Here is a 115,343-nt window from a genome sequence, read left to right on the forward strand (position 1 = left end):
TCCTGAAAATTACTCTACGTACTTTATTAAAATAGATAAAGTAAAATTCAAGAGAAAAGTAATTCCGGGAGATACGCTTATTTTCAAGATTGAATTGATAGAGCCTATCAGAAGAGGAATTGTTCATATGCAGGGTTATGGTTACGTAGGAGATACAGTAGCGGTAGAAGCAGAACTTATGGCCCAAGTTGCAAAAAATAAAGTTGATTAAATGATTCATCAATTAGCAGCCGTAGATAAACGTGCGAAAATCAGCAAAAATGTAATCGTAGAACCTTTTACTACAATTGCAGGGGACGTGGAAATTGGCGAAGGAACATGGATTGGTCCCAATGTTACCATCATGGATGGTGCAAGAATCGGTAAAAATTGCAGAATTTTTCCGGGAACGGTAATTTCTGCGATTCCTCAGGATTTGAAATTTGATGGTGAAGATACGCAGGTAATTATCGGCGATGAAACAACGATCAGAGAATGTGTAACGGTAAACAGGGGAACAAAAGCCCTTGGTTTTACCAAAATTGGAAAAAACTGCCTTATTATGGCAACTTCCCACATTGCTCATGATTGTGTAATCGGAGATCATGTGATCATCGTAAACGGTTGTGGTATTGCAGGTCATGTGGAAATCGGGGATTATACTGTGATGGGTGGTCTGTCGGCTGTCCATCAGTTCGGGAAAATCGGAAAACATGTAATGATCTCGGGAGGAACTCTGGTAAGAAAAGATATTCCGCCTTATGTAAAAGTGGCAAGAGAACCGATGTCTTATGCAGGAATTAATTCCGTAGGTTTAAGAAGAAGAGGATTTACCAATGAGAAAATCTTTGAAATTCAGAAAATTTACAGAGCAATTTTCCAGATGAAAATGAATGTTTCCCAAGCGTTGCTTTACATCGAAAAAGAAATGCTTCCGACGGCTGAAAGAGATGAAATTCTTCAGTTTATCCAGAATTCTCCAAGAGGAATCGTAAAAGGATACGGAACAGGGAAGGAAAGAGAATAATAAAGAAAAATTTAGCATTGTTATCAATGAAAAGTAAAAGTCTGATTTTTGTTTTAATGCTTTTTACAGTATCATTTTTGTCCGGACAACAGACAGAAGGATTAAAAACGGAGAGAACAGCCAAGACTTCTATTCTGGAAAGAAGACTACCTTCAAAATCCAGTGACAGCATTGCTAAACATAATCTGAATGATATTCTGAAACAGAATAATTCCGGCGGAAACTCAATTTTTGGAACCGCAAATCCCTATCATTCCGAGATACAGACGAATGTAAACAGACTGAATAATAATGTGAACTCATTCAATAATAATGTTTTCAACAGACTGCCAACTCAGGGAGAAGGAATACAATTTAACAAAAGAAAATAAAAATATATAATAATTAATGGCAACAAGTAACGATATCAGAAAAGGACTTTGCATCGAATACAGCAACGATATTTATAAAGTTATCGAATTCCTTCACGTAAAACCGGGAAAAGGTCCTGCTTTCGTTAGAACAAAATTAAAATCTGTAACCAACGGTAAAGTAATCGACAATACTTTCTCTGCAGGTCACAAAATTGATGAGGTAAAAGTAATCACAAGAAAATACCAGTATCTTTACGATGATGAAAATGGTTTCCACTTCATGAATAACGATGACTTCTCTCAGTTATACCTTAACAAAGAAATGATCGAAAACTCCAACCTGATGAAAGCGGGTGAAGAAGTAACCATCATTTTGAAAGAAGCAGACGAAACTCCGCTTTCAGCAGAATTACCGCAGTCCGTTTATCTGGAAGTAGTGGAAGCTGATCCGGGAGTAAAAGGAAACACAGCAACCAACGCTCTTAAAAACGCAATCGTAGAAACAGGAGCAAGAGTAATGGTTCCTCTGTTCATTGAACCGGGAGACAAAATCAAAGTAAGCACAGAAGACGGTTCTTACTTAGAAAGAGTAAAAGAATAATTATTCACAAATAATATGAGGCTGGAAGTATAACAACTTTCAGCTTTCATTTTTTATGGCAGCTTTGTAGTTTACCCTGAGCTTGTCGAAGGGTCCGGTCGGGCTGCAATTAAAATTGGAAAAACAAAGCCGTGTCTGGATTTCAAGACACCGTTGAAAATTTAAAACATCATTTAAAAAAAATATGACGTTTCATCAGCCACAAAAACTGAAAACCATTGCCGAACTTATCGGGGCAAAATTTGTAGGTTCAGAAGACTTCGAAGTGTTGGGAACGAACGAAATTCACATGGTAAAAGCCGGTGAAATCGTTTTCGTTAACCATCCCAAATATTACGATAAAGCATTAAATTCCGCTGCGACGATTATTTTGATCGATAAAGAAGTAGAATGTCCGGAAGGAAAAGCACTGTTGGTTTCAGAAGATCCTTTCAGAGATTTCAATAAAATCAATACCCATTTTACAAGAATCTATAACTTCACGGAAGAACTTCATGATGCTGAAATAGGAGAGGGAACAAAAATTCATGCTTCTGCGGTCATTGGAAATAACGTGAAAATAGGAAAAAACACCCTGATTTTTCCTAATGTTGTCATCGGCGACAGAACAGTAATCGGAGATAATGTAGTGATCCAGTCTAATACCGTTTTAGGCGGTGACGCTTTTTATTACAGAAAACTGAACGGCAATTTCGACCGTCTCATTTCGGTAGGAAACGTAGTGATCGAAAACAATGTAGAGATCGGAAACGGTTGTACTATCGACAGAGGAGTTACAGATTCTACCATTATCGGAGAAGGTTCTGTTCTGGATAATCAGATTCAGATCGGGCACGATACCGTGATTGGAAAAAAATGTCTTATCGCTTCTCAGGTCGGTATTGCAGGATGCTGTGTTATCGGTGATGAGGTTACCTTATGGGGACAGGTGGGCATTGCCTCAGGAAATAAAATTGAAAGCGGTTCTGTATTATTAGGGAAAACCGGAGTAAACAGAGATCTCGAAAAAGGAACTTACATCGGGATGTTTGCGGAAGATTTTAAAACGTATCTTAAAAAAGAAGTCAAACTGAGAAATCTCAAATAAACAAATTAGTTAGATTTATCTTAAATCAAAGAAATTTAATTAAATTTGTGTGCATTTAAAAAAGTAATAAATAAATTAAATAAATAATAAAATGTCAATTTTAGTAAACAAAGATTCTAAAGTAATTGTACAAGGATTTACAGGGAACGAAGGTACTTTCCACGCAAGCCAGATGATCGAATACGGAACCAACGTAGTAGGAGGTGTTACTCCGGGAAAAGGAGGAAGCGAGCACTTAGGGAAGCCTGTATTCAATACGGTAGCAGATGCTGTAGAAAAAGCCGGAGCTAACGTAAGTATTATTTTCGTACCGCCTGCATTTGCTGCTGACGCTATTATGGAAGCTGCTGAAGCTGGGATCAAAGTTATTGTATGTATTACTGAAGGTATTCCTGTAGCGGATATGGTGAAAGTAAAATCTTACATTGCTGACAGAGACTGCAGATTGATCGGTCCGAACTGCCCGGGAATCATTACTTCTGAAGAAGCTAAAATTGGGATTATGCCAGGTTTCGTTTTCAAAAAAGGTAAAGTAGGTATCGTTTCTAAATCTGGTACTCTTACTTACGAAGCTGCAGATCAGGTAGTAAGAGCGGGTTACGGTATCTCTACAGCAATCGGTATCGGTGGAGACCCGATCATCGGAACAACTACAAGAGAAGCTTTGGAATTATTCATCAACGATCCTGAAACTGAAGCGGTTGTAATGATCGGAGAAATCGGTGGAGGTCTTGAAGCGGAAGCAGCAAGATGGTACAAAGCAAGTGGTTCTACAAAGCCGGTTGTAGGTTTCATCGCAGGACAGACTGCTCCTAAAGGAAGAACAATGGGGCACGCAGGTGCAATCGTAGGCGGAGCAGAAGATACAGCTCAGGCTAAGATGGAAATCATGAGAGAAAACGGAATTAACGTGGTAGACTCTCCTGCTGATATTGGTGCTACTGTTGCAAAAATTCTAGGATAACATAAACATAACGATATGAAAAAATTTTTATTAGCCTCTGCATTGGCACTTTCTACCATGTCTTTCGCACAGATCGATTTTAGTAGCACAAGATTTGGTGTCACTGTCGGAGGAAACTATTCCCGAGTGAAGAATGCTCACAATCCTTCCGGTCCTAGATATACCGTTCAGGCAGGAGTATTGGCTTTAATACCGATAGGTTCAGACAACCAGTTCTTCATACAGCCTGAAGTAGTTTACTTTGGAGCAGGAGAAACAGGAAAAGATAAGGATGCTAAAAACTATCCCGGTTATGATGCGGTATACGCAAATAACTATCTGAGTGTACCGATTTCATTTAAAGGGTATTTTTCTGAAGCTGAATCTGAATTTTTTGGATTAATAGGTCCTAGATTTAATTTTTTATTAAGTCAGAACGTTAAAAACGCACCTAAGATCTACTACACAAAAGATCAGATTGATCCGAATTATCCTAATGTAAATGGTAAAGCGAGTTCATTTAACTTTGGAATAGGACTAGGAGTAGGATATAGCTATAAAAGACAGCTGGAGCTTACGGCAAGATATGATTTCGGAGTTACGAATACATATCCGGGACTTAATCAGGAGCCGAAAGGAACTGATAAAGGTAAGTCTGAGCAGGTTCTTAGCTTAAGCTTAAGCTACATCTTCAAATAAAAATTGATTCTAATCAGAACATAAAAACTCCCGAAACTGAATGTTTCGGGAGTTTTTTATATAAAATAATTCTGCTTACAGCTTATCCTTTAATCCATTTCCAGATTTCCTTCAGAGTAGCTTTATTTCCGTACATTAAAATTCCTACACGGTAAATTTTACCTGCCAGAAATATCATAAAAAGAGTCGTTCCTAGAAGCAAGCCAATAGACAGCGCAATCTGCCACGCCGGAACTCCGTAAGGAATTCTCGCAATCATGGCAACAGGAGACGTAAACGGAATAATAGAAAGCCAGAATCCTAAAGGACCATCCGGATTATTCATTAACGTGAAACTCCCATACATTCCAAGCATTAAAGGCAGAACTGCAAATAATGTGAACTGCTGCGTTTCTGTCTCGTTATCTACAGCAGAACCGATTGCGGCATAAATGGAACTGTAAAAGATATATCCTAAAAGGAAAAATGTTATAAAAACGAAAATAATTAAAGGGAAATTCAGTTCCAGTAAACTATGCGAAATCTGAGTTCCCATCTGTAAAACATCAAATTTTTCAGCAACACCTTCATTCCCGGGAATATTTTTCGGAATGGCAGAAAATCCTGTATTCAGAACCAAAGCTCCGATAACCGACATCGTGATCCAAACGATAAATTGAGTAAGTGCAACCATTGTTACCCCCAGAATTTTACCCATCATCAGTTCAAAAGGCTTCACCGAAGAAATAATAATTTCCACAACACGGTTATTTTTCTCTTCCAGTACGCTTCTCATCACCCTAACTCCGTAGATAATGATAAACATGAATGTCACGTACATTAAAAGCATACTCAGAACGCTTTTTACGCCGAAAGCAAGATCAGAATCTTCTTTGTTATTTTCCGAGACGTTAATCGTTTTTAAATTGAAACTTTTGTCAAGATTATCAAGCTGTACTTCAGCGATACCCAGTTTTTTTATTTTCTCTTTTTTGATGACTTCATTAATGTCCGAAACAATTTTCTGCTTCGTATCGAACCCGATTTTATTGTTGATAACAAGCCTTGTATTCTTTTCCAGATCATCAAAATTCTGATCTTTCAGTTCAGGCAGAACCAAAATCCCGTCTAAAGATTCATTATTCTTCAGATTGTTGATCTTTGACTTTTCATCTGCCGCAGAAACAAAAACATAGTTCAGTTTATCATTCGATTTCAGTTGATTTTTAAACAAACCGTTTTTATCAACTACTTCAATAATGCTGTAAGATTCGTTAGCCTTAAACATCAAACCGATAACAGCACCAAAACCAAGTAAAAGGATCGGAGCTAAAAGCGTTAATATGATGAAAGATTTTTTCTTAACCTGCGTAAGAAATTCTCTTTTTGTAATTAAAAAAATATTATTCATAATTAAGAATTATTGCTTACCGCATTAATAAACACCTCGTTCATACTCGGAATTTTTTCGTCGAATGACCTTACTTTTCCCACATGTATAAGATCCAGAAGAATATGATTCTGGTCGGCTTCATTTTTCAGATCAAAGGAAAGCAAATTGTTTTCATTGCTGATATTGAAAATTTCATATTTATTTCTGAAAGCCTCCAGTTGAGAATCATTGACATCAGAAACCGTAATTCCGAAAATATTTTTCTTGAATTTCTCGCGTACATCAAAAACTCTTCCGTCGATAATTTTTTTTGAGTTATTAATCAAAGCCACATAATCGCACATTTCCTCCACACTTTCCATTCGGTGAGTAGAAAGGATAATTGTGGTGCCGTTGTTTTTAAGATCAATGATCTGGTCTTTAATTAAATTGGCATTTACAGGATCAAAACCGGAAAAAGGTTCATCAAGAATCAATAAATGCGGACGGTGAAGAACGGTAACCACAAACTGGATTTTCTGTGCCATCCCTTTTGACAGCTCAGACAGCTTTTTCTTCCACCATTGGTCGATGTGAAGTTTGTCAAACCACTTTTTTGCTTCCTGCAAAGCATCATTCTTTTTCATGCCTTTCAGTTCTCCGAAATAGAGAAGCTGATCTCCAACCGTCATGTTTTTATAAAGCCCGCGTTCTTCAGGCATATAACCGATATCTTTAATATGATCCGGATTAAGCTTTTGTCCGTTGATCTGTATTTCTCCGGAATCTGCCTGTGTAATTTGATTGATGATCCGGATAAAAGAAGTTTTTCCGGCTCCGTTCGGACCTAAAAGACCATACACACTTCCTTTCGGAACATGGATGCTGAAATCATCCAAAGCTACCTTTTTTCCTGCGTTATAGGTCTTTCTAATATGTTCAGCTTTTAGCATTAATTTGTTTTTATAATTAGTATAAAAATGTTCCGAAAGTTACGGAATAATTAAGCTAAAAGAAAAAATCCTGATGATTATCAGGATTTAAATTATTGTTTCATAATCTGTGTGACTTTCATCGTGTTGTCACTCAGAATATATCGGATTAAATATTTACCGGGCTTTAGTTTTTCAATATTAATCTCACCGGAATTCATGTTTACCGAGTAGCTTGCGATCTGTGTACCCAAAATCGAATAGAAAATCACACTTCTTATTTTCAGGTTCGGATCTTTCGCTTTTACGATAAGGAAATCCTTAGCCGGATTAGGATAAGCAACAAGCACTCCGTCATCAGACTTCTGAGAGAAGGAAGCCGGCTCCTTTATCTGCGCTTTCATATTGCCGGAAAATCCAACAAATGCGCCTAAAAAGATAAACAAAAGTAAAAGTTTTCTCATCAAATTATAATTTCTAAGGGATATTTTAACAAAAATAAATAATTCTGCAATTCTACGCAATAGTTTTTTTATATAAGTTGTAGTAAATTTGCATTAAATTTCATTCAAAAAGTATTCCAAAATGATACATTCAAGAAATAGAAGGCTGAGAGTAAACGAATCTGTAAGAAGTCTGGTAAGAGAATGTTCTCTTACAACCAATGATTTTGTAATGCCGATCTTCGTAATGGAGGGCGAGAATAAAGAAGAACCGATCCCGTCGATGCCGGGAATTTTCAGAAGAAGTATTGATCTGACGGTGAAGGAATGTAAGGAATTATTTTCTTTAGGCATAAAAGCGGTTAATCTTTATATGAAGGTTTCAGAAGACCTGAAAGACAATACCGGAAAAGAAGCATGGAATAAAAACGGACTGATGCAGAACACGATCAGAGCTATAAAAGATGCACTTCCCGAAATGGTAGTGATGCCCGATGTTGCTTTAGATCCGTATTCTATTTACGGTCACGACGGAATTATCGAAAACGGAAAAATTGTAAATGATGCTACAAACGATGCTTTGGCAAGAATGTCTGTGTCACATGCAGAAGCCGGAGCAGACATTGTGGCACCAAGTGACATGATGGATGGCAGAGTTCAGATCATTCGCGAAGCTTTGGAAGACAGCGGATTTACCGATGTGGGAATTTTAAGCTATGCTGCAAAATATGCAAGTTCGTTCTACGGACCTTTCAGAAGTGCATTAGACAGCGCACCAAAAGATAATATGGAAATTCCGAAGGATAAAAAAACATATCAGATGGATTTTCATAATTCCAGAGAAGCGTTAAACGAAGTTTTTAAAGATATTGAAGAAGGAGCTGACATTATTATGATTAAACCGGGACTTCCGTATCTGGATATTGTTTCTAAAGTTCGTGAAGCGATTGATCTTCCGATTGCGGTTTACAACGTGAGCGGAGAATATGCTATGGTAAAAGCGGCTGCGCAAAACGGATGGCTGGATAATGACAAAACTATTATTGAAAGCTTAACCTGCTTCAAAAGAGCCGGAGCTGATATGATTTTCACCTATTTCGCGAAAGAAGCTGCAATGATTTTGAACAGATAATTTTTTCACATTTTACTTTAAATGAAAAACATTTAGGATCGAAATGTTTTTATCAATAGAAACGGGCTTTAGCCCGTTTTTTATTGATGAACTCCAATTAGGCTTTAGCCAAAACTTATTTTGAAACCAAAGAAAATGAATGATGATTATAAACTTTGGCTAAAACCCCTTCCTAAAAGCATCAGGAAATATTGAAATCTTTCCCTTTCGTAAATTTTGCAGCAAAAGGAGCTTGGTTTCCTGTATATTTCAGAACGAAATTCTTTTTTGTATCTGTATCAACATTGGCTTTCACTTCAACATTCTGCGTCTGGAAACTCACATCAAGATTCACTCCTGCGTCTTTTTCAAGATTAATTTCCACACTTTCTGCATAAAATAAAGAAGTACTCAGATAATTAAATTTGATGTTCTTCCTGTATGATCTGGATTCGTTTTGTGTAAATTCAGAATATTTTCTAAGGATTTCTATTCCGGGAGAATCAATGTTGGTGATTCTGGATTTTGTAACGCCGTTTACTTTTACAGAAAAATCTTTGGCACTTTTAATGTCGCCTTTAATTCCGATATTGAAAAGAGAGGGAAGAGCAAGCCCGAATTCAATCATGCTGTCTTTCGTAAATTCAAAATCAGGAATCAGAGCCGGAAATTTCTGAACATTCATCAGTTGATTTTTAACCGTACTTAACTGGTCGCTGCCAAATAAATAACCTATGAGATTATTATTTGTGGTTCTCCAGTTTCTTCCGTTCCATTCGTAGATTTCGCAAAGCAAAGTATCCGTTGAAGAATGCGGAAGCAGATCCATATCCTGCCATTTGAAAACTTCTTTGGCATAAGGTCTTCGGTTGATGATGTTTACACCAAGATCTAAAGCTAAAAGCTCAGTAAGCTGTTGGTTATTTTCCATAGTAATAATAAGTGTTGATGAAAGCTTAAAATTATGGAAATAAAATAAAGTTTTTTAAAAATTTTGAGTTAAATATTATTCGAAGAATCTTTAAACGATGTATTAAAATTTCACAAAACTTTCAAGTCCATTTTTTAATCTAAAATTTGAATTCAAAAAAACTTTATCTTTGCCCTTATGATTTTACGCGGAGAAAACTTAATCAAAGAATACGGTCCTAAAAAAGTAGTAAAAGGCGTTTCTGTACAGGTTCAGCAGGGAGAAATTGTGGGTTTGCTTGGTCCGAACGGAGCAGGAAAAACCACTTCGTTTTATATGATTGTCGGTTTGGTTAAGCCTACTTCCGGAAAAATTTTCCTAGACAAACAGGAAATTACCACCGATGCCATGTACCGCAGAGCTCAGAAAGGTATTGGCTATCTTGCTCAGGAAGCATCTGTTTTCCGTAAACTTTCGGTAGAAGACAATATCATGGGCGTTTTGCAGTTAACCAAGCTTTCAAAGCGCGAACAGCAGATGAAATGCGATGAGCTGATTGAAGAATTTTCCTTACAGCACGTCCGTAAAAACCGTGGAGACCTTTTGTCAGGAGGGGAAAGACGTAGAACAGAGATCGCAAGATGTCTTGCCACCGATCCGAGTTTTATTCTTCTGGATGAACCTTTCGCCGGAGTAGACCCGATTGCGGTAGAAGATATCCAAAAAATCGTAAGAAGTCTTACGGATAAAAACATCGGAATCCTGATTACCGACCACAACGTTCAGCAGACTTTGGCAATTACCAACAAAACATACATTATGTTTGAAGGAAGAATTCTGAAAGAAGGACTTCCGGAAGAACTGGCAAACGATCCGCAGGTAAGAGAAGCTTATTTAGGAGAAAACTTCGTGTACCAAAGCATTTTCGATAAACCGCAAAAGAAAAGTTACGGATATAATATCTGGGCTGGAAATTTCGATTCTAAAACCCAGTTTCAGAATTTTGTGGACGAAAATTTTGCTCAGTTTGATGATCTCAGATTGCTGTATGGCTTTGAAGATATCAGTTTTGCCTCATTGGGAAATTCGGAAATTCAGCATATTTTTAATGAGGTGGTAGATAAAAATGCCAATAATTCTTTTGTGTTTCAGAAGAAAGAGATTAATTCAATGTATTCTTTAGAACAAGCAGAAACAGACTCAAAAGCCGCGAGTAAACCTGAGTTGCATTACCTTACGACTTACGTATTCGAAAATTAAAATAAAGCAATTATTTGCTGAAAAATAGAATAAAACGTACCTTTTTCTCTGTAAAACGGTACGTTTTTTATTAAAATCATTCTATGGCAAAACCTTTCAACAGAACCGTCACCTTATTCGGAATCTATAAACAGCTTGTTCCTTTCATCAGACCGTATCGTTTGATGATCTACGGAACGCTCTTTCTAACCTTTTTGGGAGCTTTGGCGGCGCAGGTCAATCCTTTGGTTTTAAAATATACGGTAGATGAGGTAACCAAACTTACGCATCTTCCGCATCCGATGTCGGAAGGAATTCATATTCTTGTTGTCATCTCAGTCATTTTGTTAGGAAAAGAACTGCTGAACATCTTTATCAATTTCGGACAGAAATTCTATGGCGAAAAGATCAGGATTAATGTAAGTTCTATTCTCGCACAATCTGCCATCGATAAAATTTTAACGTACAGAGTTGCCTATTTTAATGATGAAAATCACGAATCCGGAAAACTACAGATCAGAATAGACAGAGGAATTGAAAGTTTAACACGACTGGTGCAGAACTTTTTTATAGATATGCTGCCTTTGTTTTCCAATGCAATTATCGCTTTAATCATCATGTATCTGCAAAATGTGTACGTCGGAATTGTTTCCACCATCATTGTTCCCATCTATTTTTATGTAAGCTCATTACAGGCGAAAAAATTAAGCGGAGTGAGAAGAACTCTGAGAAACCAGCGTGAACAGAAAACTTCGGGACTTTTAAATTTAATCAATTCCATCATGGTGATTAAAAGTTTTGTCCGCGAAAAATTCGAAGGAAAAAAACAGTACGACTTGCAGATGCAGTTGATGGAAAGTCAGATGTTTACGAGAAAAACAAACTTTATTTATGATGGTTTAAAAATGTTTATCGAACAGTTTGGAGTGGTTTTAATAATCCTTCTGACAGTTTATCTCGTTCTCGATCAGCAGATGACCATCGGAGCGATTATGCTTCACATCATGCTTTTCAATAATGTTTCGGCTCCCATTCGACAACTGCACAGAATTTATGATGACATGAATGATGCGATGATTTATGCAGAAGGGTATTTTGATATTTTAAATGCAGACGACGAAAAAGAACCGAACGGAAATTTTGTAGAAAAAGATATTAAAGGAAATTTTGAATTAAAAAACATCAATTTCACGTATCCAAACGGGACACAGGCTTTACACGATGTTTCCATGAAAATTGAAAACGGAAAAACCACTGCTTTGGTCGGATTAAGTGGCGCAGGAAAATCAACGATTATCAATCTACTGTGTAAATTTTACCTTCCCGATTCCGGAGAAATTCTTTTGGATGGGGTAGATCTCAATCATTTCGACAATACTTTTCTGAGAAATGATCTGGGATTGGTACTTCAGAAGAACCACATTTTCCAAGGAAGCATCGAAGATAATATCCGCTACGGAAATATGAATGCGACGACGTTCGAAGAAATTGAAGAAGCTGCGAAAAAAGCCTATCTCCACGAACAGATTTTAGATTTACCGGAAAAATATAATCATGATGCCACGCAACTTTCCGGAGGACAGCAGCAGAGAATTGCCATCGCCAGATTATTCTTAAAAAATCCTCCGATTATTTTTCTTGATGAACCAACGGCGAGCCTCGATGCCATCGCCACAGAGCAGATCAAAAACTCTCTGGATGCAATAAAAGAAGGCAGAACCGTGATTATCATTTCCCATTCTTTATCGCAGATTTTGGATTCGGATAAAATTTACGTCATGAAAAAAGGCAGAGTAGTGGAAAGCGGAACTCACGATGAACTGGTACAGATCAACGGAACCTACAGAGAAATTTTTGATGCCTCTGCAAGAAGTTTAAATCTGGATAAATTGGTTAATACTTATAATGATAAAAGATAAAAGATAACTTTGCTAAAACACTAAAACACTAAAACACTAAAACACTAAAACACTAAAACACTAAAACACTAAAACACTCCGACCTTCATACCCAATGAACGACCATTATCTTAAAAAACTCGACCGCGTCACGGCAATTCTCACCCAATTACAGTCGAAACCGCTTGTAAGAGCGCAGGATCTGGCTGCCAAATTTGATGTAAGTGTTCGTACCATTTACCGCGACGTAAAAACACTGGAAAATGCCGGAATTCCAATTATTGGTGAAGCAGGAAGCGGTTATTCTTTGATGGATGGCTATAAATTGCCGCCCGTCATGTTTACCAAAGAAGAAGTTCTGAGTTTCATTACCGCTGAGAAACTAATGCAGAAATTTTCGCATCAGAGTTTGGGAAATCATTATCAGACTGCGATGGAAAAAGTGCGTTCCGTTTTAAAATTTTCCGACAGAAATTTAATCCAGAATATTGAAAATCAGATTGATATTTTTCAGTATCATGCCGAAACCGAAGATACCATTAAAGACGTTCTACCCACGATTCTGGAAAGTATAGCCGAAAAACGGCAGTTAATCATTGAATATAAAACCGTTGACGAAGAAATTTCCACAAGAACCATTGAAGCAGTCGGCGTTTTCTTTGAATTCAATTATTGGTACATCATGGCTTACTGTACCCTGAGAAGCGACTTCCGGCAATTTCGTGTCGACCGGATTTTAAAGATTTCGAAAACCCAAAATCCGTTTTTAGGAGAATACGGGCAGATTAATGATTACAGACAAAGCAGCAACGGCAATAAAACACTCGTAAGACTTCTGGTGGAGAAAAAGATCATGACTTTTCTGGTCAATTCCAAAAAATACTACGGTCTAACCAAAGAAATTGAGGCAGAAAACGGAATGGTAGAACTCACCTTCGAAACAGAATCCATTAAAGACGGATTTCCGCGTTGGCTTATTACTTTTGCAGATTATGCAACAATTTTAGAACCGGAAACCCTCAAAGTACAACTCAATGATTTGTTGTCAAAGATTGCAGACAAACATCAATAAAAACCCCAACAATTGCTGTTGAGGTTTTGAATAATTCAATATAAAATGATAATGTTTAAACTTTTATTTTTTACCGCAAAAGAAGCAAAAGATTAACACTTTAGTTATTTTAAGTTTAATGATTAATATAAAAAGAACACAGAAGTTAACAAAAATCAAAGGTTCCTTTTGCAAACCTTTTGAAATATCTTAATAAATTCTATAAAGTCTTTTGCGGTTAAATTTAAAATTAGCTTAAACAAACTTCATGTTTAAAGAAGAGCGGATCCGCAGATCATAAAAGTTCGTTAAAATTTAATCTATGAGACGTATCTCCGCTCTTTTTCCTTACTGCGGTTTCGTGAGAGAATCAATGATTTCAGTTTGAACAAAGGCATTAACGAACCGAAAATCTCTCCCAAAAAAAAGGCGGTTCAATTCCCAAAGCTCTTAAATAAACATAGCCTTGTCCACGGTGATGGATTTCATTATCAACGAAATACAGAATATTCTGATACACAGGAAATTCATACTGTCCGAATAAATTAAAAGTCTCCTGAAAACGCTCCTCCGAAATCTGTGCAAAATAATGATTGATCGTTTCCGTTTCTTCGTCCCACTTTTTCAGAAGCTCCTCCTTCGTTTTCGGCACAAAACCTTCTTCATTGTAAGCTTCCATATTCTTGTCGACAATCCCCTTCAAAGCAGGTCCGCCAATGCTGATTAACTCAACCGCTAACTTTGCGAACGGTCTCATTCCCGCAATTGAAAATTCAAATAAATCCTTTTCAGGAAACGCCTCGATTACTCTTCTCGTTAAATTTCTGTGACCCTGCCAATGTTCTAATAATTGTCCTGAAGTCATAAACTGTTTTGTAATGGTTGCTGTAGTTGTCATAGTTTTAATGTTGTTTGTTATTGTTGATACAAAGATAAACCGGGGTAATGACAACAGTTTGTCAGTAGGATTTTACAGATAAATTTTTTTTTCTTTTTAAAATAATTTTTACTATTTCTCCGTTAGATAATCATACTTAAAGCAATGTTAGGTAGATAAATAATTTGAGGGTGACCGGTTTTTAATCGGTCATTTTTTTGAATCATGTTTCAAACACGAAACCCAAAACCAAAAACCATCAACATTAATTATTTGAAGCTGTTTCCAGCTTTCCGCACTCGCTATTTACAAAGTTTCGGCTGCGGCGGCTTTGCCGCCGCAGCCGAAACTTTGTAAATGAGCTCAGACAAATGCTGCAATCTGGGCTAGGTCGCAGCCGTAATCAGAAATGTAAAGTTCCTTAAACTCAAAATTTGTAAACCTAATTTTAAAAAACTAATTTAGTCCTATGAAAATTTATACGAAAACAGGAGATAAAGGTCAGACTGCTTTGTACGGCGGAACAAGAGTTTCAAAAGCAAGTGCGAGAGTCGACAGTTACGGAAATATAGACGAGCTGAATTCCTTCATCGGAATTGCCAAAAGCCATATTGAAGATGAAGAAGTGTTAAGACAGCTGAAAAAAATCCAGTTCGATTTATTTACCGTCGGTTCCGAAGCGGCAACACCGGTGGATAAACTCATGTTGGCAAACGGAAAATCGCGCCTTCCTTTAATCATTTCAGATGCCGAAATCGAAGAACTCGAAAACTGGATGGATGCTTTTGACGAAAAATGCGAACCGCTTCAGTATTTTATCCTTCCCGGAGGCGGAAAAGCAGCAACATTTTTACATGCAGCACGTACAATCTGCAGAAGAGCAGAACGTTCTCTGGTTTTCTTAAATGAATCGGAAGAAGTGCGTCCGGAACTTATTAAATACCTGAACAGACTTTCCGACTATCTTTTTGTTCTGGCAAGATACATTTCAAAAATCAATAACGAACCGGAAGAATACTGGAACCCGAATGAAAGATAAAGTGCTGCTTTTCATCAACGGAGATCCTTCCAAATCTTTTCCCAGCACTGAAGAATACAGTCTCATTGCCTGTACAGACGGTGCTTTTCATTATTTAAAAAACCTGAATTTCCCTCTGGAGAAGCTGGATTTTATTTCAGGAGATTTCGACTCGCATTCTGGTTCGGACGAAAATGTATATGAAGACAAATTCATTTACACACCCGATCAGGATAAAACGGATTTCCAGAAAGCTTTAGAAATTATAGCAGAAAAAGATTTTAAAAAAGTAGATGTTTTTGGAGGAAGCGGAGGAGAGCAGGATCATTTTCTGGGAAATCTTACCGTGGCTTTTGGATTTAAAGATCAACTCGATATCAAATTCTATGATGAATTTTCCGAATATTATTTTATCCCGAAGCAATTTGCTATAACAGGAGTGAAAGACAAAATGATTTCATTGTATCCGTATCCGTCAGTTGAAAATATTACGACCAAAGGATTAAACTGGGCTTTGACAAACGGAAATTTAGATATTACTTCCAGAATCGGAACGAGAAATTTTGCTGTAGAAGATGAAGTTTCTATTCAATATGAAACAGGAGATTTGCTGATTTTTGTTGGGAAAAACTATTTGTAGTTTAAACACAAATTGCACGAATTATTTTCACAAATTTCACAAATTTATTTTTGCAATTAAGAATAAATAATGAACTAATAGAATCAATAGGAAAGGACTTTGCTCAGTTTTCTAATTGCCAATGTTTCACAAATTGCACGAGCTTGGTTTTAATAAAAATAAATAATAAAGTTATCCGTATCAATAGGAACGGGCTTTAGCCCGTTTTCAAATTAAAAAACATCAACCGGCTTTAGCCAAAACATAAAAATCAAACACGAACATCGGTGTAGATTCGTAAAATATGTGATAAAATAAAAATGAAAAACCTCATCAAAATATCATTCCTGACCATCACATTACTCTCTGTTTTCTCCTGCAAAACACAACAATTTTCCACGCCCGAATTTGGAAAAAAAGAAACCGGAAAAAATATTCAGATTAAAAAAGTCAACAATTTCAGAACGGTTGAAAACATCAGAAATATTGACGGAAAAACCCTCAAAGAAGGTAAGCTTTACAGAAGCGGAAATTTATATAAACTGAAAAAAACTTCTTTTAAACAACTTGAAAATTTAGGCATCAGAGAAATTATCGATCTTCGGAATTCAAAGGAGATTGCAAAAAAGCCCGATCATCTTCCGGAAGGAATTGTTTACAAAAATTATTCTGCATTTGAAGACAAAGGCGATCAGTTGGATCAGGCAAAGAAATTGGTTTTAAAAGGAAAAGTCAACGGTGCAGATGCAGACAAAAGAATGCATGAGTTTTACAAAGACTATGTTACAGAAAACCCTGAAATCATAAGAAAAATTATCACAGAAATTTTAGAATCAGATCAGCCTGTTTTATACCACTGTACTGCAGGGAAAGACAGAACCGGAATCACAACCGCTCTCATTCTTACAATTTTGAAATTCGATAAAGAAACCATTTATAACGATTATCTTTTATCCAATAATTACAGGAAAAAATTAATCGATAAAAGACTTCATCTCGCCAATAACCTGCATTTTATCTACCCGAAATTAGACATCAAAGTTCTGGAAAAATTAAGTTGGATAGAAACCGGTTATCTGGATGCTGCTTTTAATGAAATTAACAACAAATACGGTTCTATGGATCGATATATTCAAGAGGCTTTGGGAATTTCTGAAAATAAAAGACAGGAATATATTCTTAAGTTTACATATTGATAATTTAGCTTTGTTTTCTTCAATAAAATCCATTAAAATTTATAATAATTTTAACGCTAAAAAACCAAACTTTTTTAGCAATTTTGCATTCTTAATTCACTTGTTTAGAAATGAAAATAAAGTACTCGGAACTTATTGATCAGACGTTGTATTTCCCTACCGAGGAATTCAATGTTTCTGAGAACAATTTGTTGTTTCACGACATTCCTTTAATGGATGTTGTTGAAAAATTTGGCACCCCGCTAAAAATTAGCTACCTGCCGAGAATTTCTCAAAATATCCAGAAGGCCAAAAGCTGGTTCAGGGAAGCCTTTGAGAAAACCGATTATAAAAAGAATTATAGATATTGCTATTGTACAAAATCCAGTCATTTTAAATTTGTATTGGAAGAGGCTTTAAGAAACGACATTTCCATAGAAACTTCTTCAGCCTATGACATGGATATCGTAAAATCTCTTTACAAAGAAGGAAAAGTAACGAAAGATATAGAAGTAATCTGCAACGGTTTCAAAACAGACGATTATCTGGCGAAAATTTCGGAGATGATTAACAGCGGTTTTGAAAATATTACCCCGATTCTGGATAATTACCGTGAGCTGGATAAACTTACAGAAAGCATTGATACCACTTTCGATATCGGAATCAGAATCGCTTCTGAGGAAGAACCGAAGTTCGAATTTTATACCTCAAGATTAGGAATCGGGTACAAAGACATCATTCCTTACTACAGCCAGAAAATTGCAGAGCATCCGAATGCAAGACTGAAAATGCTTCATTTCTTCATCAATACCGGAATCAAAGACACAGCGTATTACTGGAACGAATTGTATAAATGTCTTCGTGTATACGCACGTTTGAAGAAAATTGCTCCGGAAGTCAACTCTCTGAACATCGGAGGAGGTTTCCCGATCAAAACATCCCTGCAGTTCGATTACGATTATCAGTACATGGTGGAAGAGATCGTTTCTCAGATCAAAAAATTCTGTGAAGAGGAAGGAGTGGAAGAACCGAATATTTATACAGAATTCGGAAGTTTTACCGTTGGTGAAAGCGGAGCCAATATTTATAAAATCATTTCCCAGAAACGTCAGAACGACAGAGAAAAATGGAATATGATTGATTCTTCTTTCATGACCACGCTTCCCGATACATGGGCAATTTCCAGACACTTTATCATGCTTCCGTTGAACAGATGGGAAGATACGTACGAAAGAGTTTTCTTGGGCGGTCTTACCTGTGATTCTGATGATTATTATAATTCCGAACAACATACCAATGCGATTTATCTCCCTGTTTTCAGCGATACGAAACCTCTGTACATCGGATTTTTCCACACAGGAGCGTATCAGGAAACTATCGGAGGATACGGCGGAGTTCATCACTGCTTAATGCCGCAGCCACGACATATTTTGATTCAGAAAGATGAAAACGGTGAGTTGCAGTATGAAATTTTCCGTGAAAAACAGGAACCTGAAGATGTACTGAAACTTTTGGGTTACAAATAATATTTAAGGCATAATACTGAAAAATAGTTGGTAGAATTCTATCAAAACCTCATTGTTAGGCTGCTTGGAGGAAGTTTTATGAAACGTGTTTCATAAAACTTTTTCTTTGTCTGAAAAATGGCAAAAAAACGTTGTTGGTCTTGTTCAAGCCTGGAGGTAATTCGTTGGGGAAAACAAGGGGGAAAGCAAAGATTTAAATGTAAAAATTGCGGGATTTTATTTACTCAAAACAGAACGGAGCAGAGAATTAAAAATCGTTTTATCTGGTTCAAAAAATGGGTATTGGAAAGGCAGACCTACAAAACGCTTTGCAGAGACAGCGGTTATTCGAAAGATACTTTGCAGAAAACATTTTATACCATTTTAGAGCAGTCTCCTACCTTAAAGATCATCAAACGGGAAAAGGTGAATTTAAGAATGGATGCAACTTATTTTGCTCAGTTCTGTTTAATTGCTTATCAGGATGATTTTGATGGATATACACAGCTTATCCGTTTTACCGATGGAGAACATTATGAAGAAATCAGGGAAGATTTAAACAATCTTTTACGGCTGGGCGTAAAGCTGGAAAGCATTACTACAGATGGACATAAAAGCGTTTTGAAAGCCATAAATAAATCTGATGGAGACATCATTACTCAGAGATGTCTGGTTCATATTCAGAGAATGTGCCTGATCTGGCTCACAAAGTTTCCTAAACACATTGCCGGTCAGGAACTTCGAAAACACGTTTTATTATTACTGAAAATTAAAACACAAAACGATAAAATCTGGTGGAAAAATGAACTCAACGACTGGTATTTGAGACATCAGGATTATATTAATGAAAAAACAATTAATCTTGAAACCGAAAGATACTGGTATACCCACAAGCTTCTCAGACGATCGTATTTTACTATAAAACGGGCATTGCCCAATATGTTTCATTATCTGGAAAATCCCAATATTCCTAAAACAACCAATGGTATTGAGGGATATTTCAGCCATTTAAAAAATCATCTCGACCTGCACAGAGGTCTCACATTGAAAAACCGAATCAATTTCATCAAATGGTATATTTATTTTTCTAACGAAAAATAGAGTTTTTTTAGCCATAAGGTTCATCCGATAATAAACGAAAAGGTGAGGGAAACCTCACCTTAAAACTATCGTTTTGAACATTAATCCTATTGCTGAAAAGTTGATCTCCACCAGTGCTTTTGTCCTCTTCGGATTAACATCCATAATTTATTAAAATATATCCTGAATTTCACCAACTATTTTTCAGTACATTACCATATTTAAACACAGACAACACAAATTTTTGCACTAAAAACACAAGTAATAATTGTGAAATTTATTCGTGGAATTAGTGTTTAATAAAACAAAAGCTCTCAGATGTTGAGAGCTTTTTCTATTTAAAAATATTTTGAAATCTTATCCAGTTCCAGTTCGGCATAATCCGAAACCACAATATTTGCCAACGTATAATCCTGATTTTTAGAATGCGGACTTCTGTACGCAGCACAGAAAATATTTGCCCGATGCGATGCTAAAATTCCATTCGTGGAATCTTCAATTACCATACAGTTTTCTACAGGTTCATTTGCCATTTCTGCGGCAAGAAGAAAAACTTCAGGATGAGGTTTGGATTCCTTCAGGTCGGCTCCACTTATCTTTCCTCCAAAATATTGTTCAAGCTCAAATTTTTCAAAAACCATATTGATGGTTGCCATCGTTGCGGAAGAAGCGAGAATCAGTCTGATCCCGTTGTCGTAATAATGCTGTATCAGTTCTCTTACGCCTGAAATCAGGTCAAACTCTTCATCATTATAAAAGTATTCCTTAAAATAATCTCTTTTGGTTTTTGCAATTTCCTCGTACGTCTGTTTTAAATTAAATTCCCGAATCAGAGTTTCGCAGACTCTTTTGGTAGAAGCTCCGGTAAATGAAGCGTATAACTCTTCCGAAACATCGATTCCAAGATCATTAAAAGTTTTAAAATAGGCTTTTCTGTGCAGAGGTTCCGTATCCACAATCACGCCATCCATATCGAACAGCACAGCTTTTAAAGGCATATCTGAATTTTTGCACTAAAATAATAAACGTTTCAGAAATGATGAAACTATTTTTCGATTACTTTTTAAGTTTTGCAATCCAGTCTGCCATTCCGGCTAAAGCTTTTGGAGAAATGGTTTGTTCAATATCTGCATATTCTGCAAATGCTCCCGTTTTCGCTTCCTGAAATAAATGATTTAACCCGGTAAGTTCCTCCGTTTTGAAATTTTTATTTCCTGCTTTGGTTAAAGATTGTTGAATAGCTTCCAGATTTTCTTTAGCCGGAACCTGAAAATCCAGACTTCCGTTCAGTGCCAGAACAGGAATTTTTATGGTTGAAAGATATTCGTCGGGATTGAATTTTATAAAATATCTGAACCAGTTTTTCTTGGTCTGGCTGATGGTTTGTGTCAGCTCTTCCTTACTCATTTTACCCTGAAAATTTTCAGTCATAAATTTTTTCAGATCTTCTTCATAGGTTGTTCCGCTGTAACTTTTAATAAAGTCATAAATCTTTTTATTCATTACATTGGCTTCAGCTAAATCTTTTTCAGTCATTCCTGCGAGTTTGCCGCCCAGATAATTCTGCTGAATCAGTAATTCTTCAATTTTAGTTCCCGGAGCAGCCATTAACACTAAAAATTTCACTTTGTTGTTCATTTTTGCTACGATCGGCGCAATCATCCCGCCTTCGGAATGTCCGATCAAGCCTATGTTCAGATATCCTTTTGCTGCAAGAAAATCAACCGCTGTAGAAATGTCTGTTGCAAAGTTAGCAGTTGTGTCATCATCTTTTCCCTGACTTGAACCACCCATTCCACGGTCGTCAATTCTTAAAGTGGCAATGCCTTTTTTGGCAAAATAATCTGCAATTACGGCAAAAGGTTTATGTCCGAAAAGTTCTTCGTCCCGGTTTTGTCTTCCGGAACCTGTAATCATGACTAAAACTTTATCCGATTTTTTAAAGTTTTGAGGTATAGAAATGGTTCCTGCCAACGTATTTTTATCTACAGGATTTAGAAAAGTTACCTCTTCCGTTTTGTAGTCGAAAGGAGGTTTTGGAGTTTGGGGACGGTTAAAACTTACTTTTTCTTCCCCGATAAGAGTTTCGAAAGTAAGAGGAAGAGACATCGATCCCTGTTGGAAAGTTCCTTCAATTTTTCCGTTTTTCAAAATTCCTTTATAAGAAACAGAAAGTGCTTTTACTTCAAAAATAAGTTCGTTGTTTGCAAAGGTTGTGTGGTCTACAGGAATATCTTTTGCTCCCTGTTTCGGGCTGTCTACTGTGGACTTTAAATTTTCACCGTCTTTGCTGATGTGCAGAACGAGAGGAAGTTTCATTCCCTGAATATCGAGGTTACCTTTCCAGTTTCCTGTTATTTCCTGGGCGTAAAAAGTCTGTGCCAATACAATCAGCACCAATAAAAGTTTGGTTTTCATAATGTTATTTTTTTAAGTTATAGGCTGAATTGAGGTAAAATAATTTGACAGATTAAAATTCCTAAAAGAGTTACAAAGGCAAAAATGACGATCTGCTGCCATTTTTTAATATTGGTTGCAGTTTTGAAACCGTTGAAAAGCAAGGTAAAACTGTAAATGATTAAAATTAAGTTGGCAAATGCAAAAACCGTTAAACTGATTAAATCCAAAATATTAATATCCGGAATCTTATCTTTTGCAGATGTTTGGGATATTTTTTCTGAAAGTCTTTCAATATCAAAAAGTTTGGTGGAAATTACGGTAAACAGTACAGGAATTTGTGAAACCAAAACGGCATTGGCAATATCAATCAGCCTTGTTCTTTTGTTGAAAATTTTTCCTAGCCCAAAAAGGAGTAAAACAGCATATACTAAACTGATTAAAACATAGAGACTGATTGAAACCAGATTTAAACCTTCGCCGGAAGAAAAATGGAGCAGACTGTCCATTTTTGTTTGGGTAAAGTAACAGGAAATAATCAAGAATACACCTGTAACAGCACCAATGGCTAAAAGAGTTTTTTCCGAAAATTTAGAAAACGGATTGAATTGAGTTTGCCAGTTCATTACTTCAGGTTTTTAATTTTTTCGATTAAATCATCCATCTTGTTTCGCATGGTAGGATAAGAATTTCCTGCCTGCTTCGCCATTTCTTTAATGCTTCCGCTGGACAGGAAAAAGCTGAGGATAAATTCCTGCTCTTCGCGCGTAAGCTGTAAGTATAACGGAAGCTCGTAATTTCCACTGACGGTGGTTTCGCAGTTGTTGCATTTCATCTGGCTTACCTGTAATGCAGATTCGCAGCTTGGGCAAACGATGGGTAGTTTCATGTTCTTAACTTTTTGTAAAAATAAAAATTATTTTAATAAAGTTAAAAATTATTTTAATAAAATTAAAATTTGAGTGATTTTTGTTGTGATTGAATTGTGTTTTATTTTAGAAAACTGGAATAATTTCTTGAATAGAACTTTAGTTGGAGAAGATTCTGGTGTTGCCGAAGATGAGAATTTTAATAAAAAGTTCAATAGAATTACTACTATTGAACTTTGTACAAATATTTTATAGAAGCGCTTGAGCGGTCATTTTGCCAAGCTGCTGTTAGCTATATTTTCTAAGTGCTTAAATCTGTTTCATCCCATTCAGTTCCATCAGAAAGCATCCACGTTAAAGAATGTCTTCTTTCGTGTATAACTCCGCCATTTCCAATAGGGTCAAAATTTTGTGGAACAGTTTGTCTTCCTAACTGGGCACTTCTTACTGCATTATGAAGACAATAGAATAAATCTTCTTTCTTATTTAAATCTTCATCTGATACAGTTTTTGCTGTTTCAGCCCAGTTTTCAATTTTTTCATCAAGCGGACAAGTATAATTAATTAAAATTTCTTGCATTTGTTCACCTGTCATCATCTGTCCTGTTATATCAGGAGCTATGTAGCCAAAGTACCAGGCTAAAGACCAGGCATTTTCAAATTTCCAACCAATCAGATTTCTTAATTCTTCATCATTTCTTGATGAATTTAGAATTTGTCTTTCATCATCTGCTAAAAATAAATCTAACCCATTATTCGAAACAAAGTTTAAAATTCTCTCATTAGATAATTCTTCCTCAGGCACCATAAGCCAAAGAACAATAGCCTTTATTGCGTTTAGTCTTTTTGCAATTTCAACTTTAGGTCTCAATTTTCTTTCAAATTCAGTGGGCAAAGAAGTAGCTGGTTTAAAACCTGAACTTAGACATATAGAAATATTATCAAGCCTTAAATCTGTCATCCAAGGGATAGCTTTATATTTTTCTAATTCATCACTCTTATTTGTTTGTTTTGGCGGGTTTTCATTTTCCGATGAACCAAATATTTTCTTAAAAAAACTCATACTTTTCTATTATTGTTTGTTTTAAAAACAGTAGCTAATGTTTTGTGGCTTAGTGAAGTGGAGGTTTTAGTATGAAAAATTCAATCAAACTAAACTATTGAACTTTGTACACATGTTTTGTAAAAATGCTTCGGTCATCATTTTGGCGAAACGATGATGGCTGAAGTGTTTATTATTTAATTTTCTAATGGAATCATTCCTTCAATCTGCCCATCAGTTACAACGAAAAGTGCGTTTAAAATTTGTGCATTTCCGTAAGATTCATCATTCCAGGTATGATTATGTAACTGTAAAAATGTATCAAAAAGTTCTTCGTCAACTTGTTTTGATGTTATCATCATACATCTTCGTCTTGGGATTGAAACATACAGTTCTTTTGCATTTAAAAGTTCATGTGCTTTAAGCATATGGCTTCTGCATAAAATTTTTTCGCTGGAAAAGTCTTGTCTGGAAGCAGTTAAAACCTGTCTGTTAAGTGTTTCGGAAATTTCAAAATTAGATTCAATTTTCTCTAAGTTGTCATATGCTTCTTTCAAAATTTCACTTGGTTTTTTTTCTTCTAAATCATGTGGCATTAGAAAAACAAAATTATCCGGGGTATCATAACCAAAAGCAACAACAAGTTCAGGTTCTTCTTGTGTACCTATTATTGTTTGTTTCAAAGCACCAGCTTTTACTCCTACCCAATCACCCGGCTTAAGTATTGGATAAATTTTATTTATTTCTCCAGATTTTATTTTCTGAATATCACTTTCAGCAATTTTATCAGATTCAACATTTCCCTTACCAAAAATTCTATTAAATAATCCCATATATTTATATTATTTGATTTTTTTTATTAGTCTTTTAAAATTACCATTAAGTTGATATTTATTTAAAATATCAATACAAATAGTAAAGATCAAATATAAAAAATTAACCGTGCAATAAAATTTTTTTATCAATCCATTTTATCAACATCTCTTTACTGATCTGAATTCATTTCCTTATTCAGAGTGATGATGATTTTATTTTTCTTGTGGCAAACAAGCACAGATTGTCCACAATGGAAACCCGTTTCCTGAAGCCATTTTCCACAAAGTCGGATTTCAGGAAATACAACATACCGATGATACGGTCTTAAAATGTACTTCTGATGCACTTTCAATTGTCTTATTCCTGATTTTTGATATTTTTTTTCTTCCTTCATGATGGTTGTTTATTGTTGTAAAAGTATAATAAATTATATTTTAGTAAAAATAAATTATCGTAAAAATATAATTTATTGCTTTTTTGAATTGATTTTCAAGTGTTTAAATTTTAACGATATTTGCAGGAGAAGTCAATAAATTATCATCGTGTCGAAAGTAAACTTAAATAGAATAAAATCTGTTCTGGTTGAAAAAAACAAAACCAGTAAAGAATTAGCCCGTCATTTGGGAAAAACCGAGTCAACAGTTTCTCGCTGGTGTACAAATGAAGTTCAGCCTTCTGTTGAAACGCTTTATGAAATCTCGAAATTTTTGAAAGTGGATATTCGGGAACTACTTGTGTCGACATTATAATCTGCGAATTACATTTATCATAATTTAAAATTTATCAGATTACTTCATGAAGTTGTTCCTTTCATCACCCGCCAACTTCTCCAAACTTCTTTGTATCTTTGCCGAAATCATTTAATTTTTACATAAAACATGAAAACATACGCAGGAATTCCTGAGGAAAATGCATCGTTAGAAAACTCGAAAGTAATGTTGATTACTGTTCCGTACGACGGAACTTCAACGTGGGGAAAAGGAGCCGATAAAGGTCCTGAATTATTCCTTGATGCTTCCGAAAACATGGAACTGTATGACATCGAAACACAGACAGAACCATATTTAGAAGGAGTATATTTAGCAGGAGAAGTTTCTGAAAACTCTTCACCGGAAGCCATGACAGAAGCCGTTTACCAGAAAACAAAAGAGCTTTTGAATAATGACGGAAAACTATTCACGCTTTTCGGGGGTGAACACTCGGTTTCTATCGGTTCGATTCGTGCGGTAGGAGAGAAGTTTGAAAATTTAACTGTTCTTCAGTTAGACGCGCATACAGATCTTCGTCCGGAATTCCACGGGTCTACTTCCAACCACGCATGTGCGGTTTTTGAAGCCAATCAGAAACATAATCTGGTACAGGTGGGAATCCGTTCTATGGATGTGGAAGAAGTGGAATATTTACCGGAAGGAAGAGTGTTTTTCGCTCACGAAATTGCCAACAACGAAAACTGGGTAAACGACGTTTTGGAAAAAGTTTCAGGAAATGTGTACATCACCATTGATCTTGATGCTTTCGATCCTTCACTTTGTCCGTCAACAGGAACTCCTGAACCGGGAGGTTTACAGTGGTATCCTACGTTGGAATTGTTAAGAAAAGTATTCGAAAAATGTAACGTTGTTGCTTTTGATATTGTAGAATTAATGGATTCTCCGATGGCAAAACCAAGCGCATTCTTGGCGGCGAAGTTATATTATAAAATGCTTGCTTACTATCATATCTATAACAACAACTAAATTCCGCAGGAAACGGATTTTTTCTGCCGTAGATTCTTTGGAAATTTGTGAGGTAAATTCAATGTTATGTCTACACAGAATCAGATAGATTACGAAAGAATTGCCAAAGCGATAGACTATATCCGGAGCAATTTTAAGCTTCAGCCAAGTCTGGAGGAAGTGGCGGAGAAAATTCATTTAAGTCCGGCTCATTTTCAGAAGATGTTTTCTGACTGGGCAGGAACAAGTCCTAAGAAATTTTTGCAGTTCATCAGTCTGGAACATGCCAAAAGTTTGCTGAAGGAAGAAAAAGCGAGTTTATTTGATACGGCTTACGAGACAGGATTATCAAGTACAAGCAGACTGCACGATCTGTTTGTGAAAATAGAAGGAATGTCTCCGGCAGAATATAAAAACGGAGGAAAAAGCCTCAACATCAATTACAGTTTTTCCGAAAGTCCTTTTGGAAAAGTAATTGCAGCTTCCACAGAAAAAGGAATCTGCTACATGGCTTTTGAAACCGATCATCATAAAGCATTGGGAGATTTACAGGCTAAATTTCCCAATGCTTCTTTTTTTGAAAGAAAAGATGATTTCCAGAACAACGCCCTTTCAATTTTCAGTAAAGACTGGTCGGAACTTAACACCATAAAACTCCATTTAAAAGGAACCGATTTTCAGTTGAAAGTCTGGGAAAGTCTGCTCAATATTCCGATGGGAAAATTATCGACCTATGGAAATCTGGCGGATAAAATTGGAAATCCGAATGCTTCAAGAGCCGTAGGAACCGCGATTGGCAGCAATCCTGTTGCGTTTTTAATTCCGTGTCACAGAGTAATTCAGTCAACCGGAAAAATCGGCGGTTATATGTGGGGAAGCGAAAGAAAACAGCTAATTATCGGCTGGGAAAGTTCAAAAATGTACTCTTGATTTCAAACACAAATTGCACTAATTTTTTACGAATAGCTAATAATTTTGATTGAAATTTTAAAAATAAAACTATTCCATCAATAGAAACGGGCTTTAGCCCGTTTAAAATAATCAATTGACCAAATTGGCTTTAGCCTAAAACTTATTTTAATAAAAAAATCAACGAAATATTGTCATTCTGTAGGAATCTGGGATCATTTAATAGAGGTTAAAATTTAAAAATACTTAGCTTAAATTCCTAAGAAGGACAAAGAACTTGAAACATTAATCACAAAACATTAAACTTTATGATGAGTTTATTCGAAGACATATCAGATTATCCTTTAAATATCCTTCCCAAAGACGGAACCGTTCATTATTACGGAAAAGTGTTCTCCAAAGAAAAAGCTGATTTTTATTTCGATTATCTGTTTAATGAAATTCCGTGGGAAAATGATGAGGCGGTTATTTTCGGAAAATTAATTTTGACCAAAAGAAAAGTAGCCTGGTTCGGTGAAAAACCTTTCGAATACACCTATTCAAAACGGACAAAATATGCAAAATTCTGGACTCCCGAATTATTGGAATTAAAGAAAAAATGTGAAGAAATTACCGGCGAAACCTATAATTCCTGCCTTCTGAATTTATACCACGACGGAAGTGAAGGAATGGCGTATCACAGCGATGCCGAAAAAGATTTAAAAAAACACGGAGCCATTGCTTCCCTGACTTTCGGAGCGGAAAGAAAGTTCTTATTTAAACATAAAACAACAAAAGAAAAAGCCGAAATATTTCTGGAAAACGGAAGTTTATTGGTGATGAAAGGAACAACGCAGGATAATTGGCTGCATCGGCTTCCTCCAACCACAAAAGTAAAAACACCGCGAGTGAATCTTACGTTCCGTACGATTGTAGAATGATTTTTTGCATAAAAATTTTCAGCATTTAGTTTGTCATGCTGAAAGCATCTAAACAAAGTTTTCAATGTATCGTTGAAATCCTTCAAAATGGCAAATTGGATGGATAATTATCTCCCGCAGATTAAGCAAATTTAGCAGATGATTGAGTGGGAAAATCTGCACAATCCGCGAGAAAATAAAAACATAAAAAAAAGCTGCTCAAAACGAACAGCTTTTAAATTTATTTCAAAACCTCAACTTCAATCGCACTGTCATCAAAAACTTTGATAAACGCTTTCGTGTAATCCTCCTTCGTTGCAAAATTCGGATTTTCCATAAATTTCTGCGGGTTGATCGCAAAAAGCGGGAACCACGTTGAAGAAATCTGAATCTGGATTTTATGTCCCTTTTTAAAAGTATGCACCACATCCTGCAATCTGAAATTCACCGCTGTTTTCTGGTTCGGAACCAAGGCTTCCGCTTTTTCTCTCGAATTTCTGAATCTTGCCGGCATAATTTCACTTCTTACCATCTGATGATAATTTCCATAGATCACCCCGTCTTTTTTCTCAGCAGGTTTAAAATCTTCAGGATAAACATCAATTAATTTTACCGCAAAATCTGCATCCGTAGAAGTGGAAGCAATATTTAATTTTGCCATAATTTCTCCTGCAAACGTAATGTCATCCGTCAGAACATCCGTTGTAAACGTTAAAACATCGGGTCTTCCTTCTGCAAATCTCTGGTCTTCCGACATATAATTTCTTGGCGTAAAACCGTTGAAATCTTTTAAATTATCAGAGCTTAAAACCGGATTATTCGGATCGCTGTAGTATTCTGAAGAAACTTGTCCCGCTGTGTTTTTCAAAGTTCCTTTTGATAAATAGAAATTCACTTTCTGTGCTTCTTTCGGCGGATAGGTTGCAAACTCTCTCCATTGTTTTGCACCGGTGTCGTACATCAAGGCTTCCGGTAAACCTGCATCCTGTTTTGTATTTCCTTTCAGATAATGATTAAAGAATTTTGTTTCCACATTTTTCTGATAATACGTTGCAATGCTGTCTCCGAAATAAATCTGGTTGTGGAAATGTTTTCCCTGTTCATATGCCCAGGCTCCGTGAGAAAAAGGTCCCATTACAATTGTGTTTTTCGCTTTCGGGCTTGTTTTTTCAATGGTTTTATAAATATTTAAAGGTCCTGAAAGATCTTCCGCATCAAACCATCCTCCCACAGTCATTACCGCATGATTTACGTTTTTAAGATGAGGCAATAAACTTCTTTTCTGCCAGAATTCATCGTAATTCGTGTGGTTCATTATTTCCGTCATGAAGAAATTATCCTTGTAGTACTTTTCATAACCGTCTTTTAAAGTTCCCATGTCTCTGTAAAATTTCAGACCGTCTTCAGAAGTCGCTTTAATCATAGAATCAGAATACCATGCTTTATTTTCCGGCTTTGTTTTCTGAACGCCGAAAACAGGGAAGGTTCTGAAATAGCCCATCATAAATCTTCCGTTATGAAGAAAATCGTCATTCCAGAAATCTGAAATCGGCGCCTGTGGAGAAGAAGCTACCAAAGCAGGATGTTCAGCTAAAATTCCGACTGCGGTATAAAATCCGGGATAAGAAGTTCCGTATTGTCCTACCTTTCCGTTATTGTCTTTGATGTTTTTCAATAACCAATCGATGGTGTCGTAGGTATCGGTACTTTCATCAACGTCTTTTTTCGTTTTATGATCCACCTGCGGCGTCATATTGGTGAACGTTCCTTCACTCATGTATCTTCCGCGAACATCCTGAAACACAAAGATATATTTGTCTTTCATCAGATATTGGTTCGGTCCCAGTTTGGTTCTGTACTCGTTTTCACCATAAGGAGCAACGCTGTAGCAGGTTCTCTGCATCAGAAAAGGATATTTGTTCTTGTTGGAAATATCCTTTGGAATGTACACCGAAGTAAACAGTTTTACTCCGTCGCGCATCGGGATATACATCTCCTTTTTAATAAAATTATCCTTTACAAAAGTATCGGGTTGCTGTTTAGTCTGAGAATTTCCAAAAACAAACAGAAAAACAAACAAAATCGAAAAGTGAATCTTCATTGTTTAAAATTTGCAGCTAATTTAATCATAAAATGGTTTTTAACACAAAGTTTTAACAACAGGTTATTATTCGGGCGAAGGAAGAATCTAAATTAAATATTTTTTTATGGATCTTTTATTTTAAACTTTACCACAAAAAATGCAAAAGATTTAAACACTTTGGTTTTTTAAGTTTAATACTTAAATGGAAAAAAGATCACATAAGTTAAAAAAAATCAAAGATTTTAACAAAAGAGATTCAAATAAAATTACTTTTTCTTTCCTCCAAATTTATTCAGTTTCATTACCAGAGAAAACATCACATACCTTTTCAATATCAAATCTTCTCTGTCTTCCACGCCGGAAGCGGAAATTGTTCTGGTGACACTTTGGTTTTGGTTGAGAACATCATACACTTTTACACGCGCAGTAAGCTGTTTTTTTAAAAAAGTATAACTTACACTAGAATTTAAAAAATAAAAATCCCTCTTGAAACCGGGTGAGATATTCGAACTTGTGTTGTATTCAAAATCGTTTTCAAAGACAAGATTGGTTTTAAAAAAATAATTCGTGAGCTCCAGACTGAAATTCTGGGACGTATTTTTAATACTTTCAATGCTGTAATTTTGATATCCTGAAAAATTATAATTGATGCTGTAAGATGGTTTTACTGTAATTTTATCCTTCTTTTCATAGGTAATATTAATTCCCGGACTGAAATTGTAAGAGTTTCCTGTGAATTGCTGTCCGTTAATAAAACCCCTGTTAAAACTGTAACTAAATCCTGATCTTGGTCTTACATTCAGTTTATGGTCTTCCCATTTATACGTTTTTCCCAGACCTGCAATGAAATTGACGCTTTTATTTCCGCTGATGTTCGCGTAAGTCACAAACTGCTTTCCGGAATCATCATAATACGAATAATTCGTTGTGTTATTGTTGTTGTACACAAAACTGAAATTGAAATAATAGTTTAAATTTTTCTGAATATTATAATTGTTGAAATAAACATTTGTACTATTCATCCATGAATTTTTCAAATCAGGATTTCCTTTGTATGTTACCAGAGGATTGGATTCATCTACATACGGAATCAGGTTTGCAGAAGATGGGATGGTGAAATAGGATAAATTGGTAATGCTTACATTGGAAGTCTGGCTGAAGTTGTAAATCAGTCCGAAATTGTATTTCGGAAGCGCAAAATTTCGCTGAAGCTCATAATTTTGTCCGTTGAAAGTGGAATGATAATTCAGATCCGTAAGATTTAAACCTAAAGAAGTCCACATTTTCAGCATTTTTTTATCTAAATTAAAACTGATCTCCGGCGAAAGCTGATTGTTTTTTTCATCCGAGCTGTTGGATAAAGCCAGATTGTACACCGTATATTTTCCGGTAGCGGTATCAAAATCATTAACAATTCTTTCATTCACCGAATTTCTCGAATTATACTCCATACTGATCGTCACACTTGCAGAATCCGAAACAGGTTCCGTATATTTTGCATTAAATGAATAATTGTTATTCTGATTTTTACTTTGGCTCAACTGATTTCTTACATCTCTTTTCGCAACATTTTCCACTCCATTTTCAAAAAATAAAGTACCGGAATTGATGAGGTTATTGTTTTTACTCTGCTGAATCGAAGTAATTAAATCGGCATAAAAACTTCTGTTTTTCTTTCTGAATTTTCTTGCGTAATGAAGATTAGGCGAGAAACTGTTGTTTTCGAAGTCCGTTACAGTAGAAGACTGACTTTTATTTAAAAGTTCATCATTCTTAAAAGTCGCTGAATTTCCCGTTCTGAAATTATTTGATTTTGTAAAAGAAAACGACGGCGAAAAAGAAATCGTACTGATTGTATCCGGCTTTATTTTCAAAGTAGAATTTAGTGTGTATTGCTCTCTGTCATTTTCAGCTTGGTTTTCAGAGTCTGTTTTTAAATTCGAATCCGGAAGAAAAGTGGTTTTGGAAACTTTTGAAGCTGTTTCAAGATTGGTCGTATTGCGTTTGATTACCAGTTCCTCAATTTCGACTTCTTTACCCAGTTTATCATTGTAATTTACTCCGATCATCGAAGATTTCTGAATTCCCAGCTTTGAGTTTTTACCATTGTCATCATCCATAGAAACACCCTGCGAATTGATATTATTGGCATAACCCAGCAAACTGATCTTGGTTTTATCTTTAAAATAATTAATCAGTCCTTTTTCGTCATACCGTTTATCCGAACCGTAACCTGCAGAAATTTTTGAAACCCAGCCTTTGTTTTTCTTCTCATCAATATTGAAATTAATGGTTTTGTTCTGTGATTTAGGCGTTTTTCCCGTAAGTTCCTCTTCTTTGGTTTTAGTGGTGGTAAACTGAATGTTTTTAATGATATCGGCAGGAAGATTTTTTAACGCAATTTTTCCGTCTTTATCGAAAAAAGGCTTTCCGTTCACCATGATCTGGTCAGCTTCTTTTCCGTTGATGGTAATTTTTCCGTTGTTGTCGATTTCCACGCCATCAATATTTTTGAGCAGTTCTTCAATATTACTGTCGGGACGAACTTTGATAGCTTTTGCGTTGTATTCAACCGTATCTTTTTTAATTTTAATCGGCGAAACGGTAATTTTTACCTCTTCAATATCCGAAATCTGGTTTTTATCCAACTGGATGTCTCCCAGATCAATAGATTTGTCGATGGTATAGAATTTTGTGGAATAAGAAATTAATTTTTCAGCATCAATCTGTAGGATTGTAGGTTCATTAAGTTCTTTGGTTTTTATTGCAAACAGACCTTCCCTGTTAGAAGCTGTATAATCGACTAATGAAGAGTCTTTCTGTTTTAAAAGATAAATGGTTGCATTCTCCACAGGTTTTTTTTCAAAATCTGTAATTTTTCCTTTAATGACGTACTTTTGTCCGCTCAGCATAAGAAAGCCAGACAAAAAGAACAGCAACCATAAGATTTTCTTCATTGAATGTTTTTGAACGCGCTAAAATATAAAAAAAACATCCCCGAAAAGGGATGTTCCTATTTTAAATATTGTTAAATCTTTACAATTAAGCTCTCAAATATCTTGAGTAAGCATAACCTTCCTGCCCGTCTTCAGTTTTTACTTTCCACCAGTCATCTGATGTCTGCTCAACCAAAGTCACAGAAGAACCTTTTGCTGCTTTACCTACAACTGCGGCATCCGTAGAAGGTTCCTGTCTGATGTTCAGATTAGATTCGTCCGTTGCAACCGTAAGAGCTGCACCTGCTGCCAAACCTGAAACCTGTACATCAATATTGATGTCTGAAGCAGAATATGTAGAATCAATTGCCCCTAAAGCGTTCCAGACCGCATCTTTCGCTGCTGTGTTGGAAGCACTCCCTGAAACGTAAAGAATTCCGTCCTGTTCCTGAACCTGAAGATTAGAAATCCCTGCAGACTGAGCTGCCGAAACTACACTTGAATATTTATCTTGTAATGTGCTCATCTCCGGATTATTTTACAGTATACTTATAATTTACTTTACCCACTTTCAAAGCATCAACAGATTCTTTTACTTTTCTTGCATCAGCAGAAGATACGCTTCCTGTAAGAGTAAGTTCTCCGTTTACTACTTCAACTTTTACCCCCGGAATATCTTTTACGGCATCCTGTACTTTTTGCTGTACCATCGGATCTACCGCGCTTTTAGTTTCCACAGGAGCTACAGCAGGTGCAGCAGGAGCTACAGTCGCCATATCCATTACTTCTTTAACACCGGTAATGGCTTTCAGTTGCTTAATCATTGCATCTTTTGCCTCCTGAGTTTCGAAAGTCCCGCTCAGGTGTGCAACTCCGTCCTTCACCTCTACAGAAGCACTAGGATTTGCTGTTACTACCGTAGTAGCCTGCGTTTGAAGATCGGCATCAGAAACTTTCTTTTTACAAGAAACAGCTCCGAAAGATACAGCTATAGCTAATGCAGCCATTGCGATCGTTTTTTTCATAGTTGTATATTTTTTTATGTTGTTAATACAAGTAAATGTAATAATAAAATTTGTACCAAAAGGATAAAATTCAAATAAATTTTTGTAAATTTTTCTACAATATTTTATTAATCAGATAATTAATTTTAAATCGTGTTTGATTTAACATAATATTATTTGTGAAGGAAATGAAATCTTCCTGCCAATTGTAAAAATATTATATTTGCGAATCTTGAAACATATATATGAAAGGACAGAATAAACTTTTTATAGCAATTATTATTGCACTCGTGATCGGTGTGGGAATCGGCGGACTTGTACACACACAATATCCGGAAAGTGCAGAATCTTTTTCTAAAAATATAAAACTTCTGGGAACGGTGTTCATCCGTCTCGTTCAGATGATTATTGCTCCGTTAGTTTTCACAACTCTTGTCGTAGGAATTGCCAAGATGAGCGATATTAAAATGATCGGAAGAGTAGGGACGAAAGCGATGCTGTGGTTTATTTCTGCCTCATTAATTTCATTATTCATTGGATTAATGCTGGTAAACTGGCTTGAACCGGGACACGTTACCAAACTTCCGATTCAGGATGCTGCTTCCGCAGAAGAATTATTGAAAACCAGCAAAGGTTTCTCTATGGAAGACTTTGTAAAACATATTATTCCTAAAAGTATTTTCGAAGCTTTTGCAACCAATGAAGTATTACAGATTGTTGTATTTTCCATCATGTTCGGAATTGCTCTTGCCAATTTAGGTGAAGAATATTCTCAGCCTGTTATCAAACTATTCGACATTATAGCACACGGAATCCTGAAAATGGTAGGATACATCATGTGGTTTGCGCCGCTTGGAGTTTTAGGTGCTATTGCTGCGGTAGTCGCGACCAATGGTTTTGAGATTTTTAAAGTCTATGCCATTTATTTAAGAGATTTTTTCTTCGCTTTAGGCGTACTTTGGCTGGTGCTTTTACTGGTTGGATATTTAATTTTAGGCAACCGTCTTTTCGAATTGTTAAAAAGAATAAAAGAACCATTGCTGATTGCTTTCTCAACGACGAGTTCAGAAGCGGTTTTCCCAAAATTGGTGGAAGAACTGGAGCGATTTGGCTGTAACAACAGAGTAGTATCGTTTATTTTACCTTTAGGATACTCTTTTAATCTGGACGGAAGCATGATGTACATGACGTTTGCATCAATTTTCATCGCTCAGATCTACGGAATTGAAATGACGGTAGGACAACAGATTACAATGCTTCTGGTATTGATGTTAACTTCAAAAGGAATCGCGGGAGTTCCAAGAGCTTCTTTAGTAATTATTGTAGCAACCTGTTCCATGTTCGGCATTCCGCCGGAAGGAATTGCTTTAATTCTGCCAATCGACCATTTCTGCGATATGGGAAGAAGTATGACCAACGTTCTCGGAAATGCTTTGGCAACCTCAGCGGTTTCTAAGTGGGAAGGACAGTTGGAAAATCATGGTGGAAATCTGTAATTAATGATTGAAAAGTCAATTTCACTTCGTTTGTGAAATGTGAATTATTAAAGAGAAAGTTTACAAGCAAAACGGATTCACCATTGACGATTCATATCTTATAAAAATCAAGCTAGGCTGTGATTGGTCAATAGTGAATTCTTAATTTTCATTATTGACCATTTATTTTTGACCACGACTTCTAATCACGTAACCATTGCTATCATTTGCCGAGTAAAACGCCATTGCGACCGAAAAATATTTTCAATCCGATTAAATAAAATCTTTGCGATCTTTGTTTTAAGAAAAAGATTCTTCCCTACGCTGCGCTTCGATCAGAATGACAGCTCCATGTTAAAGAAATTTAATTCAAAAATTAGCAATAATAAAAATTAGAATGATACTGTTATCATTTGCTGAGTGAAACGCCTTAGCGAACGAAGAATATTTTCAATCCTTTTAAATATAATCTTTGCGATCTTTGTGTTAAATAAGATTCAAAACAATCAAATGAATTTACAAAACTATAAAAACTCAATTACAGAAAACGGTTTTACAGTTATCGACAATATTTTTTCCGATGAAGAAATTGAAAAGATCGGTGAAGTCATCCAAAATATAGATACTTCTAAAGAAACTTTCAGAAAGTCGGAAGATCTTTTTGCCATCCGACAGTTTTTAAAGGAAATTCCTGAAGTAAAAGATTTGATTTTTAATGAAAATTTAAGAACAATCATCAAAGAAATTTTCGGCGAAAAATATTTTGTGGTAAAAAGTATTTATTTTGATAAACCTGAAAAATCAAACTGGTATGTTGCTTATCATCAGGATTTAACAATTTCTGTTGATAAAAAGTTGGAAATTGAAGATTTCGGACCATGGACAACGAAACAAAATCAGTTTGCGGTTCAGCCTCCTTTGAATATTTTGGAAAATATTTTCACCATAAGAATTCATCTGGATGAAACGAATGAAAACAATGGAGCACTCAAAGTGATACCGAAATCCCACGCCAAAGGAATTTACAGACCGGAAACCATCGATTGGAACGCAGAAACTGAAACCATCTGCAATGTCGAAAAAGGCGGAATTATGATTATGAAACCTTTACTTCTTCACGGTTCCAACCGAACAACAAACGGCAGAAAAAGAAGAGTGATCCACATTGAATTTTCTGATATGGAATTACCTTCAGAACTGAATTGGTCGGAAAGAATTGTACATTAGAGACTATTAGAAAAAAACAAATTATTTGTATTTTTCCACAACTTTACTCAGATAAACTTTGTATTTTTCACTTATCGGAATTCGTTCGCTGCCAATCATGAGACTATTTTTCCCGATACTCTGAACGTGTCTTAATGATATGATGTGAGAATTGTGGATCCGGATAAAATTTTCAGACTCAATTTTCTCCATAATTGATTTCATGGTCTGATGAACGATCAGCTTTCGGGTTTCCGTGTAGATAATGATGTAGTCTTTCAGCGCATTGATGCGGGTAATCTCGCTTAAATTCAGTCTTACATCTTCATTATTGGATCGTACAAAGATAAACGAATCCTGAAAAAGATTCTGTGTACTTTTTTCCTGTATTATTTTAGAGTTATTCAGTTTATTGTAACTTTTGTAGACCGCTTTAAGAAATCTATCAAAAGAAAATGGTTTCAGCAGATAATCTGTAACATCCATTTCGAATCCCTGTACAGCACAGTCATCATAAGCAGTTGTAATAATAACCTCTGGAAGTCTGTTGAAACTTTTTAAAAATTCTATCCCCGTAATGTTGGGAAGATTGATGTCCAGAAAAATAAGATCCACACTTGTGGTCTGCAAAGTCTGTATGGTTTCCTGAATATCGTAGCAGTTTTTTACCAGATTCAGGAAAGGTATTCTTGAGATATATTCTTCAATTACATGATGAGCAAGACCTTCATCATCTACAATTATGCAATTCATTTATCAATTCAGTTGAAGTTTCAAATTTACTTTATATTCAGAACCGTTATTATCAATTTGTAAATCGTATTTATCAGGATAAAGCAAGTTCAGCTTCATTTTTGTATTTTCAATTCCCAGTTTACTGTCTTCGTTGCTCTCATAGCTTTTGTTTTCATAAAAATTACTGATGAAAAAATTCAGCGTTCCGTTTTCCAGATGGACTTTGATTTCCAGACGTCCTTTCTTCAGATCGGCATATTTAAAAGCATTTTCTACAAAGGTAAGAAGTAGAAGGGGTTCAATCTCATAAGCATCAAAGTTACCATAAAATTCATAATTCATGTTATTGAATTTACTGAAGCGGATGGACTGTATTTCGATGTATTTTTTAATATTTGAAATCTCATCGTTCAGATTATTCTTAAGTGTACTTTTGGTGTTCAGCACATAACGCATAATGTCAGACAGAATTAAGATTACTCTCGGGGTATCTTTAGACTGAATAATAGATAATGAATAAATACTGTTGAGTGCATTAAAAAAGAAATGAGGATTTATCTGCTCCCTAAGAATTTTCAGCTCACTGGATTGCCTTTCAAATTCCAGCGCTTTTATTTTTTTTCCGTTTTCGATCCATTTATCTACAAAAAAAAGCAGAGTACTGAAGATAATAGAGAAAATTCCTATTTTAAAAAAGATATCGTAAATATTCGTTCCTTTACGAAGAGGAAGCATTTTTCCGGTCTTAGAAAAATCTTTCGTGTTAAATGGGGGGTGTTTCGGCATTGGAGGCAAAAAAATAATCATGAGACCAACATAAATGATGATAAATGAAATGGTGATGATGAATATTTTTTTCGGAGTCTGACGAATGAGAAAAGGTAAAAACAGATAATAATGGATGTAAAACAAAATGATAGATACCATGAAAATCTTGATATTCATCAGAAAAAGAAAGTTTCCGAAAACAGAATAATCCATAATCAGCTTAAAAAAGATGAGGATGATCCAAATGATCCAGTGGTAGATGTAAGTGCTTCGTAGTTTTTTAAAAAAAGTGGTCATAAAATGAGTCTGTTTGTCTGGTTACACAAATTCCCTCAATAAAACTATTGAAGGAATTTTCATTGTAATTAAAGCATCTAATACGCTATCTTCATAGAGTCTAGTTCATGTGTAGAAATTCTTGGGAACATCTTTTTTTCAATTTTGTTCATTACAAGATCAGCCGTTTTCTGCGCATCTTCTTTGTTTTTAAATGTTTTTTCTCCCTCTATTGCAGGAATAAACGGCTGATTGATTATAACTTTTTGTTTTTTTAAAATCTGATATCCGTATCCTGAATTTTGCTTCGTAACCTTAATCTCCAGACCTGTACTTTTCTTACCGCAGCTAATAAGTAGAATTCCACAGCAAAGCAAAAGCCGGATCATTGTTTTAATCATCATCATTTTCGCTTTCATTAGGACGAAATACCCAAATATCATCAAAGTAAGAAGATCCACTGTTTCCTGTAAGAACGTAGCCATAATTTCCTATGGAAAACGCACAGGCACTTTCTCTGGAAGATCCTTCAAAGGAGGTTCTCTGTGTCCAGTCGTTCGTAGAAGGATCATATTCCCATGTGGTATTGGTAACACTTCCGGTAGATCCTGTAGCTACATAGCCCAAACCGTTTGCTGAAAATGCGGCTGTAGAAACACGGTTTTGCGAATCGTCGTCATTACTGGTATCGACTTTTCGTGTCCATGTTTCAGAGATGGGATCAAAAGCCCAGAAATCGGATACCAGACTTCCGTTGTTACTTCCGAATCCTACATATGCCACATTATTGATTACAAACGTAGCTCCGTCTCTTCTTTTTGAACCTCCTAAACTGTTGATGGAACTCCATGATGAGGTAGACTCGTCATATTTATAAAAGTCTTTCAGTTCGCTTCCGTCATATCCTGTTCCCACATATCCTTTGTTTTCGATACCGAATGCCAGCGCAGCATATCTTGCTGTTCCCGGAAAATCTGTAATCTGGCTCCATGTGTTGGATGAAGGATCATATTTATAAAAATCTTTTAACTTATTCAGTCCATCGTATCCCGTTCCTACATATCCGTAGGAAGAGGTTGCGAAACCTACTGCGGAACTTCTTTTAGCTCCCGGGAAATCGGCTTTCTGCGTCCAGGCATTTACATTGGGATCATAACTCCATAAATCATTATAATAATATTCCCCATCATATCCTCCGGTGATATATCCTTTTCCGTTTACTACAAATGCAGATGCATTAGAGCGGGGTTTGCCGTCCAGATCAGAAACTCTTACCCAGTTTCCTATCAGTTCATCATCATCGTCATCATTTCGGCAGCTTACAGCTAAAAATGTCCCTGCAAGAGTGAGTGCTAAAATTGAAAGTTTACCATTCATTATTCATTCTTTTTTTGTGCAAATGAATCTAATTCTCAAGTATTCTGAAAATTTTTTAGACGAACACGGTTTTTTTGTAGGCGAATGGGCATCTATTGAAGATAGATTCTCTGTTTTTTACAAAATTTACAGATATCCGGATATTTTTCTCAACCGTCTACAACTCGAGGGCAACGGAAGAATAAATTTTATCTTAATATGAACTTAATGATATGTTTGCTGAAAAAAGATGTATAAATATTTTTTATTGTGTTTTTCGCTGTTCCTTTTATTTTCCTGTGAGGACGAAAGCAACACCTATGAAGTGGGAAGCTCCTGGATGGATGCGGAATCTAAAATTGTTATGATTGATACTCTCACCATGAAGATGTCTACCGTTATGAAAGATTCTGTAGTAACATCAGGGAAAAGTGTAATGATGATCGGAGCCATCAATGACCAGACTTTCGGAAGGGTAAATTCTTCTTCTCTTTTTGAACTGACACCCGAAAGCTATACGCTGTCTTCGCCTACAACTGCGGTTTTCGATTCTATTGTGATGTATCTTACGAACACAAATTTTTATTACGGAGATACTCTTAGTTCTTACAAACTGAATGTTTATCCTTTAACAGACCGTATTAAACTGAACAACGGATATCTTTACAGCAAAAGCCACTTTAATTATTCTTCTAATTCCATAGGAGAGGCGGTGTTTTTTCCGAGACCCAATACAGACAGCAGCTACGTGAAGATAAAACTGGATCAGTCTTTCGGACAATCGCTCTTTAATACGCTTAAAAATAGTGATGTAACCACTCAGGAATATTTTCTTAACTTTTATAAAGGTCTTGCTTTAGTACCTTCCTCTAATAATAATGCGATGCTGCGTTTCGGAATTAATTCCTCGTATGAGGTTCAGATCAATAAAAGTACAAAAGAGAAGGTTTCCAACATTGTGAGAATGTATTATCACACCGCATCACAAAACGGTACGGAGCCTGTAAAGTATACACTGGATCTTAATCCGAGTACAACCTATCAATATAACAAAATACAAAGTGATTTTACAGGATCCCAATTGGATGGGCTTTCTTCATCAAAACCCATTTATTCTGCAAATTTGGGGAACAGAGCCTACATGATGGCAGGGATAGGAGTGTATACAAGGATAGAAATTCCTTATCTGAAGTCTTTGAAGAATGTATATCAGAATTATAAAATTATCGATGCCACATTGTCTCTGAGTCCGGTGGCCGGATATTATTCCGATAACTTTTATAATCCTTCACCTCTTTATTATTATCTGGGAGATAAATTTAACAATATTGTAAGCACTTACACCTCAGACGGGAGTACGGAAATTGCAACGAGTCTTTCAGCCGGCAGCGAATTTCAGAATGAACATACTTACAATTTTTCCGTGAAGAGCTATGTAAACACCATACTGTCAGAATCGGCAAATTCTAATTATAATATTTTAATGTATCCATCTTCATATGCAGATGTTCTTTGCGGAAGGTTAGTTACAGGAGACCAAAAAAATAAAACAAATCCGGCGAAACTGAAGGTGTATATGCTGGGATATTAAATGCAAGATTAATTTTATGAACAAGAAAAATAAAACAACGGCAGGTATTTTATTCTCATGCATTTTTACTTCTGTAATGTATGCCCAAAACTCTTCACCATATTCCTATTTCGGAATTGGAGGTTTTAATAACGTAGATGATGCACGAAATATCGCTTTGGGAAATACAGGAATTGCTTTGGAGGCTCCGGATTATATCAACTCTAAAAATCAGGCTTCAATGACGGATCTTAGCTCCAGAAATGTTGTTTTCAATGTAAGCGGGATCTTGAAGTATAATACTATTTCAAGCAATTTGGGATCAGACAACAGGCTGAACTCTAACTTTACAAACTTCAGCGCTGTCTTAAGAATTTCCAGAAAAGCATTTATTGGGATCAGTATGCAGCCTACCACTTCTTCGGATTATAAGATTTCTTCCACTATTCCTATCGAAGGTACGGTAAGCGAATATCCTGTGACGTACGAAGGAAGCGGAGGACTATCGAAGTGGGGAATAAGTCTGGCGTATAAAATTAATGATAACTGGAGTCTGGGCGGGAAGGTAAACAATAATTTCGGAACCATTTACAGGAAAGAAACTATCTCTACGACTACAGAAGTTGAAATCAACAGAAGCGTAAGATATACAGGTTTTAGTTACAATTTGGGGACGCAGTATAAAAAAGAATTTGGTGATAATTTTAAACTTACTCTTGGAGGAATTGTGAATTTTGGGAGTAAACTCGTTTCAAAACGGGAGGTTTCTTACACGGAAGATAAGGATTATACCAATACCGTTACTTCCGGTCTTTCTTCCAGAGACTCTTCATTACCTTTTGAGATGGGAGCGGGAGTAGGAATTCTTGCGAAGGAAAAATACAGGATGACTTTCGATTTCAGACAAAGCAACTGGGATAAAGTAAAAAATACAGAAACGTCTGAACAGTACTACAGACAGAATGTTTACGGTCTGGGACTGGAGATCTTGCCTGCGAAAAAGAGATTTGAAAAATTATCGGAAGCCTTTGTGTATCGTTTCGGAGTAAATTATGATACCGGATATTACAAAATTAATAAAGTTAAAATAGATAAGCTGGAGTTTACCGCCGGTTTGGGAATTCCTCTGAATCGTGTTAATCTTAACGTAAGCTACGGTTATGGCATTCACGGATTACAGCAAAATGTTTCCATTAAAGAAAATTACCACATGTTAAGCATCAGCATGAATGTTCTTGATACCTGGTTTAAGAAGAAATATATAGATTAAATTATTTTCAGGGCAAAAATAAAAAAGGCTGTCTTTGATTCTAAGACAGCCTTTTTTTCAGAAACAGTTTAACTTTTTTATGATACTTCTGATTTTGAATCATAAAAACATAATATTCATTTCAGGATTATGCTTTCAGAGAATTTTATGAATAATTATTTCACAGAAATCTCATCCACAAAAATATAAGCATCACCGCCCGCTCCCTGATGCCACTCCGGAAGTTTCCCGAAATGGTAGGCTTTTACTTTTACGTAGCGAGCCTGTGTAGGAAGAACCTCCGTTGAAAAATCCTTTACCTGAACGGTTTCATCTTTCGGATCCAGAGTATTTTCAACTGTTTTTAGCAAAATAAAATCTTTTCCGTTGTTGGAAACATAATATTCCACTTTTTTAGGCATCAAAATCCATGCGCGGCTGTCCTGAAGATAGGTTGAAGATAACTGAGTGAATTGTTGAGGTGATTTCATGTCGATAATCGCTTCAAAAGTCTGTCCCTGATAACCCAGCCATTCTCCTTTTCTCCAGTTGGTATCACCGTTGATTCCGTCGATTAAAGATAATTTTCCGCTTGCTGTGTATTGTGGGGTAGGAGTGGAATTTACCGTAATGTCCCAGTTATTCGGTCTTCTGTTGAAATTGGCTCTTACAATTGAACTTTTTTCACCATTTCTTTCCGCGTAAGCCGCAACCTGAGTGGTTTTAGTAATGGTGAAAGGACCTTTATAGGCGGTAAACATTTTTCTTACGTTCGCATCACCTTCATCCAGTGTCATATAGTAAATTTTGTCATCAGGATTTAGCGCTGTGATCTCAACTTTTGTATTTAAATCAAAAATTCTTGCAGCAGAAATAACAGGAGATGCCGTTAATTCATCATATTTAAAATCTTTAAACGATTTTGCATTTTCAAAACCAAGTTTTTTAAGCTCTTCTCTGTTTGTATTGGGAGTAATCGTTCTTGTTGTTCCGTCTTCAAGATGAATTTTAACCTCATCAAAATAAGGCTTCGTTGTCTGCCATTCCGGTAAACCGGGAGTTACAGAGTAAATTCCCATAGCACTCAGAATATACCATGCGCTCATCTGTCCGCAGTCTTCATTTCCGATCAGACCGTCCGGTGTGTTTTTATAATAATTATCAAGGATGAATTTAATTTTTGCATCTGTTTTCTCAGGTTTTCCTACGTAATTATAAAGATATGCGATGTGGTGGCTCGGTTCATTTCCCTGTGCATATTGTCCGATTAATCCGGTAATATCCACCTGTTCTCTTCCTGTTGTTTTGTCCGGTGCAGAAAAAATACCATCAATAAATTGTTCAAATTTCTCTTTTCCGCCATGTGCCGCGATCAGTCCCGGAATATCCTGCTGAACAGAGTAGGAATAATGCCACGAATTTCCTTCGGTATAATTGTTATTAACTTCTCTCGGCTCAAAAGGTTCATGCCAGTTTCCGTTTTTTCTCGGCTGCATAAACCCATTCTTTGGATTGTACAGATTTTTCCAATTCTGAGAACGTTTCATGAAATACTGATGGTCTTCTTTCTTGCCTAAAATTTTAGCCATTTGAGCGATACACCAGTCGTCGTAAGCATATTCTACGGTTTTAGAAACACTTTCATGCTCATCATCAATGCTGATGAAATTGTTCTGTTTGTAAGCATTTAACCCAAAAATATCTAGCATAGCAGAGTTTTTAGAAGCCTGAAATGCCTTTTCATAATCAAAACCTGTAATTCCTTTTGCCATCGCATCGGCAATAACGGAAACTGCGTGGTAACCGATCATGCATTCCGTTTCGTTGGAAGCCAGTTCCCAAACCGGAAGTTTTCCGCCCTGTTCATATTGTTTAATAAAGGTATTGATGAAATCTGCCGTTCTTTTTCTGTCGGTTAAAGTCATCAAAGGATGCGCTCCGCGAAAAGTATCCCAAAGCGAAAAAACCGAATAATAATCGAATCCGTTTGCCATGTAGAATTTGTTGTCACGACCTCTGTATTTTCCGTCAACATCCATATAGATGTTCGGTTGTGTGAACACGTGATACATTGCTGTGTAGAAAACTGCAAGTTTATTTTTGTCGGAAGATTTAACCTCGATTTTAGATAATTCTTTATTCCAGTCTGCAACAGCATTTTTTTGAATGTCATCAAAATTATCAGACTTCCCTTCAGCCAGCATATTTTTTGCCGCTCCTTCGTACCCTGTAGGTGAAATCGCCACTTTTACAAGAATTTTTTCGCCTTTTTTGACCTTTGTAGAAAATGCTATTTGAATTTCATCACCTTTTGTAACTTTCTCAGGTATAGAAACCCCTCTTTCGCTAGGCTTTACAACATGATCTTTAGATCTAAACATCGGTTTTGAAAACTCAATTCTTGCATAAATGTATTGGTTCGTTGCCCAAGCTTCACTTCTGCGGAAAACTTCAATCGTTTTATCATCAATGATTTTTACTTCACCTTCCAGCAGTTTATCTCTGTGATTCAGATCTAAAATAATATTCGCATTTCCTGCATTGTTGAAGGTATATTCATGGTAACCGACTCTTTTAGTCGTGGTTAAACGAACATCAATATTGTTTTTTTCTAATTTAACGGAATAAAATCCTGCGGTTGCTTTTTCGTTTTTATGAGAAAATCTGGATGAATATTCTTTAGGTGTTAAACCGGGGTTTCCCATCGTTGGCATCAGCATAATGTCTCCGTAATCTGAAACTCCGGTTCCATTTAAGTGCGTGTGTGAAAATCCATAGATCACTGAGTCGGAATAATGATAGCCGCTGCAGCCATCCCAGCTTCCGTCGATTCTGGTGTCAGGAGAAAGCTGTACCATTCCGAACGGAACAATAGCTCCGGGAAAGGTGTGACCATGACCGCCGGTTCCTATAAACGGATTCACATACTGCGAATAGTTCTGGGCTTTGATACATAGGGAAGTGAGAAAAAAAAGTAAGATGAATTTTTTAGAGTTCATTGGTTTGGTGATGTAATTTTTACTTGATATAGATTTCAACAAATCTAACAAAATTTCATTAATAATGAGGAAATACACATTGCGCCGAATTAATAAGGACTTATGAAACCGTTTTTATGATTAAATGAAGGGAAATAATTTATTTTTAATAAGCTTGTTTCTGCTAAATCTTTTTTCCTCAAAAGAAAATATCTATCAGTCTCTTTACTTATTCTAAATAGCTAAAAATTACGTAAATTTGTAAACAATTTATTTAGTTTATGTTGACGAAAGAAAAGGTACAGGGTTTCCTTAAAGAGATAGAAGTTGATGATTTGGTGAATAATCTTCAGATAATGGGCAATGATGTCTATATTGACATGACGGCTCATTCTCCCGCAATGCACGAAAAGAAAAAGCTTGAAGCAGCAATGAAGCAGGCTTTCGCAAGCGAGTTTGGCGAAGATATTAATCTGAAATTAAAGATCGTTTCTCCGGAGCCGAGCGAAATTCAGCAAAGCCAGATCAAAGGAAAGCAAATTCCGGGAATTCAGAATATTATTGCCATTGCTTCCGGAAAAGGAGGAGTTGGTAAATCTACAGTTTCTGCAAATATGGCAGTAACTTTAGCAAAAATGGGCTTCAAAGTAGGATTGTTAGATGCAGATATTTACGGTCCTTCAGTTCCTACCATGTTTGATACGGAAGGTGAAAAACCAATTTCTGTAGAAGTGGACGGAAGAAATCTGATGAAGCCTATTGAAAATTATGGCGTAAAAATGCTTTCGATAGGATATTTTTCAGGAGCTAATCAGGCAGTAGTCTGGAGAGGTCCGATGGCTTCAAAAGCATTGAACCAGATGATCCGCGATGCAGCTTGGGGAGAACTGGATTTCCTGCTTATTGATCTTCCTCCGGGAACGGGAGATATTCATTTATCCATCATTCAGGAGGTTCCTGTGACGGGAGCAGTAATTGTAAGTACACCACAACACGTTGCTCTGGCAGATGTAAGAAAAGGTATTGCAATGTTCCAGATGGAAAGCATCAACATTCCGGTTCTTGGATTAATCGAGAATATGGCATACTTTACACCGGAAGAATTGCCGGACAACAAATATTATATCTTCGGACAGCAGGGAGCGCAATATCTTGCAGATGATCTTGGGATTCCTGTTTTAGGGGAAATTCCTTTAATCCAGAGCATCAGAGAAGCTGGAGATGTCGGAAGACCGGCAGCTTTACAGGAAGGTTCTAAAATTACTAAAATCTATACGGAAACTGCCCGAAAAATGGTAGAGAGCCTTGTGGAAAGAAACAAATATCTTCCGCCAACAGAAGCGGTAAAGATTACAACCATGGCTGGCTGCTCGCCAAAAGCAAAATAATGATTTTTTAAAATCTGAAAAAAACAGAACTGAACTGAAAAAAATATGGAAACAAATATAACGCACGAAGATACTGTAACAAGAGTTTTGGAAGCTCTGGAAAGCATCCGTCCGTTTCTGAATAAGGACGGTGGTGATATCGAGCTTATCGATGTGAAAGACAGTCTGGTTTACGTAAAACTTTTAGGAAACTGTTCCGGATGTTCTTTAAATTTTTCAACCTTAAAATTAGGCGTGGAAAATACCATTAAGCAATATGCTCCGGAAATAGAGAGAGTAATAAATGTAGAGTAGAAGAATAAAAATAAATATTTTATAAGACAGATCGTTTAAGGTCTGTCTTTTTTTATCCTTAGCTTACTGTAACAGATTTTCTATTTATTTTAAAATAGATCTTAAAGTTTCTGACGAGAATGGTGGCAGAAGCGGATAGAATTTAAATTGCTTACCAGGTCGATTGCCATTTTTTGATTAGAAGATATCCCTGAATCTGGAATTTATCAAAAAAAATATGATCAGCATGAAATAGAGAAATTATCTATATATTACTTTCAGACAGGTCTTTAAACCTGATATTGCTGTTTTTTAAGAAAAATTTAAAGAATATTATGAAATTTTTTATAGTAATAATTCTAAGTGTTCATGAATATTTTATGTGCTATTTTTGTACAGAATTGTTTACAATGCGATATGGGGATGTATGCTTGTAATATACTTTTATTCTTATGTTTTAGATGTTTCATATTTTTTTAGCAGTTGGTGTAAAAAAGTGGAAATAATATGTTCTGAAGAATTTCAGGATAATACAGTATATTGAATGTTCGTAAATCTCTTTAATCAGGTAAAATATAACAAAAAAATAATATTGGTCTGTAACTTGTATTGAAACTGTAAAAATTGAATGGAAAGCAATTTTCCGAAAAGGGAAATTATTAAAACTAACACTATGAAAAATATACTCATTGCTGACGGTCATTATGTTGTAAGAATGGGAACTTCGCTCATTTTAGAAACGAAACTTGAATATCAGTGTACTATAGATTTCGCAGGAACTTATCTTGAAGCAAAAGAAAAAGTTTCTGAAAAGATATATGATCTTTTAATTATTGATATTGATATTCCGCAGAGTATTTTCAAAGCAATGGTAAAGGAACTGAAAAAGAAACAGAAACAATTAAGGATTCTTATCTTTTCCAATTACGATGAAAATGTAGGAATTCAGTACATAGAAGAAGGAGCGGCGGGATATCTTAATAAAGGCGCCACAGAAGAAGAAATCTTAGCAAGCGTGAAGGCAATATTCGAAGAGGGATATTATTACACGGTAGATATGATGAAGAAACTCGTTATGCAGTCTACGGATATTCATTCTGTGGAGCGGCTTTCAAAAAGGGAATTTCAGATTTTTAAACTTCTCGCAGAAGGCAACGGAAATATAGAAATTTCGAATAGTCTGAATCTCAAAATGTCGACGATCAGTACCTATAAGAAGAAAATTTTTGAAAAACTACAGGTTAAAAATGTAGTAGATCTCGTAAGAATCTATGACGATATGCATTAAAAAGCAGTCGCGGCGAAAGAATTTTGCCGCGATTTTTATTTTACAGTGACTTGAATTTCGAATTCCTAAAATAGATGCAGAATACTTTCGAAGTTTGATTTCAGCAGTTTCTTACTTATTTTCTCTGTTTGCAAGCCCTTTTATAGCTTCATGCCTTATCTGATGGTCTTTAGAAAAACAATTTTTATACAAGACACTTCTGATTTCTTCATCGTCATATTCGATTTGTGTTCCAAGACCAAAAGTAGCCCAGTCTTTCACTCTAAGGCTCCTGTCCTTTGCCAGTTTTATCATCATTTTTACTGCTTTATAATTCTCAACTCCCAGCAAAGAGAAAGTAAGTGCATACCTTATCTCTTTAGATTCTGAGTTTTGAAATTTTCTAAAGTTTTAAAATGTTTTGTTTTTAAATGTTGGTTGTTGTGACCAATGGCAAAAAGGCATGTACAAATAAGATTTTCATCAGATGTTGTTCTTAAAATTTCAAAGATTTTATCAAAAAGAGACTCAACAAAGTTTCCACGTTTATTTCCTGATTGGCATAGAATATCAATCCCGATTTGTTTAAATTTTACATTATCAGAATCTATCATTTCAAAACATTCCGAAATCATTTCATCATTTACATATGTTCTTAATTTTGAAATATGATTCCAGTAATAACTTTTATATTTTGCTTTGAAAGCTTTTATAATTAAAAAATTAATGTCCGGATTATCCATCTTAAATTTCAGATAAATTTTCAATAATCTCTTTAATCACCTTTAAAACCTCAGTAGACTTTTCCCGGATGATCAGCTTATTTTTTTTATTTACGATCAGTTCCGTGAAATGGTTGTCTTCTGTATTGATATCAACAATAAATGCTCCGTATTTCAATGCAGTTTCAGCAATGGCAAGCGGAAGATTTGTTGCTCCGGAAGTTCCGATAATGAAAAGCACTCCGCTGTTTTTTGCCACTTTCAGAGAACTGAATTTCTTATTGGTTTTTTCATCATAATATTCATCAAACCACAAAATATTCGGACGCATCCAGTGTCCGCAATACGAGCAGGTAAGCAATTCAATATCTTTTGCTGTAAGATCTTCATCGATGTCTTTGCCTTTAATTTCTTCCGGAAGATTCAAAATTTCCTTACATCCGTTCGAACATTTAATTTCACGGTTATTTCCATGAATTTCATAAATTCGTTGATTTCCTGCGCGCCTGTGAAGATTGTCTATATTTTGTGTGATCAGATGAAACCGGTCCTGCAGCATTTTTTCAATTTCAGCTAAATGAAAATGGCTTTCATTGGGTTCTGCACTATCAAACATTTTTTTCCTGAAAAGAGAAAATTGAAGAACTTCTTCAGGATGTTGCTTAAAATATTTCAGCGTTCCGAATTCTTCCGGCTTATGAAACCGTGTTCCTTTTACCCAGATTCCGTCTGTTCCGCGATAGGTAGGAATTCCGCTGTCGGATGAAATTCCTGCTCCCGTTAAAAAAGTGAAAAGATTTCGTTTTTCTTTATGGTAAACCTGACGGATGATTTCTTCTAATTGCGTTTTCATGGTATTTCAAAGTTTAAAACTACTGAATTTCTTTAAAACAAAAAAGCCCCGAAATTCGAGGCTCATTTAATCAACTAAATAATATATAATCTACTTTACAATAACTCTTTTCAGATGTCCTTCGGAAGTTTTTATAAGATAAACTCCTGTGGAAAGCATCGAAGTGTCGATTGTTAAAGCATTTTTTTCTTTTCCAATCTGTTTTCCGGACATATCATACAATTCATAGTCCTGTGCTCGGTTGAAATACAGAATATTTCCTTTTGTTACCGGATTCGGGAATACATTGAAGGTTGCTTTTTCAGATTTAACCTCTCCGGTTGCCAAAGTAGGAGCATTGGTAATTTCATACATCGATAATGTACCGCTGATTTCATTGGCAACAATTACATATCCTTTTCCGGTCGTTGTATTTTCTGGGGCAATGTAGATAAGTCCTTCCGGTCCGTTATCGCCTCCGTATGCAGAAGTCATTCTTGAATGCTTGTAATCTGTAAAAGCAGGATTGTTAGGATCTGTAATATTATAAACCATTACTCCGCCGGTTCTTTCCAGTGTAATGAAGGCGTACGTTTGTCCGTTAATATTTCCTAAAGCAACTCCTTCCGGTTCAGGACCTTTTGCACGGCTTCTGCTTTTAACAGTATTGGATTCATTATCTGCATTAAAGATCAATGGATGATTGGCTGCTATATATCTCTCAAAACGGTCTCCGCTGTCGTAAACGATCTGCTTCGTATCTGCATTGAAGATCGAGAATGAACGCGCTCCCAAAGCTGCAATTTCCTCGAAATCTGTATCTCCGTCTGTATTTCCTGTCGCATTGGAAACTCTGAACCTTCCTAAATTATAAGAAGCCTTTAAAACAGAAGATTGTGGAAAAATAGCCGGATCTAAAGTATAATCATTCGCGCCTACTGTGGTTCTTTCACTGAATCCTGCAAGATCTTTTTCATCTCCTTCATTGGCAGTTACAATATAATTGGTTCCTCCAACTTTATAATTCTGTACTCCATCCGGAAGAAAATAAGCTTTCACAGGCCAGTTGGCAATTAAAATCTCTCCGTTGTTATCGGAAGCATCAAAGCCGTTTCCGGGAATGCTCATGTCTTTTTTACCCAATCCCCAAATTCCTGTAATGGTTTTTGTGGCTAAATTAACTTCAGCCACTGCATTGTTTTCCTGAAGTGTAACCCATGCTTTCTGACTGTCTGAGCTAATTGTAATGTATTCAGGTTCTAAATCCTGAGAAAGCGTATTGTTTGTTCTTACTTTTCTCAAACCGGTTGCAGCTAATGCAGAAACCTGAGCATCAAAAGCATTAAAATTAAGCGTCGTAACATTGCTTTGCGTAAGATTGGAAATTCCGCCCGAAATATCAATAATGCTGATTGTTCCTTCCGGATCTACGGTATAAGAATCGTTCGGTTCGCCTTCATTGGCGGTCATTACTTTTGTTCCGTCCGGTGAAAAAGTAATCATATCCGGTAAAGCTCCTACGGTAACCTGCTTCAGGAAATTTCCGTTGATATCAAAGAAAACTACAGAACCGTTCAGCTGCGGATTGGTGTTTGGAGAAGCCGCAGCAATAATTCCGTTTTTTACGGCAATGCTTGTAATTCCGCCGTAAGGAGCCATATTAATGGTATTAACAACGGTTGGCGAAGTAGGATTGCTGAAATTAATAATATCAAAAACATCGGTGATAGAGCTGATGGTAAATAATCTCTGTGTGGCAGGATCATGAACCACAATTTCCGTAGAACTGGTATTGGTTCCCGAAGGATCAAAACTTCCGATATAATTTAAAGAAATCTGATGAGTTGGAACCGGAGCGGGTTTGTCATTATCAACAATATAAACTGTTGCATTGCTGTCTCCGGAAATGGTTGCTCCGACCGGATTTTCAAGGCTTACTACAAAATATTCAGCCTGCTGTTCTTCCAGCGAATCATCGATGATCGGGATGTTTACGGTATAACTCGCTGTGGAAGGAGTAAGATTAATCGTCTGATTCGTTAGTGTAAAGTCGCTGCTGTTTGCCGTGCTGAAAGGAGCGGGTTTCACCACTAAATTCACAGAGGAATTTGACGGATTTGTAACATTTATTTTAAATGCCAAAGTTCCTGCATTTTCACTGACTTTAATAAAGTTTTTATCCAACGAAATTGAGGTTCCTGCGGTGGTAAAAGTGGTGGAAGTAACTGCCGTCACTGCATTATCACTGGTATCTTCTACCATGTTAGGTTTTAAAGCCAGATAATACGTTTGGTTGGGGATTAAAGCTACAGTCGGGATCACTGTAATTTTATTGCTGGAAAACGTAGTTGTAAAGGGAACCTGAGAACCTGAAGCATTTCCAAGGCGGAAATCGACAAGCATTTGTGCATTAGAATCGTTGATCGCGGAATTGTCTGTTAACCTTACACTTTCATTAAAAGAAATCGTAGGATTTACAGTCGTTAGAGCATTATTTGTGTTGTTTGAGGGAAGATAAGTTACCGTGGGGGGAGTAGTGTCGGCAGCATTAATGAGGGTTGCATCTACGGTAAAATTATCGAAACGGTTGTTACCCACAGTTCCTCCGGAACCTTGTGAGAATTCAACTTTAAGTTTAAAATTAGGATTGTTGGCTGCTCCTGAGATTGTCGAAAAATCTAAAGTAATGAGTTGAGGATTGGCATCTAAAGGAGAAACCGTCTGAAAAGTAACGAAATTTGTTCCGTCCACAGAATATTTCCACGTCTGCGTTCCTGCTCCGGAACCGGATCTTCTTGTCGTAAATTTCACGACAACATTATTGTATCCTGTTGTTGGCAAATTGAACTGAAGATTTCCGTTGATCGGGAAATTATAGCGTAAATGCGTTCCTGAAACATCTCCGTTTCTCGCATTGAAATTGTCGATATTGAAATTCTGTCCTGTTCCGTTGGCGAAATCTACATCAGTAGTTCCGTTGATTACGGCTGTCATCGAACCTCCCACCAAAGTGGAAGTCGGGGTAGTGATGGAAGCTGCCGAAGCATTGTTGTTGAAGTTCCAGTAATGGATAAGAGAGGTCTGCCCGAAAACCGCTCCCTGAAGAAAGAATGCGGCGACAACAGAACTTTTTAACAGGTAGTTGTTAATCATTTTTTACTTACATTAAATTTATGCAAAAATGAAGGTTCTACTTTGCAAAGATTTTAAGCAAATTTTAAAAAATGATTAATAAATAACAGGTAAGAATAAATTTAAGTTAATAATAAAAAATAATAGCCATGAAATACAGAAATCGATTTCAGTTGAAACGATTTTAGAACGGATAATTTCCCAAAAATATTTTTATTTTGAGACCTGACCGGAAAAACGCAGATTTTTACCCGTGAATTTATTTCCTTCCATGGGATGCTTCTGCATATAAAAAAATCCTGAAATTGCCGTCAGAACCAATAAAATAAAAGCTACCAGAAAAATTCTTTTTAACATTTCCTTCATATCGCCAGATTTTTAATGTCCTTAATTTCTAATGTTGAAGTCGGATATCCTTTTAGTACAGCATTGATCATTGCAATACCCACTTCTTGTAAAGTTAATGATTTTGATGGTAATAAGACAGGAAAAATCCAAATTAAAGGTTTAAAAAACCATTTTACATTTTCCTGACCTTCAACGGGTTTCATGAATCCCGGTCGAAAATTATATGCTGCCCGGAATCCAAGCTTTCTGAGTGCATTTTCTGTTCTGCCTTTTACTCTCGCCCACATTATTTTCCCGCTTTCCGTTTTGTCGGTATGCGCTCCGGAAACATAGTTGAACACCATATCCGGATTCTGATGAAGTACTGCTTTGGCAAAATGCAGCGTCGTATCATACGTAATTTTGGTATATTCTTCCTCGCTCATTCCTACACTGCTGATTCCTGCACAGAAAAAGACGGCATCATATCCTTTCAAGTTTTCATCATTCAGATCTATTTTGAGAAAATCTGAAACAATATATTCTTTTAATTTGGTGTGTTTTTTGCCCGATGGTTTTCGGCTTACACTGAGAATTTCAGAAATGTTCGGATTCTCTAGACATTCCATTAAAACGCCTTCACCCACCATTCCTGTTGCTCCCGTGAGAATTATTTTTATTGAATTCATTTCTTTACTGTTATTACTGTTGTTGACGTTTTCAGGAATATTTTTACTTTATGTGGTATCAAAAATTATACAATTTTTTTTAGTTTTTTGGAATTTGGGGATTATTTAACCTAATTGATAAGGGTTTGAGGGTTTCGGCGGCTGCGAAGCAGCCGCCGAAACCTCCAAATCAAGCAAAAAACTTTTGAAACCATAAATAAAAAAGCCGATCAGTTCAATCTGGTCGGCTTTTAAATTTTCTATACTATAATATATTTACTTCTTATCCTTCAATTTGCTGTAAATATTGTGGATTAAACCATCTGCAACAGAAATTTTAGGTACAAAAATCCTGTTGATTTCCGACCATGACATCACATTGTTGAAGATCTGTAACGCGTGAACCAGAACGTCGGCTCTGTCTTCGCGAAGATTATATTTTGTCATTCTTTCATCAACGGTAAGATCATCAAACTCTTTATACACTTTTTTAAGATGAGAAAGAGACATCGGTTTGCCGTCTTTCGTTTTGCTCATGGAAAAAACTTTGTTGATGTTTCCTCCTGATCCGATGGCAACAATCGGTTTTTTGCTGTTGATATTTTTTCGGATTTCTTCCTTCATATCTTTCCAGTTGTCGGGCGTTACCAGATTGTTCAGCAAACGGATGGTTCCGATATTAAAAGACTTTTCGTACTTCATTTTTCCGTTTTCGTAGAAAGTAAGCTCTGTAGAACCTCCACCGACATCAATATACAAATAGGCAAATTCTTTATCAAGTCCTTCTGCAACATGATTTTCAAAAACCAGAGTTGCTTCTTCGTCTCCGGAAATTATTTCAATATTAATTCCTGAAGTTCTTTTCACCTCTTCAATAATTTTCTTTCCGTTGGCTGCGTCACGCATGGCACTCGTAGCACAGGCTCTGTAATGTTCTACCTTATAGATTTTCATCAGATCGCTGAAAATCTTCATTGAGTCGATTACCATTTTTTCTCTTTCCTCTCCGATCTTTCCTAAGCTAAAGACATCCATTCCCAGTCTCAGAGGAATTCTCAAAAGATTCAGCTTAATAAATTCGGGCTGTTTATTGTTTATTTTTACTTCATTAATCAAAAGTCGGGCGGCATTACTTCCTATATCTATGGCTGCGATCTTCATTTCTTATTCGTTTTGGCTTTTAAATATCGATAGGTTTCAATCTGAGAACGGCACTCTTCCTTATCGTTATCAATATATTCGTTGCTCAGTTTTTTGTCTAAAATACGTGCTTTTACATTATCTTTCAACTGTATGTCGAGAATATCTTTCAGTTCTTTCTTCAGATTTTTATCCGTAATCTTTGCGGCAGCTTCAATTCTGTAATCTAAATTTCTCGTCATCCAGTCTGCGGAAGAAATATACATATCTTCGGCTCCTTTATTGTAAAAATACATTACTCTTGCATGTTCCAGATATTCGTCTACGATACTGATTGCTTTTATTTTTTCTTTAAAATCTTTCTGATTCACAGCACAGTAAATTCCTCTTACAATCATTCTGATGACAACTCCGGCTTGTGCTGCTTCATATAGCTTTTCAATCAGGGAACGGTCACTTACCGAATTGGCTTTAACGATCATTTCTGCATGCCTTCCCGCTTTGGCTTCTTCAATTTCCTTATCAATATGATGTAGAATCTTTTCACGCATGAACTGCGGGCAGACAAGTAAACTCTTACAGGTTTTAAGAATAGGCAGATAATCTTCCTTCGGCTTTTTCAAAACATTAAAAACCTTATTAATGTCTGCCATAATTCCGCGGTCTGCGGTCATTAGCAGATGATCTCCATAAATTCTGGCGGTTTTTTCATTGAAATTTCCGGTACTTACAAAACCGTACTGGATGGTTTTGTTGTGAGACCTTTTCTTTATGACGCATAATTTGGCATGAACTTTCTTATTCGGAAGACCTATCAATACCGTGATTCCTTCCGGTTCCAGCATTTCCTTCCATTCAAGGTTCGATTCTTCATCAAATCTTGCCTGAAGCTCAAGCATTACCGTTACTTCTTTACCGTTTCTTGCCGCATAAATTAAAGCATTGATGATTTTCGAACTGCTCGCTAAACGATAGGCTGTGATCTGAATCGACTTTACATCGGGATCCATTGCTGCTTCACGAAGAAGATCAATTACAGGATTGTATTTGTGATAAGGGAAGGTGAGAAGAACATCGTGTTTCAGAATAACATCCGTTACTCTTTCCGTGTTTTCAAAAGCAGGATGGGTAAAAGAAGTTCTTTCAACAGGCTTTTCATACCTCTCAAAAACATCCGGAAAATCCATGAAATGTTTAAAATTATGAATTTTTCCTCCGGGAATAATGCTGTCTTTTTTCGTCAGGTTTAATTTTCGGATCAGCATCTCAAGAAGAGCCTTGTCCATATCTTTATCGAAAACAAAACGCGTAGGTTTTCCTTTTCTTCTGTTTTTTAAACCTTTTTCAATTTTTTCGGCGAAATTGGTACGGATGTCATTATCAAGTTCCAGTTCGGCATCTTTGGTTACTTTAAAAGCATTGGCCGCAAATTCATCATATCCGAAATAGGAGAAAATATGAGGCAGGTTAAAAGTAATCACATCTTCCAGAAGCATTACATTTTTATCTTCCACATCTTCGGAAGGAAGCAGAACAAATCTTCCTACGAATCTTGAAGGGATTTCAATAATGGCATAATTGCTGGAATACTGCCAGTCTTTTTTCCGCATCGCTACACCCAGATAAAGACTTTTGTCCCGCATGTAAGGCATAGGTGTATTTTCATGAAGCAGAATAGGAATAACATTGGATTCTACCACTTCATCAAAATATTTTCTTACAAACTCTTTCTGATTGGAAGATAAATTTTTGGCTGTTTTAATATAAACATGATGTTCAGCCATTTCCGCCTGAATTTTTTTCCAGGTTTTATCAAAATTCTGCTGCTGTCGCATCACAATATCATTGATCTTCTGGAGAATTTTGGAAGGCGGCTGATAAAAAGATTCTGCAATAACTTTTTCTTTGAAATCCATGGCGCGCTTTAAACCTGCAACCCGCACACGGAAAAATTCGTCTAAATTGTTGGAGAAAATTCCTAAAAAACGGATTCTTAAATGTAAAGGGACTTTTTCGTCCATGGCTTCCTGTAAAACCCTCTCGTTGAAGGCAAGCCAGGTAATATCTCTCGGATTGAAATGTAATGACATTCTCTAGTGTATAATTTATCAAAAATAATAATTCGTGGTATCTCTGAAAACCTTTTTGCGTTAAGCTTTAATTAAATTTTTGGAGCGAAAAAGATTCTGAACCGGATGATTTTTGTAATCCATTAAAGTTATTAAAAACTATCTGGAAAATTATAATTCTGACTGATATTTTTATTTTAAAGTCGTAAAGTGACAAAATTGATACGGTTTAACAAGTATTAAAAGGTTTTGTGACAAAAATTCAAATCATATAAAAAGTAAAGTTTAGGTTTATTCTAAACTGTATTTCTAAAATTTTCAAGCTGAAAAATAAAATTATTTTTTCCTGTTTCAGATTGTTTCTGTCAATTTGTCACAAAATTTTGAATGGTATAAATATTGAGAAATACTGAATGTAAATTAAAAATTAAAATTAGAAAAAATATAAAAATATTATGAGTAAAATAATTGGAATTGACTTAGGAACAACCAACTCTTGTGTTGCTGTAATGGAGGGTAAAGACCCTGTTGTTATTCCTAACGCAGAAGGTAAAAGAACAACGCCGTCTATCGTTGCGTTTACAGAAGATGGTGAAAGAAAAGTAGGAGATCCTGCAAAAAGACAGGCGGTAACAAATCCAAAGAAAACAGTATATTCAATTAAAAGATTCATCGGAACTCATTTTAAAGAAGATGCGAAAGAAATTTCAAGAGTGCCTTATGAAGTGGTTTCCGGACCAAATGATACCGTAAAAGTAAAAATCGACGACAGAGAATATACTCCACAGGAAATTTCTGCAATGACGCTTCAGAAAATGAAGAAAACGGCTGAAGATTATCTTGGACAGGAAGTAACAAGAGCGGTAATTACGGTTCCTGCATATTTCAACGACGCGCAGAGACAGGCTACAAAAGAAGCGGGTGAAATCGCAGGTCTTAAAGTAGAAAGAATCATCAACGAGCCTACTGCTGCTGCATTAGCTTACGGTCTAGATAAAAACCACAAAGATCAGAAAATCGCAGTATACGATTTAGGAGGTGGTACTTTCGATATCTCTATCCTAGATTTAGGAGATGGTGTATTCGAAGTATTGTCTACAAACGGAGATACGCACTTAGGAGGTGATGATTTTGATGATGTAATCATCAACTGGATGGCAGATGAATTCAAATCTGAAGAAGGAGTTGACTTAAAGTCTGATGCAATCGCATTACAAAGATTGAAAGAAGCGGCTGAAAAAGCAAAAATCGAATTGTCTTCTTCTCCGCAGACTGAAATCAACCTTCCATATATCACAGCTACTGCTACTGGTCCTAAACACTTAGTGAAGACTTTAACGAAAGCTAAATTCGAGCAGTTATCTGCAGATCTGGTAAGAAGATCTATGGAGCCGGTTGCTAAAGCCTTGAAAGATGCAGGTTTATCTACTTCAGATATCGACGAGGTAATCTTGGTAGGAGGTTCTACAAGAATCCCGATTATTCAGGAAGAAGTGGAAAAATTCTTCGGTAAAAAACCGTCTAAAGGAGTTAACCCGGATGAGGTTGTAGCAATTGGTGCAGCCATTCAGGGAGGTGTATTAACCGGAGACGTAAAAGATGTATTACTTCTTGACGTTACGCCACTTTCTCTAGGTATCGAAACCATGGGTTCTGTTTTCACTAAATTAATTGAAGCGAACACTACGATCCCAACTAAAAAATCTGAGGTATTCTCTACAGCTTCTGATAATCAGCCGGCTGTAAGCATCAGAGTAGGACAGGGAGAAAGACCAATGTTCAACGATAACAAAGAAATCGGCAGATTCGATCTTACAGATATTCCACCTGCACCAAGAGGAGTTCCTCAAATTGAAGTAACATTCGATATTGATGCAAATGGTATCTTAAGTGTTTCTGCTAAAGATAAAGGAACAGGTAAAGAGCAGTCTATTAAAATTCAGGCTTCTTCAGGTCTTTCTGACGAAGAAATCGAAAGAATGAAGAAAGAAGCTCAGGAAAATGCTTCTGCCGATGCTAAGAAAAAAGAAGAAGTTGAAATCTTCAACAAAGCAGACGGATTGATCTTCCAGACTGAAAAGCAATTGAAAGAGTTTGGTGAAAAATTATCTGCTGATAAAAAAGCAGCCATTGAAGCCGCTCACGGAGAACTGAAAACGGCTTTCGAGGCTAAAAATGCAGATGACGTAAAAGCTAAAACAGAAGCTTTAGATGCAGCTTGGATGGCAGCTTCAGAAGAATTATATGCAGCAGGACAACAGCCGGGAGCTGATGCAGGAGCACAGAACACAGGAAATGCAGGAGGTGCAGAAGATGTACAGGATGCAGACTTCGAAGAAGTTAAGTAGTTATTGATTAATATTAATTAACAAAATATAGAAAATCCCCACAGGCGTATGTTTGTGGGGATTTTTGTTTTTTCAAAGATTTTTGATTTTGTGCTTTTTTAAGTGTTTTTTATTACACATTTGTACCATATTTGTACCGGCACTTAAGCAGAGAAGATGTGGCACTTAAGATTTTTTTTCTTACCTTTAGTTTTTCTATATGTATGATTAAAAGGATTAAAAGAGAATGTCTGCATTGTTCGCAGGAATTTATACCTAAGACAGTAACTTCATTTTATTGTCGTGAGCAGTGTATAAAAAATGCTTACCAGAAAAGAAAGCGTCAAGAAAAATTAGAATTAAAAAGACAAGAACTGATTGATCAGATTCCTTTAGATAAAATTCTCTTGACAGTCCCTGAAGCTGTTTTACTCTTTGACATTGCAAAAAGAACACTTTATAGACTTATCAAACAAAATGTAATACCTTCTATTAATGAAGGAACTCGTTTAATAAAAGTAAATCGTGAAGTTTTGCAAGAAATGTTTCCTCCGGCATCTAAAGAAAAGATTGAAAAGAAAAATTCTAATCCTAACTTGTATGATCTTTCTGAAGAGAATTGCTATACTATTGGTGAGATTTCCAAAAAATTTCAGTTACACGATACGAGTGTATACAAGCATATCAGAAAGTACTCAATTCCCACCCGTCAAATTGGTAATTATGTTTATGCTCCAAAAAGCGAGATTGACAAATTATATAATGGTACTATAGATTAAGCTTATGAAACAACTTTCAAAAACTCAAGTTACAGTTAGATTGCGTAAAGCTGAGGATAGAAATGAATGGTATGTCTATTTGGAGAGTTATCCTGTATTTATTGCTGGAAAAAATAAACCGCAACGTTCTAGGGAGTATCTCAATAGAATTGTTTATACGGTTGAATGGGATAAAAAAAGAACAAGCAGAACTAACCTAAAGGACGGGACAAAAGCCTTTAAACCAAAGCGTGATGATAATGGAATTATAGTTTGTAAGAGTGAGCGTGACAGGGAGACAATGTTATATGCTGATGGAATTCGTAAACTACGCCAAAAAGAATATGATAATGTCGACTTGTATAGTGATAGCGATGCTATTAAGGCCGAATTGCAAGAAAAACAAAAAGAAAAATTTATAGATTACTGTAATAGGTTGCTAAAGAAAAGACACGGCTCAAATAATAGTTCTGATTCAATTAGAACTAACTGGAGGTGTTTAATTGAATTTATTATAGAGTTTTCCGGAGATGATTTAAGATTTTCAAAAATTGATTTGAGTTTTGCTGATGATTTTAAGCTTTATCTTTTATCGGCGCCCTATCGCGGAAAAAAGAAAGGAATTCTTTCAAATAATAGTGCTGCAACGTACTTTTCTATTTTTAAGGCAATAGTTTCCCAAGCTTTTATTGATGGTTATTTTATAATTGACTTATCAGCAAAGATTAAAGGTATTGGAGAGCAAGAATCTTTCCGTGAACATCTCTCTTTGGAGGAACTTAATCTTTTAGTAAATACTCCTTGTGAAAATGATGAATTGAAAAGAGCATCTTTATTTTCTGCACTGACAGGGTTAAGACATTGTGATATTAAAAGGCTTAAGTGGAAAGAAATTGATGTTCAGTCAAATAGAATCAAAATTCAATTTAGACAAAAGAAAACAAAAGGAGTCGAGTATACACCGATTTCTGAACAAGCAATTCATTTATGCGGAACTCCGAGACTTCCCGAACAGCTAGTATTTGAAAATTTACAAGATAGCTCTTGGATTTCGAGACCTCTCGAAAAATGGGTCAAATCAGCTGGAATAACAAAGCATATAACTTTTCATTGCTTCAGACATACTTTTGCAACATTGCAGCTTTCTTTAGGAACAGACATTTATACAGTTAGTAAAATGCTTGGACACAGTAAAGTTACAACAACTCAAGTTTATGCTAAAGTAGTTGATGAACTGAAAAATAGAGCAGCTGGAGCTATTAAGCTGGATGAAAATATTTTAGAAGAAAACCAAGAAATTATACAAGCAAACTAATAAATATGAAAGTCAAAAATTTTGAATTAATATGTATGTATTTACCCATTATAGTGGTATGTATCCTTTTAGGAACTCAAGTCAGAACATATTTTATCGATAAAGGGTCCGATGAATTTACGGCAAATATCTTTTTTATAGTCGTGATTTTCGTAGGTGTTGTTATTTATTCAGGTCTAACATTGTTTTTGCATACTATCTATGAAATTATAAGCAGAATTATTACTAAAAGAAAAAATCTAGTTTTGGTTAATGAATTCTTTTCTGGACCTGTTACTATTGCTGATATTAAAGAAGATTTAAAATTTAAAGAAGTTGTAAAGTTCGATAATAAGCTTGAGATTGCATTAAGATATACAAAGGAGCAATTTGCGCTATACACATCTGTTAATGATTTAGAAAACCTATGCAGCTACATTACAAAGTATGCTAAGAAAGAAAAAATAGAAAATTTTAGCCCTGTAAGGGTTCACAAATTATCTAATATGGATTTGTATCATTTTGGCTGGAACATTTGGAAGCACTTTGATAGGCGAAATCAATATGAAGTAGCATTGTTTTTAAAAGAAGTTTTTCAACATTCACTAAAAGATGTTGAAACGGACTCAATTAAAAGTCATTTAAAAGATGATGATGAAAAAGGTATCATTAAAATAAAAAGAGATTTAAAATTTTAGTATAATAAATATCTTAACTCCTTGCATAGTCGTAGCGATTATTGAGCATTTACTAATATTTCTGAAGCTATCCATTTACGAACTTAAATGTCGGGAATATTTCAAAAAATTATAATACATTATTAATAGTTAAATTTTTTTAGAAGAAATTTTATCATAAATAGATTTTACATAAAATGAAGAATGTAGAGAATATTCCTTTTTTACTGCAACAAATTGAAGGTAAATTAAATTCGCTATCTATAGAACAGGATAAATTAGATAATCCTCTTTTTGATATAGAAGTGACCAAAAACGAAATCTTACGGATCGAAAGTGAAATTGACCCGATAAAGAAAGAACTTATATCTTATACTGATATTCAGAGGCAGAAAGAATTAATGAGGATTCGTCTAACAGAGTATATGGATGTACTCGGCAAAAATCACGATCTCCCTTTTTCAAAAAGTCAGGGGCGTATTGGAGAATTAAATTTTTATCTAAAGCCCCTTGTTGATATCAGAAGTATTTTGAACAACGATTTGACAACTGGTATCAGCGTTAATTTAGCCCTGACAAAAGATCCATCTGATGCAGTCTTTGATGCAGAATCATTTAGAGAAACTCTTTTTCAGCAAAGACATAGTATTATCCAAGCAAACAATATCTTTCAACTCTTTGAAGTGTGCAGAAATTTCCTTGAAAAGATAAAGATAAATTATAAGTAATTTTTTTATTGGATAATGTCTTCATTGTAATGGATTCGCCACTTCGGATTGTACTGAGGTGAAGTTAACTGATAGTCTAAGTAAAAATCATAATCACTATTCATTGCCAGAAATTTACTGTAAAACTCTTCTTTATAACCTGCATTATCCAAGTAGAATCCAATAGCTTGGTGATAAGGATATACAAATGATAATTTTTTATAATGATGATGTAATTTATCTGCGTCAATTAATTGCTTTACCATAGCAAATGCATTAAGGATATTTTTTGTTCCACCGGAATATAGTGGTCTTACAGTACAGTCTATAAGTGTCTTTTCAAGATTTGAAACTTTTACTCCATTAATGAAGGTTTCCATTGTAGTACTGCTTTGATTTTTAAGAAAGTAAAATGTTTTGTCTCTGAATTGCTTTATATTTTTTGTGACTCTCTGAGGTTTACTAAAAGCTAAATCTATATTTCCTTGAGTTAAGGTGTTTTTAGGACTGGAAATGCTATCGATCTCTTCTGATAAATAGATGGCGTTGTTTTCAATAGTACTTATTTGATGCATTATTAGTGCTGAATGGTGGCTAAAGTGTGTATATTTGTTATACGCATAAACCAAGTCAACAACTTCAGGATTGGAGTCATTGAAAATATATAAATCTTGTTCTAAGGTGTAATGTTTTTGAAGTATGTATTCGCTAATTTCTTTACTTAATTTTTTGAATTTGCGAAAACTCGAAATTTCCTGTACCAAATAATCAAATTCCTTTTTATTTAAAGCCTTTCTGTGAGGACTACCAGCAATATAAGCATCAACAATCTTTTCAAAATTCATTAGTACGTAGTATTATTTACTTATGTATACATAAGAAATAATACAAAGTTAGTCTTTTTTATTTGAAAAGTCAAATGGAGGAGATTTTTATTTAAAATGTCCGTTATTTCATACAAAATGTGTAATTTTGTATGAAATAACGGACATTATGAAAAAGAAACAAATAATTTTACCCAAGTATTTGGCTCTGCTGGAACAAATGGGAGAGAATATTAAACTTGCTCGAAAAAGAAGAAAATTAACTACAGAGCAGGTTTCAGAGAGAGCCGGAATTGTACGTTCAACACTACATCTTATTGAAAAAGGTGATCCAAGTGTGGCAATGGGATCATATTTTAATGTTTTGAGAGTATTGGGTCTTAGCGATGATATTTTAAAGCTTGGATCTGATGATGAATTTGGAAGAAAATTGCAAGATTTAGAATTACTGAAATAATATAATTAAATGAAATCTACTAAAGTTGACATATTTGTATATGCAGATTGGATTGACCTTCAAGGTCCTCATTTAATGGGGATTTTGTCAGCTCATCAGGGTAAAGGAAAAAAGTCCTTTAGTTTTGAATATGATAAAGAGTGGATTAAAAGTGCGGGTCAAAATTTAATAGATCCTGATCTTCAGTTGTTTGGAGGTCCACAATATCCAACCAATAAAGAAAATTTTGGTGTTTTTATGGATAGTATGCCTGATACTTGGGGAAGAACACTAATGAAAAGAAAATCTATTCAGGTAGCCAAAGAAACTGGAGAGAAAGAAAAGAAACTTTATGATCTGGATTATTTATTAGGAGTGTATGACCAAACAAGGATGGGTGCTCTGCGATTTAAGACTTCAATAGATGGAAATTTTTTAGATGATGATGAGAATAACCCTACACCACCCTGGTCATCATTAAGAGAGTTGGAGGCAGCCGTGAAAAGTTTTGAAAATGAAGATGAGCCTAAAATGAAAAGGTTATTAGCACTGCTTGTAGTTCCAGGATCTTCATTAGGGGGTGCAAGACCGAAAGCTAATGTTATGGATCAGGAAAAAAATTTATGGATTGCTAAATTTCCTTCAAAAAATGATACAATTGATAAGGCAGCGTGGGAATATCTGGCATACCGATTAGCTACTGATGCCGGAATTAATATGTCAGAAACAAAGATTCAAAAATTAAGTAACAGCTATCATACATTTTTCACCAAAAGATTTGATAGAACAAACTCCGGAAGAATTCATTTTTCGTCAGCTATGACTATGACAGGAAACAATGAAGAAAAATTAAGAGATTCAACTGCAAGTTACCTTGATATCGTTGATTTTATTACGAACTACGGTATTGATGTTAACAATAATTTGAAGGAATTATGGAGAAGAATCGTGTTTAGTATTTGTATATCAAACACAGATGATCACCTTAGAAATCACGGATTTATTTTAACCCCAAAAGGATGGATACTTTCACCAGCCTATGACATTAATCCGTCTGTGGATAAAGAAGGACTTGCTCTAAATATTGATACAGATAATAATGCTTTGGATCTTGAACTTGCTAAGGAAGTGGGCGCTCAATTTAGACTGAACGAAAATGAAATGGATGAAATCATTGAAAAAGTCATTTCGGTTGTAAGAGGATGGGAAAGTATTGCTAGCGAGATTGGAATACCCAGATCTGAACAAGAGCGTATGAGATCTGCATTTTTACCATTTGAAAATTAATCTTTTAAAATAATCTTAGTAAATAAATTTTAATTGATTAATACGTTTAGAATGAGCTATAAAAATTAAGTTTCAACAGTAGGTAAAAACTTATTGCTTAATATCGATTACAAAAACACAGTGTTTTAAGTGTTTTCGTCGTGTTTTTCAAACACAGCGAAAACACTTTTTTCATTTGCACCATAATAATTAAAATCAAGTATTATGGATTTGCAAAATATTTCATTTGAAAATTTACCACAAGCAGTCGCCTTCTTAATTCGTGAACTTGCTGAGATAAAGCATCTGGTATCAAAAGAAGATGTTGTTATACCTCTCAAAAAAATTCCAATCGGAATAGATGAAGTAGCATCCTTAATCGGTAAAGCGAAACCAACCATTTACACTCTTGTTAGAGAAAGAAAAATCCCATGCTACAAAAACGGTAAGAAACTATATTTTTTTGAAGAAGAAATACTGAACTGGATTTCTAAAGGCAAGAAAAAGACCTTGCAGGAAATTACCGAGGAATGTGAAGCGGATTTTAAGAAAAATCGCAGAAGACAACATAACTAATAAAAATGCGATCGATGTCTAACGAAATTAATAAACTAAAGCAAAAGCTTATTTGGCAAATGACCGGGGAGGAATTAGTAAGTTTATTTAAATATGAAAATATTTATATAACAAATCGTACAAAGAGATCCTTGCAGCAAAATAAAATAATTGATGAAAAGTATGTGTATGGTCTTAAAGGTATAGCCAAGTTATTTAATTGCAGTATTTCATCTGCTATGAGATTAAAAAAGAGCGGTAAAATTAAAGATGCGATCACTCAGGAGGGGCGAAAAATTGTCCTGGACGTTGAGAGAGCTTTAGTTCTAATTAACAATGAATATGAACTAATAAACTGCAATAAAGAAAAAGATGATGTCGTTACAAGATAGCAGTCAGAAAATCATTCGCAAGGAATTTAAAAATGAAAGAATTCCTGAGAGTATAAGAATAGGCAACCATTTTGTTGATGATTTTATCTTTGATGAAAATAGTCAAGCCGCCAACATTCCCATCAATGCGCTAAGGGTTATATTTAATATAATCTCTATTATAAGTAATGAACAATTCAGACCTGAAGATCGTCCGAAGCAACTCTCTTTGTTCGATGATGATTTTGAGACTGAAAATAATACTTTCGCCCTGCTTAAAATTAAGAATAGCAAAATTTCTCCCAGTGGCTCAACAAAGCAGGTAATTAATGCCTATGAGTTTTTAGCAAAATTTAAGATGGGATGGTATAAGTCCCAGAATAGAAAAGGTAAGGAAATCAAAACTTTTGCAGGACTTATATCAACACCAACCTACGATGAAAGAGGCTACACATCTTTTCTTATCAGCAGTTATTGGCTGAAGAAATTAATTGTAATACCGGAATATAATTATATGCTTTATCAGTTGGTGTATAATATTAAAAATAATAAACATATCATATTTGCAATTTGGCTGGCTAAACTTCCATCAACTGGCACTGTATTGAAACTGTCAACATTTAATTCGAAGTTTGACTTAAATTATCGAACAGCAAATGATTTTTGTTTTAAATTTTTAAAACAGGTTAAGGGCAGTCTCGATAAATACAGTACAGTGTCATTTAATTTCAAATGCAAAGGAGAAAACATTGCAATTCATCCATATTCCACTGAAAAAATTCAGGAAGCAGATTTGAATATAGATAGCGAACACTTGTTCATCACCTATCGAATTAATTATTTTAAAAAAAGGTACAGATTGCAGGAGCAGGAAATGCTGCAGTTCGCATATCATTATCGAAATATATTACAGACAAGAGAGCTGATAGAGAAATCTTACAATTACTTTATCAAAAAAAATAGAAAATTAAAACTACGATCCTCTGATTTTAGTGGTAAGGTATTTTTAAAGGAGATACAACAACTTATGATAGAACTTTACCGGGACACAAGAATGGGAAAATTTCTTCCGGATGGATATCCCGTCATTTTTTAATTAATCTAATATTTTATTTACAATGAATTGTGAGCAAATAAAACAAAACGTCAGTATCAGGACGGTTATGGAATCCTATGGTCTATTCCCTGTAAAAGAAAACAAAAGAACAGCATTTTATTTTGCATTAGATAGACAAGAGAAAACAGCCAGCCTGTCTGTAGATTTCATTAAGAATACAGCTTTTGATTTTGGAACAGGTAAAATATATGATGTTATATCAATAGTTCAAGCTATTAATAAATGTAATGTTTCAACAGCGCTTGAATATTTAAATAAGCTTGATTTTTCGCCTACAATAGATAATGTGGTTGAAACAAATGATGGCTTTACTTATAATGTTTTAAAAACAATCGATGTCGAGCATCCTGCGTTGCTAGAGTATCTTAAGTCAAGGGGAGTTTTGAATTGTAAAAGTCTTATCAAAGAGATCCATTACAAAATAGAAGATAAATATTATTTTGCGATTGCTTTTTTTAATAATTCAGGAGGTATTGAAGTCCGTAATAAATATTCTAAAATCTGCCTCGGACCAAAAGATGTGACGTTAATAAAGAAGGGAAATCAGCAAAATAATGAAATTGTTGTATTTGAGGGCTTTTTTGATTATTTGTCATATAAAACGATAGAAGATGATAAATTTTCTTCAGATGCAGATTATTTAGTCTTTAATTCAACATCGATGCTCTTAGCGGGAGATAAAATACTAAAGAAATACAAAAAAATATCTCTATTTCTTGATAATGATAAAACGGGAAAAACTGTCGTAGAGCAGATCCGCAACAGCTATAAAAATGTTGAAGATTTTTCCTGGATGTACCAACATTATAAAGATTTGAATCAGTGGCTGATAAGGTGATGATGTTTTCAGTAAAGACAAAACCGCTACTTAATAGTAGCGGTTTCATTTTGAAATTAATCTTATTGAGTAACCCATCCTGGCACTCCGTTCACACTTTTTAATATAAAGGTTCCATTTGATGGGGGAATAGGAATTACTTCAGTTGCAAAACCAAAGCTGCCATCCGCTTTGGCTACAACTTTTTTGGTGTAAGCTGGATCTCCGTCTGCATCGGGCATTTGTGAAGGTGTAACACTCAGTTTTCCATTGATATTGAGCCATCTTTCAGAAAAATCTCCAGAGATTAGCGCAAACTTATAGTCTGTATAATTGTTTGTAATGCTATCCCAAAAATTTGTTGAACTGGTGGTTACTGGTGTTGAATGAATTGCCAGCTTATTACTAATACTTCTATTTCCAGATGCGGGGCTTCCTGCACCGACACCAATAAAAACATTATTAGATCCAGTTCTATTGCCTGTACCCGACAGATATCCTATAGAAATATTATCATTGCCTGATGTGATATATGACATTGCTCCTGCACCGATTCCAATATTCCTGTTTCCGGAAATTGTTCCATTAATAATACCATTTAGTGCTGATACCCCCGCTCCATAATTTAGTTTTCCAGTAATTTCTCCTTGAGACATTGCATAGGCACTGGCCGAATTCCCTTTTCCGGAAGTTATGTTTGAGTCCGTTGCAAAAATTGAGTTGTATTCACCGGCGATAGTGCTTCTAGATTTACCGATGATATAATTTTCTTTTTGATCAAAATCAAGCTTCAGATTATTTTTTACAATAAGTTCCAGCGTGGAAGTATTACCTGTTTGAGAGACAACTTCCAATGGATCACTTTGAAGTAATGGAACCCATTTTTGACCGTCGAAATAATATAGACCTGACTTTTCAAGATGAACAGATTGCCCTGATAAATTGGTGGCAGGTGATAGAACGAAAACTATTGCTCCCTTCTGTGCTGTAGTGTAAGTTTTTGTTGCCAATTGATCTCCACTAATTCTTGGTAGAATGATCCCATCGAAATGATTGGCATCATCTGGTTTGCCTACTACTTCTAAGGTAGCTTTAGGCGTTTGAGTATTGATACCGACTTGTGAGAAAAAGTTGGCACTTATCAATAAAAAAAATAGTTTTAGAAAGTTGTTTTTCATTTTGTTATTTGATTATAGTTCACTATGTTTTTAGAATCTACTTTTGTGGTATAGCTATTTGGAGTGAGGTTTGATCCAATTTGAGTAGCCTTGCACTTCACCAGTGGCGTTTGAGTTTATCATATTTAAGTTTCCTGCAATAATATATATGGTATTATTTTGAAGCAGTACCGGAATTACATAAGTTGAATTTTCATTTTGCATAAAAACTATATCTTTAGGAAAGTATCCGATTTCGTTGCATATTCCCGAAATATCAAATAAAACATCATCTAAAACATTAGGTGCATCAGATGCTCTGCTAATTTCAAATTTTATATTCACTATCCCTTCTAATTTCCTTAAAGTTACCGAGCCTTTAAAGCCTCCATATTTTTTTGTTCCTATCGAATAATGTTTTGAGGATGTTAAGTAAACATTTTTGTCAGACGAAAGATTAAGAGGCTCAGACCACTTTGATGATTCTGTCAGAACATCATCATTGCTGTTATCAAATGACAGAATAATTCTATATTCTATTGGTTCCTTTTGATTGGATATAGATTTCCACGAATATCCGCTAAAGTAATATAGCCCTGGCTCTGTAATATCAGCTACCTGACCTGATAAGTTTGATGGTGCAGTGGTGACAAATATAACAGCACCTTTCTTTGAATAATTGTATGTTTTTTTCTGCAACTGATCTCCCGTAATGCGTGGGGGGAGAATTCCATCATAATGATTGATGTCTTCTGCTTTTCCTACAACTTCAAAAGTAGTCTCAGGAGATGAGGTGTTGATTCCTACCTGAGAAAACAGAAATGAATTAACACAGAAACAAAGCAGCATAAAAAAGTTGTTTTTCATCAGTAATTCTTTTGTTAAATTATTTTACAAAATTCATATTTAACCGTATTACTGCTATTAAACTAATTGTTATAAATGGCGGAGTGAACTTTTATGATTGTAAAAAGTCATAATTGAATATTCAAAAGTTTTATTCAAGGCGATCTATGATTAAGAATTGAACATATGTGACCATTGAGTTTATTTTGTCGCCTATGACTATGTCATTTAAAAGTATAATCGGTTTAAGCAAATTCTTCAATTCGGAAAGGCGCTCATTTTATTTCGGAAAAGCACTCTGGATATTTCGGAAAAGCGCTCCTAAACCCAACTAGTCGGACGAAAATTATCTCTTTTATACTATTAGATTCGGAAACGAACTCTTTACATTGTCGAAATTTTGATAATTGTGGATAAATACTGAATGTTGGATTGAAAAATTCGGAAACGCACTCATTCGTATTTTGATTGATGTTCGGAAAAGCACTGATCTCTTTTTCGGAAAAGCGATCATCTATCTTTCGGAAACACACTCATTCTTAAAATCCTCTCAAACAGCTGCTGCAGGATAATAGTGGAGTACAGTAAAAGTATTTCTAAAAATATATAAAAGTTCTTTTTTCTCTAAAAGGAATTTAAGCTTTTGCTTTTAAAGAAAAAATATAATCTTTTAGTACAAAAATTATGTCTTTACATCTTTACAAATAAACCGATTGTAAACAATATGTATTGCAATTAGTTTGATATTATTCACCAGTGTAAATTGATAAGTTGATTTAATAACTGTGTTTTTGTTTTTACAATTGCAAATGTAGAAAAGAGGCTTTCTCACAAAAAAATCTTTTTGGGTATCTAAAAAATTTTCTACACCAGTTCCGATAATTTGTCAGAAACTCCTAAATCCTTCGGACAAAAATATTTCAAGCCCTGAAAATAAATATAATTAGTGACTCTTTTTCCTTGGGTTTTATGCGCCTGCTCTTTTTCTATGGTCATAAGCAAAGAAAAACCGGAACCTCAGTTATACAAATCAATTCAACTTATGCTCTTTGACATCTTCGGAAATATCAAAAAAATATATAAATAATCATTTCCAATTAGGAAAAACAATAGAGAAAACCGAGTGTCCTCGATACCAAATCAATTCACTCAAGAAATTTTTAGAAAACGAAAATAATTTTAAACAATTTAAATTCAATTATTATGAACATCGTAGGCAGAATTACAAAGAATGCGGAAGTTAACGCATTAGCAAATGACAGACAAGTTGTTAATTTTTCAGTAGCTATAAATGATAGCTTTAAAAATAAACAAGGAGATAGAGTAGAACAGACCACATTTTATAACTGTTCATACTGGATTAGTTCTAATGTAGCTAAAATTCTTACCAAAGGTACTTTGGTAGAGCTGACAGGAAAACCAAGTGCAAGTGCTTGGATAGGAAAAGATGGAGAGATTCGTTCGGGTCTAAATTTTCTCACATCATTTATTAAAGTTCACGGAGGAGGAGGTAAGGCGGATGTTAATACTAATTCAACCATCGAAGCCAAACCACAAACAGCAAGTGCTTTAGTCGGAGATAAGGATGATGATTTACCATTTTAATTTAAAATTTAAACAATGAAAATATCAAAAATTCCTACAGATTATCTTTTTATCAAATCCATCGATTCAAATGAATTTAGTGATTTTGCAATCATTCATACTACTGAACAATGGAGAGAATTATGTACTGAAAGATTGGACTCTGTAAAACCTTTTGAAAATGATACTTTTTTCAAATGGCTTAATTATAAAGATGAAGCAGTTGATTTTTTTAGGTTTACGGATGAAAGCTTCTCTGAAATTAAAGATTGGTTTCAAAACAATGATATGTTTTTCGTGGAAACTAATGAAGAAGAAATCAGTCAATTGAAACCATTGGATTTTGTATTAAACTGTTATCAGATGCAGGTTTTTACTGATGGTACTGCCATTTATAATGCTTTTGAAAAGCATTTGGGTACTGAATATTGGACTCTCCAATTTTCTCTGAACGAATTAACACAGACAACTTAATTGAAAGCTATGCAGACCAATTTTTTTAGACAACTCGCCAAACTTAATTTAAAAGGTGACTTGCAGTTGATACTTCGACCAACAGAAGAAAATGGCTTTGTTCTATCCATATTGCTCAATAATGAGCAGTGTGGAGACGAAGCAAGAAAATTGATTCCACCTGTTAATTTAAAGGGAACAGCAGAAGAGCTTGATAACGGATTCTTTGAAACGGTAGGCACACCATTACAGACTGCTTCGGGTTTAATGGTAAATATGGAAAGCTTTATGAAACAGATGGAAGAAGCCAAGAAGAAATCTGCAATGGAAAAGGAGAAAAGTGATAAGGAGAAAAAAGAAAAGGAAACAAAGGATAAAAAATTTACTGAATCCTTACAAAAGGCAGTGCAATTTGAAAAGGAGGGCAAATATAAAGATGCGTGGTCTGCTCTACCTAAAATTTCAGATTATCCCGATAAGGCAGATAACATCAGGAAAAAGCAGGAACAATATGAAGTCCATCTTGCTCCAAGTCTTTTTTCCGAGCCACAAGAACCACAAGAAATTTCCAACATTTAAATATAGATTATGTTACTCGCAACACAATTAGAACGGGTTTTCATTCTGAAAGATAATGGACAGGATATTCGCCTGACAGACCCCGAACCAAAATGGAGTGTAGAAGCAGTGATGAATTTTTATGCTAATAATTATCCAATTCTTACCACTGCAAAGGTTTCCGCTCCTCTGATTAAAGATGACACTATTCAATATCAATTTGAAAGTGTAATGGGAACTAAAGGATAACAGTTTATGAATTAAATCAAAATTAAGATGAATGCAACAAAATATTATAAAAGGAAAAATAGTAATTCCGGAAGAAAAAAAACAAAAACAGGTTCATCAGCAGGTAGGCGATTTTATGAAATGGATGAAGCAGGAAAAAGACAGTTCGGAAGTACAGAAAGACCAGAGAAAGTCTGTCCCATTGGCACAAATACCAATGGTTTTCTGAAAACGGCTTTTCTGCCAAAGCTTAAAGAATGTAGCACAACATCAAATTTGTCAAAATCAAAAACAATAAAATTGGAGAGGGATTTTTATAAATCCCTTTCCCAAATGTCAGAGCATTATAATCTTTCTCAATCTGATCATAAAGATTTTGAATTTCCATATAACATCTCACTATCTCTGAATCATTGCCGAAAGCAAATGAAAACGAGTATCAAAAATTGGCAGGATATTAAATTGGAGCACAAAGGTAACTGCCTATATTTTGTGAGCGAAGAAAGAATCAGTACAGGAATGACTCTTTACTATATTCCTGTCGTTCCTCTTCATAATATGCTTCATCATAAGAAATACAGAAAAACAGCTCAAATGCTACTTTCTGTATGCACTTATCTGTATCGGATTATTGATATTCCTTATTACAGACAGGAAGCTTCATACTTATTTTGGTTATATGAAATGCTAAGCGACTGGATTGACCAAGATGAAGAATTGGATGAAAATTGTGAATATAAAAAGCAATTACAACAGGCTGAATTAATTGGTGATATTATGGAGCAGAAGATTGCATCTATCAATAATTTGTCATTTTTTCAACAGCGTGTAACTTCATTTAAAGCAAAAGATAGTTTTGATGTTGAATGTTTGAATCTTGCTAATAAAGCTTTCTCCTTATACAGCAAATTTCCCGAAGAACGCATCTATAGAAACATACATTTTAATAATAATAAGGACTTCTCTAATGATGATGAATTCGATTACGATGAAAATGATGAAGCCGTTATTTCAATGGATAAATACATTTCATTTTTTGCTGATGATAGAGGATGGGCATATCAAAGTATTATCGATAGTGTAAATAATGAATTCAATGAATATGCTGAAATTCAAGAACCTATTGTTTTCAAAGTTTTTGATGGGAAAGAAGTTTCAGATAACAGTCTGGATTTTGAAAGTGAAGTTTTTGAAATTCTTAATCAGCTTGCAGGAATACTTGGCGACTTTTCAAGTCTATAAATCTTAACTCGAATTAGTTATGAAACGAAAAAATAATAATATTGAAGCAAAAGATGTAACAGAAGATTTTGAAAATCTTTATCATCCAAAATCAGCATTAGTTTTCTACGAAAGTGATGATAAGCTTTCTGATATGTACGTTGAATATTTTGATATGGATGAAGATGGCAGTCCCATTAATGCACATCCACTTACAACCAACGAAGCTAAATATTTAGCAAAAAGACTTAAAATTCAAAATTGCAGAGAAAAAGAATTTCTTAAACCACAGGGAATTATTTCTTCTAATATTTTACTCATCGACAATTCAGAAAATGCAAAAGTGATTTGGTACACAGAATTTTCAGAACGAGAATTATATTTTTCTAAGGATTTGGAAATACCAAATGGTACAGCGAAAGTACCATCCTTAATTTGGTGTGCTGATAAACTGCATTTGAAGATATTTGCTGTTGATTACAATCAGCGACCAACAGAAGAGACTTCGCTATATCACGCACCATTTTTTAACATCTATGATAACGGGAGTGTTTGTATGGGGAACGTTGATACTAAAATTAAAAAGTCAGCTTCCTTGGAAGAATTTACGGCTACTTGGGAGCATTTTTTTTTCAATTCCTATTTCAGTCACTTAATGTACAATCATAATCCTATAAAGGGAAATTGTGTCTCGCTTTGGAAAGACCTTGTTCAGAACAGAAAGGATTTTCCAAATGATGTGCTTATAAAATCTAATCTTAAATTAAAAAACCTACTGTAATGAATATTCAAAATAATTCAATTGTAAATAATAAGCCAAGAGTTCATTTTACCTATAGTAATTTTATTCAGCCGACAAACCCAATATCTATAAATCTGATAGGGGCAGGAGGAACGGGTTCGCAGATGCTTACTGCTTTGGGCAGAATAAATTATGCGCTTAACGAAATGGATCATCCCGGACTTTCTGTAATGTTATGGGATGATGATAGGGTAGAAGAAGCAAATCTCGGCAGACAGCTTTTTGCTGAAAGCGAACTTGGACTTAATAAAGCGACAGCATTAATCAACAGGACAAACCGATTTTTCGGAACGGCTTGGAAAGCGGAGACTAGAAAATTTCAAAGAGACGCTTCGGACAGGATTACGAGTAATATGACCGCCAATATTTTTATTTCCTGTGTCGATAATGTGAAAACAAGATTTGAAATCGCTGAGGTTTTAAAAACTTTGGATGATACTTATATACATCGTAATACAGCAAAATATTGGATGGATTTTGGAAACAGTAAATGTACAGGACAGGTATTACTCTCGACAATCGGAGATATTAGACAGCCTGATTCTCAAAAATATGAAACGGTTTCCAATCTTGCTTTTATAACCGATGAATACGGTGATTTATTGAGACAGTCAGAAACAGTAGATGATACTCCAAGTTGCAGTTTGGCAGAAGCACTTGAGAAACAGGATTTATTTATTAATTCTTCTTTAGCCCAATTAGGAGGCTCACTCCTCTGGAATTTATTTCGAAATGGGATGACCGAAAACAGGGGATTTTTTCTGAATCTTCAAAATTTTAACTCACAGCCTATAAAAGTTGCCTGATGGAAATCGGGTGGCAAAAATGCAATTTCTCCTATGGTCGAAAACGCATTTTTGCCTATATGGAGCAACCACATTTTAAAATATACCTATCTAATTCCATTCCTAATATTTTAAAAAAAGGTTGCGGACTTTTTAAATTTTATCATATGATTGTAAAATTAATTTATTTTTAACTCATTGTAATATAGTTTGTTATTATCTTTATGGTAATTAACCTTGAAAACAATAATGCAATGAGAACACGTGCTAAAGAGAACGGACTTGAAGTGACCTGCGTTGCAGGAACTTCAGCAGTGATACTTTCGATTGATATGCCCCAACAACAAACTGAGGGACTACTGGGATTTTCTATCGAAAGAGAAGATTTGATAGAAAATGAAAAGTACTTTTTAAAAGGATTTAAATATTTTGAAGAAACTGTTGGGAGCGCAGTAAAAAATGAATTATTCAGCAGCTTTGAGCATCCTATCCAATCATTTATGTGGGAGGATTTTACTGTAAAATCAACCTACGATTATATCTACAATATAATTCCTGTATATGGAAAGCCTAAATTTTTAGAGCATAGACCTGGCTGTAAAATCAAGGTTAATATTCCCGACGAAAGTACTTCAAAACACTCAGTGTATTTTAACCGTGGGGTAGCGGGGAGCCTAGCATATGCTAGAGAGTTTGGGAATATCAGACCTTGGTCAGAGGGAGTATCTGAAGAGAATTCTTTGAGAGCATTAAAGTGGCTTGGTAAGGGCTTGGATGATGGCTTCAAACCAAAAATGGGACAAAATGTTCATTTCAAGCCATAATTAATTAATATTTAATGAGTTAATCTTAATCATATCGAATGGTGGTTTCTCAATATCAATTACAAAATCATACTCCCCATGCATATTAACATGCTGCCAGGTCATTATACAGCTATTTTTCATTAATTCTATATTCTCTTGTATTTTCTCCTTCTGCTCAATTTCGGAAAGTTTATTTGAGATAAAAAGATAGTTCCATAAGATAATTGCATTTTGAATTAAGTGCCTGCATGCTACAGCAATTTCTTGCTCTTCTTTTGTCTCATATTTAAATTCCTGATTGTTGCCAAAAAAAACAGCTTTAGCAAAAAGATGTGATAGTTCAATTTTATTCAATTGTTTTTCAATGTTTTGTCTTAAAGAAGGTTCATCAAAATACCGTAATAAAAATAAAGTTTTATGAATTCTACCAATTTCTTTCATTGCTTTATATAAAGGATGTTGCTTTGAATAAGAGCTTAATCGTTTCAAAATAATAGAAGCCTTAACTTCTCCCAACTTAATTGAACATAATAATCTCAATATATTTTCCCATTGCTCTTTAATGATGCTCTCATCTATATACATACTTTTTGAAGGAAGAATTTTATAACCTTTGCTTTCATAAGTATTTCTTGGAAAATCTTTAAATGTGTATAAAAGTTGATCATTGTAATTTTTTATTCTTGGAGCAAATAAAATTCCTAAAGAATTGCATACCCCAAATATGATTTCACTATATCCATGAGTGTCTGTAGAATGCATGTCACTATCTATATCTTTGTTATGAAGAAGTCCATCAAGTATATATCCAGCTTCTCTTTCAGAAGCACTAATTACACTGTTATAAAAAAGCTTACTTTTTTCATCAATAAAACTATAAGCGGAAATACCTTTTCCGGTTCCAAAATATTTAAAAGAATGAGTTGCATTGATTGAAGGAACAGTTACGTTAAATTTTTGTCCATCACTTGAAGTGTGTAATGAATCTTTTTTCTGAAGGTATATTTTGGGTAGTGAAAGTTTGTCCGTAATTTCTAAAATCATTTGATTCGCTTCATCAATATTATCCCTACTAAAAAACCATCTTACTACATATTCTAATTTATCAGCTCCGATACCTGTAGATATTTTACACATTTTCCTTACACCAATATTGCATCCTAAAGCTATAACTGCTGCATAAATAATATTTCCTGCAGGAGAATCTTTACTTGATTTTCGACTGTAGTGTAGAAAAGAGGAAGTAAAATCTGTCGAATAATTTATGTCTGATAATATTTTTGTAAGAGGAATATAAACATTTTCTCCAATAGCCTCATGAACAAAATGACTTGTTACTTCGGTCAATTTTGGGGTGGTTACTCTTGGTTTATTATCTTTCCCAAACTTTAGGTATTCGTTCGTTAGAATATTTTCGTTGGTTTTTTTATAATGCTCAACCAAATTTTCTTTTAGAAGTAGCAGAGCATCTTTCATTTCATACATATGATTAATATTCGCTCTTTCAATCAATTCTTTTTTTTCCAAATTCCATCGGTTGTATCCAATTAAATAATCATCAATTGATTTATACTTATCAGAAAATCTAAGATTAAGCGTACCACCTTTTATATGATTAGCAGCCTCTCGGAACAAAAATATTTTATACATCTGCGGATTAAATTCGCCATTCTCAGTGAATAACCATTTCTGTTCATTTTTAGGAATAAAATCACGAGGTGCCGTATGGGTTATTTTTCCATTTTTAGCTTGATAATTTTTAATAACAGATATCATATTGGAATCAGACATTTCAGTATTGAACTCAAGCATTAATAGTATTCCGGCAACTCTATTATGAATTTTTCTATATCCATTATTCAGCTCCTTAAAGAATAATTCTTCTTTCAATGCAGCAGTTCCTAAATTTTCAAGTTTATCAATTTCCTGAATAATATCATCATGTAAAGAATGATTTTCAGAAGTGAAAATATCTTTTATTAAACTGAGTTTTTGAGAATCTACATACTGATTAGTGAAGATTATTTGCTTTACCTTTTCTAATTGTTTTTTCGAAGAAAAAATAATATTCCTAATTTTTGCCAGTTGTTTTTGTTTATTAGGTTTTAAGTCTTTCTTTAAAAAGTCGTTTGCAATAGACTTATTGGCATTATTATAATATTTTTGAACAACCTGAAGAAAGATGTCAACGAATGCATCCTGACGGATTCGATACTGATAAATAATAAATGATACTATGTAAAGTCTTTTTCTTTCAATATCTCTAATACTGTCAAACTGTATATGCTCTGCTTTTAGTACCCAAACAGCATAATAATTTAATATACCTGAAATCTCATTTAATTTAGTAATATTAGAAAGATGAAAATGGATATCCCGGATAATATTGAAATCATCAATACTCTGTTTAATTTTTCTCGGAGTTATTGTTTGAATAACCTTTTTTAATTTAGTTATTAAATAGGGATTCTTAGAAGTTACTTCGTCATTGTTGGAAGGAAGGTTCATCATTTCATCCAATAATTTTTTTTGAGTTATACTAAGATTTTTATCGACCAGGTTAACTAAGTTTTGTTCAAATACATTTAAAGATTTGGATATGGTCTGGGCAAAAATATAATGTTTAGGCTGTTCAATTTTTTTTTCTTCTAAAAATGAAATTAGAGAATAAAAAATTTCTTTTGGTCTTTGCGGAGTTTTAACTAATTCTAAAGCTTCTTTTTCAAATAAAGTGATACAATCAGAGAAAGCACGATATCCGAATTTATTTAAAATAAAAAATCTATGCTGAGTATATAAAGATCTTTTATATTCTGTAATGTCTATCTTATATTCTAATCCACATAATTTTGAAACATAATTTATATCTTCTTCTCTAAACTGGCTTGGTACAAAAAATTTTTTTTGAGCTAAAAAATAACCTTTTTGGAGAATATATCCGACAATCGTAATGTCTTTCCTTAAATTAGGTTCAAGATTGTTGTCAAACTCTAATGTAAACAATACTTTTTTTTCATCGATTGTTAATTCAGCGGGATTATCGAAAAGCTCAACATCTTTATCTTTTAAAAGATTTATTCTAGGCATCAGAAATATTTTGTGAATATAAATATATTATAAATTTGTAAATCCCAAAATTAGACTATAGTTTAACATTGGGATGAAAATCAGAGTGTAGCCATACAATTTAACTGAAATGATTTTATCCCAAAAATACCCATCCTAAAATTGGGAAATTTTATTTATAATAAATATAAAAATGAAAGCAAGATATATCAGGGTATCAACCTTAAATCAAAAAATTGAAAGACAGCTAGAAAGACAGTATTCTGCTGAAAAAATTTATATCGATAAAATAAGTGGCTCAATTCCATTTAATCAGAGACCTTCTGCAAAGGAACTTCTCAATGACATTGGAAAAAGTGAAATCCACTATATTAGCGTTTCTAGTATAGATAGACTAGGAAGAAACACGCTTGATGTTTTACAGACAATTGAGAAACTGCACAAAAGTAATATTTGTTTAAAAGTAGACAACTTAGGCTTGGAAAGTTTGGTGGAAGGGAAAGAGAATCCTACATTTAAATTGATAATAAGTGTTTTAGCAAATATCGGCGAAATGGAAAGGAATTCCATACTGGAACGGCAAAGAGAAGGAATCCAAATTGCAAAAATCAATGGAACTTATAAAGGGAGATTGAAGGATACAGCAGAATCTACAGAGGAGTTTTTAGCTAAATACCCAACTGTCATTAATTATTTAAAGAGAAAAAATCCACCAACTATTATTGAGATTGCAAAACTAACTGATTGCTCCAAAAATACGGTTCAAAAAGTCAAAAATAAAATAAAAGCATTTGTTATTTAAGCAATTGCTTAAATAACAAATATATTCTATATTTGTAAGATGGATATTACATGTATCAGGCAACAGGCAGATGCTCAACAAATAGTTCGTTGCAAAGAAAGGGTTTCAGAATTAAATACTTCTTTTGATCAACTATCAAATGGACTTGATCTTGTTGGTAATAAAGTAAGACTAAAAATTCTTTTTTTATTTTTTGAAGAAAAACGGCTGTGTGTTTGTGATTTGGCTGATATTTTAGGAATGACCATTCCAGCAATTTCTCAGCATTTGCGAAAACTCAAAGACCGTAAACTAATTGAAACGGAAAGAAAAGCACAAACTATTTTTTACTCATTGACAATAGAGTATGAAAAAATGTTGACCCCATTTTTTGAAATACTTGATGATAATAAAATTTTAGAAACAATATGAAAACGGACAACAGACTAATCGGCACTGGACTTTTGACAGCAATTGCAGCTTCATTATGTTGCATTACACCTGTTTTAGCTCTAATAGCAGGGACAAGTGGGGTTGCTTCAACTTTTTCTTGGCTAGAACCTTTCCGACCATATTTTCTTAGCTTGACAATTTTAGTGCTTGGTTTTGCTTGGTTTCAAAAGTTGAAACCGCAAAAGAAAATTGACTGTGACTGTGAAATAACTGAAAAATCTAATTTTATGCAAACAAAATCATTTTTAGGAATTATTACCGTTATGGCGGCTTTACTTTTATCATTTCCGCTTTATGCTCACATCTTTTTCCCAAAGACTGAAAGTAAAGCAGCTATTACCCAAACCTCCAAAATTCAGAAAGTTGAATTTACAATTAAAGGAATGACCTGTTCAGGTTGCGAACATCACGTTAAAACAGAAGTTATGAAACTAAAAGGAATTGTGGAAGTTGTGGTTTCTTATGAGAAAGGCAATGCCATTGTTAAGTTTGATAACAAACAAACAAGTATTGCAGAAATCGAAAAAGCTATCAATTCGACTGGTTATAAATCACTAAAAAGCAAAATTATATCATAATGGAAATTAAATTACAATCAACTATAACTTGTCCAAACTGCGGATCCCAAAAAGAGGAAACAATGCCAACAGATGCTTGCCAATACTTTTATGAATGTGAAAATTGTAAGACAATATTAAAGGCATTAAAAGGCGACTGTTGCGTGTATTGTAGTTATGGTACTGTAAAATGCCCACCAATCCAGTTGGGAAATGTATGTTGTAAATAAATTGAAATTTTATATTTAAAGAGCCGATTCTTAATAAGAATCGGCTTATTTAGTTCTGGAAACATTCATATTATTTAATCTAAAGTGGACCCTTTCATTTTCTGAAAGGGAGTTTCTTTTCTGGATTATTTTCTTCCTTCGCAATAATATATAAATCAACTAATTAAACCTCAAAGTGTAAATTTTGTCCCATTTTTGGTTTGAAGCCAACTATTGAAAAATTACATCAGAATAAAATTTGTTTAAGGGTAGATAATTTAGGATTGGAAAGTTGGATAGGGGGCAGAGAAAATCCAACATTTAAATTAATTATAAGTGTTTTAGCTAATATCAGTGAGATGGAAAGAAATTCTTTATTGGAAAGACAAAAAGAGGGAATTGCCATTGCAAAAGCTAAAGGAACCTATAAAGGGAGATTAAAAAACACAACAGAATCAGCAGAACAGTTTTTATCAAAATATTCTGGTGTTGTTAATTATTTGAACAAAAAAAATCCTCCAACTATAATTGAAATAGCTAAATTAACGGACTGCTCAAAGAATACAGTACAGAAAGTAAAGAAGTACATGAAAAATTAGTTTCAAAAACAGTCATAATTTTCGTATTAAAACATTAATAAAAATATTTTGATCACAAAATATATCGTAACTTTGCAGTATTGAAAACCTTCAGTAAACATATTAGTTTCATCATTTTATTATGTTTGGCATTTTTTCTAATACCAAATATAGGATTTGCTTGTACGAAGGAAGAAATAAAAAAAGAGCAAAAATCCTGTTCAAAAAACCAATCTACAAAAGCAGAAAAAAAAGATTGTTGTAAAACAAAATCCTGCAAAAAAGATAAAGACCATAATGATTGTAATGGTAAGTGCAAGCACAGTTCCTGCAGATGCAGCACTTCTTCATCTTCTTTAAGCCTACCAATACCAATAGATTTAAAAACTACAAACCATTTTGCTGAAATTAAAAAGCAAAAATTCGGTTTCAAACAAGCCTATTACTCTTCGGGATACTCATCCATTTGGCAACCTCCTAAAATAGGCTAAAATGATGGCTTGTCAGCCATTATTATGTCTTGTCGAAAACTAAATCCTGTTTTCGCAACCCTTTCGTATATCTTATTAAATTAAAAATTTTCAAAATGAAATCAATATCAAAAATATTGATGGTAGTCACCGTATTACTATCAGCTGTAAACAGTTTTGCACAAATCAAAAATGCAAAAACAGAAAGCGTAAAAATATATGGCAACTGTGAAATGTGTAAAACAAACATAGAAAAAGCAGGAAACGTAAAAAATGTAGCTATTGTAGAATGGAATAAAGACACCAAAATGGCTACACTCAGCTATGATGATAAAAAAACAAATCAGGATGAAATACTGAAACGTATTGCTTTAGCTGGTTATGACAGTGAGAAATTTTTAGCCCCGGATGATGCATATGCAAAATTATCCGGATGTTGCCAGTACAACAGAGAATTAAAGCCAGTAGCAAAATCTAATGATACAGGGATGGATATGAAAAACGAACACGCAAACCATAACCACAACGAAATGGCTAAAGCAAATGCTGCCGAAACTCCAAATGCACCGCAACTGAAAGCCGTTTTCGAGAACTATTTTTCAGTAAAAGATGCCTTAGTAAAAACGGATGCAGTTACTTCTTCTGCAAAAGCTAATGAATTGGTAAAAGCCATCAAAGGAGTGGAAATGACAAAGCTTTCTACTGAAGAGCATACCGTTTGGATGAAAGTAATGAAAGACTTAACGGTTAATGCCGAAAAAATTGCTATTTCCAAAGATGCTGCTAAACAAAGAGAAACTTTCGCTTTGCTTTCAAAAAATATGTATGAATTAACTAAGGTTTCAAAACAAGAAAAAGCTGTTTATTATCTGCATTGCCCAATGTATAACAATGGCAAAGGTGCTAATTGGTTGAGCAAAGAAGAAGCGGTTAAAAATCCATATTATGGTTCTCAAATGCTTACCTGTGGTAGTGTTCAAGAAACAATTAACAGTAAATAAAATTACACCGTTATGGAAAATACAGAAAACAAACACGATATACAACACCACACCGCAAGTGAAGGGCATAACGCTAAACATTCTTTAGCAATGTACAAACGGTTTGCTGTAATGGCTGTAGCAATGTTCGCAGCAATGTATTTCATTATGTATGCTATGATTGACGGGTTGAACAATCTTATCCCGAACATCAATAATTTATATATGACCCTGCTGATGGTTTCGGCAATGTTGATTATTGAATTATTGATAATGAAAGGAATGTATCAAAACAAAAAAATCAATTGGGCAATCATTACATTTTCCTTAGCAATTGGGATTTTCTCTTGGTTTGGCATTAGGGAACAAATCAATGTGGGCGATAAAGAATTTGTAAAAGGAATGATACCACACCACGCAGCAGCCGTATTGATGTCCGAAAAGGCAAAGCTTACAGACCCCGAACTTATAGAATTACAAAAAAATATACTCGAAACACAGGCAAAGGAAATAGAATTTATGAAGCGAAAGCTGAAAGAATTTCAAAACAAATAAGTCACTAAAATTTCTTTAACAACATTAAATAGCATTAAAATGAAAAATATATTTTTCTCAATCATCGCATTAGCAGCAGTTCTTACAATTACAGTTTCCTGCAATCAGACTTCCAATAAAAACAGCGACCAACCAGCTAAGGATACGACATCAATAGCTGAAACTCAAAATGTGCCATCATCAACTCAAAATGGCACTGTAAGCACCGTTGTATCAAATGATACCACAGCAAAAAAAGCTGACCAACCGGAAGAAAAAGTAATAGCGCAAAATTTCTCAATCGCACCCATTGTTAAAGATTATTTGGCTTTAAAAAATGCACTGGTTGCAGATAATGATAAAGCTGCAGCCAACGCAGGCAAAAAGTTGTTTAGCACCTTGAAAAATGTAGATATGAAAGCCATACCTGCAAACAAGCATAAACAATATATGGAGATAGCGGAAAATGCAAAAGAAAATGCCGAACATATTGGCGACAATGCCGGAAAAATAGACCACCAAAGAGAACATTTAGCATCACTAAGTAAAGATGTTTCAGACCTTATTGCACTGTTCGGAACTACCCAAAAATTATATCAGGACTATTGCCCGATGTACAATGATGGCAAAGGTGCTGTTTGGATCAGTGAAGCTAAGGCTATCAAAAATCCTTATTATGGCAGTAAAATGCTTACCTGTGGTTCTTTAAAAAAGGAGTTGTAAAATGAAGAAAGTATTAAAGATAATTTTAGCATTAGTGCTGTTTATTTTTATTGCGATACAATTTTATCAGCCTGCCCTCAATGTTGATAAAGGGCAGGTTTATACAACCGATTTTTCCCAAGTCTATAAAATGCCTGTTGAAGTAAAAACAATTCTGCATACCTCTTGTTACGATTGCCATAGCAACAATACCAACTACATGTGGTATGATCATGTACAGCCTGCAAGAACAATGGTAGAAAATCACATCGAAGATGCAAAAAAAGAGTTAAACTTCAATGAATGGGGTTCATACTCAAATCGGAAACAGGAAAGATTATTAAACTCAATTAAAGAACAAATCGAGACTAAGCAAATGCCTTTATCATCATACACCATGATGCACAAAAATGCAAAGCTGAAAGATGAGCAAATTAAAATATTAACCAATTGGCTAAAAGATCAGCGATAAGTTTCATTAAAAAAATAGTAAAAATGGTTATACCCAAAAATATCAGAATAAGGTTGTTGTATATATTTTTTATACTGTTATATTCGCAATCCCTTTTCGCACAAAAAATAGTGCGATATGAGCTGTATGTAAAAGATACCCTCGTAAACTATGCAGGCAAAGAAAAAAGAGCCATAGCCGTAAATGGGCAGATACCAATGCCTACACTCACTTTCACAGAAGGCGATACAGCCGAGATTATAGTACACAACCAATTAAAAGAAAGTACCTCACTGCATTGGCATGGAGTGTTTTTACCCAATAAGGAAGATGGAGTGCCCTGGCTTACGCAAAAGCCCATTAAGGCAGGCACAACCTATACCTATCGTTTCCCTATAATACAACACGGAACACACTGGTATCACTCACATTCGGGCTTGCAGGAGCAAATTGGGATGTATGGCAGTTTTATAATGAAGAAAAAAAATGATGATAAAACCTTTAGAAAAGGTATAGATGATTTACCAACCGTACCCATCATATTGAGCGAATGGACAAATCTTAATCCCGATAACATCAACCGGATGTTGCATAACGCTAATGATTGGGCAGCTATTAAAAAAAACGCAACACAGTCTTACGCAGAAGCAATTAAGGAAGGTCATTTCAAAACAAAAGTAACCAACGAATGGAAACGGATGCTGGCAATGGACGTCAGCGATGTATATTATGACAAAATTTTAATCAACGGAAATAATACTGCCAATTTAAAAACCGTTGACGGCAAAACTCTAAAAGCGGGTGACAAAGTGCGTTTACGTGTGTCAAACGGTGGTGCTTCATCGTATTTTTGGCTGCGTTATGCAGGTGGTAAAATTACTGTAGTAGCCAATGATGGCAACGATGTAGAGCCCGTAGAAGTTGATAGATTAATTATTGCAGTTTCTGAAACCTACGATGTAGTTGTCACCATTCCGGCTGATGGTGTAGCTTATGAATTTTTAGCTACTACCGAAGACAGAACACAATCGGCAAGCTATTTTGTGGGCAACGGTATTAAGCAATTGATTTCCCCACTTCCCAAATTGAAATATTTTGAGGGAATGAAAATGATGAACGATATGATGAAGATGAATGGCGATCTGGATGATATGGGAATGAAAATGAGCTTGAATCAAATGGATATGAACGTAGTAATGTATCCTGAAATTACCGGAGATGGAAAGCAAAAGCAAGATCATAGCCAACACAATATGAATATGGATAATGATCCCAATCGCTACAATGCAAACGCTTTAGGGGATATTAAAACCCTGAATTACGCAATGTTGCAATCTCCTTACAATACCTCGCTTCCCAAAGATACTCCGGTGAAGGAATTGAAATTTACCCTTACTGGAAATATGAATCGCTATGTGTGGAGTATGGATAATAAAATACTTTCAGAAACCGATAAAATACCTGTGAAAAAAGGAGAAATTCTACGAATTACTATTCACAATAACTCAATGATGCGCCACCCAATGCACTTACACGGATATGATTTCAGAGTTATTAATGGGAAAGGCGAAAAATCCCCTCTTAAAAATGTTTTGGATATAATGCCAATGGAAACTGATACGATTGAGTTTTTAGCGAACGAAGAAGGAGATTGGTTTTTCCACTGTCATATCCTTTATCATATGATGTCGGGAATGAACAGGGTTTTTGCAGTGGATGATTATCAAAATCCGAATTTACCTGACAAAAAACAATCATATAATATGTTGCGGAGAGAGAGTAATATGCCACACTTTATGGCTCAAAACGATTTCGCTACCAATGGAAATGATGGTGATGCAATGCTTCAGAATGCAAGATGGAGTTTAGGTACAGAATGGCGTTTAGGCTATAATGATATGCACGGTTATGAAGTAGAAACTCACTTAGGACGATACATTGGTAAAATGCAATGGTTTATGCCATTCATCGGTTTTGACTGGAGGTATCGTAAAATGGGTATGGATGAGCACGAAACCAATTTATTCGGACAGAAAAACGAGAAAGATACACGTAGAGCCATTAGCTTGGGATTTATGTACACATTGCCAATGTTGGTTAATTTTCAAGCAGAAGTCTATCATGATGGTATTGTACGGCTTTCTTTAATGCGTGAGGACATTCCTATTACAAAAAGATTGAGGGCAGGTTTTATGGTAAATACCGATATGGAATATATGACAGAACTAAAATATATTATCAATAAAAATGTAGGCATTCGTACCCATTATGATAGTGATATGGGATGGGGTGCGGGAATTACGCTGATGTATTGATCTGTATAGCTAAAACTACTATTTTAAGCCGATTTTTAATTAGAATCGGCTTATTTAGTTATGGAAGTATTTCTAAAGTGAACATTTTGTCCCATTTTTGGCTTGAACCCGATGATGCTTTGTTGAACTTTATCAAAAAAGCTGAAGATGAAACATATAGTATTAGAGCTGCTTTTTACGAGTTTGAATATTTGCCCATTTTAGAAGCATTGAAAGATGCATATGAAGATAGAAGCGTTGATGTTAAGATAATTTATGATTCCAGAGGAGAGGAGAAAGCAAATAATCTTGCCATAAATGAAGCAGGCATTCCAAGACAAATTTTAATTCCAAGAAAAGAAGAAGCAAATAAAAGCTATATTGCTCATAATAAATTTATGATACTGCTGAAAGATGGTAAACCTATTGAGATATTATCGGGGTCTACCAATATAACAGCAAAAGGAATTTTTGGTCAATGTAACGCTGCTCACATTATCAGAGATGAAGAGGTCGCTCAAAAATTTCATCAATATTGGGAATATTTAGCACAAGATCCAATTAACGAAGTGTTAGGTAAGCAAACTTTGGAAATTCAAGAAGATATATTGTATGATAATCTTAACAAGGGTATAACCGTATTTTTCAGTCCCCGCGAACAAAAAACTATTCTTAAAACGTATGCTGAATATATGGATAATTCAAAAAGTCTTATTTGTGGAATGTTTCCATTTTCTTTTAGTAAGCATATGAAAGAAATAATAACTAAAGATACAGAAAATCTCAAATACATCATCTTAGATAATAATAGATCTATACATACTACATTAGTTTCAAACGATTATGATAATGTAATAATTTATGGAACTTATTTAAAAGATGGTCTATATGATTGGCTCGCAGAAAAACATTCAGGTTTACTATTGAATGCAAAGCCAAGTGGAGTAGGGACAAATTTCATTCATAATAAAATTATACTTATTGATCCTCTAGGTGAAGATCCTATTGTCATTTCCGGTTCTGCAAATTATAGTGATAATTCAATTTTGAATAATGATGAGAATACTTTGGTAATTAGAGGTGATAAGGATTTAAGTGATCTTTATTTTACTGAATTTGTAAGAATTTTTAATCATTATTATGCGCGATCTAAAGCTTTAGAAATGTCGGGAAAAGTTTCAGGGAACGATAATCCATTGCATTTGAAGACGGACTACCTTGCTTGGGTAAAATCATTCTACAATAAAAATGCATTAAAATATAAGAGAAAAAAAATGTTTGTAGATTTAATCTGTTCCTGATTTACTAGCTGCAGGGACTTTTTAATTACATAGCGATGTTACCAAATACTTATGACAAACAAGGCTTTACAAAAATTAATAGATGATTTAAATAATAAAGGTAAGAGAACAAAAAGTGTTATTTATCTTAGACCTTTAAGCCCGAATGTAGATTTCGCTAAGGTCTGGATAAATAAACCGAAAATAACTGATAATATTACATCTTCAGACGGATTCAAAAAATTTTACTTCATTAAAAATGAAACTAAAACTTATGTAGCTGTAGTCTTGGATATGTATAGTGATTTACATTGGTATGTTGTACCAGAACATAGAAAAAATGGACATTTGACCAACTCAATGAAGGATGTAGTTTTGTTTCACTTATTTATTAATAGAGATGAGCAAACAATTACTATCACAGAAAATCAAATTGGAAAATCTTTTGCTGATGCGTCGAAAAAAGTGGCACTCGAACTAGGATTTATTCAAACTGATGATAATGAATATGTGCTTGCAGGTGATGACTACGTATGTTCTGAGTCAAATTTTGTTTTGAACTCTAAAATGTCCGAAGATAGAATGGTTGAATTAAGGAACGAAATTAATTACTTAGGTCGATCACTTTGGAAAATTCAAACTGAAATTGAAATGAATCTTGGACTAAGTGATTACTGCGAAGAGCTTAAACAGACGGTTGACACATTAAGAAGTAATTCTTTGAAATTTGAATTCTTATGGAGAAACAATAACAAATAATAACTTAAACTACTGATTTTTTTAAAAAAGTAGTTTAAGATATTATTTAATTCAAGGCATCAAGATTTCCGATATATCTACTTATGATTTTTAGGTCATCATTTTCTTCAGTGTTCAAATCAGTCTTTTTAATCAATGAAATTATTTTGGAATAAAAACTATTATTAAATCCGTCAAGTGCTTTCTGATATTCGATATCAGTGTATGATATTTTGAAATCGTCAAATGAAAATGTAAAACCGATATTTGAATCAAATAACATATCTATCAGAATTTCCTCAGATAATAAAACTGACGGTTTGTCTTTTGGTACAATCTCCTTTAGTTTGAAAGTCGTTTCATATTTTTTGAATTCTTCCGATCTAATTGTTTTCTTTGAAACTTTACCTTTTTCAGAAACACGTTTATGAGCAATTGTAGTAACAAGCTCACCTATATCCTCTTGTGACAATGTTTTTGTAGTAAGTAATTCCTTTTTTTGCTTGTTAACAATTTTTGGAATATACTTTTTTGAAAATGAATCTGTGTCATAAACTCCAATGCTGTAACCGGAATTATTTGATTTGATTTTGGCTAATGGCCTGAATATTTCATTTATTTCCTCCTCTGAAAATTCTTCTTTGATTTCGGTAATTTCTTGTTCACCAAGAGGATTAATGAAAATTTCATTATGGAAATTTTTAACAATATTTGATTTTAAATTAACAATTTCCTTTTCTTCGTCATTTCTTTTCATCCAATCATTAGCAATTGAAAATCGAAAACTTCCATAACTTGAGTTTGTGATGACCGGATTAATAATTCTATCAATTTCTTTTTGAAGTTCACTTATACTGTCATCTCTAAATTTGACCAAACGCCTAACTTTAGTAAGTGCATATGCCTTTAATGATTTCAAATAATTATCTGTAAAGTCTTTAATCATTTCTAAAGTAACAGAATGACCAAATTCAAGCTTGGTAGGCTCAATAGTATAATGTGTGCTATTTTGTCTAAGAATACTTAAATAGGTATATTCTTTTGTCTGCCCAAAAGGATTAATATTTTTTAAAGAAACTAAAATCTCTAAGGCGTCATACAATTGTTCCTTAACCTCTTCATCTTTACTGTTAGTTAACCCAAAAAAAATAAACTTTTGTGCCTCCTCTATCTGTCCAGCTTTTAAATTTAAAAACGCAGCACTTCTTACCAGTATACTCCTTGTGGGTTCAAGGTCTGGTTTGTCGAAATAGAAATCTGCAACCTCACTTTCTAATTTAGCTGCCGTTTTGTATAGTTCTAATGAAGCATCAAAGTCACCTTCATCTAAAGCCTGCTTAGCCTTAAATGAGTAATCCATAGCTTCTCTATGTTGTAACTTTGGTTTCATTTATGAATTTCTTTTATGGTTGTAGGTTTGGCAAAAAGTGTGACAACGACAGATGATGATTGGTCTCTTTTTGAACCTCTATTAATTTGCTCGTGTTTCTTTTTTATGCGATTTATTAAGGTATTTGATTTGTTTTCCTCCAAAATACCGGATATTTCTACATAATGATATTCTTCGTCAAGAAAATTCAAATCATCATCATCAGGTTCAGTTTTAGAAAATCTATAGTCAACGCCATCGCCAATTTCAGTTTGTTCTACATATTTGTAATCCATTATTACTGACATTACAAACCAAGCCAATGCAACACCACCGTGATTAGCAATATCTTTATCCTCCTTCATTGTTACTTTTGAAAAATTGGAATCCCAAGTAACAATGTTTTTGCTGGATTTTCCGTCAATGGTAAATTCAAATTCAGCCTTAGAGTCTTTATGATAGCGATCAAGTCCAACAGCAGCCCAATAATTGTGAACTTTTATATGCTCTTTTGGTGGGCCTTGTAGCTTATCTAAAGTAAGATCAAGATGAAGTTCTGTCATTAAGTTATTAAAGTTATTGTTTTCACCAAATATACAAATTAATCGTTTTAGTTGTCAATTGTCATTCTAAACTACTTTTAATCTTGATTTTGTTATCAAAAAAATATAGAGTTGTTGCAACTAAGAGTTATTACATTTCCATACCTAAATCGAGTACTTCGTCAAGAATTTTCATTGTTTTAAAGGCATTTTCCCAACCTCCACAGCATTCAGGGCTTAATGCAATTGTAATGACATCTATCTTATCCATATTTTCAACTAATACATTCCCGACTTTTCTGATCAATTCATCAGAATAAATCTGATAATAGCCTTTACTGTTAGAATAAAAGAAATCTATATCCAAATTTACTATACCGCCATTTTTGGAATCTTTCAGCCAATGATGTAAGCTGTTAAGAAAGTCTTCTATCTTATACTCCCAATCTATAAATTCATTTTCCGGATATGGCTCTTTGGTTATAAAATGTGTAGTTCCAAAGAAATTCGGATATACTTCATTTAGATTTAATATATAATTATCCCAGCGGAACAACGGAGCTTTTATATTGAGTTCCTCCGGATGATTTTCATTAAGTTCAACATATTCTTCAAATGTAATTTTTTCAAGATCAACATTATCATTTAATAAATCTTCCTTGATAGATGGAATAGGGTATAATAGGTCATTATGTCTGTCAATATGATAGAAGTCGTATGATTTAGTGATATCTGTTTCCTGTAACCAGCACCACGCTGCACATAGATGATTATCCATCACATAAACCTTTCCTTTTTTGTATAAAAAATTGGCTGTTGTACTTCCTGAATCCAATAATTGCTGAGGTTTTTCTTTTATCCACATATGCTACCAAATATAGTAAATATCCAGCTGTTGTTGTATAGATAATAGTTCTCTTAAACCTGCTATAATCTAAATGTTCCGTGTTTTCGGTTTGCAAAACTATAAATACAGTTTCTGTACAAAAAAATCTTTTTGGGTTTCTAAATAAAATGCTGCGCCATTTTTTTCAGATACTCCTAAATCCGAAGGACAAAAATATTTCATAGCCTCCATTACATACTTCATTGCGGTTTTGTATTGAATCTGAATTTCTTTCGTCAGAAGCAATGAAAAACAGGGAGAAAGTAGATTATAAAACAATGCTGTTAAAATATCAACTGCTCTCAACAATTTAAATATTAACCCAAAAAATTGGCAATTATGAAAAATCCCAAAATCTCAGCTAATGATTTTTACAATCAGTTTACAGGAACTGAGCAGTACTATTCCTACATCTTTGGAATATTATTGACTGACGGAGTCAAAAATGTGGCATATGAAGAAGAGTGCTACTGGTTTCTGGACTGTATAGCATCTTATCAGACTTCTCAAAAATTTCAAAGTGAAGATTTTCAAGTATGGACGATTAAAAGAATCAAGGATGAGCAGTTTAGTCTTTCTGCATCTGACGGAAATGAAAATCAGTTAATGTCAGCCATTATTCCATTCTCTGACTTCTTTTTTGAAGAATTTACCATCTGGAAAGAGGGTAATGTACTATTACTTCCAAGCGAACACTAAATAATATGAAAACCTCACGATGTATAGGTAATCGTTTTATCAAATTCCAAACTTAAGAATACTTATAAATTTTATGGGAACTTATTCAATTATATATTTAAAAGAAGCTCAATTAGCTGAGGAAGTAAATAACTTTCTGAAAGAAAACTTTGATTTGAACTATGAAAATTTCAATGGCGTTGACTATGGTGTTTTCTTTACACAGGCAATGTTCAATGAAGAACTTAGATTTTTAAATGAAGATGAAGAAGGTAAAAAGATACTAGCCCATTATGACCGACCGCTTACTACAGAAACTTACTATTCTCTCTTATTTGGAATAGGCAACTGCTTTGGAGATATTGGAACTGCCTGTATAAAAGTCTCAAGTGTAATTGAATCAGATTTCAAGTTTATCAGAGCACTTCAGAAGTTCAAAAAGACACCTGAATTTATCAAATATGTCGATTTGAAAAAATCACAGCATCTTCAAAGATTATTATCAATAAGGATTGAATAATTTTAATTGTTTTCTAATCCTTTATATTCTGACTTTCTCGGTTTTCTTATGCGAAATTAGAAATCCATCCTCCAATCAAAAAATCTTTTTGGGTCTCTATAATTACAGCATAGCTATAATTTCAGACACTCCTGAATTCTTCGAACAAAAAGATTTCAAAGCCTTCATTACATTCTTTCATTCCGGTTTTATTGAATGACAGATTTCTTTTGGAATGCACATAAAACAATAGAAAAGTCAGAATATTAAATAAAGTATTATGAAAACATTCACAAAAAAAAGTAATTCAAAAGATTCTTCACAAGAAAAAAATGAAGATAGATTCATTTTAAAAATACTCGAAAACCTTGATAAAGTTAATCCGCAGGACTGGGAACATTATGCTGATGTGCAATTTCAAATGCCGAAAAATCTTTTTACAAAAAAGCAATATCAAGGCTTTAACACAGTAGCTCTTTATATTGATGCTTTAATCAATAATTTCCAAACCGCCGATTATGCGACATTCAACTCTATTTCGAAAGCCGGTGGCAGACTAAAAAAAGGAGCAAAAGGTACAATCATTGAATTTTTTAGCTTCATCTACAAACATAGAGAGACGGGTAAAATCTATAGCAGAGAACAAGTATTAGAAATGTCGGTGAATGAAAGAGAAAATATTAATAAGATCAGCTGTTTAAAGAATTATACCGTTTTTAATGCTGAACTGATTGAAAATATAGCCGATCTAAATATTGATACTGTCATTGAAGAGGAAAATCTAGTACTGGATTTTCAGGAACAATGTAATAGTGAAGAATTTATCAATTCAATTATTACTAACGGTAATCTAACAGTTAGGCAAACTCTTTCTAGTACAGCTTATTATACGCCTTTAACAGATATAATTTCAATTCCAGAAAAGAAATATTTTATATCTGAAGATAAATATTATTCTACATTATTTCACGAGATCATTCACTGGACTGGTCACGAAAGCAGATTAAAAAGAGAATTAAAAGGTCATTCAGATTTAACAAGTTACTCTTTTGAAGAACTTATTGCAGAAATGGGTAGTATGCTAATCTGCCTCCAATTTGGAATTACTAAGGAGTTTATCAATTCCGTAAGATATCTTAAAAGCTGGTCTGTCAAAAATACATCTAAGCGTGAGGAAAATATCAAGAAAGCATTTGCATCATCTAAAAAAGCAAAGAAATTTCTTGAACAACTTTGATAAAATAATAAGGCTGCCATAGGGCAGCCTTTTCTATTATCGTCAAGAATTATTATTAAATATTTTCCTAAAGAATCTTTTTAAAGGATTCTTCAAGACATTCCAGCCAACGACGATAATAACTAAAGTTAGAGATATTTTTCTTGCATTATTATTGTCAGTGGTATTACCTATAAACGCAAACAGAAATATGTAAAACGCTATTGCTCCGTACACCACAAATTTTATTATTCTTTTCATTATTAATTCTGATTAATAAGAATATGTAAATATAAAAATATTTTTGAAATAATAGGTAAAATATTTTAAATTGGTTTAATAGGTAAAAAATAGTATATTTGTTTAATTCTGATAACAATGAAATGGAAGAGAGTACAAATCACAATTTATTTACGGACATTGCAAGAAGGAATTTTCTAATAAAACAGTTCTTTAAAGCAAATGATGTTACCATTGATTTACTGGGAGATATCAATAATCCCTTAATGGTAACTGAAAACAATATTGTTTTAAGCTGCTATGTCAGTAATTTTAATCTTATTTTTAAAGATGATTCTTTTGAAGGAAATGAATCATTTACCATTAAACTTAAAAATGACCCGGCTATTTTGAAAGATAAATTAGCGGACTGGATTAATTATGCTTCTCACAGGAAAATATATATTTTTACCTCTGACGAAGGATTGTATTATTCCAAGTTTATAAGAATTTATAATGGAAAATTACCCCTTTTCAGCCCTTCAAAAGAGTTGGCATATTATGTTTTCCAACGACAGAAAGCTGTTGAAATGGTTCAGAAACTTAAAAAAGACAAAATAAAATTGTCTATTGTGCTTTAAATAATTTGTAAAGCCGTAAAAATATGATTTATATTTTTCGGTTTTAGTTTTACATTTGTAATAATTTGTTGTCGTTGAATCGGCAAGTTGGCTAATAAATAAGCATTCTATGTGCGCAAAAAAAGCAACCAAAAACTTATTGGTAAAAACCGATAAGTCTTTAGTGGACAATTTTAAGATTTGCAGTTTTACTTATTACAAGGATAACGACCTGTTATCCCTATTTTCCTATAGACATTATTTATGTGTCACATTACTGAATGTTCAAAAGAGTTTTCAGCAAAAATATCATAAGGTTACCGCTCCTAATGAGCAGTATCTTGTTTTTTATAAAAAGAGAGGAACTAAGATTGAAAATACAAAAGAAGAAAGAATATTGGAAAGTATCAATTTTCTACTTCCACTAAAATATTCTGATCTTTATTATGAATTGATGCACACTTATTACATCAATGAAAAATCTGATTCTTCAAGCTATTCTATTTCCGCTTTTTTTGAATTTCTTGTTTCTTTTGTCAGCAAAACTCCTTTGGAATTTTTTTCTGTTGAATTATAACATTCTATATTTCTACATCAATTTAAATATATAATTGTATAAATACGGTAGTATGTATTTATTGAATTGTTGAATTATATGTTTATATAATTCAATAATACTGTCAATATATATTTATATAATTGTTCAATTGTAGGTTTACACATTATTGCAAATGTTGATTTCAACTTTTAAAAAATGGCTTTTGAAGATGATATTGTAAAAATAATTTGTTTTTTTTGTGGTGCAAGATGTCCTTTTGGACGTCCATTTATATAAAATGAGCCTACAAAAGAGTATCTTGCCTTTTTTCAAAAGGATTATTACTAACTCGGAACTCGTTGAAATTTTAACTTAAAATACTCAATTAATCATATTTTAAATGCTCATTCAGAATGATCTCAATCATTTTCAAATTTAAAGTATATTAGATATAAAATAGTAATTACTTAAAATGGTGAATATTTACATAAAAGAACCTTGGGCGATAGATGCAAAAAAAGCATTGAATTTTTTTGTGTCGAGAATGGGAGATGAAAGATGGTTGAAAAGACGAGACAAAGTTGTATCATATTTTCGTGAGGTTGAAGCTATTCAGTATGGATTTAAAAAAGCGGAAAGTAAAGATGGCAAACTCGTCATGCCAATTGCTTTTTATGATGACTGGATTGCATGGTATATGTATCTGGTAGAAAGTATCTTTGAAAGACCTTTATCTGGTGACGCTCTACAATCCGCTCGTATATTTCCGTTTTTTTCGATGATAGGGAAGAATCTTTCAACACTTCTTGAGATTGATGGGATAGAGAAAAAGATTGAGGAATTATTGAACGAAAAAAAGAATCACCCTGATACCATTTTTTTTGAACTGGCAGTTGCAAATTTATATTGTAAAAATGGATGGAAAGTATCCTTTATACCTGAAAGCACTTATTATAAATCTCCGGACTTGCAGATTAGAAAAGATGGACAACAATATTGGGTTGAATGTAAAAGAATGCAGAAAGTTCCGGATTATTCTGAAAGCGAAAGGTCAGAATGGCAAAACAGATCTTTACGATTGACTGCCATTTTGCAAGAATATAAATTGTCGTATTCCATTGATATTATTTTTAAGGTTCCAGTTTCAGAGACAGGCGAAAATATTTTAGTTGATTGTTTTAATGAATATCTTAAAATTCATAGTGGAGATAAAAGAGCACAAATTCAAACTTCTGAAATTGAAATTTCATTTAGACCGTTGAACTTGGCTTCTATAAATAGAGAATTAAAAGAAAGAGATATTAGAAACAATTCACCGGAATTAATTGAGGTTTGCATTGGAAAATATGAAAGTGGGGGTAATTATGTGACCGTATTTAACCACGATGAACTATATAAATTGGGTAAGGATAAAAATTTTGATATTCTAAATCTTTACATTGACAAAGTAGGAAGTATAAGTATTCTTAAATGGACAAGTGTCTCCGAACATTCTATAAATATGAAAGCAAAGGACGTAAAACGACTTCTTGTAAAAGCAGTAGATCAAATACCACTTGATGGTCCAGGAATTATTCATATCGGCTATGAAAATTTGGACGGACCATATGTAGAAAGAAAAAGATTTTTGAAGTCGGAGGAAATAATACAGGGATTTGATTATAAAGAAAAAGATATCCGAGCGATACATTGTAATAGTATTCAGCTGCTTGCTTCCAGTAATAATTTTGATTGGGCTGAAACTACCTGTTTTTATAAACAAAGCCATTATCCTGTTCTAAAAAATGATTTGCTTTTGGCTGATTCAGTAAGTGGCTTTAATAGACCTCACTGGGAAGATGATATAGAAAATTTAGAAGGTAATCAATATAATTAGTGAGCTTTTAAATATTTAGTGGGAGCTTCCATTGATAATTAGAATTGATTGGATAGAGCCATTGTATTGTCCTGAGACAAAGTATCATCTGATATTTTATACCTTTGCCGCGATTCTCAAGTTTAATTTGAGTTTTCATGGTTATTAGTTTTTATCCCCATCTTCTTGGGGATTTTTTTGTTTAAAACTTTTTCTTTGTATTGTCGAAGCAATATTTATCACTAAATTATTTGATTTTTTAAATATTTAATAACGTAATTTATAGTCATGATCAAAAAAAAGAGATCGAAATTGATGCTCAAAACCTATTTTACTTAACTTCACTAAAAGTTCTAAATAACAAACATTATTTTGTTCTTGAGTACAGCGAAAAAAGAAAATTTATTGTCTTCTACGCTAAGACAAACAAATCAAAAGTTACTCTTAAGCTTTCTCCTCCAGTCAAGTATAATAATTGCATTATTTTGACGGGGAAATTTTTTTCAAAACAGCGATACACTGTTTTTGATATTTTTATTTTGGATAAAAATGTGTTTTTATTTATAGAAGAGCAATTAATTGAAATTAAAGATTCAGATCAAGTGTTGATTAAACTTTCAAAAAAACGTACTTCAATCAAATAAAAAATCCCAAGCCAATTTGGCTTGGGATTTTTTATTTGGAATCAATATTTGTTTGATGATTATATTCAAAAATATCCGCAGCTTCTTTATCCCATCGTTTCCTAGGCAGCAATACGATTGTTGTGAATAAATCTCTTTTTTTATCATAGCTGTCAATTCTTTCAAGCCGTCCTCCATAGTCCTTGTCAGCAAGCGGATTAAGAGAATAGGGTAGAATAGTATCGGTTTTATTTAGATAGAAAATACTGTAGGTCTCTCTACTTATAATTTGGAATCTTTTAAAGTGTTTTTTTCCATAAAGTACAGTGTCATTTAGATTTTTCCGTTGCTGATAGTTGGATATAGGTAAGTCAATCCACATTGCTCCGTACCTTTTATTTTTGACATTTCTACCATTTTCAAATTTTTGATCTTTAAAAATCAAAGATTTTGACTGTAAAGTATTTCCAATGCTGAAATATAATGAATCACGGATATAATATACACTGTCAATTATTTCTGGAATTTGAATATTGGGGACTAATTCTATTAAGTCCTTATCCTGGTAGTTCATTTTGGACAAAATGATCTGTTGGTGCTCTTCAAGACCTTTTGAAGCACTGTAATAAATATTCGTGACTATATCAATTCCACCTCTTTTACTTTGAATTTTTTTTCCCTTATTACAAGAAACTAGAAATAAACAAAAGAATAATAAAGCAAAAACTCTCATAGATATTAAATTTTTCGGGAATGGCTCTGCTGATTCTTTACCTCATTAGTTTCCGAATTATCCTTTTGAAAGGCCTGCTCATTAGAGTTGAATCTTTTCATCTTATTATCATACAGATTCAGCATCTTGTATTGGGGGTTGAGAATTGCTTTTCCTTCGACTATATTATTTTTCAGATCTGAAAATTTTACCGAAACAATATTGCCTTTTTCAAGTGATTTGGTGGTAATTTCTCTGTGCTTATCGTTATCAAAATGAAGTTTTGCTTTATCAATGATCTTTTCAATGTCAATTCCGTAGTTTTTATTAAAAACCTGAAGCTTGAAATTTCCTTTTTCATTCTTTTCTTCATTCAATTGTAGCTTTACAAAAGCATCCTCTTTTGCATCCAAATGTTTATTATAAATCTCCGTTTTAACAGATCTGCCTTCTAAAAGATTGATCGCTTCTTTAGCCGTAAAGTTTCCATTAGCGGAAAATGTATGGTTTAAGTTGACATCCTTCTCATTGTTCTTAAGATTTGCAAGGAAAGAGTTTAAGTAGAAGTTTTCATTTTTTTCAGATTTTTGAAATTTCAGCTCAAAATTGATTTCATTGTTTTTGAAAGATGCTTTATCTGAAGAAATATTGATGATAAATTCTTTTTTATCTGAAGCTAAATTATCAGCCAGTTCCGTATGAACTTTTTGTTCTTCGCCAAAACCTAAATACTTGATCTGATCTTTTAAATCTTGTAGATTTCTATTTTCTTCAGGATGCCCGTTTTTTAGCCTGTTAACTTTATTGTATTCTGTTTCCAGGTTTTGAAGAATTTCTGGCTTCTCGGTTTGTTCTTTGGTGAGCACTAATGAAGTACCGTTCAAATTAACGCGTAGTGTCTCATTTGGATTTAATTTCTGCCCCGCTTTTTGCAGCATATTAACCAAATTATTAGGAGTGGACATTTTTTCAAAAAACGGTTTCTCTTGATTGGGCAGTTCGATTTTTACTTCTAAATCGGCTTTTTTGGATTGAAATACATTATTTTCCATGTTGTTAATATTATGATTGTTATGTAATTTGTTATCTAAATCATTTATTTGCTTGGATCGAAAATTTAGCAATCCCGAGAGTAGCTGCAGTCTTTCGCTGTCATTTTTTATAATTATTTTGAAGTCTGCTCCTGAGGAATTAAAAGGTGAAATAGTTAGATCAATTCCGGAAAACATTTTTCTCTTGTTTTGAAGATTTTCTATAAGAGAGTTATAGCTGTCAATTTCACTTGAGATTGAACCACGGAGCCCTTCTTTTAACCAAATACTGTTGTTTGTATTTCTAAAGTATTCAGATATAATCTCAACTTCTGATTTTAATGCGTCATCGCTTTTCATTATTGCTATATATTTGGATGTGAGGTTACCAATAGAGATTTCTATCACTCATTAAATGTGATAGATCATAATTGCGAATTTTAAAGATCTTATCATTTATACCTAACAGAAACAAAATTTTACTTTTCGTCTGCTGTTCTGTATCAAGTATAATCTGAATTGATTTATACTTTATCTTTAGATAATTTTGACCTTTTAGCTGAATGGTTTCAGAGACAACTCCTTTATCTAAAAGTTCAAGATAGAGTACAGTTAATTCAAAATTTCGCAGTGAATGAAATAAATGAATCTTTGGTACGACAAGATTTTTCTGAATGTATCGTCTAAATAAAAAGGATTTTATTTCTTTTTTATTTTTTGACGCGGTAATGATAATTAGCGAATTCCTTAGATAATCACAATGTTTATTTTGTAAAAAAAGCATTGCTTCCAAAATGTATCTGAAACAGTATATATTATGGATGATCAAATCACCAAAATGATTTATAATCTGGTAAAAAGACTTTGTCTCTAGTGATGAGCCATCTCTGTAAATAATAGTCCAGCTATTCTTTCTGAATCCTAAAAAGTAGAGATTTCCATTTTCACTGATTTTTCCCTGAAATATCTTTAGCGTTTCTAAGCTTAGGAGCATGATAATTATCATTATTACCGTCCTCTGGAATGAGATGTTGACCTTGATGCTTCTTCTGCATCTCGTTTCTCTTCCTCTTTCTTTTGATTAGCATCTTGATACATATCTGGATCGTTAACCTGAAGATTAATATTGCTCTTTTCTTTTTCCTTATTAGTATTTTCATTTAAAGAGGATTGAGAAGCAGAGATTTCTTTGCTGACAATATTAAGGTCAGTTATGATATTTTTATTATCAGGATATTGCTCTGATTTCGATTTCAGGTGTGCTTTTAGTTTTTGAAGCTCGACCTGATATCTTATACTTTCTTTTTGTAGTTGATTTTCTTCCTGCATTCTAGCAAGCTTCTGAATGCCTTTTATGATCAAGAAACTAAGACCGCCATCCGTCGCAAGGGATAGTATCAGGAGTGATTTTGAACTTGCGCTCAATTTAGCCTCATTTTTTGATGCCGGACTTATCTGTATGGTGGTTTCATCATCTAACTTAAGCTCTTTACCTTTTCGTAATTGCTGAAGCTGTTTTTCTGAGATATTGTGACCGTTAACATTTTTGAGCTCGTATTTTGTTGTATCCACATCTTTTATCGTATTGTCTTTTTTATCCAATTCAAAAATCCTGGACTGGAACTGCTTATTTTTTTCTTTGAACGGGTTTATTATAAAAACATTATCAAATTTTGCGAGTTCCTTTTCATCAGCATCATCTATTTTAAGAACCGTTTTTTCAACACCGGTCTGAATAATCTGAATTTTATCTCCAACTTTAAAATCTTTAAGACTATCTTCAAGCTTGTTTCCGAAAAAGATTGTTTTTCCCCTTTCGTTTTCTATTTCAACAAATGTGGTCATTTCGTTTTCCGGGTTCTTATTAAAGTACCCTGTTCCAATATGAGTGATGTTTCCATAGTCAGCCATCACTTTGTAAAGATTTCTATTGCTTGAAGAAATTTCAAAAAGTTCGGCAGTTGAAAGGTCTTTGTGATTGACTATATCTTTATTATAAACATTGACATCAAGCTTATCGTCATTTATTTTAAAAGTGAGCCTGTTTTTATCATTTTCGGCAATGAGAATTCCTCCTTTAAGAAAATCATCAATTTCTTTTTTTGAGAGTTTCTCGGAAAAATGATCCTGCTGATTCATGATTCCGAACTTTCTAAGTTCATCTGTAAGTAAGGTGCTAGTATTTTCCATAATTGTAATCTGAAATTGCGTTGTTTGTTTTTATTAAGTCATTTAAGAAATGAACCGGATCTATATATTTTCCTCTTTCTTTCACTGAAAAATGCAGATGCGGTGCAGTGCTTTTCCCGCTATTACCACTTATAGCGATAATATCACCGGCATAGACGAAGTCGCCCAATGAAAAAAAAGTTTTTTGCAGATGCAGATATATGGTCTCAAAATCGCCGTGCTGTACTTTGATGTAATTTCCTGCACCATTACTGTAACCTGTATCACTAATGATTCCATCCAATACTGCAAATACATAATCGCTGTTAGCCCGCAGGTCAACACCGGCATGAAATTTTTCAATTTTATCGATGGGATGAAAGCGATGCCCGAAATTCGAGGTGATCTTCATTTTTTCTAAAGGCATATAAATAATCTGTAGTTCTTCAGTTGGGTATTTTTCGTATTCTAATAATGAAAGTTTTTTATTTCTGTATTTTTTTTCGGATGGATGATTCTCTGACAATGAATCGTCTTCCGACGTCGCTTGAATATCATCATCTTTTTTAATTGAATTGGCTTGTGGAGTAGTTGTTTGCTCAGTTTCATTTGCTGCATTATTCAATGAATCTTTACTCTTCTCAAAATATTTTTTATTCAACTTCCCTGCAATATGGTAAGACAAAAAGCTGGTGGTGAATTGATTTTGTAAAGAGGAGTTCAATCGAATAGTATTGAGTTTTCCTTTATAGGAAGCCGTATTAAATTGAGGTAGGAAATTTGAAAAAATTAACAAATGCATCAGTATTACTGTTTTTTTCATTTTTTTTAAATTTTATGTTGTTAGAGTTACGGATTGAAGTCCTTAATGATCAACTCTACTTCTCTGTTGATTCGTAGAAAGTTCGACATCAGGATTTTCTCTTTATCATTTTTTCCTGACTTGTCTTTAAAGTTATAATACACGGGCATTTCAATATAGTTAGCTTCCTCATCCTCGATACTTTTCATATCAAGATTGATTCTGCCGTGTATGGCCGAAGTTTTATATTCTTCAGTTTGATTATTTTCATCACCTGCGATAATACCCACCATTTCTCCCGTTTTTAATCCTGCTATTTTACCGGCAGGAATGAGGTTATCCATCTTTTCCTGAATTGAAATGGTCGTTTGATTATTATTGATTGACATAGACTGGCTTTTTTGTTTTACTTTGCCAAATACTTTTTCAAGCCAATCCAGTGTACTTTTATCTCGAGCACTGCCACTGAGAATATTTCCGATGATTGCTGTAATCGTGTCTGCAACTTCTTTTTTATAAAATTGGCGGAACTGGGGAATTTCCTGCAGTCCAAGGAGTACAGCTACTTTATTGCTTCTTGCAGTAGCAATTAAATTATCTATCTTATGTATATAAATAGTCGGCAGCTCGTCGGCAATAATTCCGCTTGGTAAATTGCCTTTGGAATTAATCTGTTTTAATAGTCTATTTAATATGGTAGAATATAATGCAGAATTAATATCCTGTGTATTGGGATCAGACGCTAAGACAATGATTGTAGGGTTTTTTCTGTCAGAAATTTTAAGTTTGACATCATCACCTGAAAATACCCAGAAACTTTCCTTCGTTGCCAATCTGGATAGAAATATCTTAAGTGTTCCGATCTGTCCTTCCAGCTGGTCGAAAGCCCTGTTATCAAAAGCCGATTTAAAAGTTGATAATAGAGAATGCAGCTCTATATTGGTGAAAAGAGTATTGAAAATTTCCTCGTAACCACGGTTCATAAATGAAAGCAGATGCGGTAAGGTCGAAAATCTGCCCTCTTCATATTTTGCAAGAAAAGCGATGCATGATGCTAGAAAATTGATGGCTGACTGGGTGAAAAACTGATCACTTCCACCTCCTGACCCACCACCTTTTTGAAGTGAAGACACCATTGCTTCCGCCATTTCCTGAGCTTCTGCTAATGTAGCGAGATATTCTTTTCTTAAAGGATTGACTCTTTTTGATCTTTCAACTTCATTAAGATTAATTACCGCAAACTCGTGCTTATAGCTCTCGTCATGTTGCCTTTTCAATTGATAATGATAGTACGCTATCTTTCCCAAATCTGGAAATTTATAATCATAAATACAGAGACAAAATCCTTTGCCAATCAATTGCCTGATCGCCGGATTAATAATTCCAAAAGATTTACCACTACCGGGCGTTCCTATTACAAGTGTACCTCTGAATGGATTGATATTAATCCATCCGTGATTCATCCGTTTGTTATAATAAAATAAGTAAGGGATGTTGATTGAAAAGTCATTCGTAATTAATTCCTTGTTTTGATCGAATGATTCTTCTTCAATGTTCCAGCGGTCTTTACCAAGCTTGATTTTCATAATCTTGCTGATGTTGTCAGCACCTAAAAGGGTTATTAAAACACCTACGAATGAAAGTAATGCGTAAACAGCCTGATAGATATTAAAATAGGGAGTAAACTGCGGGATGTCTTTTCTAAATGTATCATCTATAAATGCCAATGAACCAAACATCATCAGTAATCCAACGACTATTGGTAAAAGGATTGATTTTGTAATATTAATATCTTGATTTTTTTTTGGCTTTGTACCAATTGCAATTAGTATGATTAACAGAAGTTCAGCAAGTTTGGCATGGTACGGAGGAAATAGAAATGGCATTTTCGCAAATGATTTCAATAGCTTTGGAAGTATCGGAATCTGAGTACCTCCAAAAAAGATAATGCTGCATTCAATCAAAACCAGCATATAGACTGCTTTCTGAAAGAATCCGTAGATTTTTTGTTGTTCTTTACTTTCCTGCATTGTTTCTCAAATTGAATTATATAAAAAGCAGACAGCCAGGAGTTCCCAGCTGTCTGCTATACTTTAGATGTAAATGAATATTAAAAAGTGTCAGCCTGTAAAATATCTGAGTATTTAATCTCCAGATTAATTGTTCTGCCGCTGATTTGATTTTCGATCAGCCTGATGTTTAGAACCTTGTTATTCGGATAAGTGAATTTCTTAAAAACGAAAATATTTCTGTAAGACTTTTTAAATGTCTTTAAGTCATACAGACGGAATACAGGCTCTATCTCAATAGACTGAACATTCGTGGCTTTGTAAACCTTTTTATCATCGATAGAAAACTTAAGTTTGTCAATATCATAGATGAGATTTGTATTGTTTTTAAAACTAATATCTAGAAATACATAATCACCAAAAGCGTATACATTATTAAGCTGCGATTCGATTCCCAAATCTCTGTTTCTACGTATTTTATTTGCTTCTTTTTTTCTGATAATCTCCACCGAATATTTTCTGAGTTCGGCACTGGACATCTGGTAATCCGGATATTCAAGAGCCTGCATGTCTTCAGGTAAAATTTCAATGTTGGTCATTATAGTCGCACTGCTGTCAACTTTATAGATCAGCTTGTACTGAGCCATAAAGGATTGTCCGACAATGGTAACAATTCCTAATTCCTGATTATCATAATAATAAATCGGAGTTTCCTCTTTTATTCTAATACTGTCGGTAGCGGAATGGCTTTCCTCTTCAAACTGTTGTATTTTAATTCTTACAACATTTTCTGTAGGAAGATCGCCTATAAGGTGTTTCGTACTTAAATCAACAAACTGAATAGGCTGGGGGCTCCTGAAATGAAGATTGACATTACCTGTAATATAGATTTCGGGAAGATTATTTTTATATACTCTCGATAGTACTGTATTCTGAGCGGATGTCTCCGTAGAAACAAGCATCAGCATAAGGATAATAATGAAATTTTTCATAGATTATGGATTGGTGTTTTTCTTATAAATGTTCTTTTTCTTTTTTTCAAGTTCTTTGTTGTCAATGAGGTAAACGAAAGAATTGTATTTAATTTTTGCCTTGTTTTTCCGTATTACGTCCGATATTGTTTTTGAGGTGGATTGATATACTGAGCTAAGCGTCGTGGTAAAAAAATCAGCGCTACCACTGGAAAGATTTTGACCTTGCACAATGTTTTCTCCCATAGATCTTGTCATTTCACGGAATGCCGAACTTGGGACATACAATCCTTCCATGCCATCAACATCATAGATATTGAGACTGATAGGAAGAATCTCGTTCTGATGCATTACCGATACGATGTTAAGGTTCACCCTTTGCAGTGAAAATCCACTGATCAATGCGTAAAGGGGAGTACCTTTCGATATTTTTGCATTTCCGACGTATACATCTTCGAGTAGGCGAATCCTTATTCTGCTTCCTGCAAAGCCCTTAATGTTTTCGTCGATCACAGCTTTGATAAAGTTATTTTCACGTTGTCTGAAGATCGAATTGAATTCTGTGCTTTTCGAGGCTTTTGTTACATCCAATGTAGAATTGAGAAAAAAATCCATCTCTTTCTCATTTTTCTTCATTTTCTCAATGGCTTTGGCTTGATTTTTAAGTTCAGGGTTGTTTGCTTTTTCGATACTATCCATTAACATCATCTGCTCTCTCATCAAGGTCATCTGATCCTTTTTCCAGTCGGAATTTTCAGCACTCCGAGTATCAGCTTTTCCTGAATTGTTTACCCCGTTATTGTCACCATTGAGCATTTTTAACATTTTCATACTTCTGTCGTACTGATCATCCTCACGTTCTTTCGACTGTTTAGCATCCATCGCGTTATAGTAGGACTGTCGATTGGCCTGTCGGGAAAGATTATTCAGACGTTCTTTTTCTCTGACATAATTCATACTGTCAATATGCCTTTTCTGTCGCTCTGAAAGATCATCATCAAATTTTTCAAGACTTTCATGCTCATCACCGAAACCGTCAATCATGGTTCTTCCATCGGTTCTTTTATCAAAGAAATCAGCATAAGCGTCGGCCTTTCCTTTAATTTCAGAGCGTTCTCCAACTTTTCCGAAATCGGTGGAAATGTCTTTACTCTCAGCCAGTTTATTTTTGTCTTTTCCTGAGTTTTCCGTGAATTGAACATAAAAATACCCTATCATTAAAACGAATGGCAGGGCGATGAGGGGAAGAACATATTTAGGTTGTTTTAAATTGAGTTTTTTCATCTTGAATTATTTATATTGTATTTATCGAGGAGATATTTAATTCTCGAACTATCGGAAGAACTCAATATCTTTTTTTTCCGATAGTAATCAAGTTCTTTCAGCGCTTCTCTTATACCCAGAATTTTTTCTGTCTCTGTAAACGGCGAGTTGAATGAGGTAGCAGCATCCTTTAGGACATTTTGCTTTTTCATCGTTTCGTATTCAGGAATGGAAACTTTTTGTATGTAAATCAAGCTTCCAATTGAGAATAGGGTGGACAAAAAAATCAATCCAAACATGAGATAAAATGTTCTCTTCGGCTGACGTTCTGCAAATTGTTCCACACTTTTCCATATGGTTGATGGATTTTTACTGATGATTTTATTTTGCTGTTCCATTATCTAAATTTTTCTTTTACGGAAATGTCCGAGTTATCTAATGTTTTCCATTTTTCGATCAGAACACCATGAGGATTATTGGGAGATCGGGGAAGATCTTGCAAAAAACCTTCAGTGATCAATTTTCTGACGATAAGCTGCGTCTTTCGGTTAATGGTCTGTTTGCCATAGTAAATAAATTTTAAGTTCTGCTCATCGAGTTTAATGCTGTCTGCTTTTATAGTCATCACACTATTGGAAGAAATGATCTGGTTGTAAAATCCCTTTTCCTTCAGATTCATATACTCCTTCATACCACTGTCATCGATCAGATACAATGCTTTTCGTGTCTGAGATTTTATATAATCGTCATCTGCTGAAAGTGTGAAAAATAAAGAATGAAACATATCGACTTGAGCTTTATATTCAACAGGTCTGTTTAGGAGCAAATCGGTCTGCTTGACTAAAACAGGAACCCCGTTATCTAAAATATAGATGGATTTTCTTGCATCTTTTATCTGTTTATATGAGAAAACAAATCCTGCAATAACGACGATGACTGATAAAATTATGCAGCCAATGGAAGTTACTTTATTGATCTTGATTTTTTTTTCAATGTTTTTTACAACTGCCATAATTATCCTTTTAATAATGAAACTCCTTTAGTGGCTATTGCCATTCCTGCTTTTTTCATCTTACTCATGGCTCCTGTATTACCACCGCCCGACGGAATGATATAATTGGCCAGGGTAGGAACACATAATATTCCTACGGCTGTAATTAAAAAACAGACGATGACCAATCCAAATGACATGATCCCACTGCTAGAATAGGTAAGCAGCAAATCCATGTTCTTTATACTGCCGTCTGTATTGATAATCTGATCATATCTCTCAATTTCTGCCTCAAAGGCAAATAGCTGAAGGAGGGTTCCGATTTTTAAAATAATAAATGCCACAAATCCGTAAAGATTGACATTGATGAATCTGGAAACCCATTGAGAAAGAAAACTTGAAAACGCAGGAAAAACTGATAACCCAACCGGTATAGGACCGATAATAATTAAGATGGTCGAAAATATCAGCTGGATAAAAAATATCCCATAGACACATATTCGAAGTATCCATAACCCAATCAATTCCAGCGCGCTCGATATGGCTAATTGTAAACCAACCTGTAATCTGAGATAAAGTTCATAGACAGGACTCATAAGACTTGTTAATCCATCTCCAACCATATCCAGTCCTTCTTCTATTAAAGATTGGTCTCCGGCTTCCTGTTGTTGGATTTCAGCTTGTGCTTTAGCTTGCTCTTCAACAATTCTGTCTACAACCTGCTGCTGTTTTTTAAAACGTACCCATCTTAAAGAATTCAATTCCTGCTGACTCTCAACAAAGCTGCTCTCTGAGACGTCCTGAAGCTTGATTAGAGGAGTACGGAGAATACCGACAAATGATACCCAATTCACAATAACCAGTCCAATGGCGAAGGGTTTTAGCATCGGTACTATTTCCCATTCACGATCTCCGCCTATCATCTGCCATCCTATATTCCCCAGATAGAGTAGTGCGCCTAAACCCGCTACAGCCTGTCCAAATAATATAAATTGTCCATATTCTGCGGTCATAAAGCTGTCGTAAAGCGGTAGGAACTTTTCAGTAAACCAGCCTTCCAATACGCCCTCACCCTGCAGAAAATCCATTGCTTTCTGGTAATATTCATCACTGTGTGTATCCTGTGAGAATGCAAAGCACGGAATGAATAAAAGCATTATTTTCATAATGCTTTTTAAAATCTTTTTTCGTTTCATAATTTTTTTAACTATAAATGCCCCGTCATTACATCCATGAATATCTCTGCATCTCTCCGTTCTTTTGTAATCTTTCCGGGATTTTTTGTTTTGTAACTTTCAAGTTTAACTTCGGCTCTAAACCTGTTCTCTCCCTGCTGGTTTAAGTACGCTAGGTATTTTTTCATTTTTCGCCATTCGATAAGGCAGTCATGGTAGGCAAGAATCCTTTTGCCTCTCGGCATATCTGCACTTTTAGCAAATTTGTATTTGTCCTGAATGACGTTGATCTTTCGCCTGCATTCTCCGATGATGCCGTAATTATTGAATCGTTCCCAGGCTTTCGAAGAAGTAAATCCCCACTGAGATAATGCCGAAGATCCGGTGTCAAAATTATCCAGACTGTTCAGTACATCTTTATAATAAAGCAGATAAAGAGGATCAGCCCCTGAGGTCGCACTGGAATAATGATAGAATTCTTTCAGGTTTTCTTCATATGTTGTCTTTGCTTCTTCCTGAATATCGCTTGTTTTGTCCTGCTGTACCAAGGTTGTTGCATATCTTTGGTTTTGCAATCCCGCCAGTCCTAAAGGTCTGATGTCATTTCCGCCTTTGTAATCACGGTTTCGACTTGGAGCCAGCCAGCCCCATACCATGGCATAGGCATAATTAGTCTGTATGCCCAAAAAGTATTTTGGTTCAGGCTGCCAGTCTCCCCATTGATAAAAGACCTGCCTTTTCTCCTGACCTACAATGTGTTTGTCCTTAACTCTTTTTATGGTCTGTCCCTTTACGAAAGATAAAAGGGGAAGAAATGATAGTATTAATAGTATGTTTTTCATAGATTATAATTTTACCAACCGTTTAAATTCTGGTTATAATTATTAATAATATTTTGGATTAAACCTTTGTCCCGTATATACCAGCTGTTGAAAACACCAATATGACGGAAGTATGGTTTTTTTTCAGCATTCCTCAGGTAATTGATAATGTGAACTGTCCAGCCATTCATAATTTTTATCTCATGCTGTATTTTTGAAAGAATTTTCTGCCGATCGTAGCTGTCCATAAGAAAATCATTTTCTTCATTGAGAACCGATTCGCTTATATTTTCATATGAGTTCATCGCATGCAGATAAAGCTTAGAATAATAATTCATAATCAATACGGCATACTGAGGTTTTTGAGCTGAAAGCTCCAGCATTTTCTCCATGTTTCCAATAAGTTTGGTAAAATCATAGTATATGGCTTCAAGCTGTTTTCCCTGCTTCAGTGCTGAATTGACATTACGAAGCTGATTATATATGTGATTTTTTATGACCACAACCTGCACAGCCTTTTCCTTGATATCATCGTAAGCTTTTCTTTGTTTCTCGTAAGAATTTTGGTAAAGCTTTTCAGAAGCTACTCTTGCAGCCTGGTTGGCCGTTACCTGAGCCTGCAGTTCTAAATTATAATAGAGCTGATAATAGGTTTGTGACTTTGCATTATTCAGTAAAAGCAGAAAAAATACAATTAGAAATGTTTTCATTTTAATAAAGATTTGCATTGTTAATGATATCCTGAATGATTTTCTTGTCCCTGTTCACCCAATTTTGAAGCAGGTTATTACGCAGTTTTATTTTTCTCTTGACATTGATGATTTTCTGAAGGGTAGAGTAGGACTGCTGCCGAAGAGTCTTGATTTCACTTTGAGCAAAATCCAGAAGAATTTTACGTTCGGCCTTTTCCATTTCGTTTATCGTCCCATACGATAAAACTATACCTGCCATCAGCCTGATATACAACTGCAGACTATTTATAAACTCATACTGACCATTGAGTGCGACAGGAATCCAGATTGGGGCATCAGATAATTCAGTATAAATTTTCGACTGTATCTCATAAATCTTATCAATTTCTCTGACGATGTTCACCGATGTCGGAATAGCCTGAACTGCAAACGAAAGGTTGTTAAGCCTTCCACGAATTTTTTCAGTCACATCCCTGTATTTGCTCCATTGTTCCTTATTGGCTGATTCCAGACTTAAATTGGTCAGCTGCTTATTTCTCATTTCTTTCTGCTTCTCATTTTCATCCATTGTTTTTTGAATTTCAGAGTTAATAAGGTAGTAGCAGATATAATTCCCTCCAGTAAGCTGACCTTTAAGTATATTTGAAAAAATCAGAATCAGGAAACAGACTTTAGTTTTTGATAAAGTTTTCATAGTCCCAATGTTCCTGCGTTGTTCAATATTTGCTGAAAAATATGCCTGTCAGTATTGACATACGTCTGAAATGGATTGATAGATTTCCAGAATCCTTTTCTTTTGGCTCTCCTTATCGTCATCTTTACGTTGATCAAATAGACATTCAGCAGACGGGTGTTATTTTCAATATTGTACAGAAGCCTTTTCCGATCTCCTGAAGTTGCAAGATTCAGCTCACCACTTGTCAGCAGATCAGCAACATCAGTATAAATGTCGGTCGCTTTGTTAGTTACCAGCTGTATTGATTTTGTCGCAAATATGCTGTACTCCGGTGCATCCTGCACTTCGTTATATATCCCATCAACATTCGTGATTATTTTGCTAAGGTTGTTGTAAATATTCTGAACTTGAATGCCGTTTTTCAAAGTACCATTTACCTCTTTTAATCCTTTGTACAATTTATTCTGCAGATCGTTGGCCAGAACCATCTGAGTTGAGACAACCGCCTGCGCCTGCTGCAGTTTATTCATCTCGTCGACTGTTTTCTCCTGCTCGCTTTTAATTTGATTGGCATATAAAATCATAGCAGGAGCTGTCAGTACATCTATATAGGGAGTTTGTGTTTTATAAAAACTCATGATAAAGACCATGAGTATGATGCTATATTTTTTCATAAGTCTGATTTTTGCTTTTAATAAATTCCTTTAGCGTTATATCTTGATCTATAAGTAGCCGTTTGATACTTTTGAAGAAATCTTTACTAGGGTTTTGCTTTTTGAATGAATGATAGTATTCGATTAACCCGTTGTCAATAGGTTTTTGGTAAATATTTACCAATGATACCAAGTTTGGTAGACCGTCTTTCAGATGATCAATATCTAGAACAAACTGCTCCAATGCATCCTGATAGTTTCGATATTCATTAACATAGTATTCGAGTGCAGATTTTTCAGGTTTTTCAGTAGTATAAGTCAAATATTGCTGTAGTGAAACTTCATTACCATATACTTCACCTTTGCTGCCCCGTTTAAGATAAAATTCTTTGAACCGGCTTCTACCGCTTTTATTATTTAGATTATTAATGGTGAAAATCTTACTCTGCTCAACCTCATTAAGTGAGAGCAATTTTGCAATCTTATCAAAATTATCGATGAATTTTGTCTGATCGAGAAGTATGAAGGTATCCGAATTATTAATAATACTGTCTTTTACGACAGCATTCCCGATAATATCATCCAGCTCCTGTGTAACAACAACGGCTTCACCCCAGAATTTTCTGACTGTTTTATACAGGTATAAAATATAACTTCCCATTAGTTTACTCGCAATTGCCTTCCAGGCTTCTTCAATAATGAGTGCTTTTCGCCTATCTTTTCTCAGACGCATTTTCTGGATAAACGTATCCATAATAATGAGGGTTACAATAGGAAACAGCTTAGGATTATCTTTAACATTATCAATCTCAAAGACGATAAAGGGCTCATAAAATAATGAGTTGTCTGCATCTTCATTTAAAGTCGTTCCATACCTACCTCCTTTGTAAAAATCAGCCAATACATAAAGGAATGTTCTCAGGTTGAATTCAGCTTCAGAAATTTTGAACTTTTTATTGGAAAGATAAATAGGAAGAAATTTTTCAGAATACTCATAAAAAGTGTTGAAAGAAAGTTCTTCCACGTCTAGCATTTCTTCAAGCTCTACCAGTTTTTTGATGAGTGATTTTCTGAAGGCATTTTCCCACTCCGCACTGTTGATTTTGGGTCTTTCAATTATTTTAGTATTTGAAAGGATCAGTTGGCTTTCATCGTAAGTCTTTCTTTTTTCGGTATTGACCAATGTTTCGTAAGCCTCGTGTATTTTGTCGAATATGGAATCATCAAAATCAGCTTTATCAAGATTTTTATCAGGATGATACTGTACCGCCAATTTTCGAAACGCCTTTTTAATGTCCGAGCTTTCAGCATCCATTGGTATTCCTAAAATTTGATAGTAATTTTCATTTTCACTGTATTGGCTCTCAAATTCATTATAAAGATCATCTTCGTAGATGTTGTATTTACTTAGGTATAGAATCAGCTCACGCGAGGTCTTTTGCTGATACCAATTGGTACCACCTTTGAAAAACTGATGGTAATACGCTAAGAGCAGATTATCAATAATGGATTTTTGTGTGGTGGTCATCGATGAATCTGCACCCTGCCATATCAGAAAAATAAGATTTCCTAGAAACTCAATTTTCTCAATATTAAATTCCGATTGGCTGACTACAAAGGGGTTCATTGTGATTGGCTTCTCTTCGGTGTAC

115 protein-coding genes and 2 pseudogenes (2 of these 117 only partly in view) are annotated in these 115,343 nt (G+C 34.4%); 66 read left to right on the forward strand and 51 right to left on the reverse strand.

Features of this window, described 5'->3' with window-relative positions:
- The 7 genes from AC52CF_RS04380 to AC52CF_RS04410 all read left to right on the forward strand — a co-directional run.
- On the forward strand, nt 1-211 hold the 3' end of the coding sequence (locus AC52CF_RS04380; protein WP_087709291.1) for a bifunctional UDP-3-O-[3-hydroxymyristoyl] N-acetylglucosamine deacetylase/3-hydroxyacyl-ACP dehydratase. It extends 1,187 nt beyond the left edge of the window; 211 of the gene's 1,398 nt are visible here — the last part of the coding sequence; the start codon falls outside the window, past its left edge; it ends in the stop codon at nt 209-211.
- Nucleotides 212-1,006, forward strand: a complete 795-nt coding sequence (lpxA, locus tag AC52CF_RS04385; RefSeq protein WP_076395592.1) for an acyl-ACP--UDP-N-acetylglucosamine O-acyltransferase — start codon at nt 212-214, stop codon at nt 1,004-1,006.
- A 26-nt stretch (nt 1,007-1,032) separates the two neighbouring features.
- Nucleotides 1,033-1,377 carry a hypothetical protein gene (locus AC52CF_RS04390; RefSeq protein WP_250902180.1) on the forward strand — a complete coding sequence of 115 codons (345 nt, stop codon included), beginning with the start codon at nt 1,033-1,035 and terminating at the stop codon, nt 1,375-1,377.
- A 16-nt stretch (nt 1,378-1,393) separates the two neighbouring features.
- On the forward strand, nt 1,394-1,960 hold the full coding sequence (efp, locus tag AC52CF_RS04395) for an elongation factor P (RefSeq protein ID WP_027379799.1): 567 nt from the start codon (nt 1,394-1,396) through the stop codon (nt 1,958-1,960).
- A 184-nt stretch (nt 1,961-2,144) separates the two neighbouring features.
- The gene (locus tag AC52CF_RS04400; RefSeq protein WP_214590616.1) at nt 2,145-3,047 is read left to right on the forward strand and encodes a UDP-3-O-(3-hydroxymyristoyl)glucosamine N-acyltransferase; all 903 of its coding nucleotides are present in this window, start codon (nt 2,145-2,147) and stop codon (nt 3,045-3,047) included.
- Between the two features lie 91 nt (nt 3,048-3,138).
- Nucleotides 3,139-4,011, forward strand: coding sequence for a succinate--CoA ligase subunit alpha (gene sucD, locus AC52CF_RS04405; RefSeq protein WP_047488432.1), 873 nt, complete (start codon nt 3,139-3,141; stop codon nt 4,009-4,011).
- 15 nt (nt 4,012-4,026) lie between these two features.
- A complete protein-coding gene (locus AC52CF_RS04410) occupies nt 4,027-4,689 on the forward strand; it encodes a porin family protein (protein WP_214590615.1) in 663 nt (220 codons plus the stop codon).
- Nucleotides 4,690-4,771: 82 nt separating this feature from the next.
- Here AC52CF_RS04410 and AC52CF_RS04415 read toward each other — a convergent pair whose 3' ends face one another.
- The 3 genes from AC52CF_RS04415 to AC52CF_RS04425 all read right to left on the reverse strand — a co-directional run bounded on the left by AC52CF_RS04415 (nt 4,772) and on the right by AC52CF_RS04425 (nt 7,436).
- Nucleotides 4,772-6,079, reverse strand: coding sequence for an ABC transporter permease (locus AC52CF_RS04415; RefSeq protein ID WP_214590614.1), 1,308 nt, complete (start codon nt 6,077-6,079; stop codon nt 4,772-4,774).
- Between the two features lie 2 nt (nt 6,080-6,081).
- On the reverse strand, nt 6,082-6,993 hold the full coding sequence (locus tag AC52CF_RS04420; protein WP_214590613.1) for an ABC transporter ATP-binding protein: 912 nt from the start codon (nt 6,991-6,993) through the stop codon (nt 6,082-6,084).
- A 92-nt stretch (nt 6,994-7,085) separates the two neighbouring features.
- Complete coding sequence (locus AC52CF_RS04425) at nt 7,086-7,436, reverse strand: T9SS type A sorting domain-containing protein (protein ID WP_214590612.1); 351 nt, start codon at nt 7,434-7,436, stop codon at nt 7,086-7,088.
- A gap of 121 nt (nt 7,437-7,557) precedes the next feature.
- On the opposite strand from AC52CF_RS04425, the gene hemB reads away from it, so the two are divergent.
- Nucleotides 7,558-8,547: a porphobilinogen synthase gene (gene hemB / locus AC52CF_RS04430; RefSeq protein WP_214590611.1), complete on the forward strand. Its 990-nt coding sequence runs from the start codon at nt 7,558-7,560 to the stop codon at nt 8,545-8,547.
- A 181-nt stretch (nt 8,548-8,728) separates the two neighbouring features.
- Here the strand turns inward: hemB and AC52CF_RS04435 are convergent, their stop codons facing one another.
- Nucleotides 8,729-9,457, reverse strand: a complete 729-nt coding sequence (locus AC52CF_RS04435; protein ID WP_214590610.1) for a hypothetical protein — start codon at nt 9,455-9,457, stop codon at nt 8,729-8,731.
- A 177-nt stretch (nt 9,458-9,634) separates the two neighbouring features.
- On the opposite strand from AC52CF_RS04435, the pseudogene lptB reads away from it, so the two are divergent.
- The 3 genes and pseudogenes from lptB to AC52CF_RS04450 form a co-directional block, all read left to right on the forward strand.
- Nucleotides 9,635-10,360: pseudogene (gene lptB, locus AC52CF_RS04440) on the forward strand (LPS export ABC transporter ATP-binding protein); the annotation flags it as partial.
- 500 nt (nt 10,361-10,860) lie between these two features.
- Nucleotides 10,861-12,594, forward strand: a complete 1,734-nt coding sequence (locus AC52CF_RS04445) for an ABC transporter ATP-binding protein (RefSeq protein WP_496518204.1) — start codon at nt 10,861-10,863, stop codon at nt 12,592-12,594.
- Between the two features lie 94 nt (nt 12,595-12,688).
- The gene (locus AC52CF_RS04450; RefSeq protein ID WP_214590608.1) at nt 12,689-13,645 is read left to right on the forward strand and encodes a helix-turn-helix transcriptional regulator; all 957 of its coding nucleotides are present in this window, start codon (nt 12,689-12,691) and stop codon (nt 13,643-13,645) included.
- 376 nt (nt 13,646-14,021) lie between these two features.
- On the opposite strand, the gene AC52CF_RS04455 is transcribed toward AC52CF_RS04450, so the two are convergent.
- Nucleotides 14,022-14,522, reverse strand: coding sequence for a DinB family protein (locus tag AC52CF_RS04455; protein WP_214590607.1), 501 nt, complete (start codon nt 14,520-14,522; stop codon nt 14,022-14,024).
- Between the two features lie 448 nt (nt 14,523-14,970).
- Here AC52CF_RS04455 and AC52CF_RS04460 point away from each other — a divergent pair, with 448 nt between their 5' ends.
- From AC52CF_RS04460 to AC52CF_RS04480, 5 genes are all read left to right on the forward strand, one after another.
- Nucleotides 14,971-15,540: a cob(I)yrinic acid a,c-diamide adenosyltransferase gene (locus AC52CF_RS04460; protein WP_116096043.1), complete on the forward strand. Its 570-nt coding sequence runs from the start codon at nt 14,971-14,973 to the stop codon at nt 15,538-15,540.
- A complete protein-coding gene (locus tag AC52CF_RS04465; RefSeq protein ID WP_214590606.1) occupies nt 15,530-16,159 on the forward strand; it encodes a thiamine diphosphokinase in 630 nt (209 codons plus the stop codon). The genes AC52CF_RS04460 and AC52CF_RS04465 overlap by 11 nt, the downstream gene beginning before the upstream one ends.
- Nucleotides 16,160-16,458: 299 nt before the next feature.
- Nucleotides 16,459-17,334: a tyrosine-protein phosphatase gene (locus AC52CF_RS04470; RefSeq protein ID WP_214590605.1), complete on the forward strand. Its 876-nt coding sequence runs from the start codon at nt 16,459-16,461 to the stop codon at nt 17,332-17,334.
- 110 nt (nt 17,335-17,444) lie between these two features.
- A complete protein-coding gene (locus AC52CF_RS04475) occupies nt 17,445-18,839 on the forward strand; it encodes a type III PLP-dependent enzyme domain-containing protein (protein ID WP_087709214.1) in 1,395 nt (464 codons plus the stop codon).
- Nucleotides 18,840-18,956: 117 nt separating this feature from the next.
- Entirely contained in the window at nt 18,957-19,919 is a 963-nt protein-coding gene (locus AC52CF_RS04480; RefSeq protein WP_496517329.1) for an IS256 family transposase, variant Zn-binding type, read from the forward strand.
- A 317-nt stretch (nt 19,920-20,236) separates the two neighbouring features.
- Here AC52CF_RS04480 and AC52CF_RS04485 read toward each other — a convergent pair whose 3' ends face one another.
- From AC52CF_RS04485 to AC52CF_RS04515, 7 genes are all read right to left on the reverse strand, one after another.
- Nucleotides 20,237-20,896: an HAD family hydrolase gene (locus AC52CF_RS04485; RefSeq protein WP_214590604.1), complete on the reverse strand. Its 660-nt coding sequence runs from the start codon at nt 20,894-20,896 to the stop codon at nt 20,237-20,239.
- A gap of 58 nt (nt 20,897-20,954) precedes the next feature.
- The gene (locus AC52CF_RS04490; protein ID WP_214590603.1) at nt 20,955-22,316 is read right to left on the reverse strand and encodes an alpha/beta hydrolase family protein; all 1,362 of its coding nucleotides are present in this window, start codon (nt 22,314-22,316) and stop codon (nt 20,955-20,957) included.
- Between the two features lie 17 nt (nt 22,317-22,333).
- Nucleotides 22,334-22,921, reverse strand: coding sequence for a YIP1 family protein (locus tag AC52CF_RS04495; RefSeq protein WP_214590602.1), 588 nt, complete (start codon nt 22,919-22,921; stop codon nt 22,334-22,336).
- A complete protein-coding gene (locus AC52CF_RS04500) occupies nt 22,921-23,184 on the reverse strand; it encodes a DUF2089 family protein (RefSeq protein ID WP_214590601.1) in 264 nt (87 codons plus the stop codon). The genes AC52CF_RS04495 and AC52CF_RS04500 overlap by 1 nt, the downstream gene beginning before the upstream one ends.
- 281 nt (nt 23,185-23,465) lie before the next feature.
- Entirely contained in the window at nt 23,466-24,227 is a 762-nt protein-coding gene (locus AC52CF_RS04505) for a DUF4272 domain-containing protein (protein WP_214590600.1), read from the reverse strand.
- A gap of 176 nt (nt 24,228-24,403) precedes the next feature.
- Nucleotides 24,404-25,039 (reverse strand): hypothetical protein, encoded by a 636-nt coding sequence (locus AC52CF_RS04510; RefSeq protein WP_250902179.1) that lies wholly within the window; start codon nt 25,037-25,039, stop codon nt 24,404-24,406.
- Nucleotides 25,040-25,191: 152 nt separating this feature from the next.
- Complete coding sequence (locus AC52CF_RS04515) at nt 25,192-25,416, reverse strand: SymE family type I addiction module toxin (RefSeq protein WP_214590599.1); 225 nt, start codon at nt 25,414-25,416, stop codon at nt 25,192-25,194.
- A gap of 148 nt (nt 25,417-25,564) precedes the next feature.
- Between AC52CF_RS04515 and AC52CF_RS04520 the strand changes: the two genes are divergently transcribed.
- The 4 genes from AC52CF_RS04520 (at nt 25,565) to AC52CF_RS04535 (ending at nt 28,566) form a co-directional block, all read left to right on the forward strand.
- Complete coding sequence (locus AC52CF_RS04520) at nt 25,565-25,771, forward strand: helix-turn-helix transcriptional regulator (RefSeq protein WP_214590598.1); 207 nt, start codon at nt 25,565-25,567, stop codon at nt 25,769-25,771.
- A gap of 129 nt (nt 25,772-25,900) precedes the next feature.
- Complete coding sequence (gene speB / locus AC52CF_RS04525; RefSeq protein ID WP_214590597.1) at nt 25,901-26,758, forward strand: agmatinase; 858 nt, start codon at nt 25,901-25,903, stop codon at nt 26,756-26,758.
- 66 nt (nt 26,759-26,824) lie between these two features.
- Nucleotides 26,825-27,667 (forward strand): bifunctional helix-turn-helix domain-containing protein/methylated-DNA--[protein]-cysteine S-methyltransferase, encoded by an 843-nt coding sequence (locus AC52CF_RS04530; RefSeq protein WP_496517900.1) that lies wholly within the window; start codon nt 26,825-26,827, stop codon nt 27,665-27,667.
- Between the two features lie 290 nt (nt 27,668-27,957).
- The gene (locus AC52CF_RS04535) at nt 27,958-28,566 is read left to right on the forward strand and encodes an alpha-ketoglutarate-dependent dioxygenase AlkB family protein (protein ID WP_496518205.1); all 609 of its coding nucleotides are present in this window, start codon (nt 27,958-27,960) and stop codon (nt 28,564-28,566) included.
- Between the two features lie 220 nt (nt 28,567-28,786).
- Here AC52CF_RS04535 and AC52CF_RS04540 read toward each other — a convergent pair whose 3' ends face one another.
- The 4 genes from AC52CF_RS04540 to AC52CF_RS04555 all read right to left on the reverse strand — a co-directional run bounded on the left by AC52CF_RS04540 (nt 28,787) and on the right by AC52CF_RS04555 (nt 34,589).
- Entirely contained in the window at nt 28,787-30,646 is a 1,860-nt protein-coding gene (locus tag AC52CF_RS04540; RefSeq protein WP_496517901.1) for a CocE/NonD family hydrolase, read from the reverse strand.
- A gap of 248 nt (nt 30,647-30,894) precedes the next feature.
- Nucleotides 30,895-33,585, reverse strand: a complete 2,691-nt coding sequence (locus AC52CF_RS04545) for an outer membrane beta-barrel protein (protein ID WP_496517902.1) — start codon at nt 33,583-33,585, stop codon at nt 30,895-30,897.
- An 85-nt stretch (nt 33,586-33,670) separates the two neighbouring features.
- On the reverse strand, nt 33,671-34,090 hold the full coding sequence (locus tag AC52CF_RS04550; protein ID WP_076395538.1) for an SH3 domain-containing protein: 420 nt from the start codon (nt 34,088-34,090) through the stop codon (nt 33,671-33,673).
- Nucleotides 34,091-34,097: 7 nt separating this feature from the next.
- Nucleotides 34,098-34,589, reverse strand: a complete 492-nt coding sequence (locus tag AC52CF_RS04555; protein ID WP_087709183.1) for a BON domain-containing protein — start codon at nt 34,587-34,589, stop codon at nt 34,098-34,100.
- A 224-nt stretch (nt 34,590-34,813) separates the two neighbouring features.
- Here AC52CF_RS04555 and AC52CF_RS04560 point away from each other — a divergent pair, with 224 nt between their 5' ends.
- Nucleotides 34,814-36,064, forward strand: a complete 1,251-nt coding sequence (locus AC52CF_RS04560) for a dicarboxylate/amino acid:cation symporter (protein WP_214590593.1) — start codon at nt 34,814-34,816, stop codon at nt 36,062-36,064.
- A gap of 489 nt (nt 36,065-36,553) precedes the next feature.
- Nucleotides 36,554-37,270: a phytanoyl-CoA dioxygenase family protein gene (locus AC52CF_RS04565; RefSeq protein WP_496517903.1), complete on the forward strand. Its 717-nt coding sequence runs from the start codon at nt 36,554-36,556 to the stop codon at nt 37,268-37,270.
- A 21-nt stretch (nt 37,271-37,291) separates the two neighbouring features.
- On the opposite strand, the gene AC52CF_RS04570 is transcribed toward AC52CF_RS04565, so the two are convergent.
- From AC52CF_RS04570 to AC52CF_RS04585, 4 genes are all read right to left on the reverse strand, one after another.
- Nucleotides 37,292-38,002, reverse strand: a complete 711-nt coding sequence (locus tag AC52CF_RS04570) for a LytR/AlgR family response regulator transcription factor (protein ID WP_496517904.1) — start codon at nt 38,000-38,002, stop codon at nt 37,292-37,294.
- 3 nt (nt 38,003-38,005) lie between these two features.
- Complete coding sequence (locus tag AC52CF_RS04575) at nt 38,006-39,049, reverse strand: sensor histidine kinase (protein WP_496517905.1); 1,044 nt, start codon at nt 39,047-39,049, stop codon at nt 38,006-38,008.
- A gap of 77 nt (nt 39,050-39,126) precedes the next feature.
- Nucleotides 39,127-39,432 carry a DUF4907 domain-containing protein gene (locus AC52CF_RS04580; protein ID WP_214590589.1) on the reverse strand — a complete coding sequence of 102 codons (306 nt, stop codon included), beginning with the start codon at nt 39,430-39,432 and terminating at the stop codon, nt 39,127-39,129.
- Nucleotides 39,422-40,405 (reverse strand): Kelch repeat-containing protein, encoded by a 984-nt coding sequence (locus AC52CF_RS04585; RefSeq protein WP_214590588.1) that lies wholly within the window; start codon nt 40,403-40,405, stop codon nt 39,422-39,424. Before AC52CF_RS04585 ends, AC52CF_RS04580 begins: the two co-directional genes overlap by 11 nt.
- A gap of 229 nt (nt 40,406-40,634) precedes the next feature.
- On the opposite strand from AC52CF_RS04585, the gene AC52CF_RS04590 reads away from it, so the two are divergent.
- Both AC52CF_RS04590 and bamG read left to right on the forward strand, forming a co-directional pair.
- Entirely contained in the window at nt 40,635-41,975 is a 1,341-nt protein-coding gene (locus AC52CF_RS04590; protein ID WP_375181621.1) for a DUF4270 family protein, read from the forward strand.
- A gap of 16 nt (nt 41,976-41,991) precedes the next feature.
- Nucleotides 41,992-43,224 (forward strand): BamG family beta-barrel-assembly machinery protein, encoded by a 1,233-nt coding sequence (gene bamG / locus AC52CF_RS04595; RefSeq protein WP_375191143.1) that lies wholly within the window; start codon nt 41,992-41,994, stop codon nt 43,222-43,224.
- 155 nt (nt 43,225-43,379) lie between these two features.
- On the opposite strand, the gene AC52CF_RS04600 is transcribed toward bamG, so the two are convergent.
- A complete protein-coding gene (locus tag AC52CF_RS04600) occupies nt 43,380-46,202 on the reverse strand; it encodes a GH92 family glycosyl hydrolase (RefSeq protein ID WP_214590585.1) in 2,823 nt (940 codons plus the stop codon).
- A 260-nt stretch (nt 46,203-46,462) separates the two neighbouring features.
- Between AC52CF_RS04600 and AC52CF_RS04605 the strand changes: the two genes are divergently transcribed.
- The 3 genes from AC52CF_RS04605 to AC52CF_RS04615 all read left to right on the forward strand — a co-directional run bounded on the left by AC52CF_RS04605 (nt 46,463) and on the right by AC52CF_RS04615 (nt 49,130).
- On the forward strand, nt 46,463-47,569 hold the full coding sequence (locus AC52CF_RS04605) for an Mrp/NBP35 family ATP-binding protein (protein WP_214590584.1): 1,107 nt from the start codon (nt 46,463-46,465) through the stop codon (nt 47,567-47,569).
- Nucleotides 47,570-47,614: 45 nt separating this feature from the next.
- Nucleotides 47,615-47,863 carry a NifU family protein gene (locus AC52CF_RS04610; RefSeq protein ID WP_214590583.1) on the forward strand — a complete coding sequence of 83 codons (249 nt, stop codon included), beginning with the start codon at nt 47,615-47,617 and terminating at the stop codon, nt 47,861-47,863.
- 652 nt (nt 47,864-48,515) lie between these two features.
- Nucleotides 48,516-49,130 (forward strand): response regulator transcription factor, encoded by a 615-nt coding sequence (locus tag AC52CF_RS04615; protein ID WP_214590582.1) that lies wholly within the window; start codon nt 48,516-48,518, stop codon nt 49,128-49,130.
- A gap of 111 nt (nt 49,131-49,241) precedes the next feature.
- On the opposite strand, the gene AC52CF_RS04620 is transcribed toward AC52CF_RS04615, so the two are convergent.
- The 8 genes from AC52CF_RS04620 to ppk1 form a co-directional block, all read right to left on the reverse strand.
- Entirely contained in the window at nt 49,242-49,427 is a 186-nt protein-coding gene (locus tag AC52CF_RS04620; protein ID WP_496517906.1) for a hypothetical protein, read from the reverse strand.
- Nucleotides 49,428-49,480: 53 nt separating this feature from the next.
- Nucleotides 49,481-49,852 carry a hypothetical protein gene (locus AC52CF_RS04625; protein ID WP_496517907.1) on the reverse strand — a complete coding sequence of 124 codons (372 nt, stop codon included), beginning with the start codon at nt 49,850-49,852 and terminating at the stop codon, nt 49,481-49,483.
- Between the two features lies 1 nt (nt 49,853).
- Entirely contained in the window at nt 49,854-50,684 is an 831-nt protein-coding gene (locus AC52CF_RS04630) for an SIR2 family NAD-dependent protein deacylase (RefSeq protein WP_214590580.1), read from the reverse strand.
- Nucleotides 50,685-50,774: 90 nt separating this feature from the next.
- Entirely contained in the window at nt 50,775-53,816 is a 3,042-nt protein-coding gene (locus AC52CF_RS04635) for a choice-of-anchor I family protein (RefSeq protein WP_496517908.1), read from the reverse strand.
- A gap of 192 nt (nt 53,817-54,008) precedes the next feature.
- Entirely contained in the window at nt 54,009-54,161 is a 153-nt protein-coding gene (locus AC52CF_RS04640) for a hypothetical protein (RefSeq protein WP_157967229.1), read from the reverse strand.
- On the reverse strand, nt 54,158-54,811 hold the full coding sequence (locus AC52CF_RS04645; protein ID WP_496517909.1) for an NAD-dependent epimerase/dehydratase family protein: 654 nt from the start codon (nt 54,809-54,811) through the stop codon (nt 54,158-54,160). The genes AC52CF_RS04640 and AC52CF_RS04645 overlap by 4 nt, the downstream gene beginning before the upstream one ends.
- Nucleotides 54,812-55,066: 255 nt before the next feature.
- Complete coding sequence (locus tag AC52CF_RS04650) at nt 55,067-55,951, reverse strand: Ppx/GppA phosphatase family protein (RefSeq protein WP_214590577.1); 885 nt, start codon at nt 55,949-55,951, stop codon at nt 55,067-55,069.
- Complete coding sequence (gene ppk1, locus AC52CF_RS04655; protein ID WP_214590576.1) at nt 55,948-58,020, reverse strand: polyphosphate kinase 1; 2,073 nt, start codon at nt 58,018-58,020, stop codon at nt 55,948-55,950. The genes AC52CF_RS04650 and ppk1 overlap by 4 nt, the downstream gene beginning before the upstream one ends.
- A 434-nt stretch (nt 58,021-58,454) precedes the next feature.
- Between ppk1 and dnaK the strand changes: the two genes are divergently transcribed.
- The 5 genes from dnaK (at nt 58,455) to AC52CF_RS04680 (ending at nt 63,783) form a co-directional block, all read left to right on the forward strand.
- Nucleotides 58,455-60,347, forward strand: coding sequence for a molecular chaperone DnaK (gene dnaK, locus AC52CF_RS04660; RefSeq protein WP_214590575.1), 1,893 nt, complete (start codon nt 58,455-58,457; stop codon nt 60,345-60,347).
- Between the two features lie 203 nt (nt 60,348-60,550).
- Nucleotides 60,551-61,105 carry a helix-turn-helix domain-containing protein gene (locus tag AC52CF_RS04665; RefSeq protein WP_002977234.1) on the forward strand — a complete coding sequence of 185 codons (555 nt, stop codon included), beginning with the start codon at nt 60,551-60,553 and terminating at the stop codon, nt 61,103-61,105.
- A gap of 4 nt (nt 61,106-61,109) precedes the next feature.
- Nucleotides 61,110-62,399, forward strand: coding sequence for a site-specific integrase (locus AC52CF_RS04670; protein WP_002977236.1), 1,290 nt, complete (start codon nt 61,110-61,112; stop codon nt 62,397-62,399).
- Between the two features lie 5 nt (nt 62,400-62,404).
- Complete coding sequence (locus tag AC52CF_RS04675) at nt 62,405-63,076, forward strand: hypothetical protein (protein WP_002977238.1); 672 nt, start codon at nt 62,405-62,407, stop codon at nt 63,074-63,076.
- A gap of 176 nt (nt 63,077-63,252) precedes the next feature.
- Nucleotides 63,253-63,783 (forward strand): hypothetical protein, encoded by a 531-nt coding sequence (locus tag AC52CF_RS04680; RefSeq protein ID WP_002977239.1) that lies wholly within the window; start codon nt 63,253-63,255, stop codon nt 63,781-63,783.
- 5 nt (nt 63,784-63,788) lie between these two features.
- On the opposite strand, the gene AC52CF_RS04685 is transcribed toward AC52CF_RS04680, so the two are convergent.
- Complete coding sequence (locus AC52CF_RS04685) at nt 63,789-64,607, reverse strand: hypothetical protein (protein WP_002977242.1); 819 nt, start codon at nt 64,605-64,607, stop codon at nt 63,789-63,791.
- Nucleotides 64,608-64,755: 148 nt separating this feature from the next.
- Here AC52CF_RS04685 and AC52CF_RS04690 point away from each other — a divergent pair, with 148 nt between their 5' ends.
- The 6 genes from AC52CF_RS04690 to AC52CF_RS04715 all read left to right on the forward strand — a co-directional run bounded on the left by AC52CF_RS04690 (nt 64,756) and on the right by AC52CF_RS04715 (nt 69,169).
- Nucleotides 64,756-65,043 carry a helix-turn-helix domain-containing protein gene (locus AC52CF_RS04690; RefSeq protein ID WP_002977244.1) on the forward strand — a complete coding sequence of 96 codons (288 nt, stop codon included), beginning with the start codon at nt 64,756-64,758 and terminating at the stop codon, nt 65,041-65,043.
- Between the two features lie 9 nt (nt 65,044-65,052).
- Complete coding sequence (locus tag AC52CF_RS04695) at nt 65,053-66,309, forward strand: type II toxin-antitoxin system HipA family toxin (RefSeq protein ID WP_002977248.1); 1,257 nt, start codon at nt 65,053-65,055, stop codon at nt 66,307-66,309.
- 204 nt (nt 66,310-66,513) lie between these two features.
- Entirely contained in the window at nt 66,514-66,864 is a 351-nt protein-coding gene (locus tag AC52CF_RS04700) for a helix-turn-helix domain-containing protein (RefSeq protein ID WP_002977250.1), read from the forward strand.
- 14 nt (nt 66,865-66,878) lie between these two features.
- Nucleotides 66,879-67,235, forward strand: a complete 357-nt coding sequence (locus tag AC52CF_RS04705; RefSeq protein WP_002977252.1) for a DUF3853 family protein — start codon at nt 66,879-66,881, stop codon at nt 67,233-67,235.
- A complete protein-coding gene (locus AC52CF_RS04710) occupies nt 67,216-68,310 on the forward strand; it encodes a hypothetical protein (RefSeq protein WP_002977254.1) in 1,095 nt (364 codons plus the stop codon). The genes AC52CF_RS04705 and AC52CF_RS04710 overlap by 20 nt, the downstream gene beginning before the upstream one ends.
- 22 nt (nt 68,311-68,332) lie before the next feature.
- Nucleotides 68,333-69,169: a DUF8464 domain-containing protein gene (locus AC52CF_RS04715; RefSeq protein WP_002977256.1), complete on the forward strand. Its 837-nt coding sequence runs from the start codon at nt 68,333-68,335 to the stop codon at nt 69,167-69,169.
- Between the two features lie 62 nt (nt 69,170-69,231).
- Here AC52CF_RS04715 and AC52CF_RS04720 read toward each other — a convergent pair whose 3' ends face one another.
- A complete protein-coding gene (locus AC52CF_RS04720) occupies nt 69,232-70,326 on the reverse strand; it encodes a phage tail-like protein (protein WP_002977257.1) in 1,095 nt (364 codons plus the stop codon).
- Nucleotides 70,327-70,380: 54 nt separating this feature from the next.
- Nucleotides 70,381-71,172 carry a phage tail-like protein gene (locus tag AC52CF_RS04725; RefSeq protein ID WP_002977259.1) on the reverse strand — a complete coding sequence of 264 codons (792 nt, stop codon included), beginning with the start codon at nt 71,170-71,172 and terminating at the stop codon, nt 70,381-70,383.
- 1,182 nt (nt 71,173-72,354) lie between these two features.
- Between AC52CF_RS04725 and AC52CF_RS04730 the strand changes: the two genes are divergently transcribed.
- The 9 genes from AC52CF_RS04730 (at nt 72,355) to AC52CF_RS04770 (ending at nt 77,606) form a co-directional block, all read left to right on the forward strand.
- On the forward strand, nt 72,355-72,756 hold the full coding sequence (locus AC52CF_RS04730) for a single-stranded DNA-binding protein (protein WP_002977263.1): 402 nt from the start codon (nt 72,355-72,357) through the stop codon (nt 72,754-72,756).
- A 15-nt stretch (nt 72,757-72,771) separates the two neighbouring features.
- Entirely contained in the window at nt 72,772-73,209 is a 438-nt protein-coding gene (locus tag AC52CF_RS04735) for a hypothetical protein (protein WP_002977264.1), read from the forward strand.
- A 9-nt stretch (nt 73,210-73,218) separates the two neighbouring features.
- Nucleotides 73,219-73,767, forward strand: a complete 549-nt coding sequence (locus AC52CF_RS04740) for a PRTRC system protein E (protein WP_027383749.1) — start codon at nt 73,219-73,221, stop codon at nt 73,765-73,767.
- Nucleotides 73,768-73,776: 9 nt separating this feature from the next.
- Nucleotides 73,777-73,995, forward strand: coding sequence for a PRTRC system protein C (locus AC52CF_RS04745; RefSeq protein WP_002977268.1), 219 nt, complete (start codon nt 73,777-73,779; stop codon nt 73,993-73,995).
- Nucleotides 73,996-74,026: 31 nt separating this feature from the next.
- Nucleotides 74,027-74,203 (forward strand): hypothetical protein, encoded by a 177-nt coding sequence (locus AC52CF_RS04750; RefSeq protein WP_002977271.1) that lies wholly within the window; start codon nt 74,027-74,029, stop codon nt 74,201-74,203.
- 104 nt (nt 74,204-74,307) lie between these two features.
- Nucleotides 74,308-75,216 (forward strand): hypothetical protein, encoded by a 909-nt coding sequence (locus AC52CF_RS04755; RefSeq protein ID WP_313089809.1) that lies wholly within the window; start codon nt 74,308-74,310, stop codon nt 75,214-75,216.
- Nucleotides 75,217-75,235: 19 nt separating this feature from the next.
- A complete protein-coding gene (locus AC52CF_RS04760) occupies nt 75,236-75,976 on the forward strand; it encodes a PRTRC system protein B (RefSeq protein ID WP_002977276.1) in 741 nt (246 codons plus the stop codon).
- Entirely contained in the window at nt 75,976-76,803 is an 828-nt protein-coding gene (locus AC52CF_RS04765; protein WP_002977279.1) for a PRTRC system ThiF family protein, read from the forward strand. The genes AC52CF_RS04760 and AC52CF_RS04765 overlap by 1 nt, the downstream gene beginning before the upstream one ends.
- Before the next feature lie 233 nt (nt 76,804-77,036).
- Nucleotides 77,037-77,606 carry a hypothetical protein gene (locus AC52CF_RS04770; protein ID WP_496517910.1) on the forward strand — a complete coding sequence of 190 codons (570 nt, stop codon included), beginning with the start codon at nt 77,037-77,039 and terminating at the stop codon, nt 77,604-77,606.
- Here the strand turns inward: AC52CF_RS04770 and AC52CF_RS04775 are convergent, their stop codons facing one another.
- Nucleotides 77,607-80,675, reverse strand: coding sequence for a Tn3 family transposase (locus AC52CF_RS04775; protein WP_496517911.1), 3,069 nt, complete (start codon nt 80,673-80,675; stop codon nt 77,607-77,609).
- 172 nt (nt 80,676-80,847) lie between these two features.
- On the opposite strand from AC52CF_RS04775, the gene AC52CF_RS04780 reads away from it, so the two are divergent.
- The 13 genes from AC52CF_RS04780 (at nt 80,848) to AC52CF_RS04840 (ending at nt 90,702) form a co-directional block, all read left to right on the forward strand.
- Complete coding sequence (locus AC52CF_RS04780; RefSeq protein ID WP_336691082.1) at nt 80,848-81,456, forward strand: recombinase family protein; 609 nt, start codon at nt 80,848-80,850, stop codon at nt 81,454-81,456.
- Between the two features lie 39 nt (nt 81,457-81,495).
- The gene (locus AC52CF_RS04785) at nt 81,496-81,867 is read left to right on the forward strand and encodes an ArsR/SmtB family transcription factor (RefSeq protein ID WP_336691083.1); all 372 of its coding nucleotides are present in this window, start codon (nt 81,496-81,498) and stop codon (nt 81,865-81,867) included.
- A complete protein-coding gene (merTP, locus tag AC52CF_RS04790) occupies nt 81,864-82,466 on the forward strand; it encodes a mercuric transport protein MerTP (protein WP_336691084.1) in 603 nt (200 codons plus the stop codon). The genes AC52CF_RS04785 and merTP overlap by 4 nt, the downstream gene beginning before the upstream one ends.
- Nucleotides 82,466-82,675, forward strand: a complete 210-nt coding sequence (locus AC52CF_RS04795) for a GDCCVxC domain-containing (seleno)protein (protein WP_336691085.1) — start codon at nt 82,466-82,468, stop codon at nt 82,673-82,675. The genes merTP and AC52CF_RS04795 overlap by 1 nt, the downstream gene beginning before the upstream one ends.
- 200 nt (nt 82,676-82,875) lie before the next feature.
- Entirely contained in the window at nt 82,876-83,253 is a 378-nt protein-coding gene (locus AC52CF_RS04800) for a recombinase family protein (RefSeq protein WP_336691086.1), read from the forward strand.
- 80 nt (nt 83,254-83,333) lie between these two features.
- Complete coding sequence (locus AC52CF_RS04805) at nt 83,334-83,723, forward strand: hypothetical protein (RefSeq protein ID WP_336691087.1); 390 nt, start codon at nt 83,334-83,336, stop codon at nt 83,721-83,723.
- A gap of 95 nt (nt 83,724-83,818) precedes the next feature.
- A complete protein-coding gene (locus AC52CF_RS04810) occupies nt 83,819-84,703 on the forward strand; it encodes a DUF3347 domain-containing protein (RefSeq protein ID WP_336691088.1) in 885 nt (294 codons plus the stop codon).
- Between the two features lie 12 nt (nt 84,704-84,715).
- Entirely contained in the window at nt 84,716-85,237 is a 522-nt protein-coding gene (locus tag AC52CF_RS04815; protein WP_336691089.1) for a DUF305 domain-containing protein, read from the forward strand.
- A gap of 39 nt (nt 85,238-85,276) precedes the next feature.
- Nucleotides 85,277-85,939 (forward strand): DUF3347 domain-containing protein, encoded by a 663-nt coding sequence (locus AC52CF_RS04820; protein WP_336691090.1) that lies wholly within the window; start codon nt 85,277-85,279, stop codon nt 85,937-85,939.
- Between the two features lies 1 nt (nt 85,940).
- Nucleotides 85,941-86,390, forward strand: a complete 450-nt coding sequence (locus AC52CF_RS04825) for a heme-binding domain-containing protein (protein WP_336691091.1) — start codon at nt 85,941-85,943, stop codon at nt 86,388-86,390.
- A gap of 23 nt (nt 86,391-86,413) precedes the next feature.
- Nucleotides 86,414-88,684 (forward strand): multicopper oxidase family protein, encoded by a 2,271-nt coding sequence (locus tag AC52CF_RS04830; protein ID WP_496518206.1) that lies wholly within the window; start codon nt 86,414-86,416, stop codon nt 88,682-88,684.
- Nucleotides 88,654-89,964, forward strand: a complete 1,311-nt coding sequence (locus AC52CF_RS04835; protein WP_496517912.1) for a phospholipase D-like domain-containing protein — start codon at nt 88,654-88,656, stop codon at nt 89,962-89,964. Before AC52CF_RS04830 ends, AC52CF_RS04835 begins: the two co-directional genes overlap by 31 nt.
- Nucleotides 89,965-90,015: 51 nt before the next feature.
- Nucleotides 90,016-90,702 carry a hypothetical protein gene (locus AC52CF_RS04840; protein ID WP_002977283.1) on the forward strand — a complete coding sequence of 229 codons (687 nt, stop codon included), beginning with the start codon at nt 90,016-90,018 and terminating at the stop codon, nt 90,700-90,702.
- Between the two features lie 46 nt (nt 90,703-90,748).
- Here AC52CF_RS04840 and AC52CF_RS04845 read toward each other — a convergent pair whose 3' ends face one another.
- The 3 genes from AC52CF_RS04845 to AC52CF_RS04855 all read right to left on the reverse strand — a co-directional run bounded on the left by AC52CF_RS04845 (nt 90,749) and on the right by AC52CF_RS04855 (nt 93,457).
- A complete protein-coding gene (locus AC52CF_RS04845; RefSeq protein ID WP_002977285.1) occupies nt 90,749-92,071 on the reverse strand; it encodes a hypothetical protein in 1,323 nt (440 codons plus the stop codon).
- Nucleotides 92,068-92,613: a hypothetical protein gene (locus tag AC52CF_RS04850; RefSeq protein WP_002977286.1), complete on the reverse strand. Its 546-nt coding sequence runs from the start codon at nt 92,611-92,613 to the stop codon at nt 92,068-92,070. Before AC52CF_RS04850 ends, AC52CF_RS04845 begins: the two co-directional genes overlap by 4 nt.
- Before the next feature lie 130 nt (nt 92,614-92,743).
- Nucleotides 92,744-93,457, reverse strand: a complete 714-nt coding sequence (locus AC52CF_RS04855; RefSeq protein ID WP_002977288.1) for a hypothetical protein — start codon at nt 93,455-93,457, stop codon at nt 92,744-92,746.
- Between the two features lie 360 nt (nt 93,458-93,817).
- Between AC52CF_RS04855 and AC52CF_RS04860 the strand changes: the two genes are divergently transcribed.
- From AC52CF_RS04860 to AC52CF_RS04885, 6 genes are all read left to right on the forward strand, one after another.
- A complete protein-coding gene (locus tag AC52CF_RS04860) occupies nt 93,818-94,177 on the forward strand; it encodes a DUF6876 family protein (protein ID WP_002977293.1) in 360 nt (119 codons plus the stop codon).
- 73 nt (nt 94,178-94,250) lie between these two features.
- Nucleotides 94,251-94,676 (forward strand): hypothetical protein, encoded by a 426-nt coding sequence (locus tag AC52CF_RS04865; protein WP_002977295.1) that lies wholly within the window; start codon nt 94,251-94,253, stop codon nt 94,674-94,676.
- 259 nt (nt 94,677-94,935) lie between these two features.
- On the forward strand, nt 94,936-95,892 hold the full coding sequence (locus AC52CF_RS04870) for a zincin-like metallopeptidase domain-containing protein (RefSeq protein WP_002977297.1): 957 nt from the start codon (nt 94,936-94,938) through the stop codon (nt 95,890-95,892).
- 362 nt (nt 95,893-96,254) lie between these two features.
- A complete protein-coding gene (locus tag AC52CF_RS04875) occupies nt 96,255-96,731 on the forward strand; it encodes a hypothetical protein (RefSeq protein ID WP_002977301.1) in 477 nt (158 codons plus the stop codon).
- Nucleotides 96,732-96,840: 109 nt separating this feature from the next.
- Nucleotides 96,841-97,287: a hypothetical protein gene (locus AC52CF_RS04880; protein WP_002977302.1), complete on the forward strand. Its 447-nt coding sequence runs from the start codon at nt 96,841-96,843 to the stop codon at nt 97,285-97,287.
- A 433-nt stretch (nt 97,288-97,720) separates the two neighbouring features.
- A complete protein-coding gene (locus AC52CF_RS04885; RefSeq protein ID WP_002977303.1) occupies nt 97,721-99,124 on the forward strand; it encodes a hypothetical protein in 1,404 nt (467 codons plus the stop codon).
- 654 nt (nt 99,125-99,778) lie between these two features.
- Here AC52CF_RS04885 and AC52CF_RS04890 read toward each other — a convergent pair.
- From AC52CF_RS04890 to AC52CF_RS04960, 15 genes and pseudogenes are all read right to left on the reverse strand, one after another.
- Nucleotides 99,779-100,459: a hypothetical protein gene (locus tag AC52CF_RS04890; protein WP_002977304.1), complete on the reverse strand. Its 681-nt coding sequence runs from the start codon at nt 100,457-100,459 to the stop codon at nt 99,779-99,781.
- Nucleotides 100,460-100,464: 5 nt separating this feature from the next.
- Nucleotides 100,465-101,490: a hypothetical protein gene (locus AC52CF_RS04895; protein ID WP_185205013.1), complete on the reverse strand. Its 1,026-nt coding sequence runs from the start codon at nt 101,488-101,490 to the stop codon at nt 100,465-100,467.
- Between the two features lie 987 nt (nt 101,491-102,477).
- Complete coding sequence (locus AC52CF_RS04900; RefSeq protein WP_002977307.1) at nt 102,478-103,659, reverse strand: hypothetical protein; 1,182 nt, start codon at nt 103,657-103,659, stop codon at nt 102,478-102,480.
- Nucleotides 103,646-104,461 carry a M23 family metallopeptidase gene (locus AC52CF_RS04905; RefSeq protein WP_002977308.1) on the reverse strand — a complete coding sequence of 272 codons (816 nt, stop codon included), beginning with the start codon at nt 104,459-104,461 and terminating at the stop codon, nt 103,646-103,648. The genes AC52CF_RS04900 and AC52CF_RS04905 overlap by 14 nt, the downstream gene beginning before the upstream one ends.
- A gap of 26 nt (nt 104,462-104,487) precedes the next feature.
- Entirely contained in the window at nt 104,488-106,470 is a 1,983-nt protein-coding gene (locus tag AC52CF_RS04910; RefSeq protein ID WP_002977309.1) for a type IV secretion system DNA-binding domain-containing protein, read from the reverse strand.
- A gap of 80 nt (nt 106,471-106,550) precedes the next feature.
- Nucleotides 106,551-107,441 (reverse strand): conjugative transposon protein TraN, encoded by an 891-nt coding sequence (traN, locus tag AC52CF_RS04915; protein WP_002977310.1) that lies wholly within the window; start codon nt 107,439-107,441, stop codon nt 106,551-106,553.
- 3 nt (nt 107,442-107,444) lie between these two features.
- Nucleotides 107,445-108,704 (reverse strand): conjugative transposon protein TraM, encoded by a 1,260-nt coding sequence (traM, locus tag AC52CF_RS04920; RefSeq protein ID WP_002977311.1) that lies wholly within the window; start codon nt 108,702-108,704, stop codon nt 107,445-107,447.
- Nucleotides 108,701-109,081 carry a hypothetical protein gene (locus tag AC52CF_RS04925; RefSeq protein WP_002977312.1) on the reverse strand — a complete coding sequence of 127 codons (381 nt, stop codon included), beginning with the start codon at nt 109,079-109,081 and terminating at the stop codon, nt 108,701-108,703. The genes traM and AC52CF_RS04925 overlap by 4 nt, the downstream gene beginning before the upstream one ends.
- Nucleotides 109,081-109,695 (reverse strand): conjugative transposon protein TraK, encoded by a 615-nt coding sequence (gene traK, locus AC52CF_RS04930; RefSeq protein ID WP_002977313.1) that lies wholly within the window; start codon nt 109,693-109,695, stop codon nt 109,081-109,083. The genes AC52CF_RS04925 and traK overlap by 1 nt, the downstream gene beginning before the upstream one ends.
- A 2-nt stretch (nt 109,696-109,697) precedes the next feature.
- The gene (locus AC52CF_RS04935; protein WP_002977314.1) at nt 109,698-110,870 is read right to left on the reverse strand and encodes a TraJ family protein; all 1,173 of its coding nucleotides are present in this window, start codon (nt 110,868-110,870) and stop codon (nt 109,698-109,700) included.
- A gap of 11 nt (nt 110,871-110,881) precedes the next feature.
- Complete coding sequence (locus tag AC52CF_RS04940; protein WP_002977315.1) at nt 110,882-111,691, reverse strand: hypothetical protein; 810 nt, start codon at nt 111,689-111,691, stop codon at nt 110,882-110,884.
- 11 nt (nt 111,692-111,702) lie between these two features.
- Complete coding sequence (locus AC52CF_RS04945; protein ID WP_050791097.1) at nt 111,703-112,380, reverse strand: hypothetical protein; 678 nt, start codon at nt 112,378-112,380, stop codon at nt 111,703-111,705.
- Nucleotide 112,381: 1 nt separating this feature from the next.
- Nucleotides 112,382-113,056: a hypothetical protein gene (locus AC52CF_RS04950; RefSeq protein WP_002977317.1), complete on the reverse strand. Its 675-nt coding sequence runs from the start codon at nt 113,054-113,056 to the stop codon at nt 112,382-112,384.
- Nucleotides 113,053-113,712 carry a hypothetical protein gene (locus AC52CF_RS04955; RefSeq protein ID WP_027383743.1) on the reverse strand — a complete coding sequence of 220 codons (660 nt, stop codon included), beginning with the start codon at nt 113,710-113,712 and terminating at the stop codon, nt 113,053-113,055. Before AC52CF_RS04955 ends, AC52CF_RS04950 begins: the two co-directional genes overlap by 4 nt.
- Nucleotides 113,699-115,343, reverse strand: a pseudogene (locus AC52CF_RS04960) (TraG family conjugative transposon ATPase); it runs 1,416 nt beyond the window's last position. The gene AC52CF_RS04955 and the pseudogene AC52CF_RS04960 overlap by 14 nt, the downstream one beginning before the upstream one ends.

It is taken from the genome of Chryseobacterium sp. 2P, assembly GCF_059579425.1.

Bases quoted from the DNA above. Each gene is read 5' to 3' on its own strand.
- AC52CF_RS04735 (WP_002977264.1), top strand. From the start codon at position 72,772: ATGAAAATATCAAAAATTCCTACAGATTATCTTTTTATCAAATCCATC.
- AC52CF_RS04945 (WP_050791097.1), bottom strand. From the start codon at position 112,380: ATGAAAACATTTCTAATTGTATTTTTTCTGCTTTTACTGAATAATGCA.
- AC52CF_RS04625 (WP_496517907.1), bottom strand. From the start codon at position 49,852: ATGGATAATCCGGACATTAATTTTTTAATTATAAAAGCTTTCAAAGCA.
- AC52CF_RS04755 (WP_313089809.1), top strand. From the start codon at position 74,308: ATGTCAGAGCATTATAATCTTTCTCAATCTGATCATAAAGATTTTGAA.
- AC52CF_RS04715 (WP_002977256.1), top strand. From the start codon at position 68,333: ATGAATTGTGAGCAAATAAAACAAAACGTCAGTATCAGGACGGTTATG.
- AC52CF_RS04530 (WP_496517900.1), top strand. From the start codon at position 26,825: ATGTCTACACAGAATCAGATAGATTACGAAAGAATTGCCAAAGCGATA.
- AC52CF_RS04415 (WP_214590614.1), bottom strand. From the start codon at position 6,079: ATGAATAATATTTTTTTAATTACAAAAAGAGAATTTCTTACGCAGGTT.
- AC52CF_RS04445 (WP_496518204.1), top strand. From the start codon at position 10,861: ATGATCTACGGAACGCTCTTTCTAACCTTTTTGGGAGCTTTGGCGGCG.
- AC52CF_RS04690 (WP_002977244.1), top strand. From the start codon at position 64,756: ATGAAAAAGAAACAAATAATTTTACCCAAGTATTTGGCTCTGCTGGAA.
- AC52CF_RS04720 (WP_002977257.1), bottom strand. From the start codon at position 70,326: ATGAAAAACAACTTTCTAAAACTATTTTTTTTATTGATAAGTGCCAAC.
- AC52CF_RS04765 (WP_002977279.1), top strand. From the start codon at position 75,976: ATGAATATTCAAAATAATTCAATTGTAAATAATAAGCCAAGAGTTCAT.
- AC52CF_RS04885 (WP_002977303.1), top strand. From the start codon at position 97,721: ATGGTGAATATTTACATAAAAGAACCTTGGGCGATAGATGCAAAAAAA.
- AC52CF_RS04605 (WP_214590584.1), top strand. From the start codon at position 46,463: ATGTTGACGAAAGAAAAGGTACAGGGTTTCCTTAAAGAGATAGAAGTT.
- AC52CF_RS04545 (WP_496517902.1), bottom strand. From the start codon at position 33,585: ATGAAGAAAATCTTATGGTTGCTGTTCTTTTTGTCTGGCTTTCTTATG.
- AC52CF_RS04730 (WP_002977263.1), top strand. From the start codon at position 72,355: ATGAACATCGTAGGCAGAATTACAAAGAATGCGGAAGTTAACGCATTA.
- AC52CF_RS04905 (WP_002977308.1), bottom strand. From the start codon at position 104,461: ATGAAAAAAACAGTAATACTGATGCATTTGTTAATTTTTTCAAATTTC.
- AC52CF_RS04670 (WP_002977236.1), top strand. From the start codon at position 61,110: ATGAAACAACTTTCAAAAACTCAAGTTACAGTTAGATTGCGTAAAGCT.
- AC52CF_RS04875 (WP_002977301.1), top strand. From the start codon at position 96,255: ATGGAAGAGAGTACAAATCACAATTTATTTACGGACATTGCAAGAAGG.
- AC52CF_RS04585 (WP_214590588.1), bottom strand. From the start codon at position 40,405: ATGAATGGTAAACTTTCAATTTTAGCACTCACTCTTGCAGGGACATTT.
- efp (WP_027379799.1), top strand. From the start codon at position 1,394: ATGGCAACAAGTAACGATATCAGAAAAGGACTTTGCATCGAATACAGC.
- AC52CF_RS04460 (WP_116096043.1), top strand. From the start codon at position 14,971: ATGAAAATTTATACGAAAACAGGAGATAAAGGTCAGACTGCTTTGTAC.
- AC52CF_RS04435 (WP_214590610.1), bottom strand. From the start codon at position 9,457: ATGGAAAATAACCAACAGCTTACTGAGCTTTTAGCTTTAGATCTTGGT.
- AC52CF_RS04835 (WP_496517912.1), top strand. From the start codon at position 88,654: ATGGGGTGCGGGAATTACGCTGATGTATTGATCTGTATAGCTAAAACT.
- AC52CF_RS04465 (WP_214590606.1), top strand. From the start codon at position 15,530: ATGAAAGATAAAGTGCTGCTTTTCATCAACGGAGATCCTTCCAAATCT.
- AC52CF_RS04725 (WP_002977259.1), bottom strand. From the start codon at position 71,172: ATGAAAAACAACTTTTTTATGCTGCTTTGTTTCTGTGTTAATTCATTT.
- AC52CF_RS04490 (WP_214590603.1), bottom strand. From the start codon at position 22,316: ATGAAAACCAAACTTTTATTGGTGCTGATTGTATTGGCACAGACTTTT.
- AC52CF_RS04485 (WP_214590604.1), bottom strand. From the start codon at position 20,896: ATGCCTTTAAAAGCTGTGCTGTTCGATATGGATGGCGTGATTGTGGAT.
- lpxA (WP_076395592.1), top strand. From the start codon at position 212: ATGATTCATCAATTAGCAGCCGTAGATAAACGTGCGAAAATCAGCAAA.
- AC52CF_RS04900 (WP_002977307.1), bottom strand. From the start codon at position 103,659: ATGGAAAATACTAGCACCTTACTTACAGATGAACTTAGAAAGTTCGGA.
- AC52CF_RS04615 (WP_214590582.1), top strand. From the start codon at position 48,516: ATGAAAAATATACTCATTGCTGACGGTCATTATGTTGTAAGAATGGGA.
- AC52CF_RS04515 (WP_214590599.1), bottom strand. From the start codon at position 25,416: ATGAAGGAAGAAAAAAAATATCAAAAATCAGGAATAAGACAATTGAAA.
- AC52CF_RS04775 (WP_496517911.1), bottom strand. From the start codon at position 80,675: ATGCCTAGAATAAATCTTTTAAAAGATAAAGATGTTGAGCTTTTCGAT.
- traN (WP_002977310.1), bottom strand. From the start codon at position 107,441: ATGAAAAATTTCATTATTATCCTTATGCTGATGCTTGTTTCTACGGAG.
- AC52CF_RS04865 (WP_002977295.1), top strand. From the start codon at position 94,251: ATGGGAACTTATTCAATTATATATTTAAAAGAAGCTCAATTAGCTGAG.
- AC52CF_RS04450 (WP_214590608.1), top strand. From the start codon at position 12,689: ATGAACGACCATTATCTTAAAAAACTCGACCGCGTCACGGCAATTCTC.
- AC52CF_RS04950 (WP_002977317.1), bottom strand. From the start codon at position 113,056: ATGAAAACTTTATCAAAAACTAAAGTCTGTTTCCTGATTCTGATTTTT.
- speB (WP_214590597.1), top strand. From the start codon at position 25,901: ATGAAAACATACGCAGGAATTCCTGAGGAAAATGCATCGTTAGAAAAC.
- AC52CF_RS04565 (WP_496517903.1), top strand. From the start codon at position 36,554: ATGAATTTACAAAACTATAAAAACTCAATTACAGAAAACGGTTTTACA.
- AC52CF_RS04830 (WP_496518206.1), top strand. From the start codon at position 86,414: ATGGTTATACCCAAAAATATCAGAATAAGGTTGTTGTATATATTTTTT.
- AC52CF_RS04540 (WP_496517901.1), bottom strand. From the start codon at position 30,646: ATGAAGATTCACTTTTCGATTTTGTTTGTTTTTCTGTTTGTTTTTGGA.
- AC52CF_RS04675 (WP_002977238.1), top strand. From the start codon at position 62,405: ATGAAAGTCAAAAATTTTGAATTAATATGTATGTATTTACCCATTATA.
- AC52CF_RS04860 (WP_002977293.1), top strand. From the start codon at position 93,818: ATGAAAAATCCCAAAATCTCAGCTAATGATTTTTACAATCAGTTTACA.
- AC52CF_RS04895 (WP_185205013.1), bottom strand. From the start codon at position 101,490: ATGGAAAATAATGTATTTCAATCCAAAAAAGCCGATTTAGAAGTAAAA.
- AC52CF_RS04710 (WP_002977254.1), top strand. From the start codon at position 67,216: ATGATGTCGTTACAAGATAGCAGTCAGAAAATCATTCGCAAGGAATTT.
- AC52CF_RS04825 (WP_336691091.1), top strand. From the start codon at position 85,941: ATGAAGAAAGTATTAAAGATAATTTTAGCATTAGTGCTGTTTATTTTT.
- AC52CF_RS04580 (WP_214590589.1), bottom strand. From the start codon at position 39,432: ATGATGATTAAAACAATGATCCGGCTTTTGCTTTGCTGTGGAATTCTA.
- AC52CF_RS04550 (WP_076395538.1), bottom strand. From the start codon at position 34,090: ATGAGCACATTACAAGATAAATATTCAAGTGTAGTTTCGGCAGCTCAG.
- AC52CF_RS04635 (WP_496517908.1), bottom strand. From the start codon at position 53,816: ATGATTAACAACTACCTGTTAAAAAGTTCTGTTGTCGCCGCATTCTTT.
- traK (WP_002977313.1), bottom strand. From the start codon at position 109,695: ATGGCAGTTGTAAAAAACATTGAAAAAAAAATCAAGATCAATAAAGTA.
- AC52CF_RS04850 (WP_002977286.1), bottom strand. From the start codon at position 92,613: ATGACAGAACTTCATCTTGATCTTACTTTAGATAAGCTACAAGGCCCA.
- AC52CF_RS04935 (WP_002977314.1), bottom strand. From the start codon at position 110,870: ATGAAACGAAAAAAGATTTTAAAAAGCATTATGAAAATAATGCTTTTA.
- AC52CF_RS04910 (WP_002977309.1), bottom strand. From the start codon at position 106,470: ATGCAGGAAAGTAAAGAACAACAAAAAATCTACGGATTCTTTCAGAAA.
- AC52CF_RS04650 (WP_214590577.1), bottom strand. From the start codon at position 55,951: ATGAAGATCGCAGCCATAGATATAGGAAGTAATGCCGCCCGACTTTTG.
- AC52CF_RS04705 (WP_002977252.1), top strand. From the start codon at position 66,879: ATGTCTAACGAAATTAATAAACTAAAGCAAAAGCTTATTTGGCAAATG.
- AC52CF_RS04495 (WP_214590602.1), bottom strand. From the start codon at position 22,921: ATGAACTGGCAAACTCAATTCAATCCGTTTTCTAAATTTTCGGAAAAA.
- AC52CF_RS04475 (WP_087709214.1), top strand. From the start codon at position 17,445: ATGAAAATAAAGTACTCGGAACTTATTGATCAGACGTTGTATTTCCCT.
- AC52CF_RS04590 (WP_375181621.1), top strand. From the start codon at position 40,635: ATGTATAAATATTTTTTATTGTGTTTTTCGCTGTTCCTTTTATTTTCC.
- AC52CF_RS04785 (WP_336691083.1), top strand. From the start codon at position 81,496: ATGGATATTACATGTATCAGGCAACAGGCAGATGCTCAACAAATAGTT.
- AC52CF_RS04940 (WP_002977315.1), bottom strand. From the start codon at position 111,691: ATGAAAAACATACTATTAATACTATCATTTCTTCCCCTTTTATCTTTC.
- AC52CF_RS04500 (WP_214590601.1), bottom strand. From the start codon at position 23,184: ATGAAACTACCCATCGTTTGCCCAAGCTGCGAATCTGCATTACAGGTA.
- AC52CF_RS04570 (WP_496517904.1), bottom strand. From the start codon at position 38,002: ATGAATTGCATAATTGTAGATGATGAAGGTCTTGCTCATCATGTAATT.
- AC52CF_RS04745 (WP_002977268.1), top strand. From the start codon at position 73,777: ATGTTACTCGCAACACAATTAGAACGGGTTTTCATTCTGAAAGATAAT.
- AC52CF_RS04535 (WP_496518205.1), top strand. From the start codon at position 27,958: ATGAGTTTATTCGAAGACATATCAGATTATCCTTTAAATATCCTTCCC.
- bamG (WP_375191143.1), top strand. From the start codon at position 41,992: ATGAACAAGAAAAATAAAACAACGGCAGGTATTTTATTCTCATGCATT.
- AC52CF_RS04620 (WP_496517906.1), bottom strand. From the start codon at position 49,427: ATGATGATAAAACTGGCAAAGGACAGGAGCCTTAGAGTGAAAGACTGG.
- AC52CF_RS04390 (WP_250902180.1), top strand. From the start codon at position 1,033: ATGAAAAGTAAAAGTCTGATTTTTGTTTTAATGCTTTTTACAGTATCA.
- AC52CF_RS04470 (WP_214590605.1), top strand. From the start codon at position 16,459: ATGAAAAACCTCATCAAAATATCATTCCTGACCATCACATTACTCTCT.
- AC52CF_RS04425 (WP_214590612.1), bottom strand. From the start codon at position 7,436: ATGAGAAAACTTTTACTTTTGTTTATCTTTTTAGGCGCATTTGTTGGA.
- traM (WP_002977311.1), bottom strand. From the start codon at position 108,704: ATGAAAAAACTCAATTTAAAACAACCTAAATATGTTCTTCCCCTCATC.
- AC52CF_RS04575 (WP_496517905.1), bottom strand. From the start codon at position 39,049: ATGACCACTTTTTTTAAAAAACTACGAAGCACTTACATCTACCACTGG.
- AC52CF_RS04410 (WP_214590615.1), top strand. From the start codon at position 4,027: ATGAAAAAATTTTTATTAGCCTCTGCATTGGCACTTTCTACCATGTCT.
- AC52CF_RS04600 (WP_214590585.1), bottom strand. From the start codon at position 46,202: ATGAACTCTAAAAAATTCATCTTACTTTTTTTTCTCACTTCCCTATGT.
- AC52CF_RS04840 (WP_002977283.1), top strand. From the start codon at position 90,016: ATGACAAACAAGGCTTTACAAAAATTAATAGATGATTTAAATAATAAA.
- AC52CF_RS04680 (WP_002977239.1), top strand. From the start codon at position 63,253: ATGAAGAATGTAGAGAATATTCCTTTTTTACTGCAACAAATTGAAGGT.
- AC52CF_RS04890 (WP_002977304.1), bottom strand. From the start codon at position 100,459: ATGAGAGTTTTTGCTTTATTATTCTTTTGTTTATTTCTAGTTTCTTGT.
- AC52CF_RS04665 (WP_002977234.1), top strand. From the start codon at position 60,551: ATGATTAAAAGGATTAAAAGAGAATGTCTGCATTGTTCGCAGGAATTT.
- AC52CF_RS04420 (WP_214590613.1), bottom strand. From the start codon at position 6,993: ATGCTAAAAGCTGAACATATTAGAAAGACCTATAACGCAGGAAAAAAG.
- AC52CF_RS04645 (WP_496517909.1), bottom strand. From the start codon at position 54,811: ATGAATTCAATAAAAATAATTCTCACGGGAGCAACAGGAATGGTGGGT.
- AC52CF_RS04760 (WP_002977276.1), top strand. From the start codon at position 75,236: ATGAAACGAAAAAATAATAATATTGAAGCAAAAGATGTAACAGAAGAT.
- AC52CF_RS04810 (WP_336691088.1), top strand. From the start codon at position 83,819: ATGAAATCAATATCAAAAATATTGATGGTAGTCACCGTATTACTATCA.
- AC52CF_RS04560 (WP_214590593.1), top strand. From the start codon at position 34,814: ATGAAAGGACAGAATAAACTTTTTATAGCAATTATTATTGCACTCGTG.
- sucD (WP_047488432.1), top strand. From the start codon at position 3,139: ATGTCAATTTTAGTAAACAAAGATTCTAAAGTAATTGTACAAGGATTT.
- AC52CF_RS04780 (WP_336691082.1), top strand. From the start codon at position 80,848: ATGAAAGCAAGATATATCAGGGTATCAACCTTAAATCAAAAAATTGAA.
- AC52CF_RS04455 (WP_214590607.1), bottom strand. From the start codon at position 14,522: ATGACAACTACAGCAACCATTACAAAACAGTTTATGACTTCAGGACAA.
- ppk1 (WP_214590576.1), bottom strand. From the start codon at position 58,020: ATGTCATTACATTTCAATCCGAGAGATATTACCTGGCTTGCCTTCAAC.
- AC52CF_RS04845 (WP_002977285.1), bottom strand. From the start codon at position 92,071: ATGAAACCAAAGTTACAACATAGAGAAGCTATGGATTACTCATTTAAG.
- merTP (WP_336691084.1), top strand. From the start codon at position 81,864: ATGAAAACGGACAACAGACTAATCGGCACTGGACTTTTGACAGCAATT.
- hemB (WP_214590611.1), top strand. From the start codon at position 7,558: ATGATACATTCAAGAAATAGAAGGCTGAGAGTAAACGAATCTGTAAGA.
- AC52CF_RS04510 (WP_250902179.1), bottom strand. From the start codon at position 25,039: ATGGGATTATTTAATAGAATTTTTGGTAAGGGAAATGTTGAATCTGAT.
- dnaK (WP_214590575.1), top strand. From the start codon at position 58,455: ATGAGTAAAATAATTGGAATTGACTTAGGAACAACCAACTCTTGTGTT.
- AC52CF_RS04700 (WP_002977250.1), top strand. From the start codon at position 66,514: ATGGATTTGCAAAATATTTCATTTGAAAATTTACCACAAGCAGTCGCC.
- AC52CF_RS04925 (WP_002977312.1), bottom strand. From the start codon at position 109,081: ATGGAACAGCAAAATAAAATCATCAGTAAAAATCCATCAACCATATGG.
- AC52CF_RS04640 (WP_157967229.1), bottom strand. From the start codon at position 54,161: ATGAAGGAAATGTTAAAAAGAATTTTTCTGGTAGCTTTTATTTTATTG.
- AC52CF_RS04795 (WP_336691085.1), top strand. From the start codon at position 82,466: ATGGAAATTAAATTACAATCAACTATAACTTGTCCAAACTGCGGATCC.
- AC52CF_RS04505 (WP_214590600.1), bottom strand. From the start codon at position 24,227: ATGAGTTTTTTTAAGAAAATATTTGGTTCATCGGAAAATGAAAACCCG.
- AC52CF_RS04750 (WP_002977271.1), top strand. From the start codon at position 74,027: ATGCAACAAAATATTATAAAAGGAAAAATAGTAATTCCGGAAGAAAAA.
- AC52CF_RS04740 (WP_027383749.1), top strand. From the start codon at position 73,219: ATGCAGACCAATTTTTTTAGACAACTCGCCAAACTTAATTTAAAAGGT.
- AC52CF_RS04630 (WP_214590580.1), bottom strand. From the start codon at position 50,684: ATGAAAACGCAATTAGAAGAAATCATCCGTCAGGTTTACCATAAAGAA.
- AC52CF_RS04955 (WP_027383743.1), bottom strand. From the start codon at position 113,712: ATGAAAAAATATAGCATCATACTCATGGTCTTTATCATGAGTTTTTAT.
- AC52CF_RS04400 (WP_214590616.1), top strand. From the start codon at position 2,145: ATGACGTTTCATCAGCCACAAAAACTGAAAACCATTGCCGAACTTATC.
- AC52CF_RS04555 (WP_087709183.1), bottom strand. From the start codon at position 34,589: ATGAAAAAAACGATCGCAATGGCTGCATTAGCTATAGCTGTATCTTTC.
- AC52CF_RS04480 (WP_496517329.1), top strand. From the start codon at position 18,957: ATGGCAAAAAAACGTTGTTGGTCTTGTTCAAGCCTGGAGGTAATTCGT.
- AC52CF_RS04815 (WP_336691089.1), top strand. From the start codon at position 84,716: ATGGAAAATACAGAAAACAAACACGATATACAACACCACACCGCAAGT.
- AC52CF_RS04820 (WP_336691090.1), top strand. From the start codon at position 85,277: ATGAAAAATATATTTTTCTCAATCATCGCATTAGCAGCAGTTCTTACA.
- AC52CF_RS04770 (WP_496517910.1), top strand. From the start codon at position 77,037: ATGAGAACACGTGCTAAAGAGAACGGACTTGAAGTGACCTGCGTTGCA.
- AC52CF_RS04855 (WP_002977288.1), bottom strand. From the start codon at position 93,457: ATGTGGATAAAAGAAAAACCTCAGCAATTATTGGATTCAGGAAGTACA.
- AC52CF_RS04695 (WP_002977248.1), top strand. From the start codon at position 65,053: ATGAAATCTACTAAAGTTGACATATTTGTATATGCAGATTGGATTGAC.
- AC52CF_RS04610 (WP_214590583.1), top strand. From the start codon at position 47,615: ATGGAAACAAATATAACGCACGAAGATACTGTAACAAGAGTTTTGGAA.
- AC52CF_RS04880 (WP_002977302.1), top strand. From the start codon at position 96,841: ATGTGCGCAAAAAAAGCAACCAAAAACTTATTGGTAAAAACCGATAAG.
- AC52CF_RS04870 (WP_002977297.1), top strand. From the start codon at position 94,936: ATGAAAACATTCACAAAAAAAAGTAATTCAAAAGATTCTTCACAAGAA.
- AC52CF_RS04685 (WP_002977242.1), bottom strand. From the start codon at position 64,607: ATGAATTTTGAAAAGATTGTTGATGCTTATATTGCTGGTAGTCCTCAC.